We start from the raw sequence: 108,630 nt of genomic DNA on the forward strand, positions 1-108,630 counted from the left end.
ACAGCGTGTTCAAAGGCCCCGAGGACGTCGACCTCACCTCCGGCGGCATCGTGAAACCGCTGTTCTACCTCTCTTTGCCCATCGTCCTCACGAACCTGATGCAGACGGCGTACAACCTCGCGGACACGTTCTGGCTCGGCCAGTACGACACCGCCGCGCTCGCGGCCATCAGTTTCGCGTTCCCGATGGTGTTTCTGCTCATCTCCATCGGGACGGGCTTCTCCGTCGCCGGGAGCGTCCTCGTCGCCCAGCACACCGGCGCGAACGACGAGGAGAAAGCGGAGTACGCGGCGTCGCAGACGGTGACGTTCTCGCTTCTCGCCGCGCTCGTCCTCGGACTGGTCGGCTTCGTCTTCGTCGAGCAACTGCTGAGCGTCTTCGGGGCCTCCCCCGAGGTGCTCCCGATGGCGACGAGCTACATGCAGGTCATCTCGCTCGGCCTCATGTTCATGTTCGGCTTCTTCGTCTTCGTCGCGCTGATGCGCGGCTACGGCGACACCGTCACGCCGATGCTCGTCATGTTCGGCTCCGTCGTCCTCAACATCTTCCTCGACCCGTTTCTCATCTTCGGGTTCGACGACAACCCGCTGTTCGCGATGCTCGGCGCGGAGAGCCTCCAGACGACGCTGTTCGCCGCGACGGGGTACACCGGGTCGGGCATCACCGGCGCCGCCGTCGCCACCATCTTCTCGCGGGCGCTCGCGCTGGCCGTCGGGTTGGCTATCATGTTCAACGGCACCCGCGGCGTGGAGATCCACCTCCGCGACATGGCTCCGAACTTCGGCTACGCGCGGAAGCTGCTCGCCATCGGCCTCCCAGCGTCCGTCGAGGGTTCCGGCCGAGCCATCTCCATCAACCTGCTGCTCATCGTCGTCGGGCTGTTCTCGACGAACGTCGTCGCCGCCTACGGCGTCGGGACGCGGGTGCTGTCGGTCATCTTCCTGCCGGCGCTCGCCGTCGCCCGCGGCGTCGAGACGATGACCGGTCAGAACATCGGGGCGAACAAGCCCGACCGCGCCGAGAAGGCCGCCAACAGCGCCGCGCTGACGATGTTCGTCGTCCTCTCGGCGTTGGGCGTGCTCACCTGGTTCGGTGCCCGACCCATCGTCGGCGTGTTCACCGACAACCAGGAGGTCATCAGCATCGGCGCGGAGTTCCTCCGCTACGTCGCGCCGACGTTCGGATTCATCGGCATCGTCCAGTCGTTCGTCGGTAGCTTCCGCGGCGCGGGCAAGACCGTCGTCGCCGCCGTCATCTCGGTGTCGATGCTCGGCCTCGTCCGCCTCCCGGTGGCCTTCTTCGGAGCGGCCGACTTCGGACTCGGCCTCGGGTCGTCGGGTATCTGGCTCGGATTCGCCGTCTCGAACGTCGTCGGGGGCGTCATCGCCATCCTCTGGTACCGCCGGGGGACGTGGCGCGATGTCGACATCTCGTCGGACCGGAGCGTGCCGAGCGTCGAAGCCGAACCGACAGACGACTGACCCTCGGCCGACAGACGACCAACTGTCGTCACCGACGCGTCCGCGTCTCGCGTTCTCCGTCGTCGAACCGTCGTACTGCCGAGACGGTCGTCTCAGCCTGCGAAACCATCAATATCCGGCGTTCACTATCCTCGGGGCGGATGGAACTGCTGTTTCGGGTACTGGTCGCCGGGTTCGTCATCGTCGCGCCGTCGGCGCTGTTTCTCGGTCTCTGGCACGGCCTCCACACGCTCCGAGACGACCGCCTCGTCGAGCGACTGCTCGACGAGACCGACGAGGAGTTCGGGCGCAGCGGCCTGTTCGCTCTGACGCCGACGGCGCGCCGCAGTCGACGCTCCGGCGCGGTCGCCTGCAGAGCGTGCGGGACACCGAATCCGCGCGGCGTTCGCTTCTGTCACGGCTGTCTGTCGAAACTCGACACCGCGTAGAACGGAAGAGAGATAGGTGGTCGCCGTTCGAGTCGTCTTTAGACGCGACGGAGTGCGACCGCAACCGCACCCAGGAGACCGACGAGCGCCACGACGACGCCGAAGCCGGGTCCATCGGTGCTGGTTTCGCCGTCTTCGGTCGCCTCGTCGGCACCGTCGTCTTCGGCGGTTTCGGAGGATTCGGTCGTCGTCTCCTCGGAGCTCTCACCGTCTTCGGTAGTCGTCTCGTCGCCCGCCGACGTGGTGGTTTCACCGCTCGTACCGTCGCTGGTCACGTACGCCGTGCTGCTGATGGGCGCGCCGTTCTCTCGGTACGGGGCGTCTGCGGACTCGTTGAACGCCTCGTCACCGTCGTCGGTGTACGCGGTCGCGATGGTCACCTGGTCGCCGGTGAACGAGTCGTTGAGCGACACCGTGACGTTCGTCTGCTCGCCCGATTCGAGGTAGTCGGAGTGGCCGACGAGGTTGCCGCCCTCGTCGAAGATGGCGACGTAACCGCCGTTCGAGAGGTTCGCCTCCTCGACGACGACGCTCTGGTTCTCGACGGTCTGGTCGTTGTATTCGAGCGTCGCGGTTCCGTTCGCGGAGTCGTTCGCGGTTCCGTCAGACTGTGCAGCGACCGTCCCCGTCGTCGCGGGTGCGAGGAGGGCCATCGTCGCGGCGAGCACGGTGAACGCCACGACGGCGGTCAACGCGGTGCGTCGGATTGTAGATTGCTTCATCGTTGTCTCTGGTTCCGGTGCCGTCCGGTCGTCACGGTCGGTGTCCGGCACGCACCTGGAACTCGGCCTACACGTTCTCAACCAGTGGTAAATTGTTTTGGAAACCGAACGCCCCGGACTGTCACGACCCACGGTACTGCGTTCCACGGCGTGGTAAACCACCCCGTCCATCTGTCGTGGTCGTTGGTGACGAACGTATCAGATTCTCGAAAAACTCATAAGTGAGTAAATCCTCGTATCGAATATGCACTGGAAACACCGACGCGACGCACCGACCGCAGAGCGAAAGAAGAAAGAGACGGACGCCGGCACCCGCTGGTCGTTCATCGCGGCGGCGACGATTGCCGCGTAACGACGCCATCCAACGATACCACACCGCCGACGGCCGGCGGACGCCTCTCCTCCACCTCGACGGTGCACTCCCCGGCATCGTCGACGACGTCTCGGACGACCACGTCTGACCGACCCGATTCTTCGGCGGTTGACATTTATCCGATACTCGCGTAGACGACGTATGAGTCACATCGCCGAATTCGAGCTATCGAGTCCGGACCTCGCGTTACTGTCGACGCTGGACGCGGCGCCGTCGATGCGCATCCGCGTCGAGGAGGTACTCTCGGCGGACGACTCGGCGCCGTTGTACCTTCTGTTCTGGGCGACCGGCGGCGACTTCGAGGCGTTCGAGGCTGCGCTCGAAGACGACGAGACCGTGCTCTCGGTCGACGTACTCGACACGTTCGAGACCCAGAAACTGTACCGAGTACGCATCGACCCGGACGTGGTGCTCTACCCTATGGCGGCGGCCGTCGGCGCCTCCCGGTTGGAGATAACCGCCACGCACGACAGCTTCGACATGCGGATGCGTTTTCCCGACCGGGAGGCGCTCGCCGAGTTCCGCCGCCGCGTCCGCGAACGCGGGGTGTCGTTCACGCTCAAACGGCTGTACACGCCCGAGAGCCCGGAGACGACCGAACGGTACGGGCTCTCCGAGAAGCAGCGAACGGCGCTCCGGTCGGCGGTGCGGATCGGCTACTTCGACGTCCCCCGGCGCGCGAGTCTCGACGAACTCGCCGACGAGCTCGGTATCTCGGGACAAGCGGCGTCCGAGCGGCTCCGCCGCGGGACGGTCAGGCTCGTCCGCAACACTATCGAGGCGGAGTCGTAGCGAGAAAAGAGAGTGCGAACGGTCGCCGGCGGGTCCAACCCGATTAGAGGAACGACTCGATGTTGTCGGCGACTTCCTCGGGCGTGTCGCCGACGGGAACGCCCACGTCGTTGAGCGCGTCGATCTTGCTCTCGGCGGTGCCGGTACCGCTACCGGAGACGATAGCGCCGGCGTGACCCATGCGCTTGCCCGGCGGCGCGGTCCGGCCGGCGATGAAGCCGGCGACGGGCGTGTCCATGTGTTCGTCGATGAACGCGGCGGCTTCCTCCTCGTCTTCGCCGCCGATCTCGCCGCACATGACGACGGCCTCGGTCTCGTCGTCCTCCTCGAACAGCGAGAGGGCGTCGACGAAGTCGGTGCCGATGATGGGGTCGCCGCCGATGCCGATGGCGGTCGTCTGACCGATGCCGCGGGCGGTGAGGTTGTCGACGACCTGGTACGTCAGCGTCCCCGAGCGGGAGACGAGACCCACGTTGCCGTCGGCGAAGATGTTGCCGGGGAGGATGCCGAGTTTCGCCTCGCCGGGCGTGATGATGCCGGGGCAGTTCGGGCCGAGCAGACGGGTGTCGACCTCCGAGAGCCGCTTGTTCACCTTCGCCATGTCCTGGGTCGGGATGCCCTCGGTGATGGCGACGGCGAGGTCGAGGTCGGTGTCGAGCGCCTCGAAGATGGCGTCGGCGGCGAACGCCGGCGGGACGAAGATGACCGAGGCGTCGGCGTCTTCCTCGCGGACGGCCTCGTCGACGGTGTCGTACACCGGGATGCCGTCGACCTCCTGGCCGCCTTTGCCGGGGACCGCGCCCGCGACGACGTTCGTCCCGTACGCCTCCATCTGGCCGGTGTGGAACTTGCCCTCGCCGCCGGTGATGCCCTGTACCACTACGCGCGTGTCGTCGTCTACGAGAATGCTCATTGGCTCGCCTCCTGTGCGTTTTCGACCGCCCGCTGGACCGCCTCCTCCAGCGTCTCTTCGACCTCCACGAGGTCGGTGTTCAGAATCTCCATGCCCTCCTCGGCGTTGGTGCCGGCGAGGCGGACGACGACCTTCTTCGGAATCTCGTCGAACGATTCGAGCGCCTCGTTGATGCCTTTGGCCACCTCGTCGCCGCGGGTGATGCCGCCGAAGATGTTGAAGACGACCGCGTCGACGTTCTCGTCGGAGAACACCATGTCGAGCGCGTTCGTCACGCGCTCGGCTTTCGCGCCGCCGCCGATGTCGAGGAAGTTCGCGGGCTCGCCGCCGTAGTAGTCGACGAGGTCGAGCGTCGTCATGACGAGCCCCGCGCCGTTGCCGATGATGCCGACGTTGCCGTCGAGGCGGACGTAGTCGAAGCCGTACTCGCCGGCTTTCCGTTCGAGGTCGTCCTCGTACGTCTCCTCTTCCATCTCGGCGAGTTCCGGCTGGCGGAACAGCGCGTCGTCGTCGATGTTCATCACGGCGTCGGCCGCGACGACGTCGCCGTCCGACGTGATCATCACGGGGTTGATCTCGATGTCGGAGGCGTCGCGCTCCTCGTAGAGGTCGTACAGCGTCGTGAGAATCGAGGAGACACCGCGTGCGACCGACTGGTCGACGCCGGCGTCGTAGACGGCCTTCCGCGCCTGGTACGGGTGCAGGCCGAACGCCGGGTCGATGTGCTCACGAGCGATGGCGTCGGGGTTCTCCTCGGCGACTTCCTCGATGTTGACGCCGCCCTCCGTGGAGACCATGGCGACGGGTTTGCCCTCGCCGCGGTCCATCGTTACACCGACGTACAGTTCGTTCGTGAAGTCGACGCCGGCCTCGACGAGCACCTGTTCGACGGTGTAGCCTTTCAGGTCCATCCCGAGGATGTCGTCGGCGTACTCCCGGGCCTCCTCGGCGTCGGAGGCGAGTTTGATGCCGCCGGCCTTCCCGCGGCCGCCGACGTGAACCTGCGCTTTGATAGCGACGGGGTAGCCGATCTCCTCGGCCGCCGACACTGCCTCGTCGACGTTCGTCGCGAGCTGCGACTCCGGAATCGGAATCCCGGCGTCGGCGAAGATATCCTTCGCCTGATACTCGTGAAGCTTCATGCGTACGTGTGAGGGTTCGACTGGCGCTTAAATCCCGTTCATTCGTGACACAGCGGCGCGTGGTTGCGAACGGGAATCGCGGAGCACGACCGGGACGCGGAATTTTCGGAGCCGACTCGGAAAGAAGGCTCAATACGCTGGGAGACGTAGGATACGACGCCTCGTAGTGTCCGGTCACTCGCGCCCACGATACATCCCGCTACGGGGCGCCTCGGTTCGGCGACCCGCGGTGGTCCGCGACGTGTGACCACCGCGTCGGACTGAGCCTTTATTCGTTCTCGGCGAGAGCCACACCTATGTCAGTACTCGATAGTTTCGGACTCGACGGACGCACCGCCGTCGTCACCGGCGGCAACCGCGGTATCGGCCGCGAGATCGCCGACGCGCTCGCGGAGGCGGGCGCGAACGTCGTCGTCGCCAACCGCGACGGAGAGTCGGGGACGGTGGCCGCCGAGGAACTCGAAGACGACTGGGGCGTCGAGACGCTCGCGGTCCCCGTCGACGTGGCGGACGAAGCGGAGGTTCGCGCGATGGTCGATGCGACGGTCGACCGCTTCGGCGGCGTCGACGTGCTCGTCAACAACGCGGGCATCGTCGTCCACGAAGCCGCCGAGGAGATGACCGTCGACGAGTGGGACGCGGTGATGCAGGTCAACGTCCGCGGGGTCTTTCTCTGCTCGAAGTACGCCGGCATCGAGATGATGGATTCCGGTGGGACTATCCTCAACGTCTCCTCGATGTCCGCCCGCGTCGCCAACTACCCGCAGCGGCAGGTCGCTTACAACGCCTCGAAAGGCGCGGTCGAATCCTTCACCCGACAGCTGGCCTCCGAGTGGGCCGAACACGACATCCGGGTGAACTGCCTCGCGCCGGGCTACATCCGCACCGACAACACCGACCAGGCCGACGACGTGGACCCGAACATCGACGAGGTGTGGCGCTCGGAGATGCTGATGGACGAGATTCCCGGCCCCGAGGCCGTCGCGCCCGCGGCGCTGTACCTCGCCAGCGACGCCTCCTCGTACGTCACCGGCGCGTCGCTCGTCGTCGACGGCGGCTACACGGTCAGATAGTCGGCGGACCTACGTTCACTCGTCCTCGTCGGCGTACAGTCGCACCAAACGGCACTCCGGGCAGACGTAACCGTAAACCGTCGGCGTCCGTCTGAGTCCGAGTCTCCCGAGTAGCCCCTCGCGCGCGTGGTCGGTCCGCAGCTTCAGTCGTTCCTGTTGTATCGTCGTCACCGGGTCCGCGCGCTCCATCGTAACGCCGCAGTCGGGGCAACGGTGCGTATCCGAGGGCATAGGTGAGATACGCGTCGCTGGGCGAAAGGGGTTTACGCCGTTTCGGGTGGGCGCGCGCGGAGGCTACACGTCGGCGTAAAATCGCACGAGTCCGCAGTCCGGACAGAGCATCGCGTCGACGTACGAACCCTTCAAATCCAGCGCACCGAGGATTCCGCCGCCGGAGTCGACGCGGATCCCGTCGCCGTTGTAGGTCGTCTCGTGGTTCACGCCCTCCATCGAAACGTCGCAGTCGGGGCAGCGGGGAGCCATACGTCGGCGCACGTCGCCCCCTTTTATCGCTCCTGCGGTCTTCGCTCTCTGTATGCGCGCAGCCAGATTCCACGAGCACGGTGGCCCCGAGGTACTGACCGTCGACGACGTCGACTCGCCCGAACCCGGTTATGGCGACGTAATCGTCGACGTTCGCGCCATCGGCGTCAACCCGGTAGACACCTACTTCCGAGAGGGCGCATATCCCGTCCCGTCGCTACCGTTCACGCCCGGTTCGGACCTCGCGGGCGTCGTCTCGGCGGTCGGCGACGGCGTCGACCGGTTCGCGCCGGGCGACCGCGTCTTCGGTACCGGCCTCGGCAACGGGATGCACGGCACCTACGCCGAGGAAGTCGCCGCGCCCGCCGAGTTCCTCGCAACGCTCCCGGAAGGGGCCTCCTTCGAGGACGGCGCGGCGCTCGCGCTCGTCGGGATGACCGCGTGGCAGGCGCTCGTCGCGCACGCGGAGCTGGAGCCCGCAGAGCTGGCGCTCGTCCACGGCGGCAACGGCGGCGTCGGCCACGTCGCCATCCAACTCGCCGAGACGATGGGCGCGCGCGTCCTCACGACGGCGAATCCCGACTACCGCGACAGGTTGGAAGCGCTCGGCGCGGAGACGGTGTTCGACTACGGTCGAAACGACCTGACGGAGTCCGTCCAGCGCGTCGGCGCGCCCGAAGTCGTCGTCGACACGCGGATGGACGAGTACATGCAGTTCGACGCCGACGTGGCCGCGCAGGGCGCGCGAGTCGTCTGCCTCGGCAACTCGACCGAGCAGGCGGGTCTCTCCGCGGTCGGCGCGGCCAAGAGCAAAGACGTTCGCTTCCAGTTCATGACGATGTACAACACGCCCGACAAGGCGGCGGTGTTGGCGCGCCTCGGCGACCTGCTCGCCCGCGGCGAGGTCGTCCCCGAAATCGAGCGGACGTACAGTCTGGACGAGGCGGGCGAAGCGCAGCGCGCGGTGCTGGAGGAGAGCTTCCTCGGCAAGTTGGTCATCACGACCTGAGCGGCTCGGAGTGAGGCCTCGCCGCCGCGACTTTATGGCGCTCGCCGCCGACTCCTTCCCCGTATGACAGTGAGCTTCGACTTCAGCGACAGAGTCGCCGTCGTCACCGGCGCGTCGGGTGCGCTCGGCAGCGCCGTCGCCGAGGCGTTCCGGGACGCGGGCGCGACCGTCGCCGCCTGCGACGTGGTGGAACCGAGCAGCGACGACGCCCGACTCGACGCCGGTGACGGCATCGAGTTCTACAAAGCCGACTTCACCGACGAAGACGCCGTCTCCGAGACGATGGCGCGAATCGCCGACGACCACGGTCGAATCGACTACCTCGCCAACATCGCGGGGACGTGGCGCGGCGGGTCGCCAATCGAGGAGACGGAGGTGGACACGTTCGACTTCCTCTTCGACGTGAACCTGAAGACGATGTTTCTGGCCTCGAAGCACGCGATTCCCCACCTGAAGGACGAGGAGGGTGCCATCGTCTCCGTCTCCGCGCGGTCGTCGCTCGAAGGCGGCGAGGGCGACGGCATCTACCGGGCGTCGAAGGCGGGCGTGCGACTCCTGACCGAGACCATCGCCGAGGAGAACAAGGGGACGGTGAGAGCGAACGCGGTGATGCCGAGCGTCATCGATACGCCGCAGAATCGGGAGATGATGGAGGACGCCGACTTCGACAGATGGGTGAAACCGGAGGAGATCGCGCGGGTCGTCATGTTCCTCTGTTCGGACGGTGCGGCGGTGACCAGCGGTGCGGCAGTGCCCGTCTACGGCGAGGCGTAGACTCGCGGCACTCGCCCCGTCGTGTCGACGTCGCTACCGCGAGTACCGTCGAAAAACACTGCGAAGCGCCCGGCGGGGCGCGTTCAGAAGTACGTTTCCTGCAGGAAGCCGATGTAGTCCATCGTGCCCAGCGCCAGCGTGACGAGCAGGATGAGGATGACCGGAATGCGGAGCATCCAGATCCAGTACGTCTCGAACGCGCCGTCGCCGTTGCGACCCTGCGCGAGCTCCGCCAGCGAATCCTCCGCGTACGCCCAGCCGACGAAGATGGCCATCAGCGTGCCGCCGAGGACGAGCAGGATGTTGTTGGCGAACAGGTCGTACGTGTCGAGGTACGTGAGGTCCAGCGCCGTCGGGATGCCGACGACGAACAGGATGCCCGCGATGACGACCGTCGCTACCTTCCGGTCGACGCCGAAGTTGTCGATGGCGTAGGAGACGACGACTTCGAGGATGCTGAACGCGCTCGTGAGCGCCGCGATGCCCAGCATGAAGAAGAACACGAAGCCGATGACGTTACCGGCCGGCAGTTCGCCGAACGCCGCGGCGAGACTGATGAACACCGCGCCGGCACCGCCGGAGCCGGGTTCTGTACCCTGCGCGAACAGGAACGGGAAGACGACGAGACCGGAGAGGAACGCGATGAACGTGTCGATGGCGACGACGGTCAGTCCGTCGCCGAGCAGATTGCGGTCCTCGCCGAGGTAGGACGCGTAGGTAATCATCACGCCCATCCCGAGCGAGAGGGTGAAGAACGCCTGTCCGGCGGCGTCGGGGATGATAGAGAAGATGTTCGCGGAGATCTCGGCGAAGTCCGGCGAGAGGTAGTACGAGTACGCCTCGCCCGCCGAGTCGAGCGTCGCGCCGTAGGCGGCGAGAATCGCGAGCAGCACGATGACACTCGGAACCATCACCTTGGCCGCGCGTTCGAGGCCGTCGCGGATGCCGAGTGCGACGACGCCGGCGACGAGGCCCATGAAGACGGCGTGGAAAATGACGGCGTTCGTTCCGGACGCCGTCGAGAGGAAGTACTCCTCGGGTGCGCCGAAGTACGCCCCGGAGACGCTCCCGATGATGTACTGTAGCACCCACCCACCGACGACGCTGTAGTACGAGAGGATGATGAATCCGGCTAACGCGCCGATCGCGCCGATGAACGTCCACGCCGGTTTCCCGAGCCGTTCGAAGGCGTTCACCGGATTGCGCTGCGACCGCCTCCCGATGACGAACTCCACGAGGAGAACCGGTAGTCCGACGACGGCGATAAAGAGCAGGTAGACGACGAGGAACGCCGACCCACCCGCTTCCCCCGTCAGGAAGGGGAAGCGCCAAATGTTACCTAATCCCACTGCGCTACCGACCGCTGCCAAGATGAATCCGAGCCGTGTGGCCCAGGTTTCTCGTGCAGGCATGTGATGCCATATCTAAGAACTATCTTATAAACCCGCGTTATCTTCTCGCACAGTGGCACGTGGTAACGTCCGTATTTTTTAACAGTCACTACCGTGAACACTTTTTCGCGTCTGCACATCCGCAGAATATGTGACTTCGTATTCATGTGTCGAATCGTCACCGGAGACGGATTTCGAGCGAAAAATCGGTCCCGAAACCGCCGGAAGAGCGCCTATAATCCGTTATTTTTGCGCGCTGAGAGTTCTTCGACTCGAAACGCACTTTAGCGATGTCGGGCCAATGCCAAGCAATGACACGAGACGGACGGGCGATGCGCACATGACACGAGAGACGTGGGGGACGCGAATCGGCTTCATCCTCGCGGCGGTGGGGAGTGCGGTCGGGTTGGGCAACATCTGGCGGTTCCCCTGGGTCGCCGCCGAACAGGGCGGCAGCGCCTTCCTCGTCGTCTACCTCCTCGTCGTGCTCGCCGTCGGCGTCCCCGGACTGCTCGGCGAGTTCGTCATCGGCCGGCGGTCGAACCGTAACCCCGTCGGGGCGCTTCGTTCGCTGTCGGGGTCGAAGAACTGGGGCCGAATCGGCTTCTTCAGCGTCGTCGCCTCCGTCGCGCTGCTGTCGTTCTACAGCGTCGTCGGCGGGTGGATTCTCCGCTACTTCGTCGAGAGCGGAGCCGCGCTCCTCGGCGGCGGCGCGCCGTACTTCTCGAACCCCGGGGAGTACTTCGGCGCGGCCGCGTTCGGTCTCGACGCCGTCTTCTTCCACGTGCTGTTTCTCGCGCTCACCGCCGGTATCGTCCTCGCGGGCGTCCGCCGCGGCATCGAAGTCGGGACGACGGTGATGATGCCCGCGGTGTTCGTGCTCCTCGTCGCGCTCGCGGTGTGGGCGTCGACGCGCGCCGGTGCCGCCGGCGGCTACGAGTTCTTCCTGCGCTTCGACGCCGCGACAGTACGGGAGAACTTCTTCCAGGTGCTCGGTCCGGCAGCCGGACAGGCGCTGTTCACGCTCTCGCTCGGCGCGGGGACGATGATAACGTACGCCTCCTACCTCGGCGAAGACCGCTCGCTGCCCGCGGACGCGACGACCATCGCCGTGCTCAACACGGCCGTCGGCGTTCTCGCGGGGCTCGTCGTCTTCCCGCTGCTGTTCTCGCTCGGTATCGACCCCGCGTCGACGGGCACCGGCGAAGGGGCGCTGTTCGTCGGCCTCGCGGGCGCGTTCTCGCAACTGCCCGGCGGCATCGTCATCGCGACGGCCTTTTTCGCCGTCGTCACGCTGGCGGCGCTGTCGAGTTCCATCAGCATGCTCGAAATCCCCGTCTCGTATCTCGTCGACGAACACGGGATGCAGCGCCGCAACGCGGTCGGTCTCCTGTCGGCCCTCGTCGCGGTGACGGGGAGCGTCTGTGCGCTTCGGCCGAGCGTCTTCGGCTTCGTCGCCGGGACGCTCGTCGACATCCTTCTCACCGCTGGCCTCGCGGTGTTCCTCGTCTTCGTCGGCTGGGTGATGGGCCGAGACGCCCTCGGCGAGTTCCGGGCCGGGAGCGGGACGTTCGCCCGCGCGCTCGCGGACCCGTGGCGCGTCGCCGTCGGCGTCGTCATCCCCCTGTTTCTGGTGTTCACGCTCCTGACGACGTTCGGCGTCGACGCGCGCGTCGGTTTCTGGCCCACCGTCGCTCTCGCGGCCGTCGTCGCCGCCGCCACTATCCTCGGCGCGCGCGCCTCGCGGCGACTCCCGAGAGCGAACTGACTCGCTCGGCTCAGGCGGTGTTGACGACCCCGCCGTCGACGACGATGGACTCGGCGGTGACGTACGACGCGAGGTCGCTCGCCAGGAACGTGGTGATGCCCGCGACTTCCTCGGGTTGCCCGAACCGTCGGAGCAGAATCGTTCCTTTCAGCTGTTCGCCCTCCTCGGTGCCGACCATCGGCGAGTCCTCCGTCGTCATCGCCGTCTCGATGACGCCGGGGTGGACGACGTTCACGCGGATGTCGTCGGGCCCCAGTTCGGCCGCGAGCGAGTAGGTGAACAGCCGAACGCCGCCTTTCGACGCCGCGTAGGGCGTGATGCCGCCGTAGCCGACGATGCCGGCGACACTCGACATGTTGACGATACTCCCTCCCTCGCCGCGCTCGACCATCCGAATCGCCGCCGCCTTCGACCCGTTGACGACGCCGTCGAGGTTGACGCGGAGCAGATTTCGATATTCGTCGAGGTCCAACTCGATCAGCGGCGCCTGCGGGCCGACGATGCCCGCGTTGTTCACCATCACGTCGACGCCGCCGAACTCGTCTGCGGCCTCCACGGCGGCGACGCAGTCGTCGTAGTCGGAGACGTCGCACTCGACGAACGTCGCCTCCCCGCCGTACTCCTCGACGAGTTCGTGCGTCGGCGTTCCGCCTTCACGCGGGTCCTCGCGGATGTCGGCGACGACGACCGACGCCCCGTGTTCGGCGAACTGCTCGGCGATTGCGCGTCCGTTACCGCTCGATGCGCCCGTGACTACCGCTGTCTTTCCGTCTAAGAGTGTCATCGCGGTGAAGATAACGTCGAATGGTACCATAGCACTTGGCACACGCGGGTTGATACGTCGGGTCGGTGACGAACCGGGCGTCGAGACTGACGAACCGGGCGTCGAGACGGTTGACGGGGTGTCGGTCGCCGGCGGGGTGAGATATCGACGACTGTCGAACCAGGTTTTGCCGTATTGCGGAAACCCTTTTGCACATCGAACGGACGTTCGTGACAATGCACGTTGGTGGTCCGGTATGACGATGGACGACCGTATCGAAGAGCTCCGACAGAAACGCGAAGAAGCCCGCAAGGGCGGCGGTGAGGACCGAATCGAGTCTCAGCACGAGAAGGGGAAGATGACGGCGCGCGAGCGCATCGACTACTTCCTCGACGACGGGACGTTCCACGAGTTCGACCAGTTCCGCACCCACCGAACCCACAAGTTCGGGATGGAGGAGAAACAGCTGTACGGCGACGGCGTCGTCACCGGCTACGGCGAGGTCGACGGTCGGACCGTCTTCGTCTTCGCCCACGACTTCACCGTCTTCGGCGGGTCGCTCGGCGAGGTGTTCGCCGAGAAAGTCTGCAAACTGATGGACCAGGCGATGGAAGTGGGCGCGCCCATCGTCGGTCTCAACGACTCCGCGGGCGCGCGGATTCAGGAGGGCGTCACGTCGCTCGGCGGGTTCGCCGACATCTTCACGCGCAACCAGAAGGCCAGCGGCGTCGTCCCGCAGATTTCGGCCATCATGGGACCGTGCGCCGGCGGCGCGGTGTACTCGCCGGCCATCACCGACTTCATCTTCATGGTGAAGGACACGAGCCACATGTTCATCACCGGCCCCGACGTCATCAAGACGGTCACCGGCGAGGAGGTGACGTTCGAGGAACTCGGCGGCGCGGTCACCCACGGGTCGACCTCCGGCGTCTCACACTTCGCCGTCGACTCCGAGGAGGAGGCGCTCGACAAGATCGCGCGCCTGCTCTCGTATCTCCCGCAGAACAACGTCGAGGACCCGCCGCGCGTCGACCCGTGGGACGACCCCGAGCGCGCGGACGAGGAACTGACGAACATCGTTCCGGACCAACCTCGGAAGCCGTACGACATGCACGATGTCGTCGACCGCGTCTGCGACGAACACTCGTTCTTCGAGGTCCACGAGGGGTTCGCGAAGAACATCGTCGTCGGCTTCGCCCGCCTCGACGGCCACGCCGTCGGCGTCGTTGCCAACCAACCGCGCGTGAACGCCGGGACGCTCGACATCCAGGCCTCCGAGAAAGGCGCGCGCTTCGTCCGCTTCTGCGACGCGTTCAACATCCCCATCCTCACGTTCGTCGACGTACCGGGCTTCCTCCCCGGCACCGACCAGGAACACAACGGCATCATCCGCCACGGCGCGAAACTGCTGTACGCCTACTCCGAGGCGACCGTCCCGCTCCTGACGGTCATCACGCGCAAAGCCTACGGCGGCGCGTACGACGTGATGGCGTCGAAGCACCTCGGCGCGGACGTGAACTACGCGTGGCCGACGGCCGAAATCGCCGTCATGGGGCCGCAAGGAGCGGTGAACATCCTCTACCGCGAGGAACTCGCCGAGGCCGACGACCCCGACGCCCGCCGCGACGAACTCATCGAGGAGTACCGCGAGGAGTTCGCCAACCCCTACACGGCGGCGGACCGCGGCTTCCTCGACGACGTCATCGAACCGACGGAGACGCGGGCGCGACTCGTCGACGACCTGCACATGCTGAAGTCGAAACGCGAGCAGACGCCCGACAAGAAGCACGGGAACCTCCCGATATGAGCCTCGACGCGGACGCGAAAGGCGAGCAAGCCGGAGACGCGAACGGCGAGGCGACCCGCCAGCACCTCGCCGACGCCTCGGCGGACCTCGTGATTCCCGCAGACGCGGACGCCGACGAAGCCGCGGCCATCGCCGCCGTCGTCGGCGCACACCTCCGGGACCAGCAGGCGGCCGCAGCGGCCGCCGCCGCGTCGGAGTCAGAGGAGACGTGGGACGGGAGTCGGTGGCGCTTCGCCGGGCGCGTCGACGCGCTGCAGGGCCGGGCCGTCCGCGTTCCCGACGGCGCGCCGACCGACGCGTGGACCGCCGCGGGTCGAACCGACCGGTTCTGACCGACGACGGTCGCCGGGGGTTCTCTGGCTGCAGTACGTGACCGGGACCTCACGTAGCGTCTCTCGACCGTTCGGGTTCGATTCCCCTCTCCGTCACGTAGACACGTTGACCACTCCACGGAGACGACAGTTCACCGAGCGCTTTTGGTAGTCGACGCCGAGTTCCACACAGTATGGCAGACACAGACGCTCCGACCGAAGAGACGCCCTCCCGGAGCGACGGCGGTCAGCCAACGACCTCGACTTCGACCTCGTCGGAGTCGGCAGAGCCGACCGCGCTGACCCTCGGTGACCTCGTCGGGACGACCGAACGGAACCGAACCGGCTCCACTGCGGGGTGGCTGTTCCGCCACGCGCTGTACGTCGGCGGGATTCTGCTCGTCGGCTTCGTCGTCCTCCCCGAACTGATGCTCTCGGTCGGCGCGGGGTGGCCCGTCGGCCTCGCGTGGGCGTTCGCGGAGTCGCTCCGCTACGGTTCGGTCATCCTCGCCGGGATGTACGCGGTGAACGTCGCCGTCTCGGACGCGCTCGAGCGGTAGCCGTCGCTGCGGCGCCGAGCGCCGTAAACGAGCTTTTTCTTCGAAGTTGACGACATCGACTCCGGACCGATAGAATGAGGTTCCGCATCCGAATATGGAAAGGCAAGAAATGTTCAGTAAGGTTCTCGTCGCCAACCGTGGTGAAATCGCGGTGCGCGTGATGCGCGCCTGCAAGGAACTCGGCGTCCGAACCGTCGCCGTCTACAGCGACGCGGACAAACACGGCGGTCACGTCCGCTACGCCGACGAAGCGTACAACGTCGGCCCCGCCCGCGCGGCCGACTCCTATCTCGACCAGGAGGCCATCCTCGACGCCGCCCGGAAGGCCGGCGCCGACGCCATCCACCCCGGCTACGGCTTCCTCGCCGAAAACGCCGAGTTCGCCCGCAACGTCGAGGAGAGCGAGTTCACGTGGGTCGGCCCCTCCTCGGACGCCATGGAGCGCCTCGGCGAGAAGACGAAGGCGCGCGCGCTGATGCAGGAGGCCGACGTGCCCGTCGTTCCGGGGACGACCGAGCCCGTCGACTCGCCCGACCAGGTGAAGGAGATAGCCGACGAGTACGGCTACCCGGTCGCCATCAAAGCCGAGGGCGGCGGCGGCGGCCGCGGGCTGAAGGTCGTCCGAAGCGAGGAGGAAGTCGAGGAGCAACTCGAAACCGCCCAGCGCGAGGGCGAGGCGTACTTCGACAACGCCTCCGTCTACGTCGAGAAGTACCTCGAAGCGCCGCGACACATCGAGGTCCAGATTCTCGCCGACCACCACGGCAACGTCCGCCACCTCGGCGAGCGCGACTGCTCGCTGCAGCGCCGCCACCAGAAGGTCATCGAGGAGGCCCCGTCGCCCGCGCTCACCGACGACCTGCGCGAGCGCATCGGCGAGGCCGCCCGCCGCGGCGTCGCCGAGGCCGACTACACCAACGCCGGGACGGTGGAGTTCCTCGTCGAGGACGGCGAGTTCTTCTTCATGGAGGTCAACACCCGGATTCAGGTCGAACACACCGTCTCCGAGGAGATTACCGGCCTCGACATCGTCAAGTGGCAACTGCGCGTCGCCGCCGGCGAGGAGCTCGACTTCGAACAGGACGACGTCGAGATAGAGGGCCACGCCATCGAGTTCCGCATCAACGCCGAGAAGGCCGCCCAGGAGTTCGCCCCCGCGACGGGCGAACTCAAGACGTACGACCCCGCCGGCGGCATCGGCGTCCGCATCGACGACGCCGTCCGCCAGGGCGACGAGATCGGCGGCGACTACGACTCGATGATAGCGAAACTCATCGTCGCCGCTTCCGACCGCGAGGAGTGTCTCGTCCGCTCCGAGCGCGCGCTCGCCGAGTACGACATCGAGGGCCTCGAGACCATCATCCCGTTCCACCGCCTGATGCTCACCGACGAGGCGTTCATCGAGGGCGAGCACACGACGAAGTACCTCGACGAGAAACTCGACCGCGAGCGCATCGAGCAGGCCGTCGAGAAGTGGGGCCCCGCCGACGCCGGCGGCGACGACGGAGACGAGGAAGTGACCGAACGCGAGTTCACCGTCGAAGTCAACGGCAAGCGCTTCGAGGTGAACCTCGAGGAGCGCGGCGCACCCGCGATCCCCGTCTCGGGGAACTCCAGCGGCAACAGCGCCAGCCGGCCGCCGCAGGCGAAAGACGACGGCGGCGACGACGAGGTCGTCGTCGAGGGCGACGGCGAGACGGTCACCGCCGAGATGCAGGGGACGATTCTCTCCGTCGAAGTCGAGGAGGGCGACGAGGTCGCCTCCGGCGACGTGGTCTGCGTGCTCGAAGCGATGAAGATGGAGAACGACGTGACGACCCAGCGCGGCGGGACGGTCACACAGGTCGTCGTCTCCGAGGGCGAGAGCGTCGACATGGGTGACGCGCTCGTCGTCATCGAGTAGCGCCGCGTCCGTCGTTTCCGATTCGCACTGCATCCGTCGTTTCCGACTCGTACTGCATCCGTCGTTTCCGACTCGTACTGCGTCCGTCGCTTCCGACCCGTACCGCGTTCGTTCGCCGTACGCTCTCGCCCCGTCTCGTCTCTCTGTCATCACCCGTCGAGCGACCGCAAACGGACCGGTCCAGTCGCCTCTCAGCTCGTGTTCGGCGTCGACGCGGGGTCTTCGGGCTCGGCGGAACGCTTTTTCCGGTCGTCGGTGAGTCGCCGCGAGGCCAACACCGCCGACTGTATCAACGCGCCGGCGGCGGGAGCGGGGTCGTCCCACGCCGGGATGCTGTGTCGGTAGCCGCCGAGGGCGCGTCCGAACGTGCCGAGGGAACTGACGGGGCGCTCGGAGACGTTCTCGCCGAGCCACTTGAGGTCCTCGTAGAACAGTCGCTGCATCCGCTCGCCGGCGGGATACTCGCCGTCGTGGTGAGGCGTCTCGCCAAGCAGTTGCTGGAAGTGCAGCCACGGGAAGTCGACGCCGCAGGAGACGGCGAAGGGGACAGACCCCCAGTACCGTCCGTTGACCTCGATGAGGTAGTACTCGTCGTCGTCGGTCCGCATGAACTCGACCATCGCCGGACCCGTCCACTCCAGCGCCCCGACGACCTCCTCGGCGTAACGCCGCATCTTCTCGTCGCGCATCGACTCCAGCACCGCGGAGTTCCCGCCGGAGGAGGGGAACGTCCGGACGCGTCGCTCCTGGAACTGTGCGAGCACCTCGCCCTCGTCCGCGAGGACGACTGCCGCCGTCGTCTCGCCGGGGACGTACTCCTGGACGATCGGTTCGTGGCCCTTCAGATGGCTGTTGCGGCCGACGAGCACCTGGTACGTCGAGACGAGCGCCGCCTCCGTCTCGACGTAGTTCACGTCGTCGATGAGGTCCGTGTGCGCCTGCCCGTCGTCGAGCACCGTCTTGCTGCGGTACTTCACGACCGCCGGCAGCGACATCCCGTCGGCGAGGTCGACGACACCCGCGTAGTCGTCTCGCTGACGGGTCTCCGGCGTCGGCACGTCGAGGTCCGCGGCGAGGTCGAACAGCGCCCCCTTGTCGTACGCCTTGTCGAACGTCTCGGGGTCCTCGACGGCGACTTTCGCGCCCGTCTCCTCCAGTTCGGCTTTGTGGTGCGAGCACACCAGCGAACTCGTGTCCGAGACCGGAATCACGGCGAATACGTCGTTGGCCGCCAGATACCCCCGGAGGTCGTCGACGAACTGACGGTAATCCGACGCCGGGTCCGGGTAGACGTATCTGCCGTCGGCGTACCGCGAAAACATGCCGAGGCCCGTCCGACTCGTCCCGCCGACAGTCACGTCGACGCCCCGTCGACCGAGCGAGCGCACGACGCGCAACGCCGCCGGTCCGTCACCGTCCAGCACCAGAACCCGCGGGGGGTCGGACGCTGTCTTCGGAGCGGTCGGTTGTGACTCGGGGTGCTGCCGATTTGGCATGTGGGACAGAACGTCGCGGAAGGTGAAAAAGCCAGCATGAGAGGTTGTTGACATAGGTATAAGCGTACTGGCCGACCGCCCCCGAAAACGCGAACCATTTCTAAATTTGAAAGTAACATCTTCCTGTCAGCAAGCACACCGATGCGCTCGCTCTGGGCCTCGGCGCCGAGGCGAGCGCCGACGGTCCGTGACCGCCGCGTTCATTGCGACTGCCCACCGATTCGCCCGCATGAGTGACACGCGGCGGGCGGTTCTGGACGCGTTGGCCGACGACGTCGTCTCCGGCCCGGCACTCGCCGAAGCGCTCGGTATCTCACGAGCGGCGGTGTGGAAACAGATAGAGGCGTTACGGGCCGACGGGTTCGTCGTCGAGAGTACGGACGCCGGATACGAACTGAGAGACGTTCCGGAGTACGGCGCGTCGGCGGTCGAACTCGGCCTCGACGCGCCGGTAGCCGTCGAGTATCACGAACGCCTCGGCAGCACCAACGACCGCGGCCGCGAACTCGCCGCCGAAGGCGCGGCCGACGTCGCCGTGCTGGCCGACGAACAGGTCGGCAGTCGAGGTCGACTCGACCGCGAGTGGACCGCGCCGAGCGGTGGAATCTGGCTGAGTCTCGTCCTCCGTCCGTCGCGGCCCCCCGCACACGTGCCGCTGTTCACGCTCGCCGCGGCCGTTGCGACGACGAAGGCGGCGCGGGAGGCGGGCGTCCCCGCCGAGATCAAGTGGCCGAACGACGTGCTCGTCCCCGTCTCTGACGACGCGGCAGACGGTGAGACGCTCGGCCGCGGTGGCCGAAAACTCGCCGGCATCCTCACCGAGATGGAGGGGGAAGCCGACCGGGTCTCGTGGTTAGTCGTCGGCATCGGCGTCAACGCCAACGTCGACGCCGAGGCGCTTCCGGCGGGCGCGACGACTATCCGCGAGCGAGCCGGCGACGTGAACCGTCGACTGTTCGCCCAGCGCCTCATCGAGGAGTTCTACGCGCTCCGCGACGACCCGGAGTCGGTACTCCCGGCGTGGCGAGAGTACAGCGCGACGCTCGGCCGGCGAGTCCGCGTCGAGACGCCGGGAGGGAGCGTCGAGGGCGAGGCCGTCGACGTGGTGCACCCGGGCGCGCTCGTCGTCGACACCGACGACGGCGAGGTGACCGTCCACGCCGGCGACTGCGAACACCTCCGCTCGGCGTAGTCCGGCGACCGAGAGAACCTCCGCTCGGCGGAGCGCGACCCGACGAGACGCCGAAGTCGACGGCGCTCAGGCGGGTTGCCCGGGCGGTTCGTCGGCGACGTGGACCGTCAACACCGGGACGTTCGACCCGCGGACGACTTTCTCGGCGACGCTGCCCAACAGCAGGCGGTCGATGCCGCCGCGGCCGTGCGTCCCCATCACGATGAGGTCACAGTTCTCGCGCTCGGCGTAGCTGACGATTTCGCGGCTCGGCGAGCCGTCGACGACGGCGGCTTCGACCGGCACGCCGCGCTCGGTGGCGATTCGTCGAACGTCCTCGACGGCCGTCTCGGCGTCAGAGCGGAGCATCTCGTCGATGCCGTCCCAGGACGACTCCATGGGCAGACCCGCGTAGCTCGCCGTGTTGACGACGTAGATGGCGTGTATGGTCGCGTCGTGGGCTTCGGCGAGGTCGACGGCGTGGCCGACCGCACGCTGGACGCCGTCGGAGCCGTCGGTCGGAACGAGAATCCGTTCGTACATCCCCATGCGATATCGTACCAAGCTACTGCCGGAGGGTTAATAACTGTTCGCGCGGCGAGGCGGTGCTCAGAGGACGACGCGTTCGACGTCCGAGACGCCCGCGCGGCGGACGACGGCGCGGACGGGGTCGCGGACGCCCGAGAGGTTGTCGGAGTCGCCGTCGAGGACGAGCAGTTTCGCGTCGCGGCCCTCCTCGACGAGTCCGCAGTTCAGTCCGGCGATCTCCGCGCCGTTGACCGTCGCCATCCGGAGCACTTCGGCGGCGGAGACGTCGGCGAGTTTGGCGGCGAACTCCATCTCGCGGAACATCGACGGGCTGTTCAGCATCACGTTGTCGGTGCCGAGCGCCACTGTCGTCCGGTCGACCAGTTCGCGGATAGGCGGCACCCCGACGTTCGTCACGAGGTTCGAGCGCGGACAGACGACGATAGGCACTTTCCGGTCGGCGACGCGTTCGAGGTGCAGCGGTTCGGGGTGAACCATGTGGACGAGGAACTCCGGTTCGAGGTCGAGCGCCGGGTTGATGTCGTCAGGGTCGCGCTCGCCCGCGTGGATGCCGAACAGCTTCCCGGCTTCGCGGGTCGCGTTGCGGACGCTGCCGAACTCGCCGTCGCGCGCGCCGCTGGCCCCGAACCCGTCGGAGATCTCCATCGCGTCGGCCGTCTCTCGGCCGAGTACGACCGGCAGGAGGTCGACGTCCGCCGCGGCCGCGCGAATCGCGTCGACGCCCTCGCGGCCGCCCTCGCGGAACTCGATGCAGGCGGCGGTGCCGCCCGACTGCATGTACCGCAGCGACCGGCGCATCGCCGAAATCTTCTCGGACTGACTCGCCTGCCGGAGCAGGCGGTGTTTGAGGCCGTCCGGCGGGGCGACGAGTTCGTCGAGGCTCAAACCGCCACCGGCCTCTTTCGCTATCGAGTCGCCGATGTGGGTGTGCGCGTTGACGAACGCGGGGGCGATTATCGACGTGGAGTCCGTCGACGCCTCCTCGACTGCCTGTATCGTGCCGTCTTCGACGACGACCCGTCCCTCTATCGGGTCGAACTCCCGACCGACGAGGACGGTTCCCTCCAGTTCCATCGTCTGGGGCGAGACGGTGCCGTGGCTTGAAACCCTCGTTCCGTCGCGCGACCCGCACGGACCGGTCTACGGGGCCGCGAATCAGTCGAACTGGTCGAGCGTTGTCGCCTCGCCGGCGCGGACGTCGTTGACGAGCGCGCCCTCGATGTCGAGGCCGAGTTCGTCGGCCGCGGCGCGGCCGACCGCCCCCGCCACGTCGGCCGGCGCGTAGACGCCGAGTCGCCACTGGTTCTTCTGGGCGGTCCGGAGCGCGTTGACCAGCGGCGACTGTCGACCCAACTGTCGAATATCGCCGTTGACGACGACTCGACTCGTCGACTCTCTCATCGACGGTTTGGCGGGGACGTCGACGACGACGTGTTCGGGCTCGACGCCGACGGCGTCGGCGACGCTCGCCTCGACCTCGCGAATCTCCCCGTGAGGCGCGTCCAGAACGGACTCCGGTACGTCGGAGAGTTCGGCCCAGACGCCGCGCTTGTAGAGGTCCCGGCCGTCGAGGCGGCGGGCGAACTCGGCGGTCTCGTCGATGTTCCGGAGCGCGACGAGCAGGTCGTGGTCGTCCATCCGCCGGAGTCGCTCGGCGGTACAGTCCGTGTCGGCGAGGAGATGCTCGGCGGCGCGTCGCAGCATCGCCTTCGAGATGCGCGCGACCGGGTGCTGGTAGACGGTCGGGTTCATCAGCGCGCGAGCGACGAGCAGGCTCTCTGCGGTCTGGACGTTCCCCTCCGCGAGCACCAACTCGCCGTCGACGAACGTCAGTTCGCGGACGAGCCGCTCGTGGTCGATGGTGCCGTAGGGGACGCCGGTGTGGTGGGCGTCGCGGACGAGGTAGTCCATCCGGTCGATGTCCAGTTCACCGGAGACGACCTGCCCGTACTTGCCTTCGCCGCGAACGAGTTCGGCGACGCGTGCCGGCTCCAGGTCGTGGTCGCGCAGCACCTCGCCGACGGTTCCCTCGGCGAGCAGTTCGTCGACGTCGTCGTGGTACTTGCCCGTGTGACGGTGCGTCAGCGCCTCGACGTTGTGACTGAACGGGCCGTGACCCACGTCGTGCAGGAGGGCGGCGGCACGGACGCGCTCGGCGTTCATACCCTCGACGCCGAGGTGGTCGAGCGCGCGGGAGGCGAGGTGGTAGACGCCGAGGCTGTGCTCGAAGCGCGTGTGGTTCGCGGAGGGGTAGACGAACTGCACCGTCCCGAGCTGCTTGATGTGGCGGAGCCGCTGGACCTCCCGCGTGTCCAGCAGCGCCGCGGCGACGCCGTCGACCTCGATGTGGTCGTGGACGCTGTCCTTGATGGTGATCATTGGTGGGCGATTCGGCGTCACCGCTTAAAAACGGTCGGAGGTGCGGGTCGTCGTTCCCGTCCGCCCTCGCCCCCCTCGCCCCCTTCAGTCGGACGAACCGCTCGGAAGGCTCAGTCGTCGATGTCGAGTATCGCGGCCGCGGCGTCGCCGACGGCCTCGACGTGTTCGTCGGGCGCGTACACCCCGAGTCGCCACTGCGCGCGTTCGGTGTTTCTGAGCGCGCCGACGAGTTCGGAGGCCTCCTCCAGCCGCCGGACCGTGCCGTCGACGACGACGTGGGTTTCGGACTCCTTGAGCGCCGGTCGGCTGGGAACGTCGACGATGACGTCGTCCGGGTCGACGCCCGCCGCGTCGGCGACGTCGCGCTCGGCGGCGCGAACGTCGTCGTGGCCGAGGTCCGGGACCCACGCCGGAACTTCCCAGAGGCCGGCCCAGACTGCGCGTTTGTACAGGTCGCGGCGCTCGATTCGTCGACCGAAGTCGGGCACCTCCCTGCCGAGTTCGACGAGCAGGTCGTGGTCGGCCATCCGGCGGAACTTTCGGACACTGAGGTCGGTCTCGTCGAGCAGGCGCTCGGAGGCGCGGTCCAACATCGCGCCCGCGATTCGCGAGACGTGGTGGCGATAGACGACTCCGTTCATGAGGCTGCGCGCGAGGAGCATGCTCTCGGCGGTCTGGACGTTCCCCTCGGCGAGGACGAGGCGGCCCTCGCGCAGTCGGAGCGCGCGGACGAGGCGGCCGTGGTCGATAGTGCCGTAGGGGACGCCGGAGTGGTGGGCGTCGCGGACGAGGTAATCCATCCGGTCGACGTCCAGTTCGCCCGAGACGAGCTGGCCCAGGTCGCCCTCGCCGCGGACGAGTCCGGCGACGCGCTCGGGGTCGAGGCCGTGGGCCCGGAGTACGTCGCCGGCGGCCGACGAGGCGAGCAGGTCGCCGATTTCGTCGTGGTGCTCGCCCGTCCGGCGCATGATGACCTCCTCGGTCTGGTGGCCGTAGGGGCCGTGACCGATGTCGTGCAGCAGCGCGGCCGCGCGGACGTGCGCCGCCCGGTCATCGTCGACGCCGAGGTGGTCGAGCGCGCGGGAGGCGAGGTGGTAGACGCCGAGACTGTGCTCGAAACGCGTGTGGTTCGCCGACGGGTAGACCAGACGCACGGTGGAGAGCTGTTTGATGTGTCGAAGCCGCTGCAGTTCGGGCGTGTCGAGGAGGGCGCGGGCGACGGGGTCCACCGAGATGTAGTCGTGGACGCTGTCCTTGATCGCGTTCATGACGCCCGACTTCGCAATCGGAGAACAAATAGCCGTCTCACTCGGTGTCGGGGGTGAGTCGGGGCGAGTCGGCGTCGGAGGCGTCGCCGTGAAGGCCAGATACAAATCGTTGCCCGGTCAACCTCCGGCAAATGGTCACCTTTCTCGCCGGCGGGACGGGCACCCCGAAACTGCTCGACGGGCTCGGGGAGTCGAGATTCGACCCGAGCGAGACGGTCGTCGTCGGCAACACCGGCGACGACGTCGAACTCGGCGGCGTGCTCGTCTGTCCCGACCTCGACACGGTCTTGTTCGACGGCGGCGGCGTCCTCGACCGCGAGCGCTGGTGGGGAATCGACGGCGACACCACCGAGACCCACGAGGAGCTCCGCCGTCTCGCCGACGCCGCCGGACTCGACGACGGCCCGCGGTACCTCCCCGACGGCGCGCAGACGAGCGGGCGAGAGATCGCCCGTTGGCGACGCTTCTCGGGCGTCGCGGAGTTCATGGAACTCGGCGACAGGGACCGAGCCGTCCACGTGACGCGGACGAGTCTCGTGGACGAGGGCCACAGCCTCACCGAAGTCACCCGGATACTGGCCGACGCGTTCGGCCTCGACGTGACGCTGCTCCCGATGTCTGACGACCCCGTCGCCTCCGTCGTCCACACCGACGAGGGACCGATGCACTTCCAGGAGTACTGGGTCGCTCGCCGCGCCGACCCCGCGGTCCGCGACGTGGAGTTCCGCGGAGCCGACGACGCCGGGCCGACCGACGCGGTGCTCGACGCGCTCGCCGCGCCAGTGGTCGTCGGTCCCTCCAACCCCGTGACGAGCATCGGTCCGATGCTCGCGGTTCCCGGCATCTGCGAGGCGCTGGAGTCGACGCCGGTAGTCGCCGTCTCGCCGTTCGTCGAGGACACGGTGTTCTCCGGCCCCGCCGCCGAACTGATGCGCGGTGTCGGCTACGAGGCCAGTACCGCCGGCGTCGCCGAGGCGTACCCGTTCGCCGACGCGTTCGTCCTCGACGACGACGACGGAACCGAACTCGACCGGCCGGTCGTCAGAACCGACACGAAACTCGACGGTCCCGACGACGCCGCGCGCGTGCTGGGCGCGGTCGAGACTGCACTGGAGGCGGTCTCGTGAGCGCTCCCAACCGGAGAGCCGAGCGACCGCCGCTCCGCCTCGCCGCCGCGAGCCTCAGCGGCGTGTCAGACTCCGAGTGGGCGAACGCGGCCGCTCCATACGTCGACGCGGCATTTCTCGGCGGTATCGCGTTGGACGGCGTCTCGCGGGAGGCGGCGCGCGAACTCGTCGACCGCGGGCGCTCGGAGTTCCTCCCCGACGACCCGCTCTCGTTCGTCGACGCCGAGCTACGAGCGCTCTCCGACGCGCCGATTCGCGTCGGCGTCAACGTCCGCAGCGCGACTGTCTCGCCAGTTCGGGCAGTCGCGACCGTCTGCAGCGACCACGGTGCGATACTGGAACTCAACGCCCACTGTCGCCAGGACGAACTCCTCGCGGTGGGATGCGGCGAGGCGCTTTTGGCCGACACCGACCGCCTCTGTCGGTACGTCGCCGCCGCGGCCGAGACCGGTGCGACCGTGAGCGTGAAGACCAGAACGGAGGTCTCGGGCGTCGACCTCCCGGAGACGGCCCGGCGCGTGGCCGACGCCGGCGCGACGATGTTCCACGTCGACGCGATGGACTCCGAGCACGTCGTCGGCGAGGTCGCCGCGGCCGTCGGCGACGACCTCTACCTCGTCGCCAACAACGGCGTCCGCGACGCCGCCAGCGTCCGCGAGTACCTCGACTACGGCGCCGACGCGGTGAGCGTCGGGCGGCCGAGCGACGACCCCCGCGTTCTGAAGCGGGTGCGCGCCGCCGTCGACGAGCGGTTCGACGCGGACGATTCCGACGAATCCGACCCGTCCGACGATTCCGACGGATACGACGAATCGGAGGTCCCGGCGTGACGCCCGCCGAGAACGCGGAGCTCGCGCTCCTCCTGGAGGTCTCGAGCACGCCGAAACCGGGCAACGTCGACCGAAATCGAGATCTGGACGACCTGCGGTTCGAACATTTCCTCGCGGGTGCCGTCGGGTCGAGCGAAGGGCTCCGGATGGCCGCCGACGGCGCCCCCGTGGGGGCGGCGTTCGAGCGCGCCGTCGAGGGGATGAGTCGACAGGGCGGCGGCAACACGCAGTTCGGGTGTCTGTTGCTGCTCGTGCCGCTGGTGAGAGCCGCGGCGGAGAACGGCGACCTCACGCCCGAGACGGCGACGAGCGTCGTCGAATCGACCACCGTCGCCGACGCCGCGGCGTTCTACCGCTCGTTCGAACACGTCGACGTCGCCGTCGACGACCCGCCGCACGACGCCCCCGAACTGGACGTTCGACGCGGGAGCGACGCGGTTCCCGCGCTCGAGTCCCGGGGACTGACGCTGTACGACGTGATGGAACTGAGCGCCGGCCGCGACGGCAACGCCCGCGAGTGGACCGGCGGGTTCCGGCGGACGTTCGCCGCCGCCGACGCGATCTGCGACGACGACGGTCCCGTTCCGGACCGCGCGGCGCGGGCGTTTCTCGACCTGCTCGTCGAGGAACCGGACACGCTCGTCGCCACCCGACACGGCGAGGAGGTCGCCGCCGCGGTTTCGGGGTGGGCCGCCGACGCTCGCGGCGACGAGGCGGCGACGGAGCGACTGGCGGAGGCACTCGTCGCCGAAGGTGTGAATCCGGGAACGACCGCCGACATCACCGCCGCGGCGCTGTTCGTCGCGCTCGAACGGGGGCTGCGCGTGTGAGTGACGAACGCGGGGGCGGCGGAAGCGACCGGAGCGACCGAAGCGACCGAAGCGGCGGAAGCGACCGAAGCGGCGGAAGCGACGACGAGACGGACGCCGAATGGCCCGTCGAACTCCGAGGCGTCACGGAGTCGGTGGTGACGACGCTCGGGCCGAACGACCTGTGGAACGTCGCGGCGCTCGGGGTTCGCGCGCCCGCCGCTTCGGATACCTCGGCGACGGCGACGACGTGGGGGAACACCCGGACGCGCCGGAACTTCCACCGGCAGGGTGAGGGCGTCGTCCAGTTCGTCACCGACCCGCGGACGTTCGTCGCCGCCGCGGTGACGATACGCGAGGAGACAGAGCCAGTTCTCGACAGCGCCGACGCGTGGGTTCGCGTGGAAACCGACTGCGTCGACAGCGAGGAGCGCGGAGAGACGACGGTCGAGCGATGGGAACTCCGCCCCGTGGAGTCGGCCGTGGTCGAGACGGGCGTGCGAACCATCAATCGAGGGTTCTACGCCGTCGTTGACGCGACCGTCGCGGCGTCGCGGTTGGACGTGTCCGCTTACGACACCGACGCGCTGTTAGACCGCCTCACCTACTTCGAGGAGACGGTCGAGAAGTGCGGCGGCGACGCCGAGCGGGAGGCGTTCGAGCGGCTGAGCGCCGAGACGGGATGGCGGAAGCGACGCGATTGACGGTGAGCAGACGACCCGGCTGTCGTCGAGGGGACCCGAGGCCACGAACCGTGTCACCGTCGTCCACACCGCGGGCGCGGAACGAATCGTTTTAGTGGGCTACGACGGAAGATTTCCGTATGGCTATCAAACCCAAGTACGTCAAGCAGATGGGAACGCTGCTGCTGGAGAAGTACCCGCAGGCGTTCAACACCGACTTCGAGACGAACAAGGAGAACGTCGACAAACTGACCAACGTCGATTCGAAGGGCGTCCGCAACCGCATCGCGGGCTACGTCACGCGCAAGAAGCAATCGCAGGCGGCCGCAGCGTAAACGTCCGTTTTTCGAGTTCGGATTCGAGACAGAGACGCCGAGCGACGCGAGTGTCGAGAGTCGCTTCGAGTGCCGAAAGTCGCTTCGAGTGCCGAAAAACCCGACTCAGATAGTGTACTCGGACTCTTTCAGTTGGACGTAGCGTCCGTTGCGGAACTTGAACTTCCGTTTCTTGTACGCGCCCGCGAGGCGGGCGGCGTTGATACCCGTCCGACCGGCACCCTCCAGAACCTGCATGGCGCCCCCGCTGTCCATGAGCTTTCGCGCCGTTTCGAACGCCCAGTCCCAGTCGTCGGGGCCGTAGTCGTGGACGAGGTCGGCCATGGAGACGTTTCGGAGAATCTCGTCGTCTATCGCGTCCTTCCAGCGCCGGTTGTACGCCGAGAGGTCGCCGGAGGCGGCGAGTTCGCCCGCGATAGCGCCGGTGCGGACGGCGACGTGGTCGCCGCCCTCGTGGAACGCGGAGGTCGCGCCCATCGCGCCGCCGACGACGGCGATGTCCGCGCCGACCGGCGAGTCGATGGGTCGCGTCGAGGAGATGGCGTACGTCTCCGTCCCGCCGCGCTTGCCGCGGTCTTCGACGAGCGGGAAGTCGTCGAGGTCGTACTCGTCGCCGTAGACGTGGTCGAGCAGCCGTCGGATGTACTCTTTGCCCTGCGGGATGCGCTCGTCCTCCGGGCGGAGGAGCGCGTACTTCTCTCTGTCTTCGACCTCGTCTATGTCCATCCCGATGGGCATCGTCAGGCCGACGCGACAGACGTTGTCGTCGTTCGGGAACACCCACGGGTAAGCGGTGTGACCGGGCATGTACCCCCACCAGAACGTGATGGCCGACTTGATCTCCTCGAACAGTTCCTCGGGGAAGCGGCGGTACTCCTGGTAGGCGATGTGGTTCGACCGCCGCGAGGAGAGGCGTTCCGAGGCTTTCTCGCCGTCGGGGAGGTAACGGTCGAGCACGCGGTTGGTGACCGTTCGCTGGGGGCCGTCGGCCAGAATCAGGAAGTCGGCACCGACGTTCTCGCCGTCTTTGAGTTCGACGGTGTGTCGCGGGTCGTCGCCCGTCGCCGCGAGGTTCGTCTCGACGTTCTTCACCGAGGCTTTCACGCGGTACTCCGCGCCCGCGTCCTCGGCGCGTTGGCGCATCCAGTCGTCGAACCGGGCGCGGTGGAACGTGTAGCCGAACTCGTCGTACGACGATTCGATGCCCGTCGCCTGGAGCGTCAGCGACTCGTTCGGACCGACGAACTCCGCGCGGTCGAGCGTCTGGAGGACGATTCCGTCGGGCATCTCGTCGGGGTGGATTCCCATGATGTCCACCCAGTAGTCGAGGATGCCCGCGGCGTCCGTCGAGTCGGGACCGAGCTGTTCTCGGTCGGCCCGCGGGACGCCTTTCTCCATCACGACGGCCGTCGCTCCGGCGGACGCGGCCGCGTGCGCCGCTGCCGTACCGCCCGGACCGCCGCCGACGATGGCTACGTCTACGCGCTGCATACCTCGTATCCGGCAGTACTCCGCCATTAAAGGTCCGGAACGTTCCGCGCGGCGAACAGTCACTCAGCGAGCGAACGCCGGGGCTGTCGGAGGTTGCAGGGATTCGGGAGGGTGGGCGGCGGCTACTCCGCGGGCGTCGCCGAGTCGTCGCCGCAGGCGTCCGGACTCGACATCGACCAGATACCGAGTCGTCCCTCGTGGTCGACTTTCACCAGCAGTCGGTAACACGGCGCGTCGCCGAGGTCCGACAGCGCGAACGTCTCCCAGCTCTCGGCGTCGTCGAGGCGCGCGGAGATGACGTACGACCCCGGCGTCTCGCTCCAGGAGAGGTCAACCGTCTCGCCGTCGGAGACGTTGTTCTCGACACCGTCGAGGTCGTGCGAGGTCCAGTGGACGAGTTCGCCGTCGCGGCGGACGATGAGGTCGATGCTGTGGGAGTCGACGTGCGAGTTGCTGAGGTGGAGTTCGCCCAGTTGCGCCGACCCCTCGGACTCACCGAGAACGCCCGCGCTGGCGCACCCACTGACGAGGCCGGCGACGCCCACCCCGAACGCGCCCAGAACACGACGCCGCGTCGTCTGCGACCGTGACATACGCACCACCGAAACAGTCTTCGGATAAATACGTTCCGAGCGAGTGATGTGTTTTCTCCCGCCCCTCCGTCGAAGTAGGCCGCGACTGCCGAAGGGGGTGCACTCATACCGCTGGTCGGAAAACGGGGACGCATGACCGACCCGGATATCGTCGTGCTGCGACAGAAGATTCACGGCCTCTCTGCGGAGGCGTACGCCGAGACCCTGCGCGAGCGACTCCCCGATTACGACGTCGCGCTGGCGAAGACGCCCGCCGAAGAGCGCGAGTTCCTTCGGACGGCGCGCGTCGCCACCGGCTTCTCGCTCGACGCCGACGAGCTGGACGCCGCGCCGAACCTCGAACTGTTCGCCTGCGTCTACGCCGGGACGGGGCATCTGGACCTCGACGCCTTCGCGGAGCGGGGCGTCGCCGTCACCAACGCCTCGGGCGTTCACGGGCCCAACATCGCGGAGTACGCCCTCGGCGCGATTCTCTCGTTCGCCCGCGGGTTCGACACGGCGTGGCGACGCAAGGAGCGCGCCGAGTGGCGGTCGTACCAGGCCACCGAACTCCAGGGAAGCCGAGTGACCGTCGTCGGCCTCGGCGCTATCGGGGAGAGTATCGTCGACCGCCTCGCCCCGTTCGGCGTCGAGACGGTGGGCGTCCGCTACTCGCCGGAGAAGGGCGGCCCGACGGACGAAGTGTACGGCTTCGACGAGATACACGAGGCGCTCGCCGACAGCGACTACGTCGTCGTCGCCGCGCCGCTAACCGAGACGACAGAGAAACTCATCGACGCGGAGGCGTTCCGGACGCTGCCGCCGCACGCGGTGCTCGTCAACGTCGGCCGCGGTCCCATCGTCGACACCGACGCGCTCGTTTCGACACTCCAGACGAACGGTCTCCGCGGCGCGGCGCTAGACGTGACCGACCCCGAACCGCTCCCGCAGGAACATCCGCTGTGGTCGTTCGACAACGTGCTCATCACGCCGCACAACGCGGGCCACACGCCGAAGTACTGGGAGCGCCGCGCGGACATTATCGCGCGGAACCTCGACAAGGTCGAGGAGACGGGCGAGTTCGAAAACTTGGAGAATCAGGCGGATTAGAGCAGACCGGTTACAATTCGCTCGCTACTCCACCGCGTTCCGCAGCGTCCCGATTCCCTCGTAGGTGATTTCGACCACGTCGCCCGGTTCGATGGTGCCGGGGTTCGCTGGGCTACCGAACGCGATTGCATCGCCAGGCTGGAAGGTGAATCGCTTCGAGAGGTAGGAGACGATTTCGTACGGACCGAACAGCATCAGTTCGGTGTTCGCCTCCTGTCGGCGCTCGCCGCTCACGTCGGTGTGCATGTCGAGGTTTCGCGGGTCCAGCTCCGTTTCAATCCACGGCCCCAACGGACCGGAGCCGTCGAACGCTTTTCTGGCCGTCCGGCCCTGCTGGTCGAGGGCGTCCACGTCGTTCATGATGGTGTAGCCGCGGACGTACTCCGGAACTTCGTCGACCGAGATGTCGTGGCACTCCTCGTCGACGACGGCGACGAGTTCGCCCGCGTACGTGAGTTCCTCCGTGAACGCGGGGTACAGAATCGGCTCCTCGTGGGCGATAACCGAGGTCGGCGGCTTGATGAAGAAGTCGGGTTCCTCGGGTCGCTCGTACTCCATCTGGTCGAGCGTCGCGGCGTAGTTGCGGCCGACGCAGTACAGCGCCGACGGTTCGCACGGTGCGAGCAGGTCGCCGTCTTCACCGACGACGTACTCGCCGTCGTCTGCGAGGATGGTTCCGTCTCGGTACTCGCCCTCGCGCGGGCCGTCAGGGGTCTGGATACGGGCGATTCGCATGGTTGTTCGTCTTGTTGCGTCTCGAAAGGCGTACCGGAAACGGCGGAGCCTGCGCCTCAGAGTTCGGTGAGCCCACTATTCCGTGACCCCAGTCCACTCGATTGAAGTGTGGCGTCTGTGGCTATCCCTGGATTTTGACAGAAATTGCGTGCTGCATACAGAGGATGCATCTCTGACTCCTTTATCAGAGCGGCCACTCATTCCGTGTGAATAGGTCATCAAGGGCGTCAGGGAGAGTGTTGAGCTTGTAGTCTACCCACTTAGTGAACGGCGTGTGGTGCCTGATTTCTCTCCACTCGTCGTCTGTTTCCGCACTCACCTGCACTACACGCTCAAAGAATTCGAAGAGGTAGAGATGTTCTTGCTCCGCCATCCCTGACTCAGGGTCTTCCCCCAGCCTGTAAATTCGCTTTGCCTCGGTGTACGCCTCCTCTACTCCAGCCAGCTCACCGACCAACCGAAAGTCACCGATATATTCGTACCAGACGCCTCGACGGGCCCTCTCGAACCAATACTCATCTTCAGGGACGGGTAGATGGCGAGCGTTGAGGTCTTCAGCGACCAGAATCCCTTGCTTGCAACGGTTGACACACTGGTCACGAGTTCCAGCTAAACGATAACAGACGCCAGCGAGAAGAAACATGTATTCCCCTTTGCAAGCGGTCGTCGCGGGGAACCCAGGCGGAGAGTCACCGAGATACTCGTAAGCTGCCGCCGTGAACCAATCGCCAGCAGCAGAGAACTCGCCGCGCCTACGGTGAGCCTCGGCGTTTTCTACATGTTCCCATGCAGTTTCGCAGGTCATTGGACCAGATAATCACCACTCTCTGATAACCATTCGGCGGTACGCCCCGACCACTTCCGAGTCAGACTGCTGTTGCATACGCGCTGTGTATTCAGCAGCCGGTGAGCGAACCCCTCGATAGCTGTCAGTAACGGAGTGCAAGATACAGAGGATGTGTACCGCAGATTCATGATAGGTAATTGGATATAGTGAAAGGCCATGGGCGATCGGTCCGAAACAGGAGACGAAGCGGATTGGTGGAACGAGGTGTATAGAAGTGAGACAGTTCCACCGTGGGACATCGGTCACCCACAACCAGCGCTCGTGGATGCCATCGAAAGTTATGAATTGACCGGCCCAATCCTCGACGTTGGATGTGGCACCGGGATACACGCACTCTGGGCTACAGAACGAGGATACACAGCTCTCGGCATCGATTTCTCCGAGGTAGGTATTGAAGTGGCACAAAAGAGGGCCAGAGAGCAAGGTCTGGACGCCGATTTTCGTGTTGCAAATGCGCTGAACCTCCCAAGCAATCTCGGGCCGTTCAAGACGGTGTTGGATAGTGGGCTCTTCCACGCCTTCGAGACAGACGAACGGGAAACCTACGCTCGTGAACTCGCCGCAGCCGTCTCGTCGGGTGGACACCTCTTTCTCGTCGGCTTCGCCGAGGGCGCTACCGAGAACGCGGGGCCGAATCCACTCACTCCAGACGATATTCACTCTGCGTTCGGAAATCAGTGGACGGTCCACGAGACCCAGGAGAGTGTGTTTGAAACACGAGTACGTTCCGAGCAAGGGCTCCTCGCCGTCGTCGAACGGGTTTGAGTATCGCATCGATGTCAAGTGATTTGAACATCACTTCTCATCAGACGAATTTTCCCCTGTACCGGATGCGGCTTTCGACTCACTCTAACGGCTGTGCGTAGTCAACTTGCTTTGGCTGGAAGCTCAGATTACGGTAGAACCGGCGTGCGCCCTCGTTCTGCCATTCACAGGAGACCTTGAGGAGATCACAACCCTGCTCGCGAGCCATTTTTTTCACCCGCTCGACGGCCTCTGTTCCGTGGCCTCGATTTCGGTGGTCTTCGTCGATAGCGAAGTTCACGATGCGGAGGTACCGTGAGTACTGACGGGAACCGTGGTTGCCCTCACGAAGCGTGACGAACCCGATTGTATCACCTGTGTGGACGATGAGGTAGTCAGTGATATCCTCGTCGTCAAGGTGAGCGCGGAAGCCACCGTCGGGGACCTCGTTGACGTCCGTGTACGTGAGTTCGTTCAGTCCGGAGTAATCCTCCATCGCTTTCGCGAGGTCGTACCAGCGACCGACAAGCGCATTAAGGTCGTCAGCGGTGGCTTCGACGAGTTCCATACGGAAACTCCTCAACGTTGGCTCTTTAGATTTCGCTCGGTGTGCTTCGTTCTAGCACGTCTTGGAACACCAGCGGCGGCGAACGGGGGGAACGGCTTCTCTATGTCCACTACCGAGGGCTTCGGTTGACCGATACGCGCTATGTATACAGCACGCACGATTCAAACTGCTCAACTTTCGTCAGGATCAACGTGACCGACTCAGAGGATGTATTTCGCATAGAGACGCAGTTTATTCCGACTCAGCGAATATGAATCATCGCGAAGTAGCGCATGCGAATTGCTTGTTTAATTCCGACTCCGATCGACCTCAGGAGAAATTTCCTATGAATTAAATGGCTTTGTTTGAAGTATGGGATAATGAAACGGCGGTCGATTCTCGCTGTACTCGGTGTCGTCGGTGGCGCTGGATGGATTGGATATGGCCGATTCCAGTCCGGTCGAGAGGGACGGGTCTACTGGCGACAGATGGCAGCCGATGCTGGCGGAGAACCAGGGTCGTTGATTGTACTGACCGAGTCGCGTAAGCCCGATGGAGCAGTGAGCCGTACAATTCACGACAAGTATACAGACGCGTTCGACAACGGAACGTATGTCTCGAAGGACCTCCACCGCGCTCTCAAACACAAGTTCGGCTCCGACGAACCCTATTATCTCATTCGATACGAAGACCACGACTGCAATGGTATCCCCGGTGATGAAGGGGGCAATGCTGTCGAAGTATCACGGGAGAAGTTTAATGATCTTCAAATTGGCGACTGCGTGAAAAAGTAGATTCGGTTTAGCGAAACCCCCTCGAATCATGCGGGGTCGGGAGCCAGTAGTAATACGATTAGGTTACCACGAGTACCAAATTTACGACCGATACGCGCTATGTATTCAGCAGTCGGTAAGCGAACTCCTCGACGGCTGTCAGTAACGGGATGCAAGATACAGAGGTTGTATTTATCAAGCGACCATCGCCAGTTTTAGCCGATTGATGAAGAAACACTTGTTCGGTACAAATGCTTAGTACCCGAAAGTTTTTGCTCAACTGTTGGTAGATTGCTCCTATGGTTGATTTAACATTATCCTCGGTCCTTCTACTGTGGATTGCTATTATGACAGCGGTTTACGCTGGGGTATATCTGGCCCTTCAGATGTTTTTCGGACAAAACAATCCAGTTACAGGGATGGAAGAGCAGAACCAATGACGAATGTGTACGGCCACTCGTTGAGGAGTCCACCAGAAGGTAACACTGTGACCGATAAGCGCTCTCTATTCAGCACGGTCTCACCAAACTGTCACCAACTATAGGCTTCAACGGGCCCTGGTGTACGAAAATCGCGGAGCGATTTTCGGCCGACGACTGAGCGGAAACGCGAAGCGTCGAAGCGAAGGAGGAGTGTCCTCGTGAGCGAAGCGAACGAGGGCTCGTCAGAGCTTGTCTCTGACGGTGCTTTTGGTCCGAGAGCAGACGCTTCGCGTCTGCTAAGCCTTCGCGGTTCCACCGCGAAGACAGCTTTTGCCGAGGGCCGCCGAAGGCGGCCCGCAGCGCAAAAGGTGGGTTCTAGACCCAGCCTTCCTCAACCAGCAACTCACCGTTCAGCACGCTCGCGCCCGCCGCACCGCGAATCGTGTTGTGCGCGAGGCAGTTGTACTTGATACCCGAACTCGTCTCCTGAATCCCGCCGGCGGAGATGGCCATCCCGTCGCCGTGCATCCGGTCGAGCCGCGGTTGCGGGCGGTGGGGGTCGTCGAACACGCGGATGAGCGGCTCGGGCGCGCTCGGGAGGCCGATGCCGGGGAACTCGCGCATCGCGTCGGCGATGTCGTCGACCGAGGGGTCGGCTTCGAGTTCCGCGAAGACGTTTTCGAGGTGGCCGTCGAGCGTCGGAATCCGGTTGCACGAGGCCGAGACGTCGGCGTCGTGCAGCGAGAGCTCCGCGCCGTCGAAGGAGCCGAGCAGTTTCCGAGATTCGCTCTCCATCTTCTCCTCCTCGCCGCCGATGTGTGGGATGGCGTTGTCGATGATCTCCATCGAGGTGACGCCGGAGTAGCCCGCACCCGAGACCGCCTGGAGGGTCGAGACGTGGACGCGTTCGAGGCCGAACGCGTCGAGCGCGGCGAGCGTCGGCGTCATCGTGATAGTCGAGCAGTTCGGGTTCTTGATGAGCGCGCCGTCCCAGCCGCGCTCGTCGCGCTGGACCTCGATGAGTCCGAGGTGGTCAGCGTTGACCTCCGGGATGGTGAGCGGCACGTCGGGGGCCATTCGGTCGTTCGAGGAGTTCGAGGAGACGACGTAGCCGGCCTCCGCAAAGTCGGGTTCGACGTCCGCGGCCGCCGAGGAGGGGAGCGAGGAGAAGACGAGGTCCAGGTCGTCGGGCACGTCGTCGACGGCGGTTCGTCGGACTTCCATCCCGGCGACGTCGTCCGGGATGGGTGTGTCGACGCGCCACTTCGCCGCGTCGCGGTAACTCTCGCCCGCGCTCTCGTCGCTCGCGGTGACCGCCGCGAGTTCGAAACTCGGGTGTCCGTCGAGAAGTTGGATGAATCGCTGTCCGACCGCACCGGTTGCGCCGAGGATGCCAACGCGTACTGCCATTAGCGTGTGGGTGGGTGACACTCGCATAAGTGGGTTCGGATTCGGTCGCATTTTCTCGTAAATTCGTGAACATTGGGGGGTTTGACGCCTGCTTTGGCCATTTACTGAGAGACCCTCGGCGGTCGACCGAGTCGAGTTCGAGTCCGTCGGCGAAGCGGGTCGAAACCCGTATGAGGGCGCGGAGAGTACGTCGACTGCGTGCCTTTAGTCCCCGCCCGAGTGTTCCCACTTCGGGAGCGATGACCGCGCGGCGAACCCGGGCGCGCAACATCAGTGCAACCGCCGTCCGGCCCAAAGAGACGGCTGCCTGGCACGAGGGTTTCCCGGCCGACGCGGCATGCCGCCACGGGATGAGGCCGGCCGTTAGTGTCCCGGGCAACATTCTACAGCTCCGACCGGTGAGTTCCACGACCAGCCCCGACTTCCTCCACACCGGAACAACCGATACTACAGAAAACCGTTCGATAACCGTCAAACCTGTCGCCAACACCCTGTAATCGTGGTCAACGAAACACGCTCGTCCACCGTTTTTCCAGTTCGGCCACTGATGGTCAATTTATCTAACGTGGCGGCGCTACAAATTCGCAAGCCTTATTCGTGAACGGCGACTGGTTTCAAAAGCAATGGCGAAAGGCGAAGTTGATTTCTTCAACGACACTGGCGGCTACGGTTTCATCTCGACGGACGACGCGGACGACGACGTTTTCTTCCACATGGAGGACGTTGGCGGCCCTGACCTCGAAGAGGGACAGGAAGTGGAGTTCGACATCGAGCAGGCCCCGAAGGGCCCGCGCGCGACGAACCTCACGCGCCTGTAAAGCAGTTTAGTACGCCGCTTTCGCGGCAAAACGACCCCACATTCTGTTATTTTCGAGTCCGTAGCGGTGACGCTGGGTAACGAGCGCCCGTCGGCGAACGACACGGTGAGGCGCAGCTATCGCCTCCGCGCCGATTAGAGGCGACGGCCCGAGTCGAATCGGTCGTCGGTGAGATACACGTCGCCGTCTCGACACTCGACCTCGATGGCGTCGAGCGACTGCCCGCGGCACGGCCCTCGCGTACAGAACCCGTCGCCGCGGACGAACCGCGCCCCGTGTTCGTGACAGACGATGTGGTCGTCGGTCGTACGAGCGCCGAATCCGGGGTCGAGTCTGACGTGTGGTTTATGCGGGCAGGAGTTTCGCCACGCGTACACTTCGTCGCCGCTGCGTTCGAGTATCCCCTCGGTTCCGCGCTGTCCGTTAATGGCCTCGAACCGAACCGTTCCCCTCGTGGGCACGTCGTCGACGGCGACGAGTCGACGCGGATCGGTCGGCGGGTCGGCTTTCGGGGACGACGAGCCGGTCTCGTCGGTGGCGTCGGCGTCGGTTCCGAGGCGCTCGTCGTCGACAGCGAACCGAAACGTCGCGTCGCCGACTTCGACGGACCCGTCGGTGTCGTAAACTCGAAACGCCTCCTCTTCGCCGTCGCTCTCGACGGTGACTCGGATTGAGTCGTCCATGCACGAGTGTTCACGGGCGCGAGCAACGATAGCTTGTCGGCGACACGCCTCTCGTCTTCTCGCGAGGTCGACGCAGGGAGCGACGCGACCCGTTCCGGAATGACCAGAATCATTGCCGCGACGGTACTCTTCGACGCCATGTCGACCGAACCGGTTTACGACGTGGGAATCGTCGGCTGCGGCGTCATCGGGAACCGACTCGCCGAATCGTTCTCCGCTCACGAACGGACGAACGTCTGGGGGGCCTGCGACCTCGTCGAGTCGAAAGTCGAGGCGTTCGCCGACGAGTACGACTGCGCGGCGTTCACCGATTACCGAGAGCTCATCGGAACCGAGGCCGTCGACGTCGTCTACGTCGGTATCCCGCCGACCGGCCACCTCGAAGTCGCACAGGTCGCGCTCGAACGGGAGAAGGACGTCATCTGCGAGAAACCGCTCGCCGAGAACGCCGCGGAGGGCGAGAAGATGGTCGAACTCGAGGCGTCCTCCGAGCGGACGACGGCCGTCAACCTCCCGTTCCGGTACACGCCCGGGTTCGTCGAGATGCGAGAACGCATCCACGCCGGGGACGTGGGCCGTCCGAAGCGAATCAATCTCGACTTCAGATTCCCGCAGTGGCCCCGCGAGTGGCAGGACGTGGAGTGGCTGAAGAGCAGAGAACAGGGCGGTCCGCTCCGCGAGGTCGGAACGCACTTCCTGTTCGGCGTGCAGGAGATTTTCGGTTCCGTGGAGCGACTCAGCGCCGAGGTCACCTACACCGGTCCGGAGACGTACGAGGAGTCCATCGTCGGCTACTTCGAGGTCGACGGCGTCCACGGAACGCTCGACCTGCTCTGCGACCACGAGCAGTCGGAGGAGAACTCGATTACGGTCGTCGGGTCCGAGTCGTCGCTGACGCTGACCGAGTGGTACAAACTCGTCGAGAACCGCGGTGACTCCGAAGCGGGAGACGTGACGACGCTCAACGAGATGCGCGAGCAGACGACGCTGACGCTCGTCGACGAGTTCGTCACCTCGCTCGATGGCGGCGACGGAAACCTGGTCTCCTTCGAGGAGGCACAGCGGGTGCAGCGCGTCGTCGACGCGGTGTTCGCCTCCGAGGGGACGATGCGAGAACTCGGCGACGGCTGAGTCCGCCGAGGGCGGAACAGCCATATCGCTGCTTCGCACTCGTGGACGTGTGAACCGCGATCGCTTCGTCCAACTCTCGTTTCTGGCGTTCGGCCTCATCCTCGTCAGTTTCGTCGTCATGGGGACGAGCAGAATATTTCTCCCCTACGGCGTCGCGCGGCTGCTCGCCGCGCCGACGTTCTTCGCGGCGTTCAGCCTCGTCGTCTACCTGTTCGTTCGCGCCGCGCTCTCGTTTTTCGGCGTCGTTCCCATCGAAGAGACGTGACGAAGGAGTGAAGACGTCTATCGGGGGCTGGCAGGCGGCGAGGCTCCCAGCACGCGGAGGGTCGCCGCACAACCGCCTCGTTCCCCGCGCGTCACGTCGTCAGCGCACGGGCGGGAGTGGTCGCGCTCTCCCGGATAAACGTTCGTGAGAGCGCGTCTCCCACTATCGGAACGTCTTTTCGCACCGCCTTCGAAGCGCGCCCATGGAAGTCAAGCGAATCGCGGATCTCGGCCCCGACGAGCGCGACGCGCTGTTCGAGCGCGACGCGGGCGTCGACGCCGTCCGCAGCGACGTGCGCGACATCGTCGGCCGCGTACGCGAGGAGGGAGACGTGGCGCTCCGGGAGTTCTCCCGCGAGTTCGACGGCGTCGAAGTCGGCAACGTCGACGTGACGGACCTCGCCGAGCGAGCGTACGACGACATCGACGAGGGGATGCGCGAGGCCATCGAGACGGCCGCCGACAACGTCCGCGAGTTCCACGAACGGCAGGTTCCTGAGGACTGGCGCGCCGACTTCTCGGGGAGGGAACTCGGCCGCCGGTTCCGCCCGCTCGAACGCGTCGGCGTCTACGTTCCCGGCGGCGCGGCCGCCTACCCGTCGAGCGCGCTGATGGGCGTCATCCCGGCGAAAGTCGCGGGCGTCGAGTACGTCGCCGTCGCCACGCCGCCCGCCGACGAGATCAACCCGGTGACGCTCGCGGCGATTCACGCTGCCGGCGCGGACGTGGTGTACGCCGCGGGCGGCGCGCAGGCCATCTCCGCGCTCGCCTACGGCACGGAGACGGTCAACGCGGTCCAGAAGGTCGTCGGTCCCGGTAACAAGTGGGTGACGGCGGCGAAGGCCGAGGTCCGCGGCGACGTCGAAATCGACTTCCTCGCCGGACCGAGCGAGATTCTGGTCGTCGCCGACGAGACGGCGACGCCGAGGTTCGTCGCCGCCGACCTCCTCGCGCAGGCCGAACACGACCCCGAGGCCTCGGTCGTCGCTGTGACGGACGACGAGGAGACGGCCGAGGCCGTCGCCGAGGCGGTCGAAGCCGGTGTCGACGACCGCGAGCGCAGCGGCGTCATCTCCGAGGCGCTCGACAACGACGCGAGCGGTATTCTCCTGGCGCGCTCGATGCCCGAGGCCGTCCTCTTCGCCGAGGAGTACGCCGCCGAACATCTCTCGATTCAGGCGCGCGACGACGAGGAGCTTCTCGACCGCATCACCAACGCCGGAAGCGTGTTCCTCGGGCCGTACACGCCCGTCGCAGCCGGCGACTACGCTTCCGGAACGAACCACGTGCTGCCGACGAACGGCGGCGCGAAACTGTACGGCGGTCTCTCCGTCGACACGTTCGTCCGCTCGACGACGGTCCAACGCCTCGACGAACCGGGCCTGAACGCGCTCTCGGGGACGATTACGACGCTCGCGGAGGCCGAAGGGCTGGAAGCCCACGCCGAGAGCGTCCGCGTTCGACTCGACGAGACGGACGGCGGAGACGGTGCGGACGGCGGGGACGACGCGGACGACGAATAGCGGAACGTAGGGACACTGTTCGAGGACCCACGAATTCCAAAAATTCTAGAACTTGTTCGATTTTCACAACTTTTGGAAGAGAGTGCAAACGTCTCGGACCGTGCGGGCCGCGCCAGCCACGTTTCGCCGGCGTCGCTCGGCCCTGTGAATCAGCGTCACAGTTAACACCTTTCGGACGATACGCTCAGCCATGAGTACCGAATCCGTCGATGGTGACGCCGAAACACCGGTGAAGGTGACCGAGAGCGCGGCGTCGGAAGCGCTCTCGCTTCTGGAGGGTGAGGGACTGGACACCGACGTCGCGGGGCTCCGCCTCTTCGTCCAACAGGGCGGTTGTGCGGGCCTCTCGTACGGAATGCGCTTCGACGACGAACCCGAATCGGACGACGCGGTGACGGAACACCACGGCCTCCGCATCTTCGTCGACCCGGCGAGTCGCCGCTACATCGGCGGGAGCGTCCTCGACTACGAGGGCGGCCTGCAGGCCGCGGGCTTCCACGTCGAGAACCCGAACGTCGTCTCCGAATGCGGCTGCGGCGAGAGCTTCCGCACCTAGAAACGTAATTAACTCCAGTCGCCCGTAGTCGAACGCATGGAACTGGAACTCGCGACGACGCCCGCAGACGACACCGTCTACGTCGACCGCAGCGACGGCGAACGCGGATCGAAAGCGCCGTTTTTCACCACGTACGTCTCAGAGTCACGCGACGTTCGCTGGGGGTATCTCTGCGGCAACTGCGAGACGTTCGACAACGCGATGGACACGATGGGCCGCATCGAGTGCAACACCTGCGGGAACATCAAGAAGCCCGACGAGTGGGACGCCGCCCACGAGTGAGGCCGCCGGACGAAGTGTGTCGATTCGGACCAGCGTGTCGATTCGGACCAGCGTGTCGATTCGGACCAGCGTGTCGACCGTACACCTCTCGCTCAGAAGTTCGGGACTGTTTTCGGCGACTGTGACAAGGTTTATCAAACACGCGGGTGTACGTTCGCTCACATGGCCCCTGTTACCATGCCACCGGTCGAGGCAGCCAAGACGATTTTCACTCGCCTCGGCTACACCGTATCCGGAGAGGGGACGGACCTACGGGCCGAACGAAAGTGGCGCACCGTCCAAGTGACGGCCGTCGCAGACGACGACACGATGGGTCGCACGCTCGCCGACGGCGGGCGCGACGACGGCCCGCCGTTCCGATGTTTCGTCACCTGGGACGAACACGCCGACTCGCTCTGTCGACGACTCGAACGCACCGCCCGGACCTACGAGTGGGCGGTTATCAGCGTCGGCGACGGCGACGCCGACGACAACTATCGAGTCATCCGCGAAGACGTTCCAGCCGTCGCCTGACGGTCGCTCGACTGTCGGGGGCGGAATTTATCAGTTCGGCGGTTACTTTTCGGCTATGCAGCCACCCGTCTTACAGACCGGCGTCGTCGACGACGCCGTAGCGGCGTTTCTCACCCAGCTAGTCGACGCGATTCCGGTGCTCCTCGTCGGAGCGCTGTTTCTGCTGATCGCGGCGACGGTCGTCAAACTCGTCCTCTTCGTCGTGAGGGTGGCGTTGCGACGAGCGCTCCCAGGCGAGTCGCCGGCCTACCGGCAGTTCGTCGCGACCATCGTCTCGGTGTTTCTCTGGTTCGCCGTCGCGCTGTCGTTCCTCTCCATCGTCGGTCTCGAAGGCATCGCCGCGTCGCTCGGAACCGCCGCGGGGTTCGTCGCCCTCGGCGTCTCCTACGCCACCTCGGGGATGATCGCGGACGCGGTCGCCGGCGTCTACCTGCTGCGCGACCCCGACTTCAACCCCGGCGACCGGGTCGTCGCCGGCGACGTAACCGGCGAGGTCGTGAGCATCGAACTCCGCAAAACCCGTATGCGGGTCGAAGACGACACCGTCGTCCGCAGCAACGCCGAGATAGAGAAGAAGTGGACGAAGCTCGACGACTACGCCTGAGACGCGGAGAGCGCCGGCGACTCCCGAACTCCGACCGCTGCCCGCGTCGGCGACCCCCCGGGTCCGCACTGCTTATCTGTTCCGCCGCGCAACCACCGGTATGTTCGTCGGGCACGCGGTTTTCGCCTTCGCGCTGGTCGCCGGTGCGGCCGCGATTCGCGGCGTCGACTCGACGCGCGCGCTCTCCCTGGGAGCGGTCGCCGCGGCGTTCGCCGCCGCCCCCGACGTTGACATCGCCTACGCGTTCGTCGGCGTCGTCGGCGCGCAGACGACCGACGCGCTCTCGGTCGCCTCGCAGTTCTGGCAAACCGGCAACCTCGTCCACCGAGCGATGACGCACTCCGTGCTCGTCGCGCCCGTCGTCGCCGTCGCGGCGGCGCTGTGGCTTCGCGGCCGTCGTCTGCGGCGGCGGCGGGAACTCGTCGCGGCCGTCGCGCTGCTGGCGGCGGTCGTCACCGTCGCCGCCGCCGTCTCCGGCGGCCTCGGCGCCGTCGTCGTCTCGCTGTTCGTCGCCGTCGCCGTCGCCATCGCGGAGGGAGTCGAGCGCTGGACCGACCTGAGTCCGCGCGCGACGTTCTCGACGGCGCTGGTCGGACTGGTCTCGCACCCGTTCGGCGACCTGTTCACCGGGTCGCCGCCGGAGATGTTCTACCCGTTCGACGCGACGCTGTTCGCGGACCGACTGTCGTTCAGCGTCGACCCGACGCTGAACCTGCTGGGCGCGTTCGGTCTCGAACTGCTCACCATCTGGACGGCCCTCGTCGTCGCGCTCTCCCTCTCCGGTTACTCGCTCCGTGACGCCATCGACGGGCGCGCGGCGCTGGGTGCGGCGTACGCCGTCAGCGTGCTGCTCATCCCCGCGCCGACGCTCGAACTGTCGTACCCGTTCGTGTTCAGCGTCCTCGCCGTCGGGATGGTCGGTGCGGCCCCCCGCGTCGGAATCCGGAGTCGACGAGTAGAACTACCGGACAGAGTCGCTGCCCTCTGTACCGGTCTCGCGGCGGTGAGTATCGCCGGATTCGCGTATACGGTCGCGTATCTCGTCGCCTGAGTCGGTCGTGACCGCACCGCCGCGGTCCCGACTCGGCGCGCGAGCGGCCGCCGTAGTGGGAAGCCTTTTGCTCGGAACAGAACGATAGGGGCCCATGAATCGGTCGGGACTGAGCCACGTCGTCGAAAACGAGCGGACGAACGCGGCCGTCGGGTGGGTCTTCGTCGCCGTTCTCTGCGCCGCCGGGACGGGGGAACTGCTGACCGGCGAACTCGTTCAGGCGGGGTTCGTCCTCGCCACCGCCGGACTGGCCGCCGTTCCGGCCGTCGCCTACCGGAACCCGCGGGCGATGCTGCCGTGGGAGGTGCTGGCGCTGGCGGTGCTCCCGGTCGTCGGACAGGCGTTCGTCGGCGGTCAGACCATCGACGGCGTGACGCTCAGCGGACGCGTCGTCCGTTACTTCGCCGTCGCCGCCGTCGCGCTCGTCGTCGCCGTCGAACTCGACGTGTTCACGCCCGTGCGGATGAACGACTCCTTCGCCGTCCTGTTCGTCGCCGTCACGACGATGGCCGCCGCCGGGGTGTGGGCCGTCGTCCAGTGGCTCTCGGACCTCTATCTCGGCACTGAGTTCCTCCTAGACGGCCGCCCCGGAGACGTCGTCCACACCGCGATGATGTGGGACTTCGTCGCCGCGACGCTCGCGGGCGTCGGGGCCGGACTGCTGTTCGAGTTCTACTTCCGCCGCCGTTCGCACGCCCGCGAGCGGCTTCCGGCGACCGTCGGCGGAGGTGAGAGCCGATGAGAGTACGTGAGAAACTCGGCATCAACGGTCGGCGGCAGACCCAGTTGGCGCGGCTGATGCAGCTGTTTCTCGTCGGGATGGTCGCCATCGGCGTCGAACGCGGCGATGTGGGCGTCGTCGTCAACGCCGGCGTCGGCCTCGGCGTGACGTACCTCCCGGCCCTTCTGGAGCGGGATTACCACATCCCGATGGACGCGGGACTGACGCTGTGGGTGACGACGGCCGTCTTCCTCCACGCCATCGGTAGCGGCGGGCTTCCCGGCGTCGAGACGGGGCTCTACCGCCAGTTCTGGTGGTGGGACCACATGACGCACACGCTGTCGGCGTCCATCGTCGCCGCCGTCGGCTACACCGTCACCCGCGCGCTGGACGTCCACACCGACGCGGTCGAGCTCCCGCCGCGGTTCGTGTTCGTGTTCATCCTCATGTTCACCGTCGCCTTCGGCGTGTTCTGGGAGGTACTGGAGTTCGCCATCGGCGAGGTCGCCGCGATGACCGGCGGCGACCCGGTGTTGACCCAGTTCGGCCTCAGCGACACGCTCGTCGACATCATGTTCAACACGCTCGGCGGCGTCGTCGTCGCCATCTGGGGGACCGCACACCTCTCGGATGTCGTCGGCGCGGTGGCGGCGAGGTTCGGCGGGAGTCGGACGAAGTCGGAGCAGGCGAAGTAACCGGACGGGGCGGACGCGTCGCCGAGAACGTGCACCGATGGGGACGGACACGTCGCCGAGAACGTGCATCGACAGGAACGGACGCGTCGCCACCGTTTCTCGGAACGTGTGACCGTCGTGTGCATTTTTACCGTCACGAACCGTAGTCGCACCCGAGATGGTGTTCAAGAAGATCACGCTCATCGGACAGAGTGACGAGGGATTCGAAGCGGCCGTCGACGACGCCGTCGACCGCGCCGAGGAGACCCTGGAGAACGTCTACTGGGTCGAAGTGGACGAGTTGATGGTCGAGATGGCCCAGGACGGGCGACAGTACCAGGCCGAGGCGACCGTCGCCTTCAAGCTCGAATAAAGCCGCAGGCTTCTTACCGCGGCCGCTCCGACGCGGAGTGAATGCCGCGGTTGCTCCACTACTCCGACATAGAGAACGTCTACGACGACCCCGAGCGCGCGGGCCGGCTCGCGGGGCTGCTCTCCTCGCTCGGCGGCCCCGACTCGCTCGTCGTTGGCAGCGGCGACAACACCTCGCCGGGCGTCCTCGCGCTGGTCTCGAAGGGCCGACAGGCGCTCGACTTCTTCCGCGCCGTCGGCAGCGACGTGGAGACGTTCGGCAACCACGACTTCGACTACGGTCCCGACGCGACCCGCCAGTTGGTCGTCGACGCCCCGCAGACGTGGGTGAGCGCGAACGTCCGCGACGAGGAGGGCGAGCGGTTCGGCCGCGACGAGGGCGTCGTCCCGTGGACCGTCGAAACCGTCGAGGGCGACGATATCGGCTTCTTCGGCCTCACCGACCCCGCGACCGACTCGCTGAACCCGCAGGCCGCCGAACTGACGTTCACCGACCCGTACGAGGCGGCCGAGCGCGCCGTCGCCGACCTCCGCGACGAGGGCGTCGACTACGTCGTCGCCGTCTCCCACCTCGGCGCGGGCGACGGCGAACTCGCCGAGCGGGTGAACGTCGACGCGGTTCTCGGCGGGCACGTCCACTCGGCGCGAGTCGAGTACGTCGACGACACGCTCCTCCTGCGACCCGGCGTCAACGGCCGGACGGTGCTCGAAGTGACGCTCGACGGAGACGGCGCACGCGCGCAGCGCCACCGGCTCGGAGAGCGAGACGCGCCGGTCGACGGGGCGCTCGTCGCGGCGCTTCGGAGCCGACTCGCCGAGTCCGGCCTCGACAGCGTCGTCGGCGAGGCGGAGACGCCGATGCGGCGGAGCGAGGGGATCGTCTTCGGCGGCGAGTGCGCCGTCGGCAACTTCGTCGCCGACGCGTACCGCTGGGCGGCCGACGCCGACGTGGGCCTGCAGAACAGCGGCGGCATCCGGAACGGTCCGCCGCTGTCGGGCGAAGTGACCGTCGCCGACCTCGTGAGCGTCGTCCCCTTCGCCGAACCCGTCGTCGTCGCCGAACTCACGGGCGAGGAGCTGTTGACGGCGTTCCGGCAGGCCGCGGGCGGCGCGGTCGACTTCGGCGAACCGCACTGGTGGCACGGCCACGTCAGCGGCGCGACGCTCCGGTGGGACGACGACCGAAACGACCTCGACGGGGTCCGCGTCGGCGGCGACCCCGTCGACCCCGACCGACTGTACCGCGTCGCGACGGCGGAGTATCTCCTGCACAGCGACCACGAGTTCCCGGTTATCGAGCAGCGCCACCGCGCGGGCGAGTACGGCATCCAACACGAGATACTCGCCGAGTACGCCCGCGAGTTCGGCGTCTCAGCGAGCGTCGACGGTCGGATTCGACGGCCGACGAGCGAGTGACCGGGGTCGACGGCCGGCGAGCGAGTGACCGGAGTCGACGGGCGACGTTCGCCGAGCGTCCGTTCGGTAGGCGAGACGGTACGTCTCCGGTACCTATCGCGGACCGGATAGAAATATTCACACCTGCGAACGCTGACCGTCCTGTAATGACGTTGGTTGTCGTCCCGGTTCGGTACCCGTTGACCAGCCACTCGAAGGCGACGTTGCGCGAAGCGGTGCGCATCGCCGAGGAACGAGACGCCGAGCTGACCGTCCTCCACGTGAACCTCTACCAGAACGGCGAGAACGTCACCCGAGCGGAGCTGAAACGGGCCACGCAGGCGGAGTTCGGCCGCGTGTCGCGCGCCCGTTACGTCATCCGCCGCGGCTTCCTCGTCGAGGAGACGATTCTCGAAGAGGTCGCCGCCGAGGGCGCGGACATCGTCGTCATCGGGTCGAAACAGGCCGGGCGCTGGCGACGAATGCTCCGGAAGTTCCTGGACGACCCCGACATCGAGTCGTACCTCCGCGAGAAGCTCGACTGTACGGTCATCACCGTCCGCGCCGACGGCGAGACGAGTACGATAGCGGGCTGAGACGACGGAAAAACGGGACCAGCACCGATTCAGATGCCGAACGTCGCCCGGAGCATGTCGCGGGTGCCGGGACCGAGCCCCACCGCGAGCGCCGCGATGAGAAGCAGCATCGCGTAGCGCGGACTCTCCTCGAATATCTCCGGCTCGAAGATCCAGATGATGAACACCGCGGCGGCGAGTTTCACGAGCAGGAACGGCCACGCGTCGCCGGTCACCGCGAGCACCGACGCCGGCAACACCGCGGCGGTGACGTCGACGATGCCCTGATTCACCGGATGCTTCGGGACGAGGTTCGGCCCCGCGCCGAGCGCCGGCATCCAATCGAGACCGACGACGTTGGCGACGCCGTCGAGGGCGTGCCCCCAGATGAGCAGCAGGCCGATGTAGGCGGTTCCGGCGTTGAGTTCGGGCCGGTACGTCTCGACGAGCCACCACGTGACGGCGGTGGCGACGGTGGTCGCGACGAGCATCACGGTGATGACCTGGGGGTAGAACGTGACGTACTCCGTCGTCGCCGCGAGGTAGCCGAGATACGCGAGCGTCACCGCGAGGACGACCGTCCCGATAGCCGCCAGCGGCCGGTAGAACTCGTCGAGCACGCCGCGGCGCGAGAGCGTCACGGTGGCGACGACGGCCGCGAGCGTGACGAAGAAGACGGTGAAGTAGATGAACGGGCTGATGATGAGCGCGCTCCAGGGGAACGGGATAGCGGGTTCGACGCCCGCGCGCATCGCCGCGATACCCGCGTCTTCGACGACGCGGAGCGCCCCCCCGAACAGCATGAACGGGAACAGCGCGTAGAAGAGTTTGCGACTCGTGCCGATGTCGAGGCGGCGAAGGAGCAGGACGACGCCGCCGAGCATCAGGAGGAGGGTGACGACGTAGCCGGCCTCCGAGACGAGCGTGTAGCCGGGGTAGGCGACGAAGCCCGTCGCGGACTGACACGCCGCGGCGCTGTCGAGGAGCGTCGTCGTGCCGTCGGCGCGGACGGCGCACGTCGCGCCTTCGCCGTCGGCGACGACCGGGCCCCAGAAGTAGTGCCAGAGGAAGCCATCGTAGACGATGCGGGGAAAGAGAAGCGACCCGCCGACGAGGGCGGCGAGGAGCGCGGCCATCGCCGCGAGCCACGTCCGCTCGGGGTTCGCCTCCACGCGGTCTGCGACCGTTGACATACCCGAACTGCCGGAGTGACGCGTGTTGAGGGTTCCGGTCTCGGGCGTTCGAGACGGATAGACGGGACTGCCGAGCGGCAGAACGAGCGAGTCGCCGCTCAGAGCGGCAGAACGGGCGAAGCGACGCTCAGAGCGGCACTCCGGCGCGTTCGTACTCCGTGCCGAGGATGACCATCGTCTGCGAGCGCGAGAAGCCGTCCATCGCCGCGATGTGGTCGAACATCAGTTCGCGCAGCCCCTCCGTGTCGGGGGCGAACACCCGGAGCATCACGTCCCACTCGCCGGTGGTCAGGTAGATCTCCTTGACCGCGTCGAGCTCTTCGAGGCGCTCCAGCGCCTCCGCCTCATGGCCCTGTTCGACGCGGAGGCCGACCAGCGCCGACGTGCCGTATCCCGCCGCCTTCGGGTCGACTTTGGCGTGGTACCCCTCGATGACGCCGGCGTTCTCCATCCGACCCACCCGGTCGTGGACGGTCGCACTCGACATGTCGATTCGACGTGCGATCTCGCTGAACGGGGTGCGGGCGTCCTCCTGGAGGATGCGGAGAATCGCACGGTCCGTGTCGTCGAGTTCCATGCGCGCAACTGGACGGCCGGCGACTTCTGCCTACCGAATCGTGCAACCGGTCGGCAATCGTCGACGTTCGGCGGACCTCCCGGTCAGTCGTCCAGTTTCTCGATACCGCGGGCCGCGGCGAGCACCTCGTCGTGGACCGCGCCGTTGGAGGCGACGAGTCCCTTCGAGTCGTGTCGCCAGCGGTCGCCCTCCAGGTCGGTGACGGTGCCGCCCGCGCGCCGGACCATGTACACGCCGGCGACGGTGTCCCACGGGTTCGTGACGATGTTCGTCATCGTCCCCTCCAGCGACCCGTCGGCGACCATCGCCAGCACGGCCTGCGCACAGCCGAATCGCCGCATGTCGCCGAACCGCTCGACGATTTCGCGCGTCGCGGCCGCGTACTCGTCGCGGTGGTCGAAATCCCACCAGACTGTGGGGACGACGGTGCTCTTCTCGGGGTCGGTCTCGCCGCTCACCGAGACCTCGTGTCCGTTTCGGTAAACCGCGTCGGCGTCGGCGACGTACGTGTCGCCGAGTGCTGGGAGGGCGCTCGCGGCGGCGACGGGTTCGCCCTCGCGGACGGCGGCGACGGCCGTCGCCCAGATGCGGATGTTCCGGACGTAGTTGTTCGTCCCGTCGATGGGGTCAACGACCCACGCGTCGCCGTCGTCGGGGACCGTTTTGAGCGCGTCGTCGGCCCGCGGGCCTCGCCCGCTCGCCTCTTCCGTCGCGCGCGGCGCTACGCTCTCCTCCCCCACGAGTTCGTCTTCGGGAAAGGCGTCGGCGATGACGTCGGCGACGCGGGCCTGCGCGTCTCTGTCGGCCTGCGTGACGACGTCGGTCTTGCCCTCTTTCGTCTCTACGTCGATGCCGCGTCGAAAGCGGTCGAACGCGACTGCCGCGCCCGCCTCGGCGGCGCGTCGGGCGACGGCCGCGCGAAGTGAAACGTCTGCCATTGGTAGGTCGGCGGCCGACCGGACCGAATAGGCGTCGATTTCGATACGCGATACGTCGGCGGTGCGCACTCTGCGCGGTGAAAACGGGTTACGTCGACGCGACGCTCCGCGTCTCGGTGTGTGAGAAGACGAGAATCACAAATTGGACTCGGACGGGGGACGTTTTCAGCCGCCCTAACGGCCCATCCGACTCACGTCGGTTTCGCGAACGCCGTTTTCACGTCGTCCGTTACTTGACCTTCTTCTGGCCTCGTACGGCCAAATGCGGGCGGGGTCGGTTCTCCTGCGACGCGTTGACCTCGATTTCCTCTTACGGATTTCTTGGTGTTTGCGTCTAACCGCGTCCGGTGTGAACGGGTGCGGTCGTCCGGTGTATCCTTGCGATCCTCGCATACTGTGCTATGTTACCCACCAACATGAATCTTTTCTCACGGCCGGCGATACGTCGCCGTCGGTCCGACGAGTTCCCGTCGGGTCGCCACGGAGGTTCATGTACCGTCCCCGCCTATCGACGCTCGATGGCCGACTATCCGCTGAAACAGCGGTTCGTTCTCGACACCTCGCTGTTTCTCTCCGACGAGATTCGCGCGGAGGGCGAGACGATGGAGGACGCGCTCGTCCGACTGCTGGACACCTTGGCGCTGGCGAAACTCCGGCTCAACATCTCCTGTTACATGCCGCCGTCGGTGCACGACGAACTGATGGTCGTACTCCGGAACCGCGGCGTCGACGAGGAGGCGACGGCCCAGTTGAACACGTGGGTCATCCGTAAACACCCCTCGCGCTTCGAGGTGATGATTCCGGCCGAAGTCGTCTCGCGGTTCATGCACGAGATGAGCTCCCGCGTCGACAGCGGGCTGCGCGTCGCCGAGGACGCCGTCCGCGACGCCGCCGAGGCGGGCGTCGCCGACGCTGCCATCTCGGACCTCCGTCACGACTACCGGAAGACGCTCCGACGCGGCGTCGTCGACTCGCAGGAGGACTTCGACCTGCTGGTACTCGCCCGCGAACTCGACGCCGGCGTCGTCACCGAGGACACGGGTATCATCGACTGGGCGGAGGACTTCGGCCTCCGCTACCTCCGCGGACGGGACTTCCCGAACCTGCTCGAAGCGTACCTCGACGCCAGTTTCGAGGTCTGAGACGCCGCACATCGGCCGTTCGAAGTAATTAACTCAGTTCTGAAATAGAGTAGTTTTATGCCCGTCGACGTAGAACGCGTTCCCATGCACCCAGAAACTGCCGCTCGACAGCTGAAGTACCTCGCCGACACGCGCTTCGAGGAGGACAGTGCCAGTCACTGGGAGGAGTACGCCTACAACGACGTGTTCGAGTACGTCTACGAGAACGGCGAGCGCCAGCACATGACCGACCTGGTCAGTCGCATCTGCGAGGAGATGGACGACGGATGCCGACCGACCGCCGACGAAGCGCAGATGTTCGCCGACAGCCTCGTGACCGAGGGCGGACGACCGCTGACCGACGGCGGTTCCGGTAACGGAAGCTCGTCGCGAGCGCAGTGAAGCGACGGCGGCGAGAAGCAATCTGAAGGAGTTGTCGGCGGCGACGAGGCAGTAGGGTTCCCGCTTTTTCGGTGCTCAGTAGTCGCGTAGCGGCGTCGCTGGCGAGGACGCGACTCGGACAGTACGGCGAAGCCGCTCGGCGGTCGATTTCGACGAGAAGTTTTGCGAGGGAAGAGCGCTCCGAGAGCGGTCTTCCGCATCACGGGGGTGAACCCCGGCGATGCGAGGGGAGGGATTTGAACTACGTCCGGACGCCGAGGCGACCGGCCTCATTCAAATCCTCCCGTTGTGCACGTTCACGCCGCCGCGTGAGTGCGGCGGCGATTAGTGCGAGGGGAGGGATTTGAACCCACGGACCTCTACAGGAGCGGATCTTGAGTCCGCCGCCGTTTCCGGGCTTGGCTACCCTCGCACGCAGTTTTCGGTGGAACCTCGGAACGCTAAAACGTTCCGGAACTCGCGGCACACCCGGGGTAGATACGGGTTCGAGAACGGAGAGCGAGCGTCCGAAACACCTACGCACTCGCCGAAACCATCCCGGAACCGTGACGACGATTCCGGCGGAGGCGCGAGAGCGAATCGAGGACGCGCTCCGCGAACTCGAAGCCGAACGCGATGTCTCGGTCGTGCTCGCCGTCGCTCGCGGGAGCCACGCGTGGGGGCTCGACTCGCCGGAGAGCGACTACGACGTGGGCGTCGTCTACGCGCCCCGCGACCTCCGGACGGGGTTTCACCTCTCCAAACCGCGCGACACCGTCGAGCGGACGTTCGGGGCCGACATCGAACTCTCGGGGTGGGACGTGACGAGGTTCGCCACACTCCTCTCGCAGTCGAACGACGGGGCGATCGACGCGCTCCGGAGTCCGATTCGATACCGCGAGCGGTTCGACGCCGACGCGCTCCGCGAGTACGTCGAGGCGACGTTCGACCCGGCGAGTCTCTACTACTGCTACCGCGGCATCGCGAAGTCGAACTACCGGAAGTATCTCTCGTGGCACCTCGTCGACAGCGAAAAGCAACTGTATCCCATCGTCGAGCGCACCGACGAGGCGTACGTCGTCCGCAGTCGCGGGAGCGACGGGGAGTTCACGATTCCGCGCCACCTCGTCGATAGCGAGGAACCGGCGCGTATCCCCGCCGAACACGTCGAGTCGAAATCGGCGAGCGGAGCGGAACATCCGTCGCACGAGTTCGTCGAGCGAACCGTCCGGTCGACGAAGATCAGACAGACGGTGAAGCGAAACCTCGCGGTGCTCGTCGCGGTGATGAGCGCGCGATACCTCCTGGCCACGGGCGAGGCCGGCGCACACGAACTCCCGCACGTCGACGTCCCGACGTTCCTCGCCGAGCAAGCACCGGACGTCTTCGACGACGACCTGCTCGCGCTGGCTGAGGAACTGGTCGAGCGAAAGCGCCGGGGAGACGACGGAGAAATCGGCGACCGAATCGGCCCCGAGACGGCGACGCTCCCCGAGAAAATCGACTACGAGACGCACGCTCGACCCGGTCCGGACGCGTCGAAGTTGGACGAGTTCGTCGACGAGATGCTCGACGCCGCGGCGGAGCCGTAGCGCCGAGCGAGTCGAGCGGGCTTCGGACCACCGATGCAGTTACCCGTCTCGACGCGGACTCACCGATATGGACGAGCACACCCGCGACCCGAGCGTGGCCCCGCCGCTCGGCGACCCGACCGGGTGGCGCGCGGACAACCGGTGGGAACACGCTACGCTCCGCCGCGCCGTCGAACACGGCGTCCGCCTGTTCAACGCCGGCGAGTTCCACGAGAGCCACGACTGCTTCGAGGACGAGTGGTACAACTACGGCAGCGGCACCACCGAGAGCGCCTTCCTCCACGGGATGGTGCAGGTCGCCGCGGGGACGTACAAGCACTTCGACTTCGAGGACGACGACGGGATGCGCTCGCTGTTCCGGACCGCGCTCCAGTATCTCCGCGGCATCCCGGACGACTTCTACGGCGTCGACCTGCCCGAGGTTCGAGAGACGATGCGGGCGGCGCTGGAGGACCCGACCGCACTGGATGGCTTTCGCATCAGCCTCGACGACCACCGACCGACGGCGTACGAATCCGACTACGAGTACGCCGACCGTCTCGACTGAACTTTCCCGGTTCTCTCGGTGGCGTCGACGCGATGACAGCTCTCCGGGAGTTTCTAAAACGATATCACCGTCCCCCGCTTTGGCCACGTTCATGCGTGTTCACCAACTGGGTGAGGGGACACCCGAAGTCGCCGTCGTCGCCGGGATTCACGGCGACGAGCCGTGCGGTCCGCTCGCGGTCGAACGCCTGCTCGCCGAAGAGCCGACCGTCGAACGCCCCGTCAAACTCGTCGTCGCCAACGAGGAGGCGCTCGAACGCGGCGTTCGCTACCTCGACGACGACCTCAACCGCTCCTTTCCGGGGTCGGCCGACGCCGAGAGCCACGAGCGCCGCCTCGCGTACGACCTCGTCACCGAACTCCGCGACTGCACGGTGTTGGCGTTGCACTCCACGCAGTCGACGCCGCGACCGTTCGCCGTCGTCGACTCGGTCGACGCCGTCGCCCGCGCGGTCTGCCCGCACCTCCCGGTCGACGTGCTCGTCGAGACCGACGGCTTCGCGGAGGGTCGGCTCATCGACCACGCCCACACCGTCGAAGTCGAGTGCGGGTTACAGGGCAGCGACGAAGCCGCCGAGAACGCCTACGACCTGATTCGCGGCTTCCTCGCGGCGACGGGCGTCCTCCCGGCCCCCGAGAGCGCCGACCGCCTGGACGCGGGGCTGAGCGACGAGGTGTCCGTCTTCCGACTGGCGGACGAGATACCGAAGCCGCCCGCCGGCGAGTACGAGGTGTTCGCGACGAACTTCGAGGCGGTCGAGGCGGGCGCACGGTTCGCCACCTACGACGGCGAAGAACTCGCCGCGGAAGTCGACTTCTACCCGGTGTTGCTCTCGCCGTACGGTTACCCCGACCTGTTCGGCTACACCGCCGAGCGAGTCGGCACCCTGGAGTGAGACGGCGAGAGAAAGCGACCCGACGCCGACGCGCCGAGAGTCGACTCAGTTCTCCTTCGGTTCCAGTTCGACGAGCGTCAGCGACCGGTCGAGGTGGCAGTAGTCGTGCGGCGGGTCGCCGACGATAGACTGGATGCGGTACTCCTCGTCGAAGTCGGCGCCGTCGGGTTCGCAGAACTCGTGGCTCGGACACTCGGTGTGCGGACACGGCCCCTGCAGGCGGGCTTTGCTCCCGGCGTACGCCCCCTTCGAGGGGACGTTCGCCGGAACCGGCGCGGGTTCGACTTCGACGGCGCGGACGCCCCCGTCGTGGACCGCGCATTCGAGGGTCTGAGTGTTCTCGCGGACGTCGAGGACGCGGTAGCGCGTCCCCTCCGAGAGGTTCAGACACTGCTTTCGGTACGGACACCCCTTGCAGGCGGTGGACTCGCCCTCGTAGACGAACTCTCGGCCCGGTTCCGCCAGGCGGGTGCCGATGAGCGTGACGGTCGACATGAGCGGGCGTTTGACGGCCTCGGTGTTAAGCCTCGCGTCCGTCGGACACCGGGTCGGCCGAACCGACGCTCAGCTCTCGCGGCCGGTGAGTTCGTCGAGCTTCTCGAAGTACTCCTCGCGCGGAACCTGGTACAGCGACCGGTACTCCACCTCGCCGTCGGCGAACCGACGCGCGCACTCGACGGCGCCGTCGACGCCGGCCGCTCGGGAGTCGTACTCGGTGGTCTCGGCCTCGATCTCGGGCTCTAACAGGAGCGTCACGTGCCACGTGTCGGTCTCTATCTGGGAGGCACCCGGTCGCCGCTTCCGCGAGCCGTTGCTGAGAAACACCGTCGGCATACAGGGGGCGGGGAACTGCTGGCTGTCGAACACGTCCGGTCGGTAGGCGAGAATCGCCCGGCCCTCCGGTTCGTCGTTCCAGACGGTCCACCCGTCGGGGAGCGCATCGAAGCTCATACGAGGGAGTTCGGTCGCCGAGCGGTTAAGCCGACCCGTTCGTCGTCGCGGGTCGCGTTCGACGCTCGGCGCCGGTCGGTCGCGGCTCCCGTCTCCCGGTATTACCCCTCGAAAGTGCGAGCGAGTACATAAATCTCTCTCGTGATAGGTTCGGGAGCGTCGTCCATCGTCGCTGCGTCTGCCTATTTCCCCGTTCCAATTTCGTGAACGGACCCGAAATTGGGAAAAGACTTATGCAGGAAAATCGTCTAAGTGCCAAATACTTGTGGTTTCCTCCTGGTCCTGGACAGTCCAAGAGGTTCTGCAAGTAGCACAGAGAGGCAAGTCAAAACATGGACATTACCATCGTAGTGCCGTATGAAATATCTCTACTAGCGATACAAATTGTGCACGTTGGAGTGACATACGCGCTACTCAGTAAGAACGAAAACTAGGGGAGCACATAGTCAGTGGGAACTGGCTGTGCCCTCCTGGTCCTGGACGTATAGACATATGACTGCACCACTTATAATCTTTTATCTGAGCTATGTGGTGACCTCTGGATATTCACTTTCTGAATTTTTGGTTTTTATTGCCACGAGTAGCGTCAGCAATATGAGTTCGAGTGAGTTTAGTGAAACTCAGTCGTACCTGAGCAATGTCAACTTGTTCAATATACAACACCGAACCAACCGGCCGCTCTCATCGCTCGAAATTACTCCTCGAAAGTGCGAGCGAATACATAAATCTCTCTCGTGATAGGTTCGGGAGCGTCGTCCATCGTCGCTGCGTCTATCTATTTTACCGTTCCAATTTCGTGAACGGACCCGAAATTGGGAAAAGACTTATGTATGCTACTGACTCACACTCTAAATAGTCTCGGACAACTCCGAGGTGGATGCAGCAATCACCCTCCCCGTACCGCTCGCCAAACGAGAGCCGTTCTGTGTCGTTCGCAGTCGCCGATAACGTCGTCGTGCGCGAAGGAGGTGTGTCAAACGATGTCACGGACGAACGACTGTCGGCCACGACTACCACGCCCCACGGCGCGAGCGACGCGTCAGCGGACCGGCGAGTCGCGGCCGGTCGTCGCGCGACGGAGCTTTCGTCCGCGACAGGCGCCCGTCCGCAGACTACACGAGACTCCGTCAGTGATACAATGAACGGCGAAATCGAAACCCTCGAAGACCTGAGCCAGCACTACCAGGACTCCGTGCCAGCGGACCTCCGCGAGGCGAACACGTTCGACTGGTACCTGCGCGAACTGTACGACGACCCGCGCATCGCTCGCAACGCCCACCAGCGCGTTGCCGACATGTTCGACTACTACGGCACCGAGTACGACGAAGACGCCGGTGTCGTCGAGTACCTCATGGCGTCGGAAGACCCCCTCCACGAGGGCGAGAACATCTTCTACGGCCGCGAGGTCCACGAGTCCATCCACGAGTTCGTCAACAAGGTGAAAAGCGGCGCTCGCGGACTCGGCCCCGAGAAGCGTATCAAACTCCTTCTCGGCCCGGTCGGGTCCGGCAAGTCGCACTTCGACCTGATGGTCCGACGCTACTTCGAGGACTACACGATGCGCGACGAGGGGCGGATGTACACCTTCCGGTGGACGAACCTCTGCGACGTCATCCGCGACCAGGACCCCGCCGACGACACCGTCCAGTCGCCGATGAACCAGGACCCCATCGTGTTGCTTCCGCAGGAACAGCGCGACAGAGTCATCGAGCGACTGAACGAGAACCTCGACGCGCCGTACACCATCCGCAACGAGCAGTCGCTCGACCCCGCCAGCGAGTTCTACATGGACAAACTGCTGGCGGAGTACGACGACGACCTCCAGTCGGTGTTGGAGAACCACGTCGAGATCATCAGACTCGTCGCCAGCGAGAACAAACGCCAGTGCATCGAGACGTTCGAACCGAAGGACAAGAAGAACCAGGACGAGACGGAACTGACGGGCGACGTCAACTACTCGAAGCTCGCGGTGTACGGCGAGTCCGACCCGCGCGCGTTCGACTACTCGGGTGCGTTCTGTAACGCCAACAGGGGTCTGTTCTCCGGCGAGGAGCTGCTGAAACTCCAGCGGGAGTTCCTCTACGACTTCCTGCACGCGAGTCAGGAACAGACCATCAAGCCGAAGAACAACCCCCGAATCGACATCGACCAGGTCATCGTCGGGCGGACGAACATGCCCGAGTACCGCGACAAGAAGGGCGACGAGAAGATGGAGGCGTTCAACGACCGGACGAAACGCATCGACTTCCCGTACGTCCTCGAGTACACCCAGGAGGCCGAAATCTACCGCAAGATGCTGCGGAACGCCGACGTGCCGCACATGCACATCGAGCCGCACGCGATGGAGATGGCGGGACTGTTCGGCGTGCTGACGCGCATCACCGAACCCGACGGCGAGCGCATCTCGCTGACGCAGAAGGCGAAAGCGTACAACGGCGAGATAGACGACGGCGACGACGTGGACGTGAAGAAGCTCCGCGAGGAGGGAGAGTCGAAAGCCGACATCGCCGAGGGGATGGAGGGCGTCTCCGCGCGCTTCATCGGCGACGAGATTGCCGAGGCCATCATGGACTCGACGCACCGCGGCCGCGACTACCTCAGCCCGCTCTCTATCTTCACGCACTTCGAGGAGAACCTCGAGAACCACGGCTCCATCCCCGAGGAGAACGTCGAGCGCTACCACCGCTACCTGGAGATGGTGCGCGACGAGTACAAGGAGCGCGCCATCGAGGACGTGCGCCACGCGCTCGCGTACGACTTAGACGAGATTCAGCGGCAGGGCGAGAAGTACATGGACCACGTGATGGCGTACATCGACGACGCCACCGTCCGCGACGAACTCACCGGCCGCGAGCAAGACCCCGACGAGAAGTTCCTCCGCTCCGTCGAGGAGAAACTGGAGATTCCGAGCGACCGCAAGGACGACTTCCGACAGGAAGTGAGCAACTGGGTCTCGCGGCGCGCCCGCGAGGGCACGTCGTTCAACCCGCAGGACAACGACCGCCTCCGCCGCGCGCTGGAGCGCAAACTGTGGGAGGACAAGAAGCACAACATCAACTTCTCCGCGCTGGTGTCGGCGAACGAACTGGACGACGACGAGCGCAACGCCTGGATAGACGCGCTCGAAGAACAGGGCTACTCCCGCGAGGGGGCGCGCGAAGTGCTCGAGTTCGCCGGCGCGGAGGTGGCCAAAGCCGAACTTGAGACGTAAACCCATGCGCGAAGATTACATTCGCGCCGCCGACGCCGAGTTGCGCGGCGCGTACGAGGAGCCGATGAGCCTCGAAACGTACGTCGACGCGGCGTTCGAGTCGCCCTCCATCGCCTCGCACGCCTCGAAGTACCTCTTAGAGGCCATCGAGTCGATGGGGACGCGGACCGTCGTCGAAGAGGGCGAGGAGCGTCGGCGCTACCGTTTCTTCGACGACCCCCACAACGACGGCGAGCACGCCATCCTCGGCAACACCGAGGTTCTCAACGGCTTCGTCGCCGACCTCAGAACCATCGCCGCCGACCGCGGCAAGAGCGAGAAGATCCTCTGGTTCGACGGGCCGACGGCGACCGGGAAATCGGAGCTAAAGCGGTGTCTCATCAACGGGCTTCGGGAGTACTCGAAGACTCCCGAAGGACGGCGCTACACCGTCGAGTGGAACGTCTCGACGGCCTCCGACACCCGGGGACTGAGCTACGGCGGCGACGAGTCGGGCGAGAACGAGGACAACTGGTACGAGAGTCCGGTGCAGGTCCACCCGCTGACGGTGTTCCCGCCGGACGTGCGCGAAGCGCTCCTGACGGACCTGAACGACTCGTCGGGCGACCACATCCCGACGGTCGTCGACGAGGAACTCGACCCGTTCTCGCGGGAGGCGTACTCCTACCTCGAAGAGCAGTACCGCCGCAACGGGAAGGTCGACCTGTTCTCGGCGGTGGCCGACACGCGCCACCTCCGCGTGAAGAACTACGTCGTCGACGTGGGCAAGGGCATCGGCGTGCTGCACTCCGAGGACGACGGCAGTCCGAAGGAGCGACTCGTCGGCAGTTGGATGCCGGGGATGCTCCGCGAACTCGACTCGCGGGGGCGAAAGAACCCGCAGGCGTTCAGCTACGACGGGGTGCTCTCGCAGGGCAACGGCCTCCTCACCATCGTCGAGGACGCCACCCAGCACTCCGATCTGCTCCAGAAACTGCTGAACGTCCCCGACGAGGGGCGCGTGAAGTTGGACAAGGGCATCGGGATGGACCTCGACACGCAGTTGCTCATCATCTCCAACCCCGACCTGGGCGTCGAACTCGACAAGTTCGCCGACCGGAACGGGCGCGACCCGCTGAAGGCGCTGAAGCGCCGCCTCGACAAACACGAGTTCCGCTACCTCACGAACCTGAGTCTCGAAAGCCAGCTCATCCACCGGGAGCTGACGAGCGAGACGGCGGTGTGGGAGGACGTCGACTACAGCGAAATCGAAGCGCGCATCCGCGAACCGGTCACCGTCTCGGTGCGCGACGAGGGCGGCACCGTCGTCGACCGCGAACTCGCGCCCCACGCCGTCGAGGCGGCGGCGCTGTACAGCGTCGTCACCCGCCTCGACGGCGAGGACCTCCCCTCGGGACTGACGCTGGTCGACAAGGCGCTGCTGTTCGACCGCGGCTACCTCCAGGAGGGCGACGAGCGGCGGACCGTCGACGACTTCGAGTTCGACCGCGACGGCGAGGAGGGGACTCACGGTATCCCCGTGACGTACACCCGAGACACCGTCGCCGACCTGCTCCAACGCGAGAGCGAGCGCGCCCACGCCGACCTCCCGGTCGAACGGGTCGTCATGCCGGACGACGTGCTCGACGCGATGGCCGACGGACTCCGAGCCGCACCGGTGTTCTCTCGCGGCGAGGTCGCCGAGTACGAGTCGCGCCTCGCGAGCGTCAAGGGCTACATCTTCGACCAGCAGGAGCGCGACGTGCTCGACGCCATCCTCGCGGAGAAACACGTCGAACAGGAGACGGTCGCCGAGTACGTCGAACACGTGTACGCGTGGGCGGGCGACGAGGAGATAGAGACCGAACGCGGCCCCGTCGAAGCCGACGCGCTGCTGATGAAACTGTTCGAGACCGAACACCTCGGCCGGTTCGACGACGACGCGTACACCGGCAACGACCCGTCGCCCCAGGTGGCGCAGTTCCGCCGCGAGAAGGTCATCTCCGCGCTGAACCGCTACGCGTGGGAGAACCGCGACGAGGGGTTCGCGGTCCACAAGGTCGACTTCACCGAGATTCCGGTCATCCGGGCCGTCCTAGAGAACCACGAGTGGAGCGACGTGCAGCGCCTGTTCGAGGACTTCGACCCGCGCCAGTGGGAGGACCCGCCGGCGAACACCGAGACGGCGCGGCTGAAGGAGAAGACCGTAGAGCGGATGGTGAAGGCGGGCTACTCGGCGGCCAGCGCCGAGCTGACCAGCCGGAAGGTGATGCGAGAGGTGAGCTACAGATGGGACTGAGAGACGACCTCGAACGGTTCCGCGAAGTGGGCGAAGAGCGCCGCGAAGACCTCGAAGAGTTCATCAGCTACGGTGACCTCGGCGGGTCGGGCGCGAACAGCATCAACATCCCCATCAAGGTGGTGGACCTCCCGGAGTTCGCCTACGACGTCCGCGACCGCGGCGGCGTCGGACAGGGACAGGGAGGGACGCCTGACGTGGGCCAGCCCGTCGGCCCGCCGCAACCCGGCGACGGCGACGGCGACGAGGAGGGCGACCCCGGCGAGGAGGGTGCAGACCACGAGTACTACCAGATGGACCCCGAGGAGTTCGCCCAAGAGCTCGACGAGCAGCTCGGATTAGACCTCGAACCCAAAGGCAAGGAGGTCATCGAGGAGATAGAGGGCGACTTCACCGACGTGACGCGAAGCGGCCCGAACAGCACGCTCGACTTCGAGCGCCTGTTCAAGGAGGGGCTGAAGCGCAAGCTCTCGATGGACTTCGACGAGGAGTACGTCAGAGAGGCGCTGAAAGTCGAGGGCAAGGACGCCGAAGACGTGTTCCGCTGGGCCCGAGAGAACAACATCCTCGTCTCGTGGGCGTGGGTCGACGACGCCTACGGCGACGTCCCCGACGACGAGCGCGACAAGTGGTCGAGCTTCGAGGAGATGGAGGAGAACGTCGAACGGACGACCACGCTCCAGCGCATCCGCCGCGAGGGCCTGCGCGAAGTGCCGTTCCGCCGCGAGGACGAGCGCTACCGCCACCCCGAGATAATCGAGAAGAAGGAGAAGAACGTCGTCGTCGTCAACATCCGCGACGTGTCGGGGTCGATGCGCGAGAAGAAGCGCGAACTCGTCGAGCGGACGTTCACGCCGCTCGACTGGTATCTGACCGGCAAGTACGACAACGCCGAGTTCGTCTACATCGCCCACGACGCCGAGGCGTGGCAGGTCGAGCGCGAGGAGTTCTTCGGCATCCGCTCGGGCGGCGGCACGAAGATTTCCTCTGCGTACGAACTCGCCGCGGCGATTCTCGAAGAGGAGTACCCGTGGCACGAGTGGAACCGCTACGTGTTCGCGGCGGGCGACAGCGAGAACTCCTCGAACGACACGACCGAGAACGTCGTGCCGCTGATGGAGGATATTCCGGCGAACCTGCACGCGTACGTCGAGACGCAACCCGGCGGCAACGCCATCAACGCGACGCACGCCGAGGAGGTCGAACGGGCGCTCGGCGGCAGCGGAAACGTCGTCGTCGCGCGCGTCTCGCGCCCCGAGGACGTGATCGACGCCATCTACGACATCCTGAGCACGGAGGACGACGACCAATGAGACCGAACCGACTGACGGCGAGAAAGGAAGCGACGAAACTCGAAGAACCGACGCGCGAGGCGGCGGCGCTCGCGCGAAAACTCGGCCTCGAACCGTACCCGGTGAACTACTGGGTCGTCAGCTACGACGAGATGAACGCGCTCATCGCCTACGGCGGCTTCCAGACCCGGTACCCGCACTGGCGCTGGGGGATGACGTACGACCGCCAGCAGAAACAGGACCAGTTCGGGATGGGCAAGGCGTTCGAGATCGTCAACAACGACGACCCGAGCCACGCGTTCCTCCAGGAGTCGAACACGCTGGCCGACCAGAAGGCGGTCATCACCCACGTCGAGGCCCACGCCGACTTCTTCGCCAACAACAGTTGGTTCGGACTGTTCGGCGGCGACCTCGACGCCGCGGCGATGCTCGAACGCCACTCCGAGGCCATCGCGAACTACATGGAGGACCCCGAAATCGACCGCGCGGAGGTCGAGAAGTTCATCGACGCGGTGCTCTGCTTGGAGGACTGTATCGACCAGCACCGCCCGTTCGACGAGGCGGCCGACCCCCGCGAGCGGACGACGCCCGAGGACCTCCGCGAGCGACTGGAGGGGATGAACATCTCCGACGAGGTGCGCAGACAGGTGTTCGACGAGGAGTGGCTCGACCGACTGGCCGAGGCCGAGGAGGCCGCCGCCGACCTCACCGACCCGCAGAAGGACGTGCTCGGCTACCTCCAGCAGCACGGGATGCAGTACGACGAGGAGGAGGGGAGAGCCGCCGAGATGGAGCCGTGGCAGCGCGACGTGCTCGACATGCTGCGGACGGAGGCGTACTACTTCGCCCCGCAGAAGATGACGAAGGTGATGAACGAGGGGTGGGCCGCCTACTGGGAGTCGCTGATGATGGGCGAAGAGCGGTTCGCGGGCGAAAACGAGTTCCTGCTGTACGCCGACCACCAGGCGAAGGTGCTCGGGTCGCCGGGGCTGAACCCGTACAAACTCGGCAAGGAACTGTGGGAGTACATCGAGAACACGACGAACCGCCGGGAGGTGGCCGACAAACTCCTCCGCGTCGAGGGCGTCTCGTGGCGCAACTTCCACGAAGTCGTCGACTTCGACGAGGTGCAGGGGCTCCTGCAACCGAACCCCGCGCTCGACGGCATCCGTCCGGACACGCTGGACGAACTCGTCGCCCTGGGCGACGACCCGCGCGTCGACGCCGAGACACTCGACCGAGCGGTTTCCGAGTACGCCGCCGACGAACTCGACGAGGACGAGCGAACCGTCGACGTCGACAAGTACCCGTGGAAGGTGCTCACCTACGAGGGACTCGCCGAGCGGCATTTCTCGCTGGTCAAACCCCAAAACCGGGGCTTCCTCGGCCGCATCCGGCGCTCGGAACTCGAACAGCTCTCGCGCTACATGTTCGACGACGAGCAGTACGCGACGGTCGAGGAGGCGCTCGCGGCTATCGACCACGCCGCCGGGTGGGACCGGATGCGCGAGATCCGCGAGAGTCACAACGACGTGACGTTCCTCGACGCGTTCCTCACGCAGGAGTTCGTCACGACCAACCACTACTTCACCTACGAGTTCACCCGCGCCAGCGGTGACTTCCGCGTGACGAGCACCGACTACCAGGACGTGAAGAAGAAACTGCTGCTGCAGTTCACGAACTTCGGCAAACCCACCGTCGCCGTCTACGACGGCAACTACGGCAACCGGAACGAACTGCTCTTGGGCCACCAGTACAACGGCATCATGCTCGATTTGGGCGAGGCCAAGCAGGTGCTGAAGCGGACGTACGACCTGTGGGGCCACCCGGTGAATCTGATGACGATCATCAAAGAGTACGACGACCACGACGTCGAGGTGGCCCGCCGGCGTAACCGCGAACCGACGCCCGTCGAGAACGGTATCCGTATCCGCTACGACGGCGAGACGTTCGAGCACCACGACCTCGAACCGGAGCTGAGAGAGCGGATCGCCGCCGGCGACATCGACTACGACACGAAACCCGACGAGTGGCTCTCGTAGGGACCTCTTCGGCGTACTGTCCCCGAACTCTCGGCCGTCGTTCCCCCCTTCCCGTATTTTTCTTCCCGGAGAAAAGCACAAAGAAATCCGATAGCTTCTTGTTATTTCAGTGGAGACGAATGGCTATCATGGGAGCAGCGCTCCGACGGCGACAGAGGGGGAGCGACCGGCAGAAGTCGCTCGCGGAGACGGACATCTACGACGTGTTGAAAAACGAGCGTAGACAGCACGTCGTCGAACTGCTCGCGGACCGAGCAGAGACGCAGTCGGTCAGAGCGCTCTCCGAGCACATCGCTTCGATCGAGACGGACAGCGACACTCCCCCACGCAACGTCCGTCACAGCGTCTACGTCTCGCTCTGCCAGACGCACATCCCGAAACTCGACGACCTCGGTATCGTCGACTACGACGCCGACGCGAAAGACGTCGCTCCCGGACAGCACACCCAGACCGTCGCCGCGTATCTGCTGGACACGCCCGCCGACCGGTCTCGACACGACGAGTACTATCTCGGTTTCGGCGTCCTCGGGTCCGCGCTCGTCGCCGCCGGCGTACTCGGCGCACCCGTCCTGTCGGCCGCTCCGGCAGTCGTCGGGTTGGCGTTTCTGGTGCTGACGGCGCTCGCGGCCGGCTTTTTCGTCGCCCGTAGTCGCTTTCCGGCGCTCCGACGCTGAGACGGGACGTTCGTCACCTCCCGAACGTGGTCTCGGGGTACAGTCGTATCGCCTCGCCCCCTGCCAGACGGCGTAACGCACCAACACGGTTCGCGGTTCCGACACTCCAGACAGCATGACAATCCCCCGATGACGCGAACGGAGACCGAGAAGCCACCGGCCGACCAACTCTCCGAAGCCGACGTTCACGACGTCCTTCGGAACGACCGGCGACGGCTGACGCTCGAACGACTCGCCGAGACCGGCGAGGAGACCGTTCGGGACCTCTCCGAGCACATCGGCGCGATAGAGTCCGGCGAGGACCCGCCGCCGCGGAACGTGAGACAGAGCGTCTACATCTCCTTGCACCAGACGCACCTGCCGAAACTCGACGACCTCGGCGTCGTCGACTACGACGACAACTCGAAGAACGTCTCGCTGGAGGGCAACGCCGACCGAGTGCTCGCCTACATGCGATTTTCCGGCACCGACGACCCCGACGCGCCGCCGTACGCGTTGGGCATCGGTGTGTTGGGCTTACTGTTTATCGCTCTCTGGATGTCTCTCCCCGATACCGTCGGTCCCGTCGTCGCCGCGGGATGTGCACTGCTCTTCGCCGTTCTCACGGCGTACGAAGCGCATACGTATCTCTCTCGGGACGAGTAATACCGACGCGGGAGTACGGAGTGCTGCGCCGAACCGGACCCACTCAGCGCGTATCGAGAAGTCGTCTCAAGCGTCCCTCGCGCTCGGGAGCGGTCGATGCGAGTTCGGCCGGGAGCTCGGTCGCGCCGAGTCGCGTCCGCCGCATCCGGTAGGCGTGGACGCTCGCCGAGACCAGCAGTGTCCCCGCGATGAGTGCCGCGTACGTGAGGTCCGAGACCTGTGTGAACGGCGGCACTCCGGCACCGGTCGCCGCGAGCGCGGCCAACGAGACGCTCGCCAACCCGAGGTAGTACTGGCTCCACGAAACGTCGTCGCGCTCGACGACTTCGAGGTACGCGTCGAGTTCCGTCGCTCGCTCGGTGAGCGTCGCCACCCCCCGACCCTGTTCGTAGTCGATGATGCCGTAGCTGTCGAGCTTCGGTAGATGCGTCTGGTGCAACGAGGTGTAGACGCGCTTTCGCTGCTTGTACGTCAACTCCTCGATGCGACAGTCGTTCTCCCACGCGGCGACCTGCTCGGCCAACTCGCGGATAGTGAGCGGTTCGCCGACCCGCTTGAGGTGGTGCAACACGTACCGGCGCCGGTGGTTCGATAGTATCGAAAAAGAGACGTCTCTCGACAGTCGCTCCTCGGAAGGCTGCTCGGTTGGACGACCCGTTAGTAGCTCCGTGTTCGCCATTGTACTCCCCTATCGACAGTTCTATTCGGTGACCGAGTATTATCTGTTTGGGAGAATTTCAATATAGTTATAGTATACTACAAAACAGAAGATACCGGAGAGAATCGACGCCGTAGCTCCGAGTGCGGCGTCGGAAGAAGTGCTCGGTAGGGGATTTGAACTACCGGAACGTCGCTACACTCGTTCCGTAATTCAAATCCCTACACTCGCATTTCACTCATCGAATCCGTGAAAATGCTCGGTAGGGGATTTGAACCCCTGTCCTCGGCTCGAAAGGCCAAGATGATTGGCCGGACTACACCAACCGAGCGACGTTCTCAACTGTCGCCCAGAGAAGTTTAAAGATTCCGTTACGCCGTCGGTGTGCGTGTTATTTCCCCTCGAACTCCGGTTCGCGGTCGCTGGAGAAGGCCATGACTCCCTCCATCAGGTCGTCGGTCGTAAACAGGATGCCGAACGCCTGCGCTTCGACCTCCAGTCCGGCCTCGGTGTCCTCCCAGCCGCGGTGCATCGCGCGCTTCGTGTAGCGCTGGGCGATGGGCGGACCGCCGGCGAGCGACTGCGCGAGTTCCATCGCCTCGGCTTCGAGTTCGTCGTTGTCGACGACGCGGTTGAGGAAGCCGTAGTCGGCCATCGTCTCGGCGTCGTAGCGCTCCGCCGTAAAGATTATCTCCTTCGCGCGGCCGGTGCCGACGATGCGCTGGAGGCGGACGGTGCCGCCCCACCCCGGTAGAAGGCCGAGGTCGTGTTCCGGTTGGCCGAGTTCGGAGCGCTCGGTGGCGATGCGGAGGTCCGCGCACGCGGCGAGTTCCATTCCGCCGCCGAGACAGTAGCCGTCGATGCCGACGACGACGGGCTTGTCGCACTCTTCGAGTTTGCCGAACGTCTGCTGACCCTTCCGCGAGAGTTCGACGGCCGGAATCGGGTCCGCGCCGCCGGCGGCCATGCTCGTCACGTCGGCTCCAGCGGAGAACGCTCGGTCGCCGGCGCCGGTCAGGAGGATGGCGCGCACCTCGTCGTCCTCGCTCAGCGCGTCGATGGCGTCGGAGAGGTCGTCCATCAGGTCGCCGCTGATGGTGTTGAGGCGGTGCGGTCGGTCGAGGACGACGTGAGCGACGGCCCCTTCCATCTCGACGCGGACGTTGTCGAACTCCAGGGAACCCTCCTCGCCGTCGTCGCCGCCGTGGAACCCTTCGCCCGATTCGGCGAGTTCGCGGAGGTGGTCGACCACCTCGTAGCGTTCCGCGTCGGTCTCCTCGCGCAGTTCGTCGAGCGTCTCGACGAGCGTCGAGAGACCCGCGTCGTCGGCCATCTTCGCCGGACCGTCCGGGAAGCCGCCGCCGAGCATCACCGCGCGGTCGATGGCGTCGGCGTCGGCGACGTCGTTCTCGACGAGCGCCGCGACTTCGTTGGCCATCACGGCGAGCAGTCGGTGCTTCACGTCGTCGCGGGCGGCGTCCGTCGGCACGTCGACGCCGCCGTTCTCGTAGTCGTAGAAGCCCTTGCCGGTCTTCTTGCCGAGGTTCTCGTTTTCGACTTTCTCCGCGAGGAGGGGACACGGTTCGTAGGCGTCACCGAGCACCTCGTGCATGTACTCGAGGACGTGGTAGCCCACGTCGATACCGACCTGGTCTGCGAGTTCGAAGCTGCCCATCGGCAGGCCGATGTCGAACTTCGTCGTGCTGTCGACCTCCTCGACGGTGGCGACGTCGTCGTGGACGATCCACGCCGCCTCGTTCATCAGCGGGACGAGGATGCGGTTGACGATGAACCCGGGACTGTCCTTTCGGACGCGGACCGGCGATTTCCCCATCGACTCGGCGAGACCTTCCACGAGGTCCATCGTCTCCTCGTCGGTGTGCGCGCCGGAGATGACTTCGACCAGCGGCATCCGGACGGGGGGATTGAAGAAGTGCATCCCGCAGAACCGCTCGGGTCGTTCGGTCACCTCCGAGAGTTCGGTGATGGAGAGACTCGACGTGTTCGTCGCGAAGACGGTGTGGTCGGGGGCGTTCGCCTCCAGTTCCCCGTAGACGTCCTTCTTTATCTCCATCTTCTCGGGGACGGCCTCGATGACCACGTCGGCGTCGGCGACGGCGTCGCCGAGGTCGACGACGGGCGTGACCCGTTCGAGCGCGGCGTCGGCTTCCTCCTCGGTTAGCTGGTCTTTCTCGGCCAGCTTCCCGAGACTCCACTCGATCTGGTCGTAGCCGTTCCGGACGAACTCCTCGTTGATGTCGCGCAGCACCACGTCGTAGCCGGCGAGCGCCGCGACCTCCGCGATGCCGTGGCCCATGTTCCCCGCACCGAGAACGGTGATACTGTTGACGTCATCCAGTTCCATGGCCGAATCCTCGGTTGCCGTCAGTTTCAACGTTTCCCTCGTGGATTCGGACAACTCCGTTTCAGTTTACGCAAATGGTTCGTGGAGATTCTGCCGGTCGGCCGGTAGAGCGGGGGAAAACGCGGCGGACGGCGACGCACTGTCCGACCGGCCGAGCGAGTCGAGGGTGATGCGGCGCGAGTCGGAAACGATGCGGCGAGAATCCGAGGCGATTCGGTGGAAGCCGAGAGCGACGCAGCAGGAGTCGGGAGCGACGCGGCGCGAACGCTCAGGAGTCGGATTCGTACTCGGCCCAGATGTACTTCGTCGCGACCGAACGGAACGGCCGCCACGCTTCGGCGACTTCTCGCATCTCCGCGCGCGTTATCTCCTCGCCGTCGCCGTACAGCAGTTCGATACCTCGTCGGACGGCGAGGTCGCCCAGCGGCAGGACGTCCTCTCGCTCGAGGACGAACAGGAGGTACATACGCGCGGTCCACTCGCCGACGCCTTTGATTTCGGTGAGTCGGTCGACGACCTCGTCGTCGGTGTGTGCGGCCAACCCCTCCTTCGTGTAGTCGTTTCGCCGGAACGCCCGGGCGGCGTTGCGCAGATACTCGGTCTTCATCCGCGAGAGCCCCGCGTCGCGCAGCGCCGCCTCGTCGGCGTCCAGCACCGCCTCCGGCGTCACGTCGCCCTCCAGCAGCTCGAAGACGCGCTCTCTGACGGCGGCGGCGCTCGCGGTGGAGAGCTGTTGGTTGATGATGGAGATGCAGAGTCGCTCGTACTCGCTCCAGTTCGGTTCGGAGTAGGGGTCGTGTCTGTCGATGAGTTCCGCCATCACGGGGTCTCGGCGGAGCACGGTTTCGGCCTCGTCGGTCATACTGTGGATGGTCGAATCACGGGGTGCGGAGGCAAATGCGTCCCGATTCCGACACTCGCGAGGGGAGACGCAGCGAAACGGCAGTAGAGAGAAGGAGAGACAGCAGCGGGTGAGAGACGGGGCTCGTGACGACCGAGTCTGTTACTCGAGGTACTCCTCTTCGCGTTCGTCGTCGTCCTTGGCGTCGGCGTCTGCGCGGCGACGGACGTCGACGCGGTAGTGTTCGAGGATGTCGCGGCCCAAGAGGAGCGGGAAATCCATGTGGCTGCGGTCCTCGACGCTCGCGGTCACCGTGTGCTGGTTGCCGCCGATACCGATGACGAGGTCGACGACCGGGCGGGCCTTCCCGCGCTTCATGCTACCGGATTTGACGCGCGTCATGCTCTTGATTGGACCCGCGCCGATTTCGGCGGCGAGCGACGTATCGATGCTCGTCCGGGTCGCGCCCGTGTCGGATTTAGCGAGCGCCTGCGTCGACCCGCTGGTACCGCTGACGACCACGTCCTCGATGTAGCCAATCATCGGCACCTCCTCGTTCTCCGGGGGTTCGATGCGCGGCATGCACGACGGCCGCGAGTCGTCGAGCGTGCTCGACAACTCCTCGACGCGCACGTCGTCGACGTCGCCGCCGGCGCGCTCGATGGCCAACTGCGCGATGTACGGCGCGGGGCTCTTGCCGGTCGCTTTGTACAGCCCCTTGAACCCGGCCGTCGGGTTCACTTCGAGGACGTACCAGCCGTCGTTGCCCTCCACGAGGTCGACGCCGGCGTAGTCGAGGCCGATGACCTCTGACGCGTAGAGCGCGGTTTCGGCCGCCTCGTCGGGCATCGTCTCGGTGGCGTTCTGGACGTCGCCGCCGAGGGCGACGTTCGTCCGCCAGTCGCCCTCGGGGGCGTAGCGGTGCATCGCGCCGACGATCTCCTCGCCGACGACGTAGACGCGCAGGTCCCGGTGTCGGTCGCTGTCGCGTTCGATGAGCTCCTGCAGGAACGCCTGGCGGTTGCCGACCTTCGGGTTGACGGGTTCGGTGAGGTCGACCTTCCACGTCCCGCCGCCGTGGGTGCCGATGGCGGTCTTGTAGACGCCCACGTCGCCGAACTGCTGTCGGCCCTGGTTCAGTCGGTCGTTCGAGAGCGCCAGCAGCGCGTCCGGAACCTGGATGTTCCAGTCGGCCAGCGTCGCCGCCGTCGCGAACTTGTGGATAGCCGTCAGCACCGCGCCGGGTTCGTTCAGCATCGGCCGTACGCGGTTGAACGTCGTCGCGAGACCGAGTCCCTCGGCGGGTTCTTCGGTGTTCGAGAGGAGCAGTCGGTTCGCGATGACGTCGACACTGGGTTCGATGGACACCTCGCTGTCCTCGATGCTCATCGCGGTGTTCTCGCGGCGAAGCCACACGGGCTCGTGACCGAGTTCCTCGACGGCGTTGAGGATCGCCTTCGTCTCTTTGCTGTTGTGCAGCGAGAGAACCCCGACGCGCACCGTCTCGTCGTCTGAAAGTGCCATGTGAGAAGATATACCCGACCCAGTTTCAAAGATATGCCGGTCTGACCCCTGTTGGGGCCATCGAAAGGGAGTACGACTCGGGCATCTCGTCGCGACGGTGCGCGGCGGAGTGTAATCGAACCGCTGGCAATTTGAACACGTTCTCGCCGTCGACGTTCATATTGGTGTTTATATACGACCCCGCCCGAGGGAGCCCATGAGCGACGACTCGTCCTTCACCTACAACGGGGGGAGGGTCGACCCGGGCGAGACGCAGAACCTCCGGTACAGCGTGAGTGAGACGTACCTCGGCGACCCGGTTCGGATTCCGGTCACCATCGTCAACGGCGAGCGCGACGGGCCCACGGTGTTTCTCTCGGCGGCGGCGCACGGCGACGAACTGAACGGCATCGAAGTGGTTCGGACCGTCGCCCACGGGTGGGACCACGACGAGCTCCGCGGGACGCTCGTCTGCATGCCCGTCCTGAACGTGCCGGGGTTTCTCGCCCAGCAGCGGTATCTCCCGATTCTCGACCGCGACCTGAACCGCTCGTTTCCGGGGTCGGAGAGTTCGACGAGCGCGAAGCGGATGGCGTACCAGATCTTCCAGAACTTCATCGAGCCGTGCGACGTCGGCCTCGACTTCCACACCTCCACCCGCGGTCGGACGAACATGCTCCACGTCCGCGGTAACCTCGCCGACGAGGGCGTGAACCGACTCGCGCGCGCCTTCGGTTCGAACGTCATCCTCGACGGCGAGGGGCCGGACGGGTCGCTCCGCGGGGAGGCGACGCGCGCGGGCGTCCCGACCATCACGCTGGAGATGGGCGAGGCGCACCGCTTCCAGCGGGGGCTCATCGACGAGGCGCTCGACGGCGTCCGAAGCGTCTTCGCCGAGTACGGCCTCACCGAGACCGACAGCGTCCGCTGGCCGGGGTGGCGGACGGTCATCACGGGCGACCGCGAGAAGACGTGGATTCGCGCCGACGCCGGCGGCATCGTCGACATGCACTACTCGCGGGGGGCGCTCGTCCACGAGGGCGACCGCATCTGCACCATCACGAACCCGTTTCTCGACGACAACATCGCCGTCGAAGCGCCGTTCACGGGGCTGCTCGTCGGTATCTTGGAGAACCCGGTCGTCTACCCGGGCAACCCCATCTGCCACCTCGTCGAGCTGAGCACGTCGACGCGGCGGGTGCTCGAACGCGAGCAGTCGCCGGCCGCAGAGGCCGAGACCTGACGTGTCGGCGGGCGTCTCGTCGTCGCTGGAAACGTTCTTCAGTTCGAGATAGAAAGCGGCAAAACAGGACGACCGCCCCGGTTCGGCGCGCGGATACACGTAACTTCTATAGCACCCCGGTTCCGAGACTCACGGGAGTATGAGTCAATCGTACAATCGAGGCCTCGTGGAGGACTTCGGCCGCTGGCGGGAGTTCTCGGCCGGCATGTGGGCCTGGATTTTCCACAAGTTCACCGGATGGGTGCTGGTGGGCTACTTGTTCACCCACATCGCCGTCCTCTCGACGGCGCTGACGGGCGCGAGCGCCTACACCAACACCATCCAAGGGCTGGAAGCACTCGCTGTCGTGCGCATCCTCGAAGTGGGGCTGCTCGCGGTGGCCGTGTTCCACATCCTCAACGGGCTCCGACTGCTGTTCGTCGACCTCGGCGTCGGACTGGAGGCACAGGACAAGAGTTTCTACGCGTCGCTGGTACTGACGGGCGCGATCGTCGTCGCCAGTATCCCGACGTTCGTCTCGGGGGCGTTCTGAGATGGCCGAACGCTACTCCTCGTTCGAGCGCGGCGGACGCCGGTGGCTCTGGCAGCGCATCACGGCGGCGTTCCTCGTCGTCGTGCTCGCGTTCCACTTCTTCCTGCTCCACTTCGTCAACCACGCCGACGAGGTGACGTTCGCGATGAGTCAGGCGAGAATGGAGTCGCTGACGTACTTCTCGTTGATGATTCTGTTCCTCGTCACCGCGACGTTCCACGGCGTCAACGGCGTCTACAACGCACTCGTCAACCAAGGGCTGACCGGCACGAAACTGAGCGTCGTGAAGTGGACGCTCGTCGTCGCCAGCGCGGTTCTCATCATCCAGGGCGTTCGGACCGCACTCGCGTGGTCCGGAGGCATTCCACTCTAACATGAGCACGCAAGTACCCGAAACACAGGAAGCGGACGAATCGGAGGCGGAGACCGAGGCGGAGTCGGTCCCCGTCGCACAGCAGCGACGCCAACAGCGGAAGGCCGAGCGCCGCGAGCACGTCGCCGAGCGCGAACGCGAGCGGACCGAAGAGGAAGCCGCGAGCGACGAGAGTCGCTACCACCTGAAGGTGTTCCGCTACGACCCCGAAGTCGAGGGGAAGCAGGAACCGCGGTTCGACGAGTTCCACGTCCCCTACCACAAGGGGATGACCGTCCTCGACGCGCTCATCTACGCGCGGGACCACTTCGACTCCTCGCTGACGTTCCGACACTCGTGTCGACAGGCCATCTGCGGCTCCGACGCAATGTTCGTCAACGGCCGCCAGCGGCTCTGCTGTAAGACGCAGCTGTCGGACCTCGAAGAGCCCGTCCGCGTCGAACCGCTGCCGCACCAGGAGGTCGTCAAGGACCTGGTCGTCGACATGGAGCACTTCTACGACCAGATGGAGGCGGTCGAGCCGTTCTTCCAGACGAACGACCTGCCCGACGGCGAACTCGAAGAGCAGCGCCAGACCCGAGAGAACCGCGAGAAAGTGAAGATGTCGACGCGCTGCATCTGGTGCGGCGCGTGCATGTCCTCCTGCAACATCGCGGCCGGCGACAACCAGTATCTCGGCCCGGCGGCCATCAACAAGGCGTACCGCTTCGCGATGGACGAACGCGAGGGCTCGGACATGAAGGAGCATCGCATGCGCATCCTCGAACAGGAACACGGCGTCTGGCGCTGTCAGACGCAGTTCTCCTGCACCGAGGTGTGCCCGAAAGACATCCCGCTGACGGCCCACATCCAGGAACTCAAGCGAGAGGCCGTCAAGAACAACCTGAAGTTCTGGTAGTGAACCTCAAGTTCACCCAGTCCTAACAACGCTCAGAAATTAGATATGTACGAACACGACGTAATCGTAGTCGGCGCGGGCGGCGCCGGCTTGCGCGCCGCTATCGCGGCGCAGGAAGAGGGGGCGGACGTAGCCATCGTCTCGAAACTCCACCCCGTACGCAGTCACACTGGCGCGGCCGAGGGCGGTATCAACGCCGCGCTCCGCGAGGGCGACTCGTGGGAGGACCACGCGTACGACACGATGAAGGGGTCGGACTACCTCGGCGACGCCCCGGCCATCGAAACGCTCTGCCAGGACAGCCCGAAAGAGACCATCCAACTCGAACACTGGGGGATGGCGTTCTCCCGCGACGACGACGGCCGCGTCAGCCAGCGGCCGTTCGGCGGCCTCTCGTTCCCGCGGACGACGTACGCGGGCGCGGAGACGGGCCACCAGTTGCTCCACACGATGTACGAGCAACTCGTCAAGCGCGGCATCAAGGTGTACGACGAGTGGTACGTGCTCAACCTCGCCATCTCCGACGAGGAGGTCCCCGAGGACCGCACCTGCCACGGCATCGTCGCCTACGACATCCAGTCCGGCGAGGTGTCGGGCTTCCGCGCCCGCAACGGGGTCATCCTCGCGACGGGCGGACCCGGTCAGGTGTACGACCACACGACCAACGCCGTCGCCAACACCGGCGACGGGGTGGCGATGGCGTACCGCGCGGGCGTCCCGATGGAGGATATGGAGTTCATCCAGTTCCACCCGACGACGCTGCCGTCGACGGGGGTCCTCATCACCGAGGGCGTCCGCGGCGAGGGGGGCATCCTCTACAACGAGAACGGCGAGCGCCTGATGTTCGAGTACGGCTACGCGAACAACGCCGGCGAACTCGCCTCCCGCGACGTGGTGTCGCGCGCCGAGTTGACCGAGATCAACGCCGGCCGCGGCATCGACGACGAGTACGTCCACCTCGACATGCGCCACCTCGGCGAGGAGCGCATCATCGACCGACTGGAGAACATCGTCCACCTCTCGGAGGACTTCGAGGGCGTCGACCCGCTCGAAGAGCCGATGCCGGTCAAACCCGGTCAGCACTACGCGATGGGCGGCGTCGAGACCGACGAGAACGGCGAGACGTGCATCACCGGCCTCTACGCCGCCGGCGAGTGCGCCTGCGCCTCGGTCCACGGCTCGAACCGGCTCGGCGGCAACGCGCTGCCGGAACTCATCGTCTTCGGGCGGCGCGCCGGCGCACACGCCGCGGGCAAGGACCTGGGCACGGCCGAGATCACGACCGGCAAGCGCGGCGAGTGGGAGGCAGGCGAAGTCGACACGCCCGTCGCACCCGGTTCGGTTCGGTCGCCGGACGACAGCGCCGTCGCCGACGGCGGTGAGAAGGCCGCCGACGGTGGAGCGGTTGCTGCGACGGGCGACGAAATCGTCACCCGCGCCGTCGACGCCGAGAACCGACGCATCGAGCACCTCATGACTAAAGAGGACGGGGTCCAGCACGCCGAGATTCGTTCCGAGGTCCAGAAATCGATGACGCGACACGTCAACGTCTTCCGCGAGAAGGAGGGCCTGAAACAGGCGCTGCGCGACCTCAGGGAGGCCCGCGAGCGCTACACCGACGTGTACGTCAACGACCCCTCGCGGACGTACAACACCGACCTCATCCAGACCATCGAGACGCGGAACATCCTCGACCTCGCGGAGGCGATCACGCTCGGCGCGCTCGCACGAGAGGAGTTCCGCGGCGCGCACTGGCGCAAGGAGCACCAGGAGCGCGACGACGAGAACTGGCTGAAGCACACGATGCTGTCGTGGAACGACGGCGCGCCCGAACTGTGGTACAAGCCGGTCATCCTCGAAGGCGAGGAGAAGACGTACGAACCGAAGATCCGTAGCTACTGAAACGCGGCAGCCCGTTTTTTCGGGCGAACCGACCAACGGCTATTAGTTCGCACCGGTTGTAGTATCGTCCGGAAGGGTGGCTCAGTGGTAGAGCAACCGCCGTTCGGGTGCGCACGCATCCACGGTGGATTACTTAGGCTTCGCGTGGTTCGACTCCCGCCCCTTCCGCTCGCGCCGACGAACGGCAACGAGTCGGCGACGAATCGGCGACGAACGCTCGGACAGATCGCGTCGATTCACGACGACAGTCGAAAACTCACCGCCCGAAGGCGGAGCCTACCGGCGGGGTGAAAGGTTACTCGAATCCACAGTAATCCTTCGAGACGCCCCGAGGCGCTCGAAATCGACCGCTCCGGGCGGGTTCGACGACTGTCGTAGAGGGATTTTATTATTGTCGAACCCATCGGGTCGAACAAGATGATGTCGCAGTCCAGCCAACGGGCGACCGTTCCCGATACGCTCCGTTCACCGCGCGCAAAACTCGTGTACCTGTACCTCTCGACGCACGGCGAGGCCACCGTCGCAGAACTGCAAGAGAGCCTCGCGATGACGAAGCTCACACTCTACAGCATCCTTCGAACGCTTCAGGGGGAGGGACTCGTCGGCCGCGACGCCAGTTCCGACCGCTACTCGCTGGTCTGACGGACTATCGGTTTCTCGGAGCGCGCGCTTTTCTGACGGTCGCTCCGTCCCTCACCATGTCGTCGCAGCGCGGGCAGACCCGCGGATTTTCCACTTCGTCGGGCGTGAAGACGCGAGCGTACGCTCGGGTGACGAACGCCCCGCAGTTCGCACATTCAGGCATGTCGATACGTTTCGATGGTAGCCATATATAAAATTTACCGCACTCAGAGCAACGCCAGCAGTACGCCGACGAGAATCAGGGCGAACAGGAACGATACGACGCCGAGGAAGAATCGGTCTGCGTTGTCCATCGTACCGAGAGTGAACTCCGTTTCGACATAAACGTTCGCCGGTCGGTGAACGTTTACGGCTCTCTGTGAAACCCGCGAACCGACGCCTCCACCGAGAGCAGGGCCGCCGACACCAGCAGACAGACGGCGGAGACGAGTGCGAGAACCGAGACGTCGACGACGGTGACGCCGAGACCCGTCTGCGCGAAGGGGTTACCGCCGCCGGCGGCGACGTATCTCTCGACCGCGTCGACGCCGCCGAACCCGAGCAGGACGAACGCGTGGACCATCGCCGTCGCGAAACTGCCGGTGAAGAATCCGAGCAGCGAGCAGACGGCTTCGGCGTTGAGCAACTCGCGCGCTTGCGTCTCGTTCATCGTCCGGCCCAGTCGAAGCCGCCAGACGCCGACCGCAGCGTGGCCGACGCCGGTCAGCGCGACGAGCGAGACGGCGACCAGACCCACGAACGCGACCTTCGGAGCCGCGAAACCGATGCGTTCGGGGAGATACGCCCGCCGAACCGCCTCCGGGAGGACCGCGAGCGCCGGATACAACCCCGCCAGCGAGAACAGCAGATAGCTCTGCCAGGTGAGTTTTCGGGTGAGCGATTGCTGAAAGAGGCTGTGTCGCTCCGCTTGCAGTCGCTCGTAGGCGGATTCGCCCAAGAGCGCGTCGGCAATCGGATCCTCGACGGACACGCTGGTGGGTCTCTGTTCTCACTATTTATATCTATCGACTGTGTGAACGAATGTCGTTCGCCGTCTCGCCGAACCGACGGCGAGCGAACAGCGCACGAGTGTCGTGCGTCCGTCTGACGTAGGTATATAACGTTGCTTCGCCCACGTATCACTCAGCAGTACTGTACTGCTCGACAAAGAGTCGCGGGCGCACCGCGACACCTGACACACCTTCTCGAAACCGTCGTCGGCGCAGAGCGCCCGCCATCGGCGTAGTCCGGGTTATCGGACGTCGGCTGAGCGCCGGAACAGTCGAAGCGTGTCGTTGTCGAGCCGTTCCGACGCCGTTTCGGTGAATCCGCGGGCGGAGAAGATCCGGCTCCAGCGGCGGTGGTACAGCGGAACCGCGTCGTCGACGTAGTTCACCTCGGGCGTCTCCGCGTCCGCGTCGCCTTCGATCTCGACGGTGAGGAGGCAGTCGGCCGCGACGCGCGCGAGTTCGTCGAACACCCACTCGTTGTCGGGGTGGATGTGCTGGAGCGTCTCCACCGAGTAGACGACGTCGAACGCGTCGTCGTCGAACGCCGAGACGACGCTCTCGATGGCGTCGATGTAGAACGTTCCCGCGGCGGCGAGCTCGGGGTACGCCTGTCGCATCACCGTCATCGCCTCCTCGTTGACATCGATGCCGTGGAGGTTTCGGTACCCGTTGTCGTGCAGGTGCGCGAGATGTCGACCCGAGCTACAGCCGAGCTCCAGAATCGACGGCTCCGGCTCGGAGTCGGCGGTGCGCTCGATGTGTCGACGAATCGCCTCGCTGGTCTCGTCGGGACCGTAGTGGGCGTAGTAGTCCGGGGAGAACTCGCCGGAACGCTCGGCCCATCGCTGACGGAGTTCGTCGGGGGTCATAGCTAATCGAGCACGGCCGCGCGGTTAAGTAGCCGGTTTCGACGGGCGGTGACCGGTGTCGCTCGAAGCGAGGCGCTCCGGAGTCGTCGTCAAAAATGAAAACGGTGGTCGAGAATCGATGCTGCCGCGGCTTCGAGATTACAGTCGGGTGACGTTCGTCGCGCGCGGGCCTTTCGGGGCCTGCTCGATGTCGAACTCCACTTCCTGTCCCTCTTCGAGGTCCGGGCCGCCGACGTCTTCCATGTGGAAGAAAACGTCTTCGTCCGCGTCTTCAGTCTCGATGAATCCGTAACCGCCGGTGTCGTTGAAAAAGTCGACCGTACCTTTCGCCATTGCATCTAGTCTGAGTCGCTACCCACTCATAACCCTTTTGAGCGAATCGGGGGGTGCGGACCCGCACCTGGAGTCGTCGGGAGCGGTTCTCCGCGGCCGCGTGTCGGCGATAGACGCGGCCACACCGCCCGCTAATGGTCGACAACCGCTCCGACCGGGTCGCGGCGAACGCGACGCCGAAGACGATTCGAGCGCGGTACCGATAGCCGACTGGTCCATCGCAACGCCGATGGCGACACCGAGTGTCATCTCTGCACCGGCGTTCTGCTGTGAACTGTCCTCGCTGCGCTCCGAAAAGGGAGAGCCAGGAGTGGGATTTGAACCGCGGTCGTTCCGCTCACGGTGCTCGCGTCACTCCCTGATTCGAATCCCACCGTCTCGCTCGTGCGTCCTCGTTACGGTCGGACAGAAGAGCCAGGAGTGGGATTCGAACCCACGAAGTCTCGATTACAAGTCGAGTGCATGAACCGCCCATGCTCTCCTGGCGCGCCGTCAGTTATCGGTCCGCCGGGTCGTTATTATCGTTTTCGACACGCTTCTCCAGCTCGACGCGGTGGAGGCGGTAGCCGCGGCGTTCGTACAGTCTGCGGGCGGCGTCGTTGCCGGCCATCGCTTCGAGTCGGATCACGTCCGCGCCGGCGCCGGCGAGCGCGCTCTCGGCGGCATCCAACAGGGCGCTTCCCACGCCGTCGTTGCGGTACTCGGGGTCGACGTAGACGTTCTGAATCGTGCCGCGGGAGATGTCCTGTTCGTAGCCGTCGACCTCCGGTTCGAACATGACGAAACCGACGATGTCGGAGTCGCGAGCGACGAGCAAACCACCGACGATGATGTGGCGCGTGATGGCGTCGTAGATCTGCTCGCGGTTCTCCTCGGCGCGGAGGTGCGACCCGAACTCGCGCTGTCCGTCCGCGAGCGCCACCCAGAGATCCGCGATACGGCCCGCCTCGGTCATCTCGGGAGGTTCTATCTGGACGCTCACGTGGCCTCGTCTCCGTCCCGACGTGCGAAACCGTCTCTGTTCGACTCGATAATATATTTTCAGTATCACACACCATAGAGTTTTCTGCAATCGGCATCCGTGAGCGCCTTCCGGCGTCGGAATGAAGAAATACTTATAAGTGTTCCACGTCCGCACACATCATGGTGATAGTTAACAATGGGTATTGGTGAAACCTACTCCCGGAGCCGTCGGTTCGTCGACAGACGGCCGCTGACGCACACGGTCGGCGCCGCGGCGGGGGTCGTTCTCGTGTTGTATCTTCTGTGGGTGCTCGTCGCGCAGTTGGCGAGCGGAGAGTTGCGAATCTACGAGCTCGGCGCACTGATGTGGGACGGGCTGATGCGCGGACTCGTCATCGGTCTCGCGGGCGTCGGCCTGTCGATGACGTACAGCATCCTGAACTTCGCGAACTTCTCGCACGGCGATTACATCTCCGCCGGCGCGTTCTCGGGGTGGGCGACGACGTACCTCGTCGCCGGTCTCGGCCGCGCCGACGTCGGGTCGCTGTTGCTCGTCGGGGCGGGCGGGTCGGTGTTCGGCGGCGCGCTCGGCGTCGGTATCTCGACGACGCCGCTGGCGGTCGTCCTCGGCGTCGTCGTCGCCGGCGTCGGCGGGGTTCTGCTCTCGCTGTTCGTCGACCGAACCGTGTTCAAACCGCTCCGCGACGAGGACGGTATCACGCTGCTCATCGCGAGCATCGGCGTCGCCTTCGCGCTTCGCTACCTCATGCAGTTCGTCTTCGGCTCCGACGTTCGAGGGACGACCTCGCAGCCGCCGGCGTACTCGTTCTACGTCGTCGACGGGTGGGTCCGCGTCAACTACCACGACATGACGCTCCTCGTCGTCGCCGGCGGCCTGATGGTCGGCGTTCACCTGCTCCTCCAGCGCAGCAAACTCGGCAAGGCGATGCGAGCGATGTCTGACAACGGTGACCTCGCCCGCATCACGGGCATCCCGACCGAACACGTCGTCCGCTGGACGTGGATCATCGGCGGCGCGCTCACCGGCGTCGCGGGCTACATCTTCGTGCTCTGGAAGGGGACGCTCGCCTTCGACGACGGGTGGCTGCTCCTGCTTCTCATCTTCGCGGCGGTCATCCTCGGCGGCATCGGCTCGGTGTACGGCGCTATCGCCGGCGGCATCGTCATCGGCCTCACCGCGTCGATGGCCGTCATCTGGATTCCGTCGGCGTTCGCCCGCGCGGCCGCGTTCGCCGTGATGATTCTCATCCTGTTGGTGCGCCCGCAGGGCATCTTCGCCGGGAGGACGACGGCATGAGCGCCGACGGCGAGAACGAGGGCGCGACGAAGAGTCGCGTCGACGACGTACTCGGGAGGCTCCGCGACGGCGACGCGGGACTGATTCTGCTCGTCCTCGGCGGCATCTATCTCGCGTACATCCTCAGCGGCGTCGTCCTCGGCTACCAGCTCCGCGGACAGCTGAACTCGATCGCCGCGCTGACGTTCTACATCGGCGTCTTCGCGCTGTTGGCGCTGGCGCTGAACCTCCACTGGGGGTACACCGGTCTGTTCAACATCGGCGTCGTCGGTTTCATGGCCGTTGGTATCTACGTGATGGCGCTCGTCTCGAAGCCGGTGTACACCCCGGGCGGGGCCGCGCAGGTCGGCGGACTCGGACTCCCGCTGTGGGTCGGCGTTCTGGCCGGGATGCTCGCGGCGGCGGTGTTCGGGTTCGTCGTCGCGTTACCGGCGTTACGGTTGCGGGCGGACTACCTCGCCATCGTCACCATCGCGATGTCCGAAATCGTCCGTTTCTCGTTTCTCTCCAGCGAGTTCCAGCGCTTCGAACTGTTCGGCAACCCGGTCGGCTTCGGCGGCGGTTCGGGGCTCATCCTCGACTACACCGCGCCGCTGGAGGCGTTCTTCCGGACATTCGGGCTCTGGGACGCCTACCTCGGCGTCGTGCGGGCGTTCGGTACGTTCGGGCCACTGAACCTGAACAACCCGAAACCCATCGTCGACAATCTCGTCTACGGCGGCGTGTTGCTGCTGTTCGTCGCGGGCTACTACTGGCTCCTGAAGCGGACCGGCGAGTCGCCGTTCGGCCGCGTGCTGAAGGCGATTCGAGAGGACGAGGACGTGGCGAACGCGCTCGGCAAGAACACCAACCAGTTCAAGGTGAAATCGTTCATGCTCGGCTGTGCGCTCATGGGTCTCGCCGGCATCCTCTGGTTGGCCGGACAGGGCGCGGTGACGCCGAACTTCTTCCGCCCGCGCATCACCTTCTTCGTCTGGATCGCGCTCATCATCGGCGGCGCGGGGTCGAACACGGGCAGCGTCCTCGGCGGTGCTATCTTCGCGGGCGTTCTGTACCAGGGACCGCTGTACCTCAAGAACGTGCTGGAGGCGGTGCTCCCGCAGACGAACGCGCCGAACAGTTTCGGCCCGGCGGTGGCACCCATCTTCCAGTCGTTCGACGTGCTCCCGTTCGTCTGGTACACCCTCGACAGCATCCGACAGCTCCAGTTGGTCATCATGGGCCTCGTGCTCATCTGGCTGATGCACAACCGGCCCGAAGGGTTGCTCGGCCACCGTAAGGAGATCGCCGCGAGTATCGACCTCTCGCGGCCGACGCGGTCGTCGACGCCGGCGACGGCCGCGGACGGAGGTGAGCGCGATGAGTGAGACGACCGGACCGAACGAATCGACGAACGAGGCGGTACCGAACGAATCGACGAACGAGGCGGTACCGAACGAATCGACGAACGAGGCGGAGACCGACGAGATGAGCGAGACCACGAAGACGACTGAGACGACGCAGTCGACGGCCGCACAGCAACCGACGGAGGCGGTCGACGACCCGACGTCGACGGACCCTGCCGAGTACCCGCTACGCGTCGAGAACCTCCGCAAGACGTTCGGGGGCATCGTCGCCGTCGACGACGCGAGTTTCGAGGTCGAACGCGGGACGCTCACCGGCCTCATCGGTCCGAACGGCGCGGGGAAGTCGACGACGTTCAACCTCATCACCGGGATGTACACGCCCGACCGGGGACGCGTCGTCTTCAACGGCGAGGAGATCACCGGACTGCCGCCGCACCGCGTCGCCGACCGAGGATTGGTCCGAACGTTCCAGATCGCCCGAGAGCTCTCCGAGATGACGGTACTGGAGAACATGATGCTCGCGCCGAAGCACCAGCGCGGCGAGGCGCTGTGGCGGTCGGTGACTCCGGGCGTCCGCAACGACGTGGTCGAACAGGAGGGAGAGTTGCTCGACAGGGCGTGGGAGATGCTCGACTTCTTCGAGATAGACCACCTCGCCGAGGAGTACGCGGGCAACCTCTCGGGCGGCCAGCGAAAACTGCTGGAGATGGCGCGCGCGCTGCTGACCGACCCCGACATGCTCCTGCTGGACGAACCGTTCGCGGGCGTCAACCCCTCGCTGGAACACCGTCTACTCGAACACGTCCACGAGTTGCGCGAACAGGGCTACACGTTCCTGTTGGTCGAACACGACATGGACCTCATCATGGAGAACTGCGAGCACGTCATCGTCATGCACCAGGGGAAGGTGCTCACCGAAGGGACACCGGCCGACATCAAGCAGAACGAACAGGTCGTCGAGGCCTACCTCGGGGGGACCGTATGACGCTCCTCAAGGTGCGCGACCTCGACGCCGGCTACGGCGACTTACAGATTCTCACCGACGTCGACCTGAACGTCGAAGACGGCGAGTACGTCACCATCGTCGGCCCCAACGGCGCGGGAAAGTCGACGGTGATGAAATCCGTCTTCGGGCTGACGACCCACATGGGCGGCACCGTCAGCTTCGACGACACCGACATCACGGGTGCGAACCCCGAGGACATCATTCGACTCGGCTTGGGCTACGTCCCGCAGAACGACAACGTGTTCGGGGCGCTCACCGTCCAAGAGAACCTCGAGATGGGCGCGTACATCCTCGACGACGTCCCACAGAACTCGCTCGACATGGTGTACGAGCGGTTCCCCATCCTCCGAGAGCGACGCGAGCAGAAGGCCGGAACGATGAGCGGCGGTCAGCAGCAGATGCTGGCGATGGGCCGCGCGCTGATGCTCGACCCAGACCTGCTCCTCCTCGACGAACCGAGCGCCGGACTCGCGCCGGACCTCGTCGACGAGATGTTCGACAAGATCGACGAGATAAACGAGGCCGGGACGGCTATCCTGATGGTCGAACAGAACGCGAAGGAGGCGCTCAGACGCTGCGACCGCGGCTACGTCCTCGTCAACGGACGGAACCGCTACATGGACACCGGAGAGGCGCTGTTGAACGACGACGAGGTCAGACGGGACTTCCTCGGCGGGTAGTCGGTCGCCTCAACCCCTTGTCGTCACCGAGACGAGGACACTCCGAAACGGCTTTTTTCGACGCGTGAACGTGTAGACTCCATGCGAGAGAACCACCGTTCGATGCCCGAGCAACAGCAGGTCGCCGCGTTTCTCGACGAGTACGAGATGCACGCCGACCCGGCGTACCAACTGCTCGACCTGACGTCCGAAGTCGGCGAACTCGCCGCCGACGCGACGAAATCCTCGCAGTGGGGCGCGTCGCCCGAGGAACTCGACGTGGAGAGCGACGAACTCGGCGACGCGCTCTTTTCGCTTCTGACGGTCGCCGAGTCGCTCGACATCGACGCGGGCGACGCGCTCCGCGAGTCGCTCGAGAAGTATCAGCGGCGAATCGTCGACACTGGAAGCGCGTCGTCGGGCGAATAAAATCGGAGTCGAACCTGTCGTCGGGCTCAGCTACTGAGCGCCGCGTCGATGACCGACGAGTACGACGACTCGCCGATGTTGAACGACACCTGGTTCGTCACCGTGCCGTCGAACTCGCTCTCGAACACTTCGGCGAAGCGCTCGGAGAGCTGTTGGCCGTAGTCGTTGTTGACGTACAGCGTCGCCGCGGATTCGGCGTCGAGGCGCTCGGAGGCGACCTGCGCCATCACGCGGCCCTGCAGGAAGTCCGAGGGTGCGGTCCGGAAGATGAAGTCGTTGTCGTCGAGGTTCGAAACCGACAGCGCCGTACTCGACGGCGAGCAGCCGACGACCTCGTTCGGGATGAACGCCTCCTGGGAGACGGGGACGTTGACGCCCGAGGACGCCGACCCGCACACCGCGGGGACGCCCGCGCTGACGAGCGAGTTCGCCGCCGAGACGCCGGCGTCCGGCGAGGTCTGCGAGTCTTCGATCTGCGCGTTAACCGTGAGGTCGACGTTCGCGTCGTTGACCTGCATCACGGGGAGTCGCGCCGCGCGAATCATCGGCTGACCGACCGACGCGAGGTCGCCCGTCTCCGGGAGGAGGATGCCGACCGACACCTCGCGCCCGAGGCCGCCGGGTCCGCTGTCGGCGGAGTCGCCCGCGCCGTCGGGGTTGTCGCCCTCGAACGACTGCGTCTCGATCGTCGGCGTCTCCTGAGAACTCTGACCGGCGAACTCCCAGATGGCGTACGCCGCGGACGCGGGGTCGCCCTTCTCGTTGAAGTTCGTCGAACTCGACGCACCCTGGTAGTTGATGTCGTCGCCGTTGGCCGCCGCCTCGACGGCTTCGACGAAGTTCTGCGGTCCGAACTCCTCGCCGCCGGGGTTGGCGATGCGGCGGAGCTGGTCGCGAATCGCCGGACCGCTGTTCTCGCCGGCGGCGACGTTCGCGAGGATGAGAAGCGCCACCGAGTCGTACGACTGAGAGGTGAAGACGCTGGGAGCGGCGTCGTACTCGTCCTGGAACAGTTGGTTGAACGCGTCCTGGTTCGGCCCACCCGCCGCCGGCGCGGTGCCGGTGACGTTCGCCATATCGTTGCCGACCTGACCGGGCATATTTCCGTCCTGCAACCCGTCGGGGACGAGAATCGATTCGCCCCCGTCGCTGGCGCTGTAGTAATCGCGGAACAGTTGGATGCCGCTCTCGGGGTAGCCGATGACGACGAGAGAGTCGGGACCGTCTCCGCCCCCGTTGTCGCCGCCGCCACCGCCGCTACCGTTGCCACCACCGCCGCCGTTACCCCCGTCACCGCCGTTTCCGCCGTCGTCACCGGGGCCTTGTACACAGCCGGCGAGGCCGACCGCGCCGGATACGCCGACCGCTTTCAGGAAGTTGCGTCGTTGGATACCACGTGCCATGTTACCGCATGGTAAGGACAATTTATAAAGTTACGCCTTCTTAGCTGACATTTCCCGCCGCGCGCCATGCCGCAGTCCCGCGGTTCCTGTACGAACGACGGAGAGCGGTTCCTCCGCTACACGTCTCGGCAGTCCGAACAGACGAGTTGCCCGTTGACGTTCGAGAGCGTTCGTGCCAGCGACCCGCACACTTCACAGATGCTCTGCGAGGAGTACGTCTCCGAGTCGATGCCGCCGTTGGTCTCGGCGTTCGGCGGGCCGTCGGCGTCGCCGAACTCGGGGTGATCCGCGGGAGTCCGCTCCTGTCCCTCCGTTCGCATCTCCTCTTGAGTCAGCGTCGCCGCCATCAACACGTCGCGTTCGGTGAGCAGGCCGACGAGTTCGCCCTCGTCGACGACGAGCGCCCACGGCGTCGCTTCCGAGCGCATCCGGTCCTCGGCGACGACGAGCGCGGTCTCCGACTCGACCGTCGGCTCCGGGTCGACCATCACCTCGGAGACGGACGTGTCGTCGGCGTCGTCCAACACGACGCCGAGCGCCGTCCGCGAGGGGACGACACCGACCGGTTCGTTCCCTCGGAGGACGACGATGCAGTCGGCGTCCTCCTCGAACATCAACTCCGCGGCCGCCCGCACCGAGTCCGACTCGCTCACCCCGACGAACTCCCGCTCCATGGCATCGCGTACCGTGACATCGGTGTTCATGGTACAGTGTTCGCCCGAATCGGGCTAAAATCTACCTCCAGTAGAGTTAATCCGCCGGGCGTGCTATCTTTCTGGCCCGCGAATTCGAACTTCCGCGGTCCCTCGCGCCGAACGGCGGAAACAGTAAGTTCAAACCGCTCGGCGCACGCCTACCGAGTAATGACTATCCCCTCGTTCGTCATCGGCATCGCGGGCGGTACGGGGGCGGGGAAGACGACCGTCTCGCGGCTCATCACCGAGAGCGTCGGCGAGTCGGTGACGCGAATCCCGCTCGACAACTACTACGAGGACCTCGGTCACCTCGACTTCGAGGCGCGGACCGAGGTCAACTACGACCACCCCTCGGCGTTCGAGTGGGGGCTGTTGCGCGAACAGCTACGCTTGCTCACGGAGGGCCAGTCCGTCGAGATGCCGCAGTACGACTTCGAGGCCCACGACCGAAAGGACGAACGCGTGACCGTCGACCCGACGGACGTCATCATCCTCGAAGGGATTCTCTCGCTGTACGACGAGGAGGTGAACGAGATGATGGACCTGCGTCTGTACGTCGAGACGGACGCCGACGTCCGCATTCTCCGACGAATCGACCGCGACGTAGTCGAACGCGGCCGGGACCTGGAGGGCGTCATCGACCAGTATCTCTCGACGGTCAAACCGATGCACGAGCAGTTCATCGAACCCACGAAGAAGCACGCCGACCTCATCATCCCGGAGGGGGCAAACAGCGTCGCTGTCAACCTCCTAGAGGAGAAGGTGCGCGCGGAGGTCGCCGGGGACGTCGCGCGCGACTGGGAGCGGGAGACGTTCGACCGCGAGGTGTCGGACGCGGTGACGCTGAGCGAGTCCGAACCTTAGCTCACGACCGGGTGCGGGTGAAGTTCTCCGCGCCCTCGTAGAACCAGAATCCGTTGTCGCGCATGGCTCGACCGACCGCCTTGTGGAAGTCGACGAAGTCCGAGAACTCCTCCTGGTCGACGTGCTCGAAGATGTCGCGGAGCGCGACGACGCGTTCGTAGTCGAGACGAATCGGGTCGTCGCCGTACTCGGAGACGAACTCGTCGCGGTTCAGCGGGAAATCCTCCTCTTCGTCTATCTTCTTGGCGATGACGGCGTGGCCGTACTTGCGACGTCCTTCGCTGCCCTGTTCGCCGTCGGGGTCGTGTGGCCAGTCCATACCCGGCAGTTGGGCGGTGGTCGCAAAACCGTTACCCTTCTCAGCCCACCGTCACTGCGTGTGCGGATACGGTCGACCGTCACTGCGTGTGCGGGTACGCGTCGAGTTCGACGAACGACGTCGACCCGCAGGCGGCGCACTCGGTCGGCGGTTCGTAGTGGCGGTCGGTACCCTCGCCGCCGGTAGTCGTACCGACGTAGATGAGGTGACAGTTCTCGCAGACGAACTCCCGCGGGCGTTCGGGTACGTGTGACATACGATTTCGTCGTCGGCCGACGGTTTGTAACTTCGTTGTGGTTTTTCTGAGTGTTCGCGCGAAAATGCGGTGGGACTGGGATTCGAACTCGCCGAGACGGTCGCTCCCTTCGGTCGCGCTGCGACTCGTCCGCTCGAATCCGGGTCGTTTCCAGTTGTCGTACCGCGAGCGAGGCCGAAAGGCCGAGAGAGTGGCCTCTTTGGTTCACCGTCAGAGCAAAGCTCTGACGAGCCTTCGCTCACTCCGTTCGCGAAGACAGATTTTTGCGCCGAGTGGTCGCGCGGAGCGCGACCCGAGGCGGAAAAAGGTGGAGCGGTGGGACTGGGATTCGAACCCAGGAGGCCGAAGGCCACCTGCTTTCAAGGCAGGCGCAATAGTCCACTCTGCCATCCCACCAGCATCGGTACTACCGGCGGTCTCCTCTAAGTCCTGTCGGTCCTCAGTTACGGACGACCCGCGGTTCCCCGTCCTCGGCGACGACTCGAAGCCCGTGTTCCGCGACGAACTCCGCGGTGTGTTTGGGCACGATGCGGCCCGCCTCGCGTCGGGCGTGCAGCATCGGCAGGACGGTGAGAAGGTCCTCGCCCGTCCCGACGGTCGGCTGCATCGGGACGAAGTCGACGTCGAGCCCCGCGTCGTGACCGTGCGCGGCGAGCGTCTCTATCTCGGGGTGGGTGAACGCCCCGGCGAAGTCGATCGGTTCCGTGAACGCCGCGTAGTAGCTCCGACCGTTCGTCGAGGGGCCGAGCACGACGGGCGTGGTACGGAGCTTCATCGCCGCCGAGTCGACGAGCGTCCGGGTCAGAAACGGGGCGTTCCCGCGGACGACGGCGACGGACCGCGCGTCCTCGGCGTTCAGGAGGTGCGAGACGGTGTTGCCCGCGCGGGCGTCGAACGTCGAGCCGACCTGTTTTTCGACGCGGACGTCCGAGAGGTCGCCGAGCGTGTCGGCGGCGAGCGCGCGAACCGCCGCGGCCGCCGGTTCGTCGGTGACGAACTCGTCGGGGAGCAGGTCGTCGGGGCGGTAGTTGACGAGCAGTTCGCCGCCAGAGCGGGCGGCGGCGAGAAACGCGTCTCTCAGCATCGCGGCGTAGAACTCCGCGGCTTCGTCCTCGGTGAGCGGGCTCGTCTCGGCGAGCTCGGGGAGCACGAGTCCGGGTCGCGGCGGGTCGGCGAACACGGCGACGACGGTCATACGCAGTCCTCGTCGCGGCGGCGCCTTGAACCCGCTGGTGTGCGTCGCCGGACCTGGTGCGTCCGGCGACCGCATCGTCGCCGACCGTCGTCACTGGTCGGCGTCGAATCGGGAGGAAGCCGAATCGAGAGCAAGAGTTCGCGGCTGCGCGCGCCCGTCGCAGCGCGAACCGTTATCGGTGTCGAGGGAGCTCGTAGACGTCGACTTCGCCGGTGCTGAAGACGACGACCTCGTACTCGTCGTAGGTGAACCCGACGTAGCGCATCGGCGTCGCTTCCGGCGTCGCGTTACTCGACAACACCGCCTCCGCGAACCCGAGGTCGATGACGTTTCCGATCGGCGGCTGTAGCTGGAGCGGTTCGGTGTTCTTCGCCCGTGCGAGTGCTTTTGCGACCGCGAACGTCAACGTGTCCGGGTCGTCCGGGTCGTACGTTGCGTTTGCGACCTCCGTGCGGCGTGCGGTGACGAACTCGTCCACCGACGCACTCGACTCCGAGAAGTCAGAATCGGTCGAACGCTCGGGGCTCGACGTCCGACTCGGTTCATCAGTTGAATCTCCCTTCGAGTTGCCCGGTCCATCCATGTCCGTCAGTTGTGCCGGCGTACCAATTTAAATGCTTTATGGATTATTTCCTAGAGTTGTGAATGACAATTTTACTAGTGAACGTCGTTCGCTGAACAGAGTCCGATCTTTCGTTGATACTGATTCGATTGTATCAAAATAGATGAGTGACAGGAAATGCTCTTTGTCCCTACTCCCGATGCGTTCCGTATGGAACCCCTCGGACAGGTCACACGACTCGCCGTCGGCGGCGTCGCGGCGGTCGGCCTCGGCGCGGCGCTGACGTTTCTGGCAACCGGACTCACCGCCGCGACGGTCGTCACGGTAATCCTCGTCGCGGTGTTCGTCGCCGCGGCGGTTCGGTTTGCGGTCCGACGCGCGGGGAGGACGGAGACGCCGTACTGGTAGTCTCGGGCGGCGGTGTCGGAGCGCGCGGGTCGGGCCGCGCTATCGGAGCGTGCGGTCGGGCCGCGCTATCGGAGCGTGCGGTCGGGCCGCGCTATCGGCCGCGTCGACCCTTCGTCTGGCGGTAGTCGCGGCCGAAGACGTTCTCCGTGACGTGTTCGACGAACGCCTCGGTCTGCTCGTCGGTCTGTCTGTCGAGTTCGACCATCGGCACGAGTTCGAAACCGCGGCCGCGAATCGTCGTCGCGTGTTCCTCGTCGACGTCGAAGCTCTCGACGCGCCGGGTGGTGTAGTCGAACGCCAGCGCTTCGAGCGCCCGCTGGCCGACGGGGACGATAATCTGGGGGTTTATCATCCGTATCTCGGCGTTGAGATACGGCTCGCACGTCTCTATCTCAACGTCCGTCGGCCCGCGTTCGGGGTGGCGACAGCGCGTCAGATTCGTCAGAAAGACGTTCTGGAGGTCCGGCTCGGTCGACTCCGGCGTCGACCGCGAGAAGCCGAGTTCGCCGAGCACGTACTGGAGTCGCTCGCCCGCCGCGTCGCCGACGAAGGGAATCCCCGCCTCGTCGGCCCCCGCGCTCGGCATCTCGCCGACGAACACGAACTCCGCGCCCACGTCGCCGTAGCCGTGGACGATGCTCTCGCGCGTCTCGCAGAGCGCCGGACAGTTCGTACAGTTCTCGTCCATGCTGAAGGGGTTCTCCAGCGTGTGCTGGTGGGCGTCCACGGCGGGTGTTGGTGAGGACGAGATAAAACGGTGCGGGGGCGAGGGCGTCAAGCGGGACCGCCGAGCGGTCGACGACTACCGCCGCAGCCCGCCCTGTTCTTTGATGTTCATGATGTGGCGGACGTTCAGGTAGATCTCCTCGGGCGAGGTGTCGCCGTCGGGGTCGTAGAGGTCGCTCACGCGGTAGAGAATCGCCGACAACTGCCGACTCTCGGAGCTGTCGCCGTACACGTCCTCGGCGACCTCGCGGAGCACCCGAACGCGCTCGTCGTCGGCGGGGAACTCGGCGTCGGAGTCCGGAGCCATCTGCCAGTCCGGTTCGTCGTCTCCGGCGTTCTCGGCGTCCACGGACTCCTCCGTCATTTCTGCGACCGGAGCTTCATCCGGTTGACGACGCCGACGTTGTTGGCGACGTTCTCGGTCAGCACGCGGAACGCGTCGGCCGTCTCGTCGTCTTCCTCCAGCACGATGGGTTCGCCGCCGTCGCCGCCGGTTCGCACGTCGGGGTCGAGCGGAATCCCGCCGAGATACGGGAGGTCCGTCTCCTCGGCGAGCGCTTTCCCGCCGCCGGAGCCGAAGATGTCGTGGCTGCTGCCGCAGTCGGGGCAGACGAAACTCGACATGTTCTCGACCACACCGAGGACGCTCGTGTCGTGGGTGCCGAACATCCGCAGTCCCTTCCGGGCGTCGTCGAGCGCCACGTCCTGCGGCGTCGTGACGATGACCGCGCCGGTGAGGGGGAGCGTCTGCAGGATGGTCAGCTGCGTGTCGCCGGTTCCGGGGGGGAGGTCGAGCACGAGGTAGTCGAGCTCGCCCCACTCGACGTCCTCGACCAACTGCGTCAGAATCTTGTGGACCATCGGGCCGCGCCAGATGACGGGGTCGTCGTCGCCGACGAGAAATGCCATCGACATCAGTTTCATCCCGTACTTCTCGGGCGGGACGATGGTCTCCTCGGCCGTCGCCTGCGGGTGGTCGTCGGCGGCGACCATCCGCGGGACGTTCGGGCCGTAGACGTCGGCGTCGAACAGGCCGACGCGCGCGCCGAGTTGCGACAGTCCGGCCGCGAGGTTGACCGCGACGGTCGATTTGCCGACGCCGCCCTTACCGGAGGCGACGGCGATGACGTTCTTCACGCCGGGAAGCACCTGCTCGCTCTGCGAGAGCGACGAGGGCGTCTTCGCCGAGAGGTCGGCTTCGAGTCCCGCCTCCGAGAGCACTTCGCGGACGCGAGTCGCGATGTGCGTCTCGTTCGGGGCGTAGGGCGCACCGAGCGCGAGCGATACGCGAGCGACGCCGTCGTCGACGTCGACGGCGTTGACCAACCCGAGCGAGACGATGTCCTCGCCGAGGTCGGGGTCTTCGACCTCCCGAAGGAGGTCTCGTACGTCGGCTTCGTCCATGCCCTCATGGTGGGTCCGTCGCTCGAATAAGGGTTATGTAAGCGGCGGCAGGCCGCGGCGGCCGAGAAACCTCCATCGCGCTACCGGGGCCGTCACCACGCTATCGAAAGTCGTCGCGTCGTCGAAGTCGTCACCACGCACCGAGAAGTCCGTCACACCGCGGGCTACTAGTACTCACTCTGCGTCACAGTGAACCATGCGATTCACTCTCACGAACGAGCAGCGAGCACTCAGAGACGACGCCCGGGAGTTCGTGGAAACGAACGTCGTTCCGCGGGCCGCCGACCTCGACCGGGACGGTGCGTATCCCGCCTCGATTCTCGACGAACTCGGCGAGCGGGGCTACGCGGGGCTGACCGTCTCCGAATCGTACGGCGGCCGCGGCGAGGGGATGGTCGAACTGGCGCTCGTCACCGAGGAGCTGTCGGCCGGGCTGATGGCCGTCGCGAGCGCAGTCGCGCTGCACCTCGGCGTCGCCGAAATCGTCGAACGGTTCGGGACCGACGCCCAGAAGGACCGCCTGCTCCCCGACATGGCGAGCTACGACCGCGTCGGCGCGCTCGGTCTCAGCGAGGAGAACGCCGGCAGCGACAAGCGAGGGATAGAGACGACGGCGACGCGGGAGGGCGACGAGTGGGTGCTCGACGGCCACAAGCGGTGGGTGACGAACTACGACGACGCCGATGTCGTGCTGACCTACGCGCGAACCGGCCCCCCCGAGAACGCCCCCCGGAACGTCACCGCGTTTCTCGTCCCTGCCGACGAGTTCGAGGTCGACACCGTCTGGGAGACGCTCGGCGCGAGAAGCGTGAAATCGCCGAAGGTGGCGCTCTCGAACGTCCGGGTCCCGGACGAGCGACGAATCGGCGAGGTGGATGAGGCGCTCGTCCAGCGCGGGAGCGCGACGACCGGCGTCAACGTCCCCGCCCGCGCCGTGGGTCTGGCCCGCGCGGCGCTCGAAGACGCCGTCGCGTACACGAGCGGGCGCGAGCAGTTCGGCGGGCGAATCGGTGACTACCAGGGCGTCCGGTGGCGCGTCGCCGAGATGGCTCGCCGCGTCGACACCGCGCGCCTGCTCACGCTCCGGGCCGCGGACTACGCCGACCGCGGCCGCGACGCGACTCGCGAGTTCGGGATGGCGAAGGTGTACGCCACGGAGGCCGCCGTCGACGTGACGAACGACGCGCTCCAACTCCACGGCGGCGTCGGGTACACGACGGACCGGTCGGTCGAACGGTACCTGCGCGACGCGCGCCTCCTGACTATCGCCGGCGGCCCGAACGAGGGGCACCGCGACACGGTCGCAGACGCGGTGTACGAGCGCGAAACGTAACGGTGTACGAGCGCGAAACGTAACGGTGTACGAACGCGAAACGTAATTCGGTGAGCACCGACTTCTGCAACCGGCGACGACACTACCCCGCGGCCGAGGGCGGCGAGCGTCCGCGGCCGCGCAGTAACCGAATGTAGTTACATCCGCGCCGAACGTTCCCGCTCATTTAAGCGCGTTCGGACGAACACCACGACACATGCTCACGGACGACTTCGGCAGGGACGTCACCGGCGTCCGCATCTCGCTCACGGACCGGTGTAACTTCGACTGCGTCTACTGCCACAACGAGGGGTTGGGCGACACCCGCGGCCCGATGGACCCCCAGGACGACGAGATGAGCGCCGACGACGTGGTTCGGTTCCTCGAAGTCGTCGAGGAGTTCGGCGTCCGGAAGGTGAAGTTCACCGGCGGCGAACCGATGCTGCGACAGGACCTCGAAGAGATCATCGAGCGCACGCCCGACTCGATGGAGACGTCGTTGACGACGAACGGGACGTTCCTCCCCGGCCGCGCGGAGGACCTGAAGGCGGCCGGACTCGAACGCGTCAACGTCTCCCAGGACGCGCTCGACCCGCAGGCGTTCGCCGATATCACCAAATCCGGCGCGTACGACCGCGTGATGGAGGGCGTCGAGGCCGCGCTCGACGCCGGTCTCGACCCGGTGAAACTGAACATGGTCGTGTTCGAGCACACCGCCGGCTACGTCGAGGGGATGGTCGACCACGTCGCCGAGAACGACGGCCTCCAGCTCCAGCTCATCGAGTACATGCCCGAACTGACGGGGAAACCCGAGTGGAGCATCGACATCCAGCGCGTCCACGACTGGCTCGCCGACATCTCCGACCGAGTCGAACACCGCGAGATGCACGACAGAAAGCGCTACTTCGTCGGGGGAGGGATGGTCGAAATCGTCGACCCCGTCGGCAACGAGAACTTCTGTGCGAACTGCCACCGCGTGCGCGTCACCCACGAGGGCTACCTGAAGGGCTGTCTCAACCGCAACGACGACCTGCGACCGATGGGCGACATGACGAAACCCGAGATCCGCGAGACGTTCCGCGAGGTCGTCGCAAACCGGGTTCCGTACTACGGCGAGTATCTCGTCCGCGACGAGAGCGACGAGTGGGTGCTCAACGAGAAGTATCTGTCCGCCTGAACGGTCGGCTTCCGGTCTCGCCGTTTTCCGATTCTCCGTCTCTGGACGACCGAGGCGACGCGCTACCGTTCGCTTCTTCTTCCGATAGCTAATTTCAATTTCGGTGACCAGTCAGCCGCATAGAAACGGCTAAGGTCTGTGTGTAGAATACTGCAACATCGTGAATCTCCGCAGCAACTCGATGGCGACTATCGTCGCCGTCGCCCTCCTGACGAGCGTTCTCGCGGGCCCGCTTCTGGCCGCCCCCGCGGCCGCAGACGGGACGTTCGTCTCCGTCACCGTGGACAGTTCGACCGACCAACCGGTTCCAGAGAGCGAGTTCGCCGTCACTCCGACGCTCCGAAACGCCGACGACAGCGACGAATCGTACGTCGTCGACAGCGTTCGACTGCGAAAGACGGCCGCCCGGTCGAGCAAGCAGTACGCCGAACGCACCTCGCTCGGCCGACTCGACCCCGGTGAGACAATCCGTCCGAATCTGAACGTCACACTGAACGAGACGGGCGCGCAGACGCTGTACGTCCACGCCGAACTCCGTGGCTTCGACGGCGACACCCGGCGAATCGTCCACCCGCTCGACATCACTGTCCAGCAGCCGCATCCGCAGTTGGAAGTGAGCACCGAGGAGGCGGTGACCGGTGCCGAACGCCGTATGAACGTCACCGTCGCCAACGGACTGAACGACAGCGTTCGGCAGGTCAAGCTCTCGCTCGCGAGCGAGAGTATCGAGTTCCGCGAGGCCGACCGCGTCGCCGCGACGCTCGGAGCGGGCGAGACGAGAACGTTCACCTTCGCCGCCACCGCCGACACCGGCGAGAAGACGCCGATGCGCGCAGTGCTCACCTACACCGACCCCGACGGCGAACGTCGCCGCAGCGCCGAGACGTTCGACGCCGACTTCCGTCCGCCGGAGAACCCCGGCAGCATCGACCTCACCGGCGTGAGCGTCGAATCCGACGAGTCGGGAGCGACCGGCGACCGCGTCTCTATCTCGGGCAGTGCGGCTAACCTCGGCGGCGAACGTGTCGACAGCGTCGTCGTCAGCGTCGTGGACGAGGAGAACGTCGCGCCCGCGCAGCCCCAACCGGAGTACTTCGTCGGCACCGTCGAGTCGAGCGACTTCGTCTCCTTCGACCTCGACGCGCGGCTGACGAACAACCGGACTGAGATACCGGTGCGGGTGCGCTACAGCGTCGACGGCGTGACCCAAGAGACGACGACGACGGTGAGTTACGAACCGGAGACGGCCGGCGACAGCGACCGACCGAACCGGAGTGGAACGTCGCTGCCGCTCTTCGGTGGCCTCGTCGTCGTTCTCGCCGTCGTTGTCGGAGCCGTCCTCTGGCGACGACGGGAGTAGTCGTCGATGAACACAGATTCGACGACGGACGCGGCGGACGAAGGGAGGACGACGGTGGACGCGAGGGGCGCGACGGTGGACGTGAGGGACGCGGCGATGGACGCGACAGCGCGCGTCATCGACGGCAGCGACGTAGTCAAAGAGTATCGGACGGGTGCCGAGACGCTCCGCGCGCTGAAGGGAATCGACTTTCACATCGACCGCGGGGAGTTCGTCTCCATCGTCGGGCCCAGCGGGAGCGGGAAGTCGACACTCCTGAACGTTCTCGGACTGCTCGACGTGCCTACGTCTGGCACCGTGACGGTCGACGGTAACGACGTGTCGACGCTGTCGGAGACGGCCGCGACGCGCCTGCGAAAGCGCGTCATCGGATTCGTTTTCCAGAGTTTCTACCTCATCCCGACGCTCACCGCCGTGGAGAACGTCGAGGTCCCCCGACTCTTGGACCGTAAACCGAAGGAGACCGCCGCGCGAGCGACGGACCTCCTCGAACGAGTGGGTCTCGGCGACAGACTCGACCACTACCCGAACGAACTCTCCGGCGGGCAGAAACAGCGCGTCGCCATCGCCCGGTCGCTCGTCAACGACCCGGCTATCGTCCTCGCCGACGAACCCACCGGAAATCTCGACAGGGAGACCGGCGACCAGATTCTCGACGAGTTCGACCGCATCACCGACGAGGGCGTCGCCGTCGTCACCGTCACCCACGACGACTACGTCAGCGAGTTCGCCGACCGGACGGTCGAACTCGTCGACGGGAGGCTCTCAGATGTTTGAGTCGCTGTGGCGGCGGTTCCCGGTCGTCCTGATGGCGCGACGGAATCTGACGCGAGCGCGGACGCGCTCGGCGCTGGCCATCGCCGCCATCGTCATCGGCGTCGTCGCCATCGCAACCCTGGGAATCGCGGGCGTCGCGTTCAAAGACGCCCAGTTCGAGACGCTCGGCTCCATCGGCAGCGACCTCCAAGTGTTCGCCGGCGAGGACGACGACGACGGCTACCTCACCGACGCCGACCTACGCCAGATGGAGCGCGCGACCGGCGACGCCGAACTCGTCCCGATGAAACAGCGCAACGCGAACCTCGCGGTCGGACGGTCCGACGGGTCGGTGACGGTGTACGGGGTGGCCGACCCCGACGAGTTGTACACGGTCCGCGACGGGGCGATTCCGGGCAACTGGCGACGCGGGGCGCTCGTCGGCGCGACGCTCGCCGACCGCTACGGCCTCGAACCCGGAAACAAACTCGAACTCGACGGCGAGACGTATCGTGTCGCCGCCGTACTCGAAGACGAGGGCCAAGCGGCGGTCGCCAGTCCGAACGAGGCAGTGGTTCTCCCGCGGGCTACCTTCGACTCCGAAGGCTACGCACAGGTCGTCGTCCGCTCCGACGACGTCGAGGCGGCGAACGAGTCGGCGATGGCCATCCGCGACGCGTTCAACGGGCGCGAACAGCAGGTCAGCGTCTTCGAGCGCGGCGAGGTCTCCGAGCAGATCGACCAGGCGTTCGCGCAGGTCAACCTCTTTCTCGTGGGGTTGGGTGCGATCTCGCTGGTCGTCGCCGGGGTGAGCATCGCCAACGTGATGCTGATGAGCGCCATCGAGCGACGCGAGGAGATCGGCGTGCTCCGCGCCGTCGGCTACGAGCGAGGCGACGTGCTACGCATCATGCTGACCGAGGCGACGCTGCTCGGCGTCGTCGGGGCACTGCTCGGCGTGCTCGTCAGTCTCGGGTTGGGATTAGTCATCAACGATGCGCTGCTCGGCGACCCGCTGGCGTTTACGGCCGAGGGACTTCGTTACGCGCTCTCGGGGTTCGTCTTCGGCGTCGCCGCCAGCGCGCTGGGCGGTCTCTACCCCGCGTGGAAAGCGTCGCGGCAGCGACCCGTCGACGCGCTCCGCGGGTAGTTTTGCGTCGGTTTCCCGTCTTCGATACGGCCGACAGAACCAGTCGTCCGCCCGTAAACCCGTTGCACCTCACTGACTCTCGACGAGCGTCTGGAGCGACTCCTCGGGGACCGCACCCTGGGCGGTCCGTCCCCGGTAGAGGAAGGAGGGGATACCGGTGACGTTCTCGCGTTCGGACTCTTCGAGCGCTTCCTCGAGGTGTCGTCGGTGCGCCGAGTCGTCGAACACCGACCGGACCGACGCCGGGTCGATACCGGCGGCACCGGCGATGTCGACGAGTGTCTCTTCGTCGCCGATATCCTCGCTGTCGCGCCACAACGCCGAAAACAGCCACCGGTGAACGGTCCCGAAGCGGTCGGGGTGCTCGTCCTGAACGTACAGGGCCAACTGCTGTGCTTTCTTCGAGTCGACGGTTCGATATCTCGGCGAGGAGAGATTCATCTCGACGCCGTAGCGGCCCGCCAACTCTTCGACGGCCGACCACGGCGCGCCCAGCGACTCCTCGACGTCCACCTCCCGGCGGAGCGTCCCGTCGGAGTCGCGATACGGTTCGCGGAGGTCGAACGGCCGCCACTCCACCGAGAGCGACGGGAGCCCTCTGTTCTCGCGGCCGGTCAGATAGTTGGACAGAACTTCAGTGCCGAGATAACTGAACGGACAGACGTAGTCGGCGTACACGACGAGCGAATCGTCGGTTCGAACACTAGTCGGGGGACCTACACCGTTCTCACTACCCTCGATATCTCGCATGTTGCCATCCAGGTACTACCTTCGTAAGTACCCACGCCCCAATCAGCGCCGAAATCGAACAGTATCGTCCGGTTCGAGCGAACAAACGTGGGTGAGAACGCCACCCAGTTGTGGAGTTGCCAATCGGGCACGACGGTTCGGTCGAAAGATGGTCTGTGACCGCCTCCGAAGCTATAGTCCACACAGAAATCGAACATGTCAGGGAACAGTTCGGCGGTCGGAGCTCGAACGTTGGGCGTCCATCGCTCGGGCGGGCCTCCGGGTCCCGAAACTACAGGCCGAGGCGGTAAGACGTATAGGCGACAGTTTAATGGGGCGGTCCCCCGAGAATGGGAGTTGGTAGCTACCACCGCACTCGCTCGTCAGACGACCGACCGTCGTCCGCTCCCCCGATTACGCCGGCGAGTCCGGGCGGGCGGGCGGACGCCGCGTTCACGCGACGCGGTGTGTCACCGAAACCCACGTTCCCGACCCTTTCGTGACGTTTAAGTACCGTCCACGGGTTACTCCGAGTGCAGTCACTGTAGGGGCGCGAAGTCCCGAGTCCGGAAGGGCGACGATACGACAAACAGGGTTGCGGTAGCCAAGTGGCCCAAGGCGCTGGGTTGCTAACTCAGTGGCGTCATGCCTCCGGGGTTCGAATCCCCGCCGCAACGCTCATCCACATTCCACTATGAGTGCAGAAGAACCACAGGACGGCTCGACCGAAGAGGAGGAGGAGAACCTCCGATACTTCGTCCGCATCGGGCAGACGGACCTCGACGGGACGAAGACGGTCGAGCGGAGCCTGACAGAGATGAACGGTATCGGCAAGCGCACCGCGCGCATCGTCGCCGAGACCGCGGGTGTCGACCGAACCGCGACGTTCGGTCGCCTCGACGAGGAGGACATCGACGCCGTCGTTTCGGCCGTCGAAAACCTCGCAAACGAGGTTCCCCCGTGGCTCACTAACCGGCAGAACGATTTCTACACCGGTGAGACGACGCACCGAATCGGTAACGACCTACAGCAGAAACGCCGCCACGACATCAACCGGATGCAGATGATAAACTCCTACAAGGGTATCCGGCACCAGCGCGGCCAGAAGGTCCGCGGCCAGCGGACGAAGTCCACCGGCCGCACCGAGGGAACCATCGGCGTCAACGTCGAAGCCATCCGCGAGGAAGCGGAAGCAGAGGAAGGCGGTGACGACGAATGAGTACCGGCAAGAACACCAAGTCCTACGAGACGCCGAACCACCCGTACCAGGGCGAACGCATCGCCCGCGAGGGCGACCTGCTCGGCCGCTACGGACTGAAGAACAAGGAAGAACTGTGGCGCGCGCAGTCGGAACTGCGCTCGTTCCGCCGCGAGGCCCGACGCCTCCTCGGCGACGCACAGGGCGACATCGACGAGGCCGGCATCGAGGGCGCGGAGTTCCTCGACCGCCTGCGCCGACTCGGCATCCTGAACGACTCCGACGACATCAGCGAGATCCTCTCGCTGGACGTCACCGACCTGCTCGAACGCCGTCTCCAGACGGTCGCCTACCGAAAAGGCCTCGGCAACACGCCGAAGCAGGCGCGACAGTTCATCACCCACGGCCACGTCACCGTCGAGGGCGCACGGGTCACCGTCCCCTCGAAGAAGGTCGAGGTCGGCGAAGAGTCCACCGTGAGCTTCGAGGAGAACTCGCCGCTCGCGGACGAACTACATCCTGAGCGCGCAGAGGGACAAGAATGAGCGAAACCAGTGAAGAGACGTGGGGCATCGCCCACGTGTACGCATCGTTCAACAACACGCTCATCACCATCACCGACCAGACCGGTGCCGAGACCATCGCTAAGTCCAGCGGTGGGACCGTGGTGAAGCAGAATCGTGACGAAGCGTCGCCGTACGCGGCGATGCAGATGGCCGAAGTCGTGGCCGAGGAGGTCAGGGCGGCGGGCATCGACGGCGTTCACGTCCGCGTTCGCGGTCCCGGCGGGAACCTCAACAAGTCCCCCGGCCCCGGCGCGCAGGCAACTATCCGAGCGCTCGCCCGTGCCGGACTCGAAATCGGCCGCATCGAAGACGTGACGCCGATTCCGCACGACGGCACGCGCGCTCCCAAAAACCGTAGGTTCTGAAAACGATGGCAGACGAGTTCGAGGTCGAGTTCATCGAACGCGAAGAACGGTCGGCGCGGTTCGTCGTCCGTGGGCTGACGCCCGCGATAGCCAACGGCATCCGCCGCGCGATGATCACCGACGTCCCGACGCTGTCCATCGACACCGTCCGGTTCGTCGAAAACTCGTCGGTGATGTTCGACGAGATGATCGGACTTCGACTGGGCCTCGTGCCGCTGACGACGCCCCTCGACGACTTCGAGGTCGGCGACGAAGTGACGCTGGCGCTCGACGTCGAAGGACCGGCGACGGCGTACTCCGGCGACATCGAGACCAGCGACGAGCTGGTCCAGCCCGCCGACGAGAACATCCCCATCATCGAACTGAAAGAGGGCCAGCGCCTCGAGTTCGAGGCCGACGCGGTCCTCGAAACCGGCAAGTCCCACGCCAAACACCAGGGCGGCGTGGCCGTCGGCTACCGACACCTGCAGAAGGTCGAGGTCGTCGGCGACGCCGGCGAGTTCGACGAGGAGGAGCCGAACATCCTCCGGGGCGTCATCGAGACGGAGGAGGGCGAACTCGTCGCAACCGACGAGTTCGACAACGACCTCACGAACCGTTACCCCGGCAAGGAAGTCGAGGTGACGGACGTCCCCGGCGCGTTCGTCTTCCACGTGGAGACGGACGGCTCGTTCAGCGCCGACGAACTGCTGCTGCGCGCCATCGACTCCATTGACGCGCGCGCGGCGGAACTCGAAGACGCGGTCGCGGTCTAAGCAACTAGTACAGATGACCCCCTCAACCACGCACCGACGTTCGCTTCGGTCGCTTCAGCGGCGCCACTGCTCCGGTGGCGCCTCCGAGGCCCGACGAGCGACGGTGCTGTCGGCAGACGCGGCGACGACCCTCGGGTCGGCGGCGCGTCGGACCGAAAGTGGTTTGAAGGGGCGGAGAGAACACCAAATCGCGTGCAGGGATAGCCAAGTTTGGCCAACGGCGCAGCGTTCAGGGCGCTGTCTCATAGGAGTCCGCAGGTTCAAATCCTGCTCCCTGCACTCCCCTTCTCAGGAGGTTACTTCATCATGAGTAGCAAGACGAACCCGAGACTCACGAGTCTCATCGCCGAGCTAAAGGCGGTTTCGCGCGACGCTGACGCCGCAGTCTGGCGTGACGTCGCAGACCGCCTCGAAAAGCCACGGCGCACCCACGCGGAAGTCAACCTCGGCCGCATCGAGCGGTACGCGCAGGAAGACGAAACCGTAGTCGTCCCCGGCAAGGTGCTGGGGAGTGGTGTGCTGCAGAAGAACGTCACGGTCGCAGCCGTCGACTTCTCGGGCACCGCCCGCAAGAAGATCGAACAGGTCGGTGACGTGCTGACGCTCGAACAGGTCGCAGAACAGAACCCCGAAGGATCCAACGTCCGGGTGATTCGATGAGCTACGCCGAATTCGAAGCCGACGTCATCGTCGACGCGCGCGACTGCATCATGGGTCGCGTCGCCAGCGAGGTAGCCCAGCGCGCGCTCGACGGCGAGCGCGTCGCGGTCGTCAACGCCGAGCGCGCGGTCATCACCGGACGCGACGAGGACGTGATGAGCGTCTACCGGAAGCGCGCGGAGGTCGGCTCCGACCGCGGTCCGTACTACCCGAAGCGTCCCGACCGGATCTTCAAGCGCGGCATCCGCGGCATGCTTCCGTACAAGACGCCGCGCGGCCGCGAGGCGTTCGAGAACGTCCGCGTCTACCTCGACAACCCGTACGACGAGGACGGCGAAGTGCTCGACGGCACGTCGCTGGACCGACTCTCGAACATCAAGTTCATCTCCCTCGGAGAGATCTCCGAAAAACTAGGTGCTAACGTCACATGGTAACCAACACGAGCGGTAAGAAGAAGACGGCCGTCGCCCGCGCCACCGTGCGCGAGGGCGAGGGTCGCGTACGAATCAACTCCCGGCCCGTCGAGCTGGTCGACCCGGAAATCGCTCGCCTGAAGATGCTGGAGCCGTTCCGCATCGCCGGCGACGAACTCCGCGACGACGTCGACATCGACGTGCGCGTCAACGGCGGCGGCTTCAGCGGGCAGGCGGACGCCACCCGCACGGCCATCGCCCGCGGACTGGTGCAGTACTTCAACGACGCCGAACTCCGCGACGCGTACATGGAGTTCGACCGGTCGCTTCTGGTCAACGACGTTCGCCAGTCCGAATCCAAAAAGTGGGGCGGCCCAGGCGCTCGCGCCCGCTACCAGAAGTCCTACCGCTGAGGTGACCCAACCATGATGATACCCGTCCGGTGTTTCACGTGCGGCAACGTCGTCGCCGAACACTGGGAAGAGTTCAAAGCGCGCGCCCGCGAGGGTGACGAAGACCCCGCCGAAGTTCTCGACGAACTCGGCATCGAGCGGGCGTGCTGCCGGCGGATGATGGTGTCGCACAAAGACCTCGTCGACGTGGTGGCCCCGTACCAATGATGCAACAGTACAATCGGTACGAGAAGGCGCGAATCCTCGGCGCACGAGCGCTGCAGATCAGCTACGGTGCGCCGGTGCTCGTCGAATCGAAACAGAGCGAACCGATCCTCATCGCGGCCGAGGAGTACGACGCCGGCGTGCTGCCGTTCACCGTCCGGCGGGGAGAGACGTAGATGACGCTCGTCACCGACGTTCGGCTCCGCCGCGTGCTCGACTCGCGGGGCAACCCGACCGTCGAGGCCGACGTGCTCACCGAGTCCGGCGGCTTCGGCCGCGCGGCCGCGCCCAGCGGCGCGTCGACCGGCGAGTACGAAGCCATCGAACTGCCCCCGAGCGAGGCGATCGCGTCGGCGCGCGACCGCGCGCTCCCGCGACTCGTCGGCGAGGTGTACGCCGGCAACCAGCGCGAAGTCGACAACGCGCTCCGCGCCGCCGACGGCACCGACAACTTCTCCGAGATCGGTGCCAACAGCGCCGTCGCCATCTCGATGGCGGCCGCGAAAGCCGGCGCCGACGTGCTCGGTGCGCCGCTGTACCAGCACCTCGGCGGCGCGTTCCGCGGCGAGGAGTTCCCGACGCCGCTCGGGAACGTCGTCGGCGGCGGCGAACACGCCGCCAAAGCGACGCACATCCAGGAGTTCCTCTCCGCGCCCGTCGGCGCGCCGAGCATCGACGAGGCCGTCTTCGCCAACGCCGCGGTCCACGCGCGCGTCGCCGAGATTCTCGACGACCGAGACATCGCCGCCGCGAAAGGCGACGAGGGCGCGTGGGCACCCGCCGTCGACGACAGCGAAGCGTTCGAAATCGTCGACGAGGCCGTCTCCGACGTCGAAGACGACCTCGGCTTCGAGATTCGGTTCGGCCTCGACGTCGCCGCCGCGGAGCTGTACGACGAGGACGACGACGTCTACCGCTACGGCGACGAGGAGCGCTCGACCGACGAGCAGATAGATTACATCGCCGACCTCGTGAACGAGTACGACCTCGTCTACGTCGAGGACCCCCTCGACGAGAACGACTACGAGGGCTTCGCCGAGCTCACCGACAGAGTCGGCGACCGGACGCTCGTCTGCGGCGACGACCTGTTCGTCACCAACGTCGAGCGCCTGCAGACGGGTATCGACGAGGGCGCGGCCAACAGCATCCTCATCAAGCCGAACCAGATAGGAACGCTGTCGGACGCCTTCGACGCCATCGAACTGGCGACGAAGCACGGCTACGACTCCGTCATCTCGCACCGCTCCGGTGAGACGGAGGACACGACCATCGCACACCTCGCCGTGGCGACGGCCGCCCCGTTCATCAAGACGGGCGCGGTCGGCGGCGAGCGAACTGCCAAACTCAACGAACTCATCCGCATCGCGGACGACGCAGTATGACCGAAAACGACAACGAAGCACTCGAGACCGCCGAGGAGGAGATCGAGGAGGAAGCCACCGGCGAGGCCGGTGCCGAACCCGAGGTCGACCCCGACATCGAGGCGGACGACGACTTGCCCGCCGAGGGAGCCGACGAGGCCCCCGAGGCCGAAGAAGAAACAGACGACGGTCCGATGTTCGACGAGGATGTCATGCCCGACGACGAGGCGGACCTCCTCATCCCCGTGGAGGACTACCTCCAGGCGGGCGTCCACATCGGGACCCAGCAGAAGACCAAGGACATGGAGCGGTTCATCCACCGCGTCCGCGACGACGGTCTCTACGTCCTCGACGTCAGCCAGACCGACAAGCGCATCCGCACGGCCGCGGACTTCCTCGCCAACTACGACCCCGAGCAGGTGCTCGTCACCTCCTCGCGTCAGTACGGTCGGTTCCCGGCCGAGAAGTTCGCCGACGCCATCGGGGCGCGCGCCCGCACGGGCCGCTTCATCCCCGGCACGCTGACGAACCCCGACTACCGCGGCTACATCGAACCGGACGTCGTCGTCGTCACCGACCCCATCGGCGACGCTCAGGCCGTCAAGGAGGCCATCACGGTCGGCATCCCGGTCATTGCGATGTGCGACTCGAACAACCAGCTGTCGAACGTCGACCTCGTCATCCCGACGAACAACAAAGGTCGCCGCGCGCTGTCGGTCGTCTACTGGCTGCTCGCCAACGAGACGCTCGACCGCCGCGGCACCGACACCGTCTACGCCCTCGAAGACTTCGAGGAAGGCATCTGAGCGGCCCGATTTCGACGACGAGATTCCCGTTCCATTTTCCGACGATTCTAAGCCGATAGCGGCACCTATCGAACGCATGGACGATCCGCCGCCCGGCCGGACGACCGAAACAGCCGAGAGCCGACAGCGGTGGGGCTGGTCCGGCCACGGCGAGGGCGTGAAAGTCGAGAAAGACGCGGTCGGACTGTTCCTCGACGACGTGGCCTACGCGTTCGCGGACATTTCGGTGTCGGCGCTCCCGGCGATACTCGCGGTGTACATGCTGGGCGACATCCGCCCGTTCGGCGCGAGAACCGCCACGCTGGTCGCGTGGCTGACGATGGTCGTCGTCGCGGCGGTCATCCGCGGCGGCTGGGTGACGCCGCTCGGCTCCGACGTTCCGGGGTGGGTGACGCTCGCGCCGTCGCTCGTCCTCCTTCGTTTCCTCTACTTCAACGCCGCGCTCGCGCTCGCGGGGTACGGCGGCGCGGCGATATCCGGCGAACTCGGACTCCCGCTCGAATCCGTCGGCTTCGCGTTCGTGGTCGGTGTTCTCTCCGCGGCGCTGTTCCCGCGTCTCGCCGAGGACGTTTCGCGGCGGCTCGCCGACTCGTAGGGAGTTAGTCGATGACGCCGACCGACCCGTCGAGACGCGGCGCGTCGAACCAGGCGACCGACGAGTCGCCCCAGTTCTCCGAATCCGTCAGCGCGTACGTCGCCGCCGCCTCCTCCAGGCTCTCGGTCCCGAGGAGATACGCGCACGGTCCCGGTCCGAGCTCGGCGAGTCGACGCGCCAGCGACGACGTTTCGCCACTCGGTTCGGCGAAGAACACCGGCTGACCGGGGACGCGCGACAGCGACCACTCCCTCGGGCTGCCGTCCAGGGGTTCGGCCGACGGAAATCGGTAGAGTTGACGGAATAACTCGCTCGCCTCGCCCACGTCGTGAACGCCGAGGACGACGGCCGCGACGCCGGTGAGCGGGCCATCGGCGACACTCGGCGTCGGGGTCACCCGCCGAGATTTCGGCGTCCGGTCGGCGATGGCGAACGGCAGGAGTTCCCGCTCTCGCCCGTCGCCGGCGAACAGCATGTCCCACTCGACGACTGTGCCGTCGTCGCGCTCTCGACTCGCCGTCTTCGGCCCGTCGACCGACGCGCCGGCGTCGATGAGACGCTTGGCCTCCGTCGCGGGGTTCTCGACTTCGATACACCACGCCGTCGGCCCCCCGTCGGCGGCGATGTACTCGGGCCAGAAGCCCGCCGCTTCGGCACTGGTACCGGGCGTCGTCGAGATGAGTTCGAGGTAGGAGTCGTCGTCGAAGCCGAGCACCGACATGTGTGTCGTGCCGGTGCCGTGGACGCCGCCGTACTCCGGCGTGAGGCCCACCGAGTCGAACGCCGCGACGAGCGAATCGAGATCGGTGCCGGCGAACGGGACGTGGTCGAGCGTGAGTCGCATGGGCCACGTGAGTTCCGTGCCGGGAAATACGTTCGTGCGGCCCGCGAGACGGCGAACGCTCAAGCGTGCGGCGTCCCTCCGTGAACGTATGCGTGGATACGAGGAGGCGGCGACGCTTTCGACCGGTCACACCGTCTCGCTGCCGTTGCGGTGCGAGGCAGACGTCGCGGGGGCGACGTTCACCGCGCGATGGGAGCGACTCCGCTCCGTGGTTCCCGACGGACTGAGCCCGGTTCGCGTCGCGCCGCGGTCGGGTCTCGTCGTTCTCGCCGGCGTTCGCTACCGGTCGGTGGAGGGGTTCGACCCCTACGAGGAGTTCGCCGTCGTCGTGCCGGTCGTCCGGCGGACGGGCAGTCGCCGGAGAGCGACGCGTCTCGGGGTCGGAGCCGTAACCGAAATCGGCGGCTACGTCCACGCGCTGCCCGTGACGACCGAGGCGTCGAAGGTGCTCGGGAGAGAGGTGTGGGGCTACCCGAAGACGGTGGCCGATATCTCGGTCGTCGACGCCGACGGCGGGATGCGAGTGAGCGTCGAGACAGAGGGAGCGACGGCGACGACCCTGGTGGTTCGAGAGGGGCGGACGGTTCCGGTCCCCCTCGACGCTCGGGCGACGAGTTACAGCGTCCACGACGGCGTCCTCTCGCGAGCGTCGGTCGACCTGCTCGGGGAGGGACGCGCCGGCGTCGGCGGCGCGCGACTCGAAATCGGAAACGGCCCGCTGGGGACGACGCTCGGCGGGTTAGGAGTCGGGCGAGCGGTCGCCCGGTTCGTCGTA

121 protein-coding genes and 7 tRNA genes (2 of these 128 running past the window's edge) are annotated in these 108,630 nt (G+C 65.8%); 80 read left to right on the plus strand and 48 right to left on the minus strand.

Going from position 1 to position 108,630, the window contains the following annotated elements; all coding sequences use genetic code 11:
- Positions 1-1,481, plus strand: partial view of an MATE family efflux transporter gene (locus DV709_RS13610; RefSeq protein WP_117594959.1) — the 3' portion only. It extends 22 nt beyond the left edge of the window; 1,481 of the gene's 1,503 nt are visible here — the last part of the coding sequence; its start codon lies beyond the left edge, outside the window; the stop codon is at positions 1,479-1,481.
- A gap of 140 nt (positions 1,482-1,621) precedes the next feature.
- A complete protein-coding gene (locus DV709_RS13615) occupies positions 1,622-1,909 on the plus strand; it encodes a DUF7577 domain-containing protein (RefSeq protein ID WP_117594960.1) in 288 nt (95 codons plus the stop codon).
- A gap of 38 nt (positions 1,910-1,947) precedes the next feature.
- On the opposite strand, the gene DV709_RS13620 is transcribed toward DV709_RS13615, so the two are convergent.
- Entirely contained in the window at positions 1,948-2,631 is a 684-nt protein-coding gene (locus DV709_RS13620; RefSeq protein WP_157972741.1) for a DUF7282 domain-containing protein, read from the minus strand.
- 514 nt (positions 2,632-3,145) lie between these two features.
- Here DV709_RS13620 and DV709_RS13625 point away from each other — a divergent pair.
- Positions 3,146-3,796 (plus strand): helix-turn-helix domain-containing protein, encoded by a 651-nt coding sequence (locus DV709_RS13625; RefSeq protein ID WP_117594962.1) that lies wholly within the window; start codon positions 3,146-3,148, stop codon positions 3,794-3,796.
- A gap of 43 nt (positions 3,797-3,839) precedes the next feature.
- Here DV709_RS13625 and sucD read toward each other — a convergent pair whose 3' ends face one another.
- Together sucD and sucC are read right to left on the minus strand one after the other, a co-directional pair.
- A complete protein-coding gene (gene sucD / locus DV709_RS13630) occupies positions 3,840-4,709 on the minus strand; it encodes a succinate--CoA ligase subunit alpha (protein ID WP_117594963.1) in 870 nt (289 codons plus the stop codon).
- Positions 4,706-5,851, minus strand: a complete 1,146-nt coding sequence (gene sucC / locus DV709_RS13635; protein ID WP_117594964.1) for an ADP-forming succinate--CoA ligase subunit beta — start codon at positions 5,849-5,851, stop codon at positions 4,706-4,708. Before sucC ends, sucD begins: the two co-directional genes overlap by 4 nt.
- Positions 5,852-6,147: 296 nt before the next feature.
- Here sucC and DV709_RS13640 point away from each other — a divergent pair, with 296 nt between their 5' ends.
- Positions 6,148-6,924 carry an SDR family NAD(P)-dependent oxidoreductase gene (locus DV709_RS13640; protein ID WP_117594965.1) on the plus strand — a complete coding sequence of 259 codons (777 nt, stop codon included), beginning with the start codon at positions 6,148-6,150 and terminating at the stop codon, positions 6,922-6,924.
- A 15-nt stretch (positions 6,925-6,939) separates the two neighbouring features.
- Here DV709_RS13640 and DV709_RS13645 read toward each other — a convergent pair whose 3' ends face one another.
- On the minus strand, positions 6,940-7,155 hold the full coding sequence (locus tag DV709_RS13645; protein ID WP_117594966.1) for a hypothetical protein: 216 nt from the start codon (positions 7,153-7,155) through the stop codon (positions 6,940-6,942).
- Between the two features lie 63 nt (positions 7,156-7,218).
- Positions 7,219-7,407, minus strand: a complete 189-nt coding sequence (locus DV709_RS17810) for a hypothetical protein (RefSeq protein WP_157972742.1) — start codon at positions 7,405-7,407, stop codon at positions 7,219-7,221.
- 52 nt (positions 7,408-7,459) lie between these two features.
- Here DV709_RS17810 and DV709_RS13650 point away from each other — a divergent pair, with 52 nt between their 5' ends.
- Entirely contained in the window at positions 7,460-8,416 is a 957-nt protein-coding gene (locus DV709_RS13650) for an NADPH:quinone reductase (RefSeq protein ID WP_117594967.1), read from the plus strand.
- Positions 8,417-8,479: 63 nt separating this feature from the next.
- Entirely contained in the window at positions 8,480-9,190 is a 711-nt protein-coding gene (locus tag DV709_RS13655; RefSeq protein ID WP_117594968.1) for an SDR family oxidoreductase, read from the plus strand.
- Between the two features lie 83 nt (positions 9,191-9,273).
- Here the strand turns inward: DV709_RS13655 and DV709_RS13660 are convergent, their stop codons facing one another.
- Positions 9,274-10,602 carry a sodium-dependent transporter gene (locus tag DV709_RS13660; protein ID WP_117594969.1) on the minus strand — a complete coding sequence of 443 codons (1,329 nt, stop codon included), beginning with the start codon at positions 10,600-10,602 and terminating at the stop codon, positions 9,274-9,276.
- 319 nt (positions 10,603-10,921) lie between these two features.
- Between DV709_RS13660 and DV709_RS13665 the strand changes: the two genes are divergently transcribed.
- Positions 10,922-12,349 carry a sodium-dependent transporter gene (locus tag DV709_RS13665; RefSeq protein ID WP_117594970.1) on the plus strand — a complete coding sequence of 476 codons (1,428 nt, stop codon included), beginning with the start codon at positions 10,922-10,924 and terminating at the stop codon, positions 12,347-12,349.
- Positions 12,350-12,359: 10 nt separating this feature from the next.
- Here the strand turns inward: DV709_RS13665 and DV709_RS13670 are convergent, their stop codons facing one another.
- On the minus strand, positions 12,360-13,133 hold the full coding sequence (locus tag DV709_RS13670; protein ID WP_117595324.1) for an SDR family oxidoreductase: 774 nt from the start codon (positions 13,131-13,133) through the stop codon (positions 12,360-12,362).
- A gap of 241 nt (positions 13,134-13,374) precedes the next feature.
- Between DV709_RS13670 and DV709_RS13675 the strand changes: the two genes are divergently transcribed.
- The 4 genes from DV709_RS13675 (at position 13,375) to pccA (ending at position 17,693) form a co-directional block, all read left to right on the plus strand.
- Positions 13,375-14,919, plus strand: coding sequence for an acyl-CoA carboxylase subunit beta (locus DV709_RS13675; protein WP_117595325.1), 1,545 nt, complete (start codon positions 13,375-13,377; stop codon positions 14,917-14,919).
- Positions 14,916-15,251, plus strand: a complete 336-nt coding sequence (locus DV709_RS13680) for a hypothetical protein (RefSeq protein ID WP_232819744.1) — start codon at positions 14,916-14,918, stop codon at positions 15,249-15,251. The genes DV709_RS13675 and DV709_RS13680 overlap by 4 nt, the downstream gene beginning before the upstream one ends.
- Before the next feature lie 173 nt (positions 15,252-15,424).
- On the plus strand, positions 15,425-15,790 hold the full coding sequence (locus DV709_RS13685) for a hypothetical protein (RefSeq protein WP_117594971.1): 366 nt from the start codon (positions 15,425-15,427) through the stop codon (positions 15,788-15,790).
- A 109-nt stretch (positions 15,791-15,899) separates the two neighbouring features.
- Positions 15,900-17,693 (plus strand): propionyl-CoA carboxylase biotin carboxylase/biotin-carboxyl carrier subunit, encoded by a 1,794-nt coding sequence (gene pccA, locus DV709_RS13690; RefSeq protein ID WP_117594972.1) that lies wholly within the window; start codon positions 15,900-15,902, stop codon positions 17,691-17,693.
- Positions 17,694-17,884: 191 nt separating this feature from the next.
- Here the strand turns inward: pccA and DV709_RS13695 are convergent, their stop codons facing one another.
- On the minus strand, positions 17,885-19,189 hold the full coding sequence (locus tag DV709_RS13695) for a carboxylate--amine ligase (protein ID WP_157972743.1): 1,305 nt from the start codon (positions 19,187-19,189) through the stop codon (positions 17,885-17,887).
- A gap of 229 nt (positions 19,190-19,418) precedes the next feature.
- Between DV709_RS13695 and DV709_RS13700 the strand changes: the two genes are divergently transcribed.
- Positions 19,419-20,381, plus strand: a complete 963-nt coding sequence (locus DV709_RS13700; protein ID WP_117594974.1) for a biotin--[acetyl-CoA-carboxylase] ligase — start codon at positions 19,419-19,421, stop codon at positions 20,379-20,381.
- Between the two features lie 66 nt (positions 20,382-20,447).
- Here DV709_RS13700 and DV709_RS13705 read toward each other — a convergent pair whose 3' ends face one another.
- The 4 genes from DV709_RS13705 to DV709_RS13720 all read right to left on the minus strand — a co-directional run bounded on the left by DV709_RS13705 (position 20,448) and on the right by DV709_RS13720 (position 24,556).
- Complete coding sequence (locus tag DV709_RS13705) at positions 20,448-20,924, minus strand: universal stress protein (RefSeq protein WP_394338691.1); 477 nt, start codon at positions 20,922-20,924, stop codon at positions 20,448-20,450.
- A 45-nt stretch (positions 20,925-20,969) separates the two neighbouring features.
- On the minus strand, positions 20,970-21,983 hold the full coding sequence (locus DV709_RS13710) for an amidohydrolase family protein (protein ID WP_117594975.1): 1,014 nt from the start codon (positions 21,981-21,983) through the stop codon (positions 20,970-20,972).
- Positions 21,984-22,064: 81 nt separating this feature from the next.
- A complete protein-coding gene (locus DV709_RS13715) occupies positions 22,065-23,288 on the minus strand; it encodes an HD domain-containing protein (protein ID WP_117594976.1) in 1,224 nt (407 codons plus the stop codon).
- 110 nt (positions 23,289-23,398) lie between these two features.
- Positions 23,399-24,556, minus strand: coding sequence for an HD domain-containing protein (locus DV709_RS13720; protein ID WP_117594977.1), 1,158 nt, complete (start codon positions 24,554-24,556; stop codon positions 23,399-23,401).
- A gap of 131 nt (positions 24,557-24,687) precedes the next feature.
- On the opposite strand from DV709_RS13720, the gene cofD reads away from it, so the two are divergent.
- From cofD to DV709_RS13745, 5 genes are all read left to right on the plus strand, one after another.
- Positions 24,688-25,683, plus strand: coding sequence for a 2-phospho-L-lactate transferase (gene cofD / locus DV709_RS13725; RefSeq protein ID WP_117594978.1), 996 nt, complete (start codon positions 24,688-24,690; stop codon positions 25,681-25,683).
- Complete coding sequence (locus DV709_RS13730; protein WP_117594979.1) at positions 25,680-26,513, plus strand: tRNA-dihydrouridine synthase; 834 nt, start codon at positions 25,680-25,682, stop codon at positions 26,511-26,513. The genes cofD and DV709_RS13730 overlap by 4 nt, the downstream gene beginning before the upstream one ends.
- Positions 26,486-27,343, plus strand: a complete 858-nt coding sequence (locus DV709_RS13735; RefSeq protein ID WP_117595328.1) for a triphosphoribosyl-dephospho-CoA synthase — start codon at positions 26,486-26,488, stop codon at positions 27,341-27,343. Before DV709_RS13730 ends, DV709_RS13735 begins: the two co-directional genes overlap by 28 nt.
- Positions 27,340-28,026, plus strand: a complete 687-nt coding sequence (locus DV709_RS13740; RefSeq protein ID WP_117594980.1) for a DUF447 domain-containing protein — start codon at positions 27,340-27,342, stop codon at positions 28,024-28,026. The genes DV709_RS13735 and DV709_RS13740 overlap by 4 nt, the downstream gene beginning before the upstream one ends.
- 119 nt (positions 28,027-28,145) lie before the next feature.
- Positions 28,146-28,340 carry a 30S ribosomal protein S17e gene (locus tag DV709_RS13745; RefSeq protein WP_117594981.1) on the plus strand — a complete coding sequence of 65 codons (195 nt, stop codon included), beginning with the start codon at positions 28,146-28,148 and terminating at the stop codon, positions 28,338-28,340.
- 105 nt (positions 28,341-28,445) lie between these two features.
- Here DV709_RS13745 and DV709_RS13750 read toward each other — a convergent pair whose 3' ends face one another.
- On the minus strand, positions 28,446-29,831 hold the full coding sequence (locus DV709_RS13750) for an NAD(P)/FAD-dependent oxidoreductase (RefSeq protein ID WP_117594982.1): 1,386 nt from the start codon (positions 29,829-29,831) through the stop codon (positions 28,446-28,448).
- Between the two features lie 122 nt (positions 29,832-29,953).
- Positions 29,954-30,424: a hypothetical protein gene (locus DV709_RS13755; protein WP_117594983.1), complete on the minus strand. Its 471-nt coding sequence runs from the start codon at positions 30,422-30,424 to the stop codon at positions 29,954-29,956.
- Between the two features lie 132 nt (positions 30,425-30,556).
- Here DV709_RS13755 and DV709_RS13760 point away from each other — a divergent pair, with 132 nt between their 5' ends.
- Positions 30,557-31,513 (plus strand): D-2-hydroxyacid dehydrogenase, encoded by a 957-nt coding sequence (locus DV709_RS13760; RefSeq protein ID WP_117594984.1) that lies wholly within the window; start codon positions 30,557-30,559, stop codon positions 31,511-31,513.
- Between the two features lie 24 nt (positions 31,514-31,537).
- On the opposite strand, the gene DV709_RS13765 is transcribed toward DV709_RS13760, so the two are convergent.
- Together DV709_RS13765 and DV709_RS13770 are read right to left on the minus strand one after the other, a co-directional pair.
- Positions 31,538-32,248, minus strand: coding sequence for a fumarylacetoacetate hydrolase family protein (locus DV709_RS13765; RefSeq protein ID WP_117594985.1), 711 nt, complete (start codon positions 32,246-32,248; stop codon positions 31,538-31,540).
- A 184-nt stretch (positions 32,249-32,432) separates the two neighbouring features.
- Positions 32,433-33,053 carry a hypothetical protein gene (locus DV709_RS13770; protein ID WP_117594986.1) on the minus strand — a complete coding sequence of 207 codons (621 nt, stop codon included), beginning with the start codon at positions 33,051-33,053 and terminating at the stop codon, positions 32,433-32,435.
- Between the two features lie 198 nt (positions 33,054-33,251).
- On the opposite strand from DV709_RS13770, the gene DV709_RS13775 reads away from it, so the two are divergent.
- Positions 33,252-33,860, plus strand: coding sequence for a class I SAM-dependent methyltransferase (locus DV709_RS13775; RefSeq protein WP_117594987.1), 609 nt, complete (start codon positions 33,252-33,254; stop codon positions 33,858-33,860).
- Positions 33,861-33,939: 79 nt separating this feature from the next.
- On the opposite strand, the gene DV709_RS13780 is transcribed toward DV709_RS13775, so the two are convergent.
- A complete protein-coding gene (locus tag DV709_RS13780; RefSeq protein ID WP_117594988.1) occupies positions 33,940-34,407 on the minus strand; it encodes a GNAT family N-acetyltransferase in 468 nt (155 codons plus the stop codon).
- 359 nt (positions 34,408-34,766) lie between these two features.
- Here DV709_RS13780 and DV709_RS13785 point away from each other — a divergent pair, with 359 nt between their 5' ends.
- Together DV709_RS13785 and DV709_RS17815 are read left to right on the plus strand one after the other, a co-directional pair.
- Positions 34,767-35,180, plus strand: coding sequence for a hypothetical protein (locus DV709_RS13785; protein ID WP_157972744.1), 414 nt, complete (start codon positions 34,767-34,769; stop codon positions 35,178-35,180).
- A 278-nt stretch (positions 35,181-35,458) separates the two neighbouring features.
- Positions 35,459-35,599: a hypothetical protein gene (locus DV709_RS17815; protein ID WP_157972745.1), complete on the plus strand. Its 141-nt coding sequence runs from the start codon at positions 35,459-35,461 to the stop codon at positions 35,597-35,599.
- A gap of 357 nt (positions 35,600-35,956) precedes the next feature.
- On the opposite strand, the gene asd is transcribed toward DV709_RS17815, so the two are convergent.
- On the minus strand, positions 35,957-36,991 hold the full coding sequence (asd, locus tag DV709_RS13790; protein ID WP_117594990.1) for an aspartate-semialdehyde dehydrogenase: 1,035 nt from the start codon (positions 36,989-36,991) through the stop codon (positions 35,957-35,959).
- A gap of 623 nt (positions 36,992-37,614) precedes the next feature.
- Here asd and DV709_RS13795 point away from each other — a divergent pair.
- The gene (locus DV709_RS13795) at positions 37,615-37,809 is read left to right on the plus strand and encodes a cold-shock protein (RefSeq protein ID WP_058582823.1); all 195 of its coding nucleotides are present in this window, start codon (positions 37,615-37,617) and stop codon (positions 37,807-37,809) included.
- Between the two features lie 134 nt (positions 37,810-37,943).
- Here DV709_RS13795 and DV709_RS13800 read toward each other — a convergent pair whose 3' ends face one another.
- Positions 37,944-38,492: a Rieske (2Fe-2S) protein gene (locus DV709_RS13800; protein WP_117594991.1), complete on the minus strand. Its 549-nt coding sequence runs from the start codon at positions 38,490-38,492 to the stop codon at positions 37,944-37,946.
- 138 nt (positions 38,493-38,630) lie between these two features.
- Between DV709_RS13800 and DV709_RS13805 the strand changes: the two genes are divergently transcribed.
- The 13 genes from DV709_RS13805 to DV709_RS13865 all read left to right on the plus strand — a co-directional run bounded on the left by DV709_RS13805 (position 38,631) and on the right by DV709_RS13865 (position 48,174).
- On the plus strand, positions 38,631-39,623 hold the full coding sequence (locus tag DV709_RS13805) for a Gfo/Idh/MocA family protein (RefSeq protein WP_117595329.1): 993 nt from the start codon (positions 38,631-38,633) through the stop codon (positions 39,621-39,623).
- Between the two features lie 49 nt (positions 39,624-39,672).
- Complete coding sequence (locus tag DV709_RS13810) at positions 39,673-39,888, plus strand: hypothetical protein (protein WP_117594992.1); 216 nt, start codon at positions 39,673-39,675, stop codon at positions 39,886-39,888.
- A gap of 202 nt (positions 39,889-40,090) precedes the next feature.
- Positions 40,091-41,410, plus strand: a complete 1,320-nt coding sequence (hisD, locus tag DV709_RS13815) for a histidinol dehydrogenase (protein ID WP_117594993.1) — start codon at positions 40,091-40,093, stop codon at positions 41,408-41,410.
- A gap of 190 nt (positions 41,411-41,600) precedes the next feature.
- Positions 41,601-41,966, plus strand: a complete 366-nt coding sequence (locus tag DV709_RS13820; protein WP_117594994.1) for a HesB/IscA family protein — start codon at positions 41,601-41,603, stop codon at positions 41,964-41,966.
- A 36-nt stretch (positions 41,967-42,002) separates the two neighbouring features.
- A complete protein-coding gene (locus DV709_RS13825; RefSeq protein ID WP_117594995.1) occupies positions 42,003-42,248 on the plus strand; it encodes a DUF5816 domain-containing protein in 246 nt (81 codons plus the stop codon).
- 162 nt (positions 42,249-42,410) lie between these two features.
- Positions 42,411-42,761, plus strand: a complete 351-nt coding sequence (locus DV709_RS13830; RefSeq protein WP_117594996.1) for a DUF7116 family protein — start codon at positions 42,411-42,413, stop codon at positions 42,759-42,761.
- Positions 42,762-42,816: 55 nt separating this feature from the next.
- Positions 42,817-43,365 (plus strand): mechanosensitive ion channel family protein, encoded by a 549-nt coding sequence (locus DV709_RS13835; protein WP_117594997.1) that lies wholly within the window; start codon positions 42,817-42,819, stop codon positions 43,363-43,365.
- A gap of 100 nt (positions 43,366-43,465) precedes the next feature.
- Entirely contained in the window at positions 43,466-44,416 is a 951-nt protein-coding gene (locus DV709_RS13840; RefSeq protein WP_117594998.1) for a metal-dependent hydrolase, read from the plus strand.
- 94 nt (positions 44,417-44,510) lie between these two features.
- Entirely contained in the window at positions 44,511-45,158 is a 648-nt protein-coding gene (locus tag DV709_RS13845) for a hypothetical protein (protein ID WP_117594999.1), read from the plus strand.
- Positions 45,155-45,832 (plus strand): hypothetical protein, encoded by a 678-nt coding sequence (locus DV709_RS13850; protein WP_117595000.1) that lies wholly within the window; start codon positions 45,155-45,157, stop codon positions 45,830-45,832. Before DV709_RS13845 ends, DV709_RS13850 begins: the two co-directional genes overlap by 4 nt.
- 157 nt (positions 45,833-45,989) lie before the next feature.
- Positions 45,990-46,184: a dodecin gene (locus DV709_RS13855; RefSeq protein WP_117595001.1), complete on the plus strand. Its 195-nt coding sequence runs from the start codon at positions 45,990-45,992 to the stop codon at positions 46,182-46,184.
- A 41-nt stretch (positions 46,185-46,225) separates the two neighbouring features.
- Positions 46,226-47,599: a bifunctional metallophosphatase/5'-nucleotidase gene (locus DV709_RS13860; RefSeq protein WP_117595002.1), complete on the plus strand. Its 1,374-nt coding sequence runs from the start codon at positions 46,226-46,228 to the stop codon at positions 47,597-47,599.
- 146 nt (positions 47,600-47,745) lie between these two features.
- Positions 47,746-48,174, plus strand: a complete 429-nt coding sequence (locus tag DV709_RS13865) for a universal stress protein (protein ID WP_117595003.1) — start codon at positions 47,746-47,748, stop codon at positions 48,172-48,174.
- A gap of 29 nt (positions 48,175-48,203) precedes the next feature.
- On the opposite strand, the gene DV709_RS13870 is transcribed toward DV709_RS13865, so the two are convergent.
- From DV709_RS13870 to DV709_RS13880, 3 genes are all read right to left on the minus strand, one after another.
- A complete protein-coding gene (locus tag DV709_RS13870; protein ID WP_117595004.1) occupies positions 48,204-49,346 on the minus strand; it encodes a DUF63 family protein in 1,143 nt (380 codons plus the stop codon).
- Positions 49,347-49,473: 127 nt separating this feature from the next.
- The gene (locus tag DV709_RS13875) at positions 49,474-49,923 is read right to left on the minus strand and encodes an Lrp/AsnC family transcriptional regulator (RefSeq protein WP_117595005.1); all 450 of its coding nucleotides are present in this window, start codon (positions 49,921-49,923) and stop codon (positions 49,474-49,476) included.
- A gap of 83 nt (positions 49,924-50,006) precedes the next feature.
- On the minus strand, positions 50,007-50,861 hold the full coding sequence (locus DV709_RS13880; RefSeq protein ID WP_117595330.1) for an inositol monophosphatase family protein: 855 nt from the start codon (positions 50,859-50,861) through the stop codon (positions 50,007-50,009).
- A gap of 518 nt (positions 50,862-51,379) precedes the next feature.
- Here DV709_RS13880 and DV709_RS13885 point away from each other — a divergent pair.
- Together DV709_RS13885 and DV709_RS13890 are read left to right on the plus strand one after the other, a co-directional pair.
- Positions 51,380-52,003, plus strand: a complete 624-nt coding sequence (locus DV709_RS13885) for an RNA ligase partner protein (protein WP_117595006.1) — start codon at positions 51,380-51,382, stop codon at positions 52,001-52,003.
- Positions 52,004-52,087: 84 nt separating this feature from the next.
- Complete coding sequence (locus DV709_RS13890) at positions 52,088-52,384, plus strand: hypothetical protein (protein ID WP_117595007.1); 297 nt, start codon at positions 52,088-52,090, stop codon at positions 52,382-52,384.
- 328 nt (positions 52,385-52,712) lie between these two features.
- On the opposite strand, the gene DV709_RS13895 is transcribed toward DV709_RS13890, so the two are convergent.
- Positions 52,713-52,796: transfer RNA gene (locus DV709_RS13895), tRNA-Leu, on the minus strand.
- Positions 52,797-52,929: 133 nt separating this feature from the next.
- Between DV709_RS13895 and DV709_RS13900 the strand changes: the two genes are divergently transcribed.
- The 3 genes from DV709_RS13900 (at position 52,930) to DV709_RS13910 (ending at position 55,397) form a co-directional block, all read left to right on the plus strand.
- Positions 52,930-53,955, plus strand: coding sequence for a nucleotidyltransferase domain-containing protein (locus DV709_RS13900; RefSeq protein ID WP_117595008.1), 1,026 nt, complete (start codon positions 52,930-52,932; stop codon positions 53,953-53,955).
- Positions 53,956-54,022: 67 nt separating this feature from the next.
- Complete coding sequence (locus tag DV709_RS13905; RefSeq protein WP_117595009.1) at positions 54,023-54,502, plus strand: DUF309 domain-containing protein; 480 nt, start codon at positions 54,023-54,025, stop codon at positions 54,500-54,502.
- Positions 54,503-54,593: 91 nt separating this feature from the next.
- On the plus strand, positions 54,594-55,397 hold the full coding sequence (locus tag DV709_RS13910; RefSeq protein ID WP_117595010.1) for a succinylglutamate desuccinylase/aspartoacylase domain-containing protein: 804 nt from the start codon (positions 54,594-54,596) through the stop codon (positions 55,395-55,397).
- A gap of 45 nt (positions 55,398-55,442) precedes the next feature.
- On the opposite strand, the gene DV709_RS13915 is transcribed toward DV709_RS13910, so the two are convergent.
- The gene (locus DV709_RS13915; RefSeq protein ID WP_117595011.1) at positions 55,443-55,892 is read right to left on the minus strand and encodes a UPF0179 family protein; all 450 of its coding nucleotides are present in this window, start codon (positions 55,890-55,892) and stop codon (positions 55,443-55,445) included.
- Between the two features lie 69 nt (positions 55,893-55,961).
- Positions 55,962-56,348 carry a DUF5820 family protein gene (locus DV709_RS13920; RefSeq protein WP_117595012.1) on the minus strand — a complete coding sequence of 129 codons (387 nt, stop codon included), beginning with the start codon at positions 56,346-56,348 and terminating at the stop codon, positions 55,962-55,964.
- 1,138 nt (positions 56,349-57,486) lie between these two features.
- Between DV709_RS13920 and DV709_RS13925 the strand changes: the two genes are divergently transcribed.
- The 6 genes from DV709_RS13925 to DV709_RS13950 all read left to right on the plus strand — a co-directional run bounded on the left by DV709_RS13925 (position 57,487) and on the right by DV709_RS13950 (position 66,490).
- A complete protein-coding gene (locus DV709_RS13925) occupies positions 57,487-59,559 on the plus strand; it encodes a PrkA family serine protein kinase (protein WP_117595013.1) in 2,073 nt (690 codons plus the stop codon).
- Between the two features lie 4 nt (positions 59,560-59,563).
- Positions 59,564-61,837: a PrkA family serine protein kinase gene (locus DV709_RS13930; protein WP_117595014.1), complete on the plus strand. Its 2,274-nt coding sequence runs from the start codon at positions 59,564-59,566 to the stop codon at positions 61,835-61,837.
- Positions 61,828-63,150, plus strand: coding sequence for a YeaH/YhbH family protein (locus tag DV709_RS13935; RefSeq protein ID WP_117595015.1), 1,323 nt, complete (start codon positions 61,828-61,830; stop codon positions 63,148-63,150). The genes DV709_RS13930 and DV709_RS13935 overlap by 10 nt, the downstream gene beginning before the upstream one ends.
- Entirely contained in the window at positions 63,147-65,171 is a 2,025-nt protein-coding gene (locus DV709_RS13940) for a SpoVR family protein (RefSeq protein ID WP_117595016.1), read from the plus strand. The genes DV709_RS13935 and DV709_RS13940 overlap by 4 nt, the downstream gene beginning before the upstream one ends.
- Before the next feature lie 128 nt (positions 65,172-65,299).
- A complete protein-coding gene (locus DV709_RS13945; RefSeq protein ID WP_117595017.1) occupies positions 65,300-65,845 on the plus strand; it encodes a DUF7344 domain-containing protein in 546 nt (181 codons plus the stop codon).
- Positions 65,846-65,974: 129 nt separating this feature from the next.
- Positions 65,975-66,490 (plus strand): DUF7344 domain-containing protein, encoded by a 516-nt coding sequence (locus tag DV709_RS13950; protein ID WP_117595018.1) that lies wholly within the window; start codon positions 65,975-65,977, stop codon positions 66,488-66,490.
- A 43-nt stretch (positions 66,491-66,533) separates the two neighbouring features.
- On the opposite strand, the gene DV709_RS13955 is transcribed toward DV709_RS13950, so the two are convergent.
- The 5 genes from DV709_RS13955 to DV709_RS13975 all read right to left on the minus strand — a co-directional run bounded on the left by DV709_RS13955 (position 66,534) and on the right by DV709_RS13975 (position 71,878).
- Positions 66,534-67,169, minus strand: coding sequence for a DUF7344 domain-containing protein (locus tag DV709_RS13955; protein WP_117595019.1), 636 nt, complete (start codon positions 67,167-67,169; stop codon positions 66,534-66,536).
- A 235-nt stretch (positions 67,170-67,404) separates the two neighbouring features.
- Positions 67,405-67,479, minus strand: a tRNA-Glu gene (locus tag DV709_RS13960).
- Positions 67,480-67,539: 60 nt separating this feature from the next.
- Positions 67,540-69,513, minus strand: a complete 1,974-nt coding sequence (locus tag DV709_RS13965) for a 3-hydroxyacyl-CoA dehydrogenase/enoyl-CoA hydratase family protein (RefSeq protein WP_117595020.1) — start codon at positions 69,511-69,513, stop codon at positions 67,540-67,542.
- Between the two features lie 268 nt (positions 69,514-69,781).
- The gene (locus DV709_RS13970) at positions 69,782-70,375 is read right to left on the minus strand and encodes a DNA-3-methyladenine glycosylase family protein (protein WP_117595021.1); all 594 of its coding nucleotides are present in this window, start codon (positions 70,373-70,375) and stop codon (positions 69,782-69,784) included.
- A 141-nt stretch (positions 70,376-70,516) separates the two neighbouring features.
- Entirely contained in the window at positions 70,517-71,878 is a 1,362-nt protein-coding gene (locus DV709_RS13975) for a putative ATP-dependent zinc protease (RefSeq protein ID WP_117595022.1), read from the minus strand.
- Positions 71,879-72,074: 196 nt separating this feature from the next.
- Here DV709_RS13975 and DV709_RS13980 point away from each other — a divergent pair, with 196 nt between their 5' ends.
- The 7 genes from DV709_RS13980 to DV709_RS14010 all read left to right on the plus strand — a co-directional run bounded on the left by DV709_RS13980 (position 72,075) and on the right by DV709_RS14010 (position 77,447).
- Entirely contained in the window at positions 72,075-73,100 is a 1,026-nt protein-coding gene (locus DV709_RS13980) for a succinylglutamate desuccinylase/aspartoacylase family protein (protein ID WP_117595023.1), read from the plus strand.
- Between the two features lie 139 nt (positions 73,101-73,239).
- The gene (gene sdhC, locus DV709_RS13985) at positions 73,240-73,632 is read left to right on the plus strand and encodes a succinate dehydrogenase, cytochrome b556 subunit (RefSeq protein WP_117595024.1); all 393 of its coding nucleotides are present in this window, start codon (positions 73,240-73,242) and stop codon (positions 73,630-73,632) included.
- A 1-nt stretch (position 73,633) separates the two neighbouring features.
- Positions 73,634-74,005 (plus strand): succinate dehydrogenase hydrophobic membrane anchor subunit, encoded by a 372-nt coding sequence (locus DV709_RS13990; RefSeq protein ID WP_117595025.1) that lies wholly within the window; start codon positions 73,634-73,636, stop codon positions 74,003-74,005.
- A 1-nt stretch (position 74,006) separates the two neighbouring features.
- Positions 74,007-74,903, plus strand: coding sequence for a succinate dehydrogenase/fumarate reductase iron-sulfur subunit (locus tag DV709_RS13995; RefSeq protein WP_117595026.1), 897 nt, complete (start codon positions 74,007-74,009; stop codon positions 74,901-74,903).
- Positions 74,904-74,948: 45 nt separating this feature from the next.
- Positions 74,949-76,805 (plus strand): FAD-binding protein, encoded by a 1,857-nt coding sequence (locus tag DV709_RS14000; protein ID WP_117595027.1) that lies wholly within the window; start codon positions 74,949-74,951, stop codon positions 76,803-76,805.
- Positions 76,806-76,875: 70 nt separating this feature from the next.
- Positions 76,876-76,973, plus strand: a tRNA-Pro gene (locus DV709_RS14005).
- Between the two features lie 249 nt (positions 76,974-77,222).
- Entirely contained in the window at positions 77,223-77,447 is a 225-nt protein-coding gene (locus DV709_RS14010) for a helix-turn-helix domain-containing protein (RefSeq protein ID WP_117595028.1), read from the plus strand.
- Positions 77,448-77,451: 4 nt separating this feature from the next.
- Here the strand turns inward: DV709_RS14010 and DV709_RS18080 are convergent, their stop codons facing one another.
- The 6 genes from DV709_RS18080 to DV709_RS14035 form a co-directional block, all read right to left on the minus strand.
- Positions 77,452-77,610, minus strand: a complete 159-nt coding sequence (locus DV709_RS18080; protein ID WP_168191206.1) for a DUF7563 family protein — start codon at positions 77,608-77,610, stop codon at positions 77,452-77,454.
- Between the two features lie 183 nt (positions 77,611-77,793).
- On the minus strand, positions 77,794-78,417 hold the full coding sequence (locus tag DV709_RS14015; RefSeq protein ID WP_117595029.1) for a hypothetical protein: 624 nt from the start codon (positions 78,415-78,417) through the stop codon (positions 77,794-77,796).
- Between the two features lie 261 nt (positions 78,418-78,678).
- The gene (locus DV709_RS14020; protein ID WP_117595030.1) at positions 78,679-79,305 is read right to left on the minus strand and encodes a class I SAM-dependent methyltransferase; all 627 of its coding nucleotides are present in this window, start codon (positions 79,303-79,305) and stop codon (positions 78,679-78,681) included.
- A 138-nt stretch (positions 79,306-79,443) separates the two neighbouring features.
- A complete protein-coding gene (locus DV709_RS14025) occupies positions 79,444-79,638 on the minus strand; it encodes a cold-shock protein (RefSeq protein ID WP_058582868.1) in 195 nt (64 codons plus the stop codon).
- A gap of 412 nt (positions 79,639-80,050) precedes the next feature.
- Positions 80,051-80,124 (minus strand) — tRNA-Thr (locus DV709_RS14030).
- Positions 80,125-80,134: 10 nt separating this feature from the next.
- On the minus strand, positions 80,135-80,620 hold the full coding sequence (locus tag DV709_RS14035; RefSeq protein WP_332871838.1) for a GNAT family N-acetyltransferase: 486 nt from the start codon (positions 80,618-80,620) through the stop codon (positions 80,135-80,137).
- Positions 80,621-80,980: 360 nt separating this feature from the next.
- On the opposite strand from DV709_RS14035, the gene DV709_RS14040 reads away from it, so the two are divergent.
- The 5 genes from DV709_RS14040 (at position 80,981) to DV709_RS14060 (ending at position 85,359) form a co-directional block, all read left to right on the plus strand.
- Positions 80,981-81,919, plus strand: a complete 939-nt coding sequence (locus tag DV709_RS14040) for a branched-chain amino acid ABC transporter permease (protein ID WP_174786391.1) — start codon at positions 80,981-80,983, stop codon at positions 81,917-81,919.
- The gene (locus DV709_RS14045) at positions 81,916-83,286 is read left to right on the plus strand and encodes a branched-chain amino acid ABC transporter permease (RefSeq protein WP_117595032.1); all 1,371 of its coding nucleotides are present in this window, start codon (positions 81,916-81,918) and stop codon (positions 83,284-83,286) included. The genes DV709_RS14040 and DV709_RS14045 overlap by 4 nt, the downstream gene beginning before the upstream one ends.
- Before the next feature lie 100 nt (positions 83,287-83,386).
- Positions 83,387-84,250: an ABC transporter ATP-binding protein gene (locus DV709_RS14050; protein ID WP_117595332.1), complete on the plus strand. Its 864-nt coding sequence runs from the start codon at positions 83,387-83,389 to the stop codon at positions 84,248-84,250.
- Positions 84,247-84,951 carry an ABC transporter ATP-binding protein gene (locus DV709_RS14055; protein WP_117595033.1) on the plus strand — a complete coding sequence of 235 codons (705 nt, stop codon included), beginning with the start codon at positions 84,247-84,249 and terminating at the stop codon, positions 84,949-84,951. Before DV709_RS14050 ends, DV709_RS14055 begins: the two co-directional genes overlap by 4 nt.
- A gap of 102 nt (positions 84,952-85,053) precedes the next feature.
- Entirely contained in the window at positions 85,054-85,359 is a 306-nt protein-coding gene (locus tag DV709_RS14060; protein ID WP_117595333.1) for a MazG nucleotide pyrophosphohydrolase domain-containing protein, read from the plus strand.
- A gap of 26 nt (positions 85,360-85,385) precedes the next feature.
- On the opposite strand, the gene DV709_RS14065 is transcribed toward DV709_RS14060, so the two are convergent.
- Together DV709_RS14065 and DV709_RS14070 are read right to left on the minus strand one after the other, a co-directional pair.
- Positions 85,386-86,762: an ABC transporter substrate-binding protein gene (locus tag DV709_RS14065; protein ID WP_117595034.1), complete on the minus strand. Its 1,377-nt coding sequence runs from the start codon at positions 86,760-86,762 to the stop codon at positions 85,386-85,388.
- A gap of 116 nt (positions 86,763-86,878) precedes the next feature.
- Positions 86,879-87,466 (minus strand): CBS domain-containing protein, encoded by a 588-nt coding sequence (locus DV709_RS14070; RefSeq protein WP_117595035.1) that lies wholly within the window; start codon positions 87,464-87,466, stop codon positions 86,879-86,881.
- A gap of 159 nt (positions 87,467-87,625) precedes the next feature.
- Here DV709_RS14070 and udk point away from each other — a divergent pair, with 159 nt between their 5' ends.
- Positions 87,626-88,321 carry a uridine kinase gene (gene udk, locus DV709_RS14075; RefSeq protein ID WP_117595036.1) on the plus strand — a complete coding sequence of 232 codons (696 nt, stop codon included), beginning with the start codon at positions 87,626-87,628 and terminating at the stop codon, positions 88,319-88,321.
- 1 nt (position 88,322) lies between these two features.
- Here udk and DV709_RS14080 read toward each other — a convergent pair whose 3' ends face one another.
- The 5 genes from DV709_RS14080 to DV709_RS14095 all read right to left on the minus strand — a co-directional run bounded on the left by DV709_RS14080 (position 88,323) and on the right by DV709_RS14095 (position 90,674).
- A complete protein-coding gene (locus DV709_RS14080) occupies positions 88,323-88,640 on the minus strand; it encodes a DUF5785 family protein (protein WP_117595037.1) in 318 nt (105 codons plus the stop codon).
- A gap of 79 nt (positions 88,641-88,719) precedes the next feature.
- A complete protein-coding gene (locus tag DV709_RS18085) occupies positions 88,720-88,896 on the minus strand; it encodes a hypothetical protein (RefSeq protein WP_168191207.1) in 177 nt (58 codons plus the stop codon).
- A 313-nt stretch (positions 88,897-89,209) separates the two neighbouring features.
- Positions 89,210-89,292: transfer RNA gene (locus DV709_RS14085), tRNA-Ser, on the minus strand.
- A 43-nt stretch (positions 89,293-89,335) separates the two neighbouring features.
- A complete protein-coding gene (locus tag DV709_RS14090; RefSeq protein ID WP_117595038.1) occupies positions 89,336-90,091 on the minus strand; it encodes a DUF2064 domain-containing protein in 756 nt (251 codons plus the stop codon).
- A 172-nt stretch (positions 90,092-90,263) separates the two neighbouring features.
- On the minus strand, positions 90,264-90,674 hold the full coding sequence (locus DV709_RS14095) for a HalOD1 output domain-containing protein (protein WP_137047509.1): 411 nt from the start codon (positions 90,672-90,674) through the stop codon (positions 90,264-90,266).
- Positions 90,675-90,863: 189 nt separating this feature from the next.
- Here DV709_RS14095 and DV709_RS14100 point away from each other — a divergent pair, with 189 nt between their 5' ends.
- The gene (locus DV709_RS14100) at positions 90,864-91,061 is read left to right on the plus strand and encodes a hypothetical protein (RefSeq protein WP_117595040.1); all 198 of its coding nucleotides are present in this window, start codon (positions 90,864-90,866) and stop codon (positions 91,059-91,061) included.
- A 91-nt stretch (positions 91,062-91,152) separates the two neighbouring features.
- On the opposite strand, the gene DV709_RS14105 is transcribed toward DV709_RS14100, so the two are convergent.
- The 3 genes from DV709_RS14105 to DV709_RS14115 all read right to left on the minus strand — a co-directional run bounded on the left by DV709_RS14105 (position 91,153) and on the right by DV709_RS14115 (position 93,191).
- Positions 91,153-91,788 (minus strand): uracil-DNA glycosylase, encoded by a 636-nt coding sequence (locus tag DV709_RS14105; RefSeq protein ID WP_117595041.1) that lies wholly within the window; start codon positions 91,786-91,788, stop codon positions 91,153-91,155.
- A gap of 75 nt (positions 91,789-91,863) precedes the next feature.
- Positions 91,864-92,151 (minus strand): hypothetical protein, encoded by a 288-nt coding sequence (locus tag DV709_RS14110; RefSeq protein ID WP_117595042.1) that lies wholly within the window; start codon positions 92,149-92,151, stop codon positions 91,864-91,866.
- Entirely contained in the window at positions 92,148-93,191 is a 1,044-nt protein-coding gene (locus DV709_RS14115; protein ID WP_117595043.1) for an Mrp/NBP35 family ATP-binding protein, read from the minus strand. Before DV709_RS14115 ends, DV709_RS14110 begins: the two co-directional genes overlap by 4 nt.
- A gap of 196 nt (positions 93,192-93,387) precedes the next feature.
- On the opposite strand from DV709_RS14115, the gene DV709_RS14120 reads away from it, so the two are divergent.
- From DV709_RS14120 to DV709_RS14140, 5 genes are all read left to right on the plus strand, one after another.
- Positions 93,388-94,524 (plus strand): acyl-CoA dehydrogenase family protein, encoded by a 1,137-nt coding sequence (locus tag DV709_RS14120; RefSeq protein ID WP_117595044.1) that lies wholly within the window; start codon positions 93,388-93,390, stop codon positions 94,522-94,524.
- Positions 94,525-94,720: 196 nt separating this feature from the next.
- Positions 94,721-95,680 (plus strand): GTP 3',8-cyclase MoaA, encoded by a 960-nt coding sequence (gene moaA / locus DV709_RS14125; protein WP_117595045.1) that lies wholly within the window; start codon positions 94,721-94,723, stop codon positions 95,678-95,680.
- A gap of 160 nt (positions 95,681-95,840) precedes the next feature.
- Positions 95,841-97,040, plus strand: a complete 1,200-nt coding sequence (locus DV709_RS14130) for a hypothetical protein (protein ID WP_137047514.1) — start codon at positions 95,841-95,843, stop codon at positions 97,038-97,040.
- A 96-nt stretch (positions 97,041-97,136) separates the two neighbouring features.
- On the plus strand, positions 97,137-97,817 hold the full coding sequence (locus tag DV709_RS14135) for an ABC transporter ATP-binding protein (protein ID WP_117595334.1): 681 nt from the start codon (positions 97,137-97,139) through the stop codon (positions 97,815-97,817).
- Entirely contained in the window at positions 97,810-98,946 is a 1,137-nt protein-coding gene (locus tag DV709_RS14140; protein WP_117595047.1) for an ABC transporter permease, read from the plus strand. The genes DV709_RS14135 and DV709_RS14140 overlap by 8 nt, the downstream gene beginning before the upstream one ends.
- A 69-nt stretch (positions 98,947-99,015) precedes the next feature.
- On the opposite strand, the gene DV709_RS14145 is transcribed toward DV709_RS14140, so the two are convergent.
- Entirely contained in the window at positions 99,016-99,696 is a 681-nt protein-coding gene (locus tag DV709_RS14145) for a DsbA family oxidoreductase (RefSeq protein WP_117595048.1), read from the minus strand.
- Between the two features lie 573 nt (positions 99,697-100,269).
- Between DV709_RS14145 and DV709_RS14150 the strand changes: the two genes are divergently transcribed.
- The 14 genes from DV709_RS14150 (at position 100,270) to DV709_RS14215 (ending at position 107,011) form a co-directional block, all read left to right on the plus strand.
- A tRNA-Ser gene (locus tag DV709_RS14150) sits at positions 100,270-100,352 on the plus strand.
- Between the two features lie 17 nt (positions 100,353-100,369).
- Positions 100,370-100,894, plus strand: coding sequence for a 30S ribosomal protein S13 (locus DV709_RS14155; RefSeq protein WP_117595049.1), 525 nt, complete (start codon positions 100,370-100,372; stop codon positions 100,892-100,894).
- Positions 100,891-101,418: a 30S ribosomal protein S4 gene (locus DV709_RS14160; protein WP_117595050.1), complete on the plus strand. Its 528-nt coding sequence runs from the start codon at positions 100,891-100,893 to the stop codon at positions 101,416-101,418. The genes DV709_RS14155 and DV709_RS14160 overlap by 4 nt, the downstream gene beginning before the upstream one ends.
- Positions 101,415-101,804 carry a 30S ribosomal protein S11 gene (locus DV709_RS14165; RefSeq protein ID WP_117595051.1) on the plus strand — a complete coding sequence of 130 codons (390 nt, stop codon included), beginning with the start codon at positions 101,415-101,417 and terminating at the stop codon, positions 101,802-101,804. Before DV709_RS14160 ends, DV709_RS14165 begins: the two co-directional genes overlap by 4 nt.
- 5 nt (positions 101,805-101,809) lie before the next feature.
- Positions 101,810-102,559 (plus strand): DNA-directed RNA polymerase subunit D, encoded by a 750-nt coding sequence (locus DV709_RS14170; protein WP_117595052.1) that lies wholly within the window; start codon positions 101,810-101,812, stop codon positions 102,557-102,559.
- A 194-nt stretch (positions 102,560-102,753) separates the two neighbouring features.
- Positions 102,754-102,838, plus strand: a tRNA-Leu gene (locus DV709_RS14175).
- 27 nt (positions 102,839-102,865) lie between these two features.
- A complete protein-coding gene (locus DV709_RS14180; protein WP_058582897.1) occupies positions 102,866-103,219 on the plus strand; it encodes a 50S ribosomal protein L18e in 354 nt (117 codons plus the stop codon).
- The gene (locus DV709_RS14185; protein WP_117595053.1) at positions 103,216-103,653 is read left to right on the plus strand and encodes a 50S ribosomal protein L13; all 438 of its coding nucleotides are present in this window, start codon (positions 103,216-103,218) and stop codon (positions 103,651-103,653) included. Before DV709_RS14180 ends, DV709_RS14185 begins: the two co-directional genes overlap by 4 nt.
- Entirely contained in the window at positions 103,647-104,045 is a 399-nt protein-coding gene (locus tag DV709_RS14190) for a 30S ribosomal protein S9 (RefSeq protein ID WP_117595054.1), read from the plus strand. The genes DV709_RS14185 and DV709_RS14190 overlap by 7 nt, the downstream gene beginning before the upstream one ends.
- Positions 104,046-104,057: 12 nt before the next feature.
- Entirely contained in the window at positions 104,058-104,252 is a 195-nt protein-coding gene (locus DV709_RS14195) for a DNA-directed RNA polymerase subunit N (protein WP_117595055.1), read from the plus strand.
- Entirely contained in the window at positions 104,249-104,425 is a 177-nt protein-coding gene (locus DV709_RS14200) for a DNA-directed RNA polymerase subunit K (protein ID WP_117595056.1), read from the plus strand. The genes DV709_RS14195 and DV709_RS14200 overlap by 4 nt, the downstream gene beginning before the upstream one ends.
- Complete coding sequence (gene eno / locus DV709_RS14205; RefSeq protein WP_117595057.1) at positions 104,426-105,631, plus strand: phosphopyruvate hydratase; 1,206 nt, start codon at positions 104,426-104,428, stop codon at positions 105,629-105,631. It begins immediately after the preceding gene.
- Positions 105,628-106,416: a 30S ribosomal protein S2 gene (gene rpsB / locus DV709_RS14210; RefSeq protein WP_117595058.1), complete on the plus strand. Its 789-nt coding sequence runs from the start codon at positions 105,628-105,630 to the stop codon at positions 106,414-106,416. The genes eno and rpsB overlap by 4 nt, the downstream gene beginning before the upstream one ends.
- 76 nt (positions 106,417-106,492) lie before the next feature.
- Positions 106,493-107,011 (plus strand): hypothetical protein, encoded by a 519-nt coding sequence (locus DV709_RS14215; protein ID WP_117595059.1) that lies wholly within the window; start codon positions 106,493-106,495, stop codon positions 107,009-107,011.
- A 4-nt stretch (positions 107,012-107,015) separates the two neighbouring features.
- Here the strand turns inward: DV709_RS14215 and DV709_RS14220 are convergent, their stop codons facing one another.
- Positions 107,016-107,855, minus strand: coding sequence for a VOC family protein (locus DV709_RS14220; protein WP_117595060.1), 840 nt, complete (start codon positions 107,853-107,855; stop codon positions 107,016-107,018).
- Positions 107,856-107,943: 88 nt separating this feature from the next.
- Between DV709_RS14220 and DV709_RS14225 the strand changes: the two genes are divergently transcribed.
- A protein-coding gene (locus tag DV709_RS14225) for an acetoacetate decarboxylase family protein (RefSeq protein ID WP_157972746.1) crosses the window boundary here: on the plus strand, positions 107,944-108,630 show its 5' portion. Its footprint extends 72 nt past the window's final position; the window shows 687 of its 759 coding nt (coding positions 1-687); it begins with the start codon at positions 107,944-107,946; its stop codon lies beyond the right edge, outside the window.

This window comes from Haloprofundus halophilus, assembly GCF_003439925.1.
Classification (GTDB): domain Archaea; phylum Halobacteriota; class Halobacteria; order Halobacteriales; family Haloferacaceae; genus Haloprofundus; species Haloprofundus halophilus.

Excerpts from the sequence above, each read along its gene's own strand:
- DV709_RS14045 (WP_117595032.1), top strand. The coding sequence starts at position 81,916 with ATGAGCGCCGACGGCGAGAACGAGGGCGCGACGAAGAGTCGCGTCGAC.
- DV709_RS14065 (WP_117595034.1), bottom strand. The coding sequence starts at position 86,762 with ATGGCACGTGGTATCCAACGACGCAACTTCCTGAAAGCGGTCGGCGTA.
- eno (WP_117595057.1), top strand. The coding sequence starts at position 104,426 with ATGACGCTCGTCACCGACGTTCGGCTCCGCCGCGTGCTCGACTCGCGG.
- DV709_RS17815 (WP_157972745.1), top strand. The coding sequence starts at position 35,459 with ATGGTTGATTTAACATTATCCTCGGTCCTTCTACTGTGGATTGCTATT.
- DV709_RS13625 (WP_117594962.1), top strand. The coding sequence starts at position 3,146 with ATGAGTCACATCGCCGAATTCGAGCTATCGAGTCCGGACCTCGCGTTA.
- DV709_RS14025 (WP_058582868.1), bottom strand. The coding sequence starts at position 79,638 with ATGGCGAAAGGTACGGTCGACTTTTTCAACGACACCGGCGGTTACGGA.
- sucC (WP_117594964.1), bottom strand. The coding sequence starts at position 5,851 with ATGAAGCTTCACGAGTATCAGGCGAAGGATATCTTCGCCGACGCCGGG.
- DV709_RS13665 (WP_117594970.1), top strand. The coding sequence starts at position 10,922 with ATGACACGAGAGACGTGGGGGACGCGAATCGGCTTCATCCTCGCGGCG.
- DV709_RS14060 (WP_117595333.1), top strand. The coding sequence starts at position 85,054 with ATGCCCGAGCAACAGCAGGTCGCCGCGTTTCTCGACGAGTACGAGATG.
- DV709_RS13620 (WP_157972741.1), bottom strand. The coding sequence starts at position 2,631 with ATGAAGCAATCTACAATCCGACGCACCGCGTTGACCGCCGTCGTGGCG.
- DV709_RS13990 (WP_117595025.1), top strand. The coding sequence starts at position 73,634 with ATGGCCGAACGCTACTCCTCGTTCGAGCGCGGCGGACGCCGGTGGCTC.
- DV709_RS14050 (WP_117595332.1), top strand. The coding sequence starts at position 83,387 with ATGAGCGAGACCACGAAGACGACTGAGACGACGCAGTCGACGGCCGCA.
- DV709_RS14190 (WP_117595054.1), top strand. The coding sequence starts at position 103,647 with ATGGTAACCAACACGAGCGGTAAGAAGAAGACGGCCGTCGCCCGCGCC.
- DV709_RS13745 (WP_117594981.1), top strand. The coding sequence starts at position 28,146 with ATGGCTATCAAACCCAAGTACGTCAAGCAGATGGGAACGCTGCTGCTG.
- DV709_RS13695 (WP_157972743.1), bottom strand. The coding sequence starts at position 19,189 with ATGCCAAATCGGCAGCACCCCGAGTCACAACCGACCGCTCCGAAGACA.
- DV709_RS13655 (WP_117594968.1), top strand. The coding sequence starts at position 8,480 with ATGACAGTGAGCTTCGACTTCAGCGACAGAGTCGCCGTCGTCACCGGC.
- DV709_RS14185 (WP_117595053.1), top strand. The coding sequence starts at position 103,216 with ATGAGCTACGCCGAATTCGAAGCCGACGTCATCGTCGACGCGCGCGAC.
- DV709_RS13880 (WP_117595330.1), bottom strand. The coding sequence starts at position 50,861 with ATGGCAGACGTTTCACTTCGCGCGGCCGTCGCCCGACGCGCCGCCGAG.
- DV709_RS14020 (WP_117595030.1), bottom strand. The coding sequence starts at position 79,305 with ATGACCCCCGACGAACTCCGTCAGCGATGGGCCGAGCGTTCCGGCGAG.
- DV709_RS14115 (WP_117595043.1), bottom strand. The coding sequence starts at position 93,191 with ATGGACGAAGCCGACGTACGAGACCTCCTTCGGGAGGTCGAAGACCCC.
- DV709_RS13780 (WP_117594988.1), bottom strand. The coding sequence starts at position 34,407 with ATGGAACTCGTCGAAGCCACCGCTGACGACCTTAATGCGCTTGTCGGT.
- DV709_RS13765 (WP_117594985.1), bottom strand. The coding sequence starts at position 32,248 with ATGCGAATCGCCCGTATCCAGACCCCTGACGGCCCGCGCGAGGGCGAG.
- DV709_RS13830 (WP_117594996.1), top strand. The coding sequence starts at position 42,411 with ATGGCCCCTGTTACCATGCCACCGGTCGAGGCAGCCAAGACGATTTTC.
- DV709_RS14095 (WP_137047509.1), bottom strand. The coding sequence starts at position 90,674 with ATGGATGGACCGGGCAACTCGAAGGGAGATTCAACTGATGAACCGAGT.
- DV709_RS13995 (WP_117595026.1), top strand. The coding sequence starts at position 74,007 with ATGAGCACGCAAGTACCCGAAACACAGGAAGCGGACGAATCGGAGGCG.
- sdhC (WP_117595024.1), top strand. The coding sequence starts at position 73,240 with ATGAGTCAATCGTACAATCGAGGCCTCGTGGAGGACTTCGGCCGCTGG.
- DV709_RS13675 (WP_117595325.1), top strand. The coding sequence starts at position 13,375 with ATGGACGACCGTATCGAAGAGCTCCGACAGAAACGCGAAGAAGCCCGC.
- DV709_RS13650 (WP_117594967.1), top strand. The coding sequence starts at position 7,460 with ATGCGCGCAGCCAGATTCCACGAGCACGGTGGCCCCGAGGTACTGACC.
- DV709_RS13875 (WP_117595005.1), bottom strand. The coding sequence starts at position 49,923 with ATGGAACTCGACGACACGGACCGTGCGATTCTCCGCATCCTCCAGGAG.
- DV709_RS13905 (WP_117595009.1), top strand. The coding sequence starts at position 54,023 with ATGGACGAGCACACCCGCGACCCGAGCGTGGCCCCGCCGCTCGGCGAC.
- DV709_RS13930 (WP_117595014.1), top strand. The coding sequence starts at position 59,564 with ATGCGCGAAGATTACATTCGCGCCGCCGACGCCGAGTTGCGCGGCGCG.
- DV709_RS13885 (WP_117595006.1), top strand. The coding sequence starts at position 51,380 with ATGGCCGACTATCCGCTGAAACAGCGGTTCGTTCTCGACACCTCGCTG.
- DV709_RS14180 (WP_058582897.1), top strand. The coding sequence starts at position 102,866 with ATGAGTAGCAAGACGAACCCGAGACTCACGAGTCTCATCGCCGAGCTA.
- udk (WP_117595036.1), top strand. The coding sequence starts at position 87,626 with ATGACTATCCCCTCGTTCGTCATCGGCATCGCGGGCGGTACGGGGGCG.
- DV709_RS13760 (WP_117594984.1), top strand. The coding sequence starts at position 30,557 with ATGACCGACCCGGATATCGTCGTGCTGCGACAGAAGATTCACGGCCTC.
- DV709_RS14110 (WP_117595042.1), bottom strand. The coding sequence starts at position 92,151 with ATGACGGAGGAGTCCGTGGACGCCGAGAACGCCGGAGACGACGAACCG.
- DV709_RS13660 (WP_117594969.1), bottom strand. The coding sequence starts at position 10,602 with ATGCCTGCACGAGAAACCTGGGCCACACGGCTCGGATTCATCTTGGCA.
- DV709_RS13835 (WP_117594997.1), top strand. The coding sequence starts at position 42,817 with ATGCAGCCACCCGTCTTACAGACCGGCGTCGTCGACGACGCCGTAGCG.
- DV709_RS13890 (WP_117595007.1), top strand. The coding sequence starts at position 52,088 with ATGCACCCAGAAACTGCCGCTCGACAGCTGAAGTACCTCGCCGACACG.
- DV709_RS14135 (WP_117595334.1), top strand. The coding sequence starts at position 97,137 with ATGGACGCGACAGCGCGCGTCATCGACGGCAGCGACGTAGTCAAAGAG.
- DV709_RS18080 (WP_168191206.1), bottom strand. The coding sequence starts at position 77,610 with ATGCCTGAATGTGCGAACTGCGGGGCGTTCGTCACCCGAGCGTACGCT.
- pccA (WP_117594972.1), top strand. The coding sequence starts at position 15,900 with ATGTTCAGTAAGGTTCTCGTCGCCAACCGTGGTGAAATCGCGGTGCGC.
- DV709_RS13715 (WP_117594976.1), bottom strand. The coding sequence starts at position 23,288 with ATGATCACCATCAAGGACAGCGTCCACGACCACATCGAGGTCGACGGC.
- cofD (WP_117594978.1), top strand. The coding sequence starts at position 24,688 with ATGGTCACCTTTCTCGCCGGCGGGACGGGCACCCCGAAACTGCTCGAC.
- DV709_RS13785 (WP_157972744.1), top strand. The coding sequence starts at position 34,767 with ATGAAACGGCGGTCGATTCTCGCTGTACTCGGTGTCGTCGGTGGCGCT.
- DV709_RS13685 (WP_117594971.1), top strand. The coding sequence starts at position 15,425 with ATGGCAGACACAGACGCTCCGACCGAAGAGACGCCCTCCCGGAGCGAC.
- DV709_RS14080 (WP_117595037.1), bottom strand. The coding sequence starts at position 88,640 with ATGGACTGGCCACACGACCCCGACGGCGAACAGGGCAGCGAAGGACGT.
- DV709_RS13935 (WP_117595015.1), top strand. The coding sequence starts at position 61,828 with ATGGGACTGAGAGACGACCTCGAACGGTTCCGCGAAGTGGGCGAAGAG.
- DV709_RS14195 (WP_117595055.1), top strand. The coding sequence starts at position 104,058 with ATGATGATACCCGTCCGGTGTTTCACGTGCGGCAACGTCGTCGCCGAA.
- DV709_RS13755 (WP_117594983.1), bottom strand. The coding sequence starts at position 30,424 with ATGTCACGGTCGCAGACGACGCGGCGTCGTGTTCTGGGCGCGTTCGGG.
- DV709_RS14215 (WP_117595059.1), top strand. The coding sequence starts at position 106,493 with ATGGACGATCCGCCGCCCGGCCGGACGACCGAAACAGCCGAGAGCCGA.
- DV709_RS14140 (WP_117595047.1), top strand. The coding sequence starts at position 97,810 with ATGTTTGAGTCGCTGTGGCGGCGGTTCCCGGTCGTCCTGATGGCGCGA.
- asd (WP_117594990.1), bottom strand. The coding sequence starts at position 36,991 with ATGGCAGTACGCGTTGGCATCCTCGGCGCAACCGGTGCGGTCGGACAG.
- DV709_RS13915 (WP_117595011.1), bottom strand. The coding sequence starts at position 55,892 with ATGTCGACCGTCACGCTCATCGGCACCCGCCTGGCGGAACCGGGCCGA.
- DV709_RS14000 (WP_117595027.1), top strand. The coding sequence starts at position 74,949 with ATGTACGAACACGACGTAATCGTAGTCGGCGCGGGCGGCGCCGGCTTG.
- DV709_RS14090 (WP_117595038.1), bottom strand. The coding sequence starts at position 90,091 with ATGACCGTCGTCGCCGTGTTCGCCGACCCGCCGCGACCCGGACTCGTG.
- DV709_RS13775 (WP_117594987.1), top strand. The coding sequence starts at position 33,252 with ATGGGCGATCGGTCCGAAACAGGAGACGAAGCGGATTGGTGGAACGAG.
- hisD (WP_117594993.1), top strand. The coding sequence starts at position 40,091 with ATGGAAGTCAAGCGAATCGCGGATCTCGGCCCCGACGAGCGCGACGCG.
- DV709_RS14160 (WP_117595050.1), top strand. The coding sequence starts at position 100,891 with ATGAGTACCGGCAAGAACACCAAGTCCTACGAGACGCCGAACCACCCG.
- DV709_RS13980 (WP_117595023.1), top strand. The coding sequence starts at position 72,075 with ATGAGCGACGACTCGTCCTTCACCTACAACGGGGGGAGGGTCGACCCG.
- DV709_RS13820 (WP_117594994.1), top strand. The coding sequence starts at position 41,601 with ATGAGTACCGAATCCGTCGATGGTGACGCCGAAACACCGGTGAAGGTG.
- DV709_RS13700 (WP_117594974.1), top strand. The coding sequence starts at position 19,419 with ATGAGTGACACGCGGCGGGCGGTTCTGGACGCGTTGGCCGACGACGTC.
- DV709_RS13800 (WP_117594991.1), bottom strand. The coding sequence starts at position 38,492 with ATGGACGACTCAATCCGAGTCACCGTCGAGAGCGACGGCGAAGAGGAG.
- DV709_RS14220 (WP_117595060.1), bottom strand. The coding sequence starts at position 107,855 with ATGCGACTCACGCTCGACCACGTCCCGTTCGCCGGCACCGATCTCGAT.
- DV709_RS13945 (WP_117595017.1), top strand. The coding sequence starts at position 65,300 with ATGGGAGCAGCGCTCCGACGGCGACAGAGGGGGAGCGACCGGCAGAAG.
- DV709_RS14120 (WP_117595044.1), top strand. The coding sequence starts at position 93,388 with ATGCGATTCACTCTCACGAACGAGCAGCGAGCACTCAGAGACGACGCC.
- DV709_RS13975 (WP_117595022.1), bottom strand. The coding sequence starts at position 71,878 with ATGGCACTTTCAGACGACGAGACGGTGCGCGTCGGGGTTCTCTCGCTG.
- DV709_RS14170 (WP_117595052.1), top strand. The coding sequence starts at position 101,810 with ATGGCAGACGAGTTCGAGGTCGAGTTCATCGAACGCGAAGAACGGTCG.
- rpsB (WP_117595058.1), top strand. The coding sequence starts at position 105,628 with ATGACCGAAAACGACAACGAAGCACTCGAGACCGCCGAGGAGGAGATC.
- DV709_RS18085 (WP_168191207.1), bottom strand. The coding sequence starts at position 88,896 with ATGTCACACGTACCCGAACGCCCGCGGGAGTTCGTCTGCGAGAACTGT.
- DV709_RS13855 (WP_117595001.1), top strand. The coding sequence starts at position 45,990 with ATGGTGTTCAAGAAGATCACGCTCATCGGACAGAGTGACGAGGGATTC.
- DV709_RS13720 (WP_117594977.1), bottom strand. The coding sequence starts at position 24,556 with ATGAACGCGATCAAGGACAGCGTCCACGACTACATCTCGGTGGACCCC.
- DV709_RS13950 (WP_117595018.1), top strand. The coding sequence starts at position 65,975 with ATGACGCGAACGGAGACCGAGAAGCCACCGGCCGACCAACTCTCCGAA.
- DV709_RS13940 (WP_117595016.1), top strand. The coding sequence starts at position 63,147 with ATGAGACCGAACCGACTGACGGCGAGAAAGGAAGCGACGAAACTCGAA.
- DV709_RS14145 (WP_117595048.1), bottom strand. The coding sequence starts at position 99,696 with ATGCGAGATATCGAGGGTAGTGAGAACGGTGTAGGTCCCCCGACTAGT.
- DV709_RS13750 (WP_117594982.1), bottom strand. The coding sequence starts at position 29,831 with ATGCAGCGCGTAGACGTAGCCATCGTCGGCGGCGGTCCGGGCGGTACG.
- DV709_RS13645 (WP_117594966.1), bottom strand. The coding sequence starts at position 7,155 with ATGCCCTCGGATACGCACCGTTGCCCCGACTGCGGCGTTACGATGGAG.
- DV709_RS13920 (WP_117595012.1), bottom strand. The coding sequence starts at position 56,348 with ATGAGCTTCGATGCGCTCCCCGACGGGTGGACCGTCTGGAACGACGAA.
- DV709_RS13840 (WP_117594998.1), top strand. The coding sequence starts at position 43,466 with ATGTTCGTCGGGCACGCGGTTTTCGCCTTCGCGCTGGTCGCCGGTGCG.
- DV709_RS14200 (WP_117595056.1), top strand. The coding sequence starts at position 104,249 with ATGATGCAACAGTACAATCGGTACGAGAAGGCGCGAATCCTCGGCGCA.
- DV709_RS14055 (WP_117595033.1), top strand. The coding sequence starts at position 84,247 with ATGACGCTCCTCAAGGTGCGCGACCTCGACGCCGGCTACGGCGACTTA.
- DV709_RS13680 (WP_232819744.1), top strand. The coding sequence starts at position 14,916 with ATGAGCCTCGACGCGGACGCGAAAGGCGAGCAAGCCGGAGACGCGAAC.
- sucD (WP_117594963.1), bottom strand. The coding sequence starts at position 4,709 with ATGAGCATTCTCGTAGACGACGACACGCGCGTAGTGGTACAGGGCATC.
- DV709_RS13710 (WP_117594975.1), bottom strand. The coding sequence starts at position 21,983 with ATGGAACTGGAGGGAACCGTCCTCGTCGGTCGGGAGTTCGACCCGATA.
- DV709_RS14165 (WP_117595051.1), top strand. The coding sequence starts at position 101,415 with ATGAGCGAAACCAGTGAAGAGACGTGGGGCATCGCCCACGTGTACGCA.
- DV709_RS13865 (WP_117595003.1), top strand. The coding sequence starts at position 47,746 with ATGACGTTGGTTGTCGTCCCGGTTCGGTACCCGTTGACCAGCCACTCG.
- DV709_RS13615 (WP_117594960.1), top strand. The coding sequence starts at position 1,622 with ATGGAACTGCTGTTTCGGGTACTGGTCGCCGGGTTCGTCATCGTCGCG.
- DV709_RS13770 (WP_117594986.1), bottom strand. The coding sequence starts at position 33,053 with ATGACCTGCGAAACTGCATGGGAACATGTAGAAAACGCCGAGGCTCAC.
- DV709_RS14070 (WP_117595035.1), bottom strand. The coding sequence starts at position 87,466 with ATGAACACCGATGTCACGGTACGCGATGCCATGGAGCGGGAGTTCGTC.
- DV709_RS13640 (WP_117594965.1), top strand. The coding sequence starts at position 6,148 with ATGTCAGTACTCGATAGTTTCGGACTCGACGGACGCACCGCCGTCGTC.
- DV709_RS13850 (WP_117595000.1), top strand. The coding sequence starts at position 45,155 with ATGAGAGTACGTGAGAAACTCGGCATCAACGGTCGGCGGCAGACCCAG.
- DV709_RS13910 (WP_117595010.1), top strand. The coding sequence starts at position 54,594 with ATGCGTGTTCACCAACTGGGTGAGGGGACACCCGAAGTCGCCGTCGTC.
- DV709_RS14010 (WP_117595028.1), top strand. The coding sequence starts at position 77,223 with ATGATGTCGCAGTCCAGCCAACGGGCGACCGTTCCCGATACGCTCCGT.
- DV709_RS13925 (WP_117595013.1), top strand. The coding sequence starts at position 57,487 with ATGAACGGCGAAATCGAAACCCTCGAAGACCTGAGCCAGCACTACCAG.
- moaA (WP_117595045.1), top strand. The coding sequence starts at position 94,721 with ATGCTCACGGACGACTTCGGCAGGGACGTCACCGGCGTCCGCATCTCG.
- DV709_RS13970 (WP_117595021.1), bottom strand. The coding sequence starts at position 70,375 with ATGACCGACGAGGCCGAAACCGTGCTCCGCCGAGACCCCGTGATGGCG.
- DV709_RS13825 (WP_117594995.1), top strand. The coding sequence starts at position 42,003 with ATGGAACTGGAACTCGCGACGACGCCCGCAGACGACACCGTCTACGTC.
- DV709_RS14155 (WP_117595049.1), top strand. The coding sequence starts at position 100,370 with ATGAGTGCAGAAGAACCACAGGACGGCTCGACCGAAGAGGAGGAGGAG.
- DV709_RS14100 (WP_117595040.1), top strand. The coding sequence starts at position 90,864 with ATGGAACCCCTCGGACAGGTCACACGACTCGCCGTCGGCGGCGTCGCG.
- DV709_RS13845 (WP_117594999.1), top strand. The coding sequence starts at position 44,511 with ATGAATCGGTCGGGACTGAGCCACGTCGTCGAAAACGAGCGGACGAAC.
- DV709_RS13795 (WP_058582823.1), top strand. The coding sequence starts at position 37,615 with ATGGCGAAAGGCGAAGTTGATTTCTTCAACGACACTGGCGGCTACGGT.
- DV709_RS13965 (WP_117595020.1), bottom strand. The coding sequence starts at position 69,513 with ATGGAACTGGATGACGTCAACAGTATCACCGTTCTCGGTGCGGGGAAC.
- DV709_RS17810 (WP_157972742.1), bottom strand. The coding sequence starts at position 7,407 with ATGGCTCCCCGCTGCCCCGACTGCGACGTTTCGATGGAGGGCGTGAAC.
- DV709_RS13860 (WP_117595002.1), top strand. The coding sequence starts at position 46,226 with ATGCCGCGGTTGCTCCACTACTCCGACATAGAGAACGTCTACGACGAC.
- DV709_RS13870 (WP_117595004.1), bottom strand. The coding sequence starts at position 49,346 with ATGTCAACGGTCGCAGACCGCGTGGAGGCGAACCCCGAGCGGACGTGG.
- DV709_RS14040 (WP_174786391.1), top strand. The coding sequence starts at position 80,981 with ATGCGCGGACTCGTCATCGGTCTCGCGGGCGTCGGCCTGTCGATGACG.
- DV709_RS13805 (WP_117595329.1), top strand. The coding sequence starts at position 38,631 with ATGTCGACCGAACCGGTTTACGACGTGGGAATCGTCGGCTGCGGCGTC.
- DV709_RS13670 (WP_117595324.1), bottom strand. The coding sequence starts at position 13,133 with ATGACACTCTTAGACGGAAAGACAGCGGTAGTCACGGGCGCATCGAGC.
- DV709_RS13955 (WP_117595019.1), bottom strand. The coding sequence starts at position 67,169 with ATGGCGAACACGGAGCTACTAACGGGTCGTCCAACCGAGCAGCCTTCC.